Raw genomic sequence first — 109215 nt, 5'->3', positions numbered from 1 at the left:
TTCCCGCCAACAAGTTGCGAGTGCACCGCTTCTTTTCAGAGCATCGTCCGTTCCGCCGCTTCAGCCGCCAGTTGAACGCCGCCCGGTTCGCCGGAAGCTTGGCGACGCTGGTCGGGAGCGCGGTGCCGCTGGTCGAAGCGCTCCACGCCGCTGCTGCGGTCACGCCCAATCACTGGGTGCGAGCCAAGGCGTTCGGTGTCGCCACGCGGGTGCGGGAGGGGATCAGCCTGCGCGCCGCAATGCAAGAGGCGCAGGTCTTCCCGACCATGCTGGTCGCCATCGTCGCGTCGGGAGAGTCGAGCGGGCGTCTGGCACCCGCGCTCGGCCGTGCTTCGGATGAGCTCGAACGCGAACTCGATGCGCTGGTGTCGACGTTGGTGTCGCTGGTCGAGCCCCTGGTGCTGCTGGTCATGGGCGGGTTGGTGCTGATGATGGTCCTTGCCATTCTGCTACCGATTATCAATCTCAACAACTTGGTCGGACTTTGACCTCGGCCTAAACTTTTCTAAAGTTTGGCTTTCCCCTCCTGGTGAAATGCCTCTTTCGCCTTGGCTGGGCGATGTATTAGCAGCGCTGAGCTAGCGGGAGGGAAGGGATTACCGTTGCCGAAGATGTCGCTGCATCGGCTGGAAGAGTTTGCCACGCTGTGTGCCGGCAGTGCTGACCTGCTGGAGAATTGGGCCAGCGAGCAGGTGCGCTACCCGGCGGGCGCCAAGATCCGCAAGCAGGGCGATCCCGCCACCTGCGTCTATTTTCTTGCCGAAGGCTGGGTCGGCTCGTCGATGAGTCTGGCCGATGGTCGCCGGCAGTTCATGAAGATCCACTTGCCCGGCGACGTGCTGGGCTCGCCCAGCATGAGTCTCAGCGCCGCGGCAGAGACGCTTGAGGCCTTTACCGAAGTGTCGATTGCCCATGTACCCCACCGCGTGCTCGGCCAGTTGATCGACAAATCGCCGCGCTTCGCCGCAACCTTTCTGCTGAGCGTGCAGAAAGAGCGCGTGGCACTGATGTACGAAAAGGCGATCCTGGGTCAGGGCTCCGCGATGGAACGGATGGCCTGGTTTCTACTTGACCTCCACGCCCGGCTGCGAGCTGCGGATATGGCCGACGAGGATGGTTTCGACTCTCCGCTCAAGCAGGAGCAGATCGCCGACCTGCTGGGCATGACTCCCGTTCACGCCAGCCGCACCCTAACCCGTCTGCAACGTGAAGGGCTGATCGAGCGCAGGCGCGGGCGCATCACTTTCTGCGACGTCGCGGCGCTGCGGGCCCTGTGTCCCTGCACGGTGCCGCCATTCGTGACGGAACCCGACTGGTTGCCCAAGGGCAGCGCTTAGCCCCGCGTCAGAGCGCGCCCTGAATGCGCGCGCCCGGAGGGATCCCCAGGAACGGCATCATCGCCGCCCCCTCCGGTGTGACCGAAAGGTCCAGCGTGCCGCTTTCCGACAATTCAACCTGAACCAGCACCTGCCGGCGCTGCGTGGCGGGCACGATGCGGATGGTGGTGCGGCCGCCGATCGGCTCGGCCGTGAGCAGCAACGGCGGGAGCGGAGAGGGCGCGGCACTCCCGCTCTTGGATCGGCAACTGCCGGGATCGCTTGCGGCCTTGCCCGCCAGCATCTGGCTGCCGCCGCCAGTGGCGATCCGATCCATGTCGACCTGCAGCGTGAGGTCGCAGGTAAAGGGGAGGTTCGGCTGAAGCGCCTGGAGCAGGCGTCCGTCGGCGGTGCCGCTGACCTTGTCGAGCACGGTGCGCCCGCCGAGGTGAACCAGCATGCGCCCGCCCAGATCGGTGTCGGGGCCGGTCGCCTTCCAATCGGCGGCGAAGCCCAGCGAGGTGAGCGAGCGGAGCGGCGCCATCTGCCATTCGAACTTGGACCCTCCGGCCACGCCCACTTCGCCGTTCCACACGGTGCCCGCCACGCCGGTGCGCCAGGGGCGGTTCTTCAGCGCCACGCTGGCCGGCATCGTGGCGAGCATCGCAAGTGCATAGGCGGCTATGCCAAGCGCCGCGAACACGATAATAGGCCGACGTGCCACACGCCCCGTATCCGGAACCGGTAACCGATCGGCGATCCCTGCTGAGGTTGCTGCAATCAGGCCTGGTCGCATCAGCGGCATCGGTCGTGCTTCCCTCTTACGCGCAAGCAGCCGCGAAAAAGGACAAGCGCCCCATCGCCCTGCTGGTGCCGCTCACCGGAGCGCGAGCGCGGCTGGGCCTTAGCATGCGTCAGGCGGCGTTGCTCGCGGAAAACGGCAGCTTCGTGCAGAGCTTCGACACCGGCGGCACGGCGGCAGGCGCGGCGGCGGCGGCGGCGGACGCGCTGAAGCGCAAGCCTGCGCTGATCCTGGGGCCGCTAAGCGCCGAGGAAGTGCCGGCGGTATCCAGCACGGTGGCAGGTCGGGTGCCGATCATCGCGTTCAGCAACGACTCGGTGCTGCGCGCGCCGGGCACCTATATCTTTGGCATTACCGCCGGTCAGGTCACCGGCGCGGTCCTGCGGTACGCCCGCTCACGCGGGGTGAAGTCGGTCGCGGTGATCGACGATGGCAGCGCGTGGAGCGCGGCGTCGGCGCTGGCGGCTGGGAAGTTGGAGGGGGAACTCGGCATGCGGGTGCGCGTGCTAGAGATCCGCGCCGGCCAGCCGCTGCCGACGCCGGGCGATGCACCCGACGCGGTGCTGCTGCCGGGAAGCGGCGAAGCGGTACTCGCGGCCGCACGCAACTTGAAGGGCAGCGGCATCCAACCGCTCGCGACGCTGCAGGGGCTCGATCACCGGCCCGAGGCCTTGGAAGCATTGCAGGACGCCTGGATCGCCAGCCCCGACCCGCAATCGTTCGGCACCTTTGCCAGCGCCTTCAGTGCTCGCAATGGCGGCGAACCAGGGACGATTGCGGCGCTGGCCTATGATGCGGCAGGGATCGCCAACGCGATGCGCAACGCTGGCACGCTTGGCCCCGAGGGATTGCTGGACAGCAAGGGCTTCCGTTGCGTGACCGGACCGGTGCGCTTCCGGACGGACGGATCGGTAGCGCGCGACTTCGCGATCCTGGTGGCGCGGCCCCAGGGCTATGAACCCGTCGCCGCCAGCTCCGGCGCCTGATTGCGTCATGCGCGCCGCGGTTGAGCAAGCGCGCGGTGGGGACGCGGGCTTCACGCTGATCGAGCTGATGATTTCGCTGGGGCTGTTCGCGCTGATCGCAGTCGCCGGGCTGGCGCTGGTAGATGGGATCATCAAGGTGCAGGGGCGCACCGAAACGCGGCTGGACCGGCTGGCTGACTTGCAGCGCGCGTTGTTTGTCGTGTCGAGCGATCTTGACCAGCTGGCGGGCGGCGACATTAGCGGCGGCGGGGCCACCTTGTCCTTTACTCGAGCAGCGCCGGGCATGGGCGGGCCGGCGGTTCCCCTCCGCTACGCGATGACGGGAGGAGTGTTGGTGCGTAGCCTGGGTCCGATGCCGCAGCGGGTGTTGGGCGGGGTGTCAGGTGCGCGCTGGCGGTTCTGGGATGGCGTCTGGGTGGATCGCTGGCCGGTGAGCGCGGAAGGCAAGGCGCGCTGGCCCCGCGCGATCGCGCTGGAGATGCAGGTCGCCGGACCCGGCGGCATGGCTTCCCCGGTGCGGCGCGTCATCGCGCTTCCGGCGCGTGCGCAGGAAACGGAGCAGCCATGAGGCGGCAGGAGGGCGAAGCCGGACTGATCCTGGTCAACGTGCTGATGTTCGTCGCAATTGCCAGCGGGCTGGTGCTGTTGATGATCAGCCGCGAAGAAGTAGCGCTGGATCGCGGCTTGCGCATGCGAGAGGCGTCGCGAGCGCTGGCCATCGTGCGGGGCGGCGAACTGTCGGCGCTGGTGGCGCTCCGCCGTGATGCGCAGCTTTCGCCCGAGGTGGACCACATCGGCGAGCCCTGGGCCAGACTGTCGGAGGCGGGCGCGCCCATCGAGGGTGGCACCTTCGACCTGGCGATCGCCGATGCGGAAGGGCGCTACAACATCAACGCGGTGCGGCGCGGCGATGCGGCGTCGCTGATCCTGTTCCAGACCATCGCGCGGGAAGTCGGGTTGACCGAAGAGCAGATGGTGGCGGCGATCGCGTTCGTGCGGCTGCGCGGGCCTGTGACCGATTTGCGGCCGCTGCGGATGGCGGGGATCGATCCGAAGATCGCCGCGCGAATGGAGCGGCTGGTCACGGCGCTACCCGGCGAAACCTCGCTGAACCTCAACGCTGCGGATGAGGAGATGCTGCGCATTCTGTTCCGCGATCCAGTGGTGGCGGCGCGGCTCGTCGCGGTGCGCCAGCGGCAGGGTTTCCTCACGCTCAAGGACCTGACCGATCAGAATGTCACCATGCCGTGGGGGGCGAGTTTCCGCTCGAACACCTTCTGGGTACGAACGCGGGCGACGATCGGCGGTACCAGCCAGCAGGGTGCCACGCTGGTCCAGCGCCGGCGCACGGTTGAGGGTGTCGTAGAGGCCGTAGCGGTCGAGCGCTGGCGCAATAGCGCGGTGCCTCCGGAGGCGCCGCCTCTTCCTTCCGTGGGTGCTAACGCTTCGCAATAGGCCATCTTATTGCGAAGGCTTCGCGTCAGATCAGCCGGCCGAAGCTTGAGTGCAACGTTCCGCGATCCTCCCGAAGGGTGGACGCTGGGCTGACGGCGGTGGTATGCGTCCGGCTTGTAAGTGCAGCGTAAGCGTTGAAAAATATGAAGGTACTGTTGGCGGAGGACGATCCGCTCACCCTCGCGGGGATCGAAGTCCTACTCGACCGGACCAACTTCGAAGTGGTCGCGGCGGTGAACACCGGCGTGGCCGCGCTCGATGCGCTGGCCAAGCACCGGCCCGACATGCTCATCCTGGACAATGGCATGCCCGAACGGACCGGGCTGGACGTGCTGCGTACCCTTCGCAATCGTGGTGACAATCGCCCGGTTATCCTGCTGACGGGCGGCATCAACGATCAGCTGTCCAAGGAAGCGATGCAGCTGGGCGTCAACGGCATCGTCATCAAGTCGACTGCCCCGCGCGACCTGCTGACCTGTCTGGAAAGCGTGGCGCAGGGCCGGCGCTGGCTGGACCAGGAAGTGATGCAGCGCGCCATGGACCTGGCGATGTCGCCAGACACGCCGCGCGACCCGCTGGAGGCGCTGAGCGGGCGCGAACGCGCGGTGGCGTCGTTGGTCCAGCGCGGCCTGCGCAACAAGGAGATCGCCGGGGAACTGGGCCTGACCGAGGGTACGGTGAAGGTCCATCTGCACAAGGTGTTCGAGAAGCTCGGCGTGCGCAGCCGCACCGAGCTGATCCTGCTCGCCCAGGGCCGCGAAGACTAAGGCCGCGAAGACTGATCCTATATCGAAAGGCATAGGCCTTTTCGGCCGTTGGTAAGCCTGCTTCTCGCCAGCGGTTGAATAGTTAACACGCGCGGCTTCGGCCATCTCACCATCATCCGGCGGCATCGTGTCGCCTCGTGATGGGCGGACGATGCGGCGAGTTCTGGTGCAGATGCTGGCGATCTTGGTGGCGGTTCTCGCCATCAGCCAGCCTGCGCGCGCCCAGGTGACGGCCTATGCAGCGGGGCAGGGAGGCACCAACAGCATCGACGTGGGGGTGGAAGTCCGCGCTTCGGTGCGCAGCCGCTGCGGCTTTGCCACGGGCGGTGCTCCCAACGGCAGCATCGATCAGGCGGATTTCGACCAGACCGGTTTCTCCAAGGATTTCGCGATCCAGCTTAATTGCACGGCGGCGTCGCGCATCGCGGTCGCTTCTGCAAATGGCGGCATGGCGACGGCGGCTCCGGGCGCCACTGGCTATGGCACCAAGGCTCCGTATCAGGTCGCGCTGCGCATGATCGCGGACAACGGCACCACGGCGTCCGCAACGTGCGACGCGGCGGGGCTGTCTTCGGGCGGCGATTGCAGCTTTGCGGGCGCGGCGAGCAACACCGCCGGGCTCCGGCTGGGTGCCGCATCCACGAAGGTCAACGGGTCGTATCTGCGGGTAAGCGCACCAAGCTACGCCGGAGCCGCGCCTTTGGTGGCGGGCCGTTATGCCGACACGCTGACAATCACGGTTAGCGTGTCTCCTTAAGTTGACGATAAGTATCTAATCCCATGAACTATTCACGCGCCGTGGTGTACAACTCCCGTTATGAAGCGGGTAACGGAACCTCGTCGTCGCCTCTTGTCCAAAGTCCTTTGGACAGCACTCCCGTGCGCGAGTGCGATTGCCGTCAGCCCGGCCCAGGCGCAGACGTCCCAGAGCGTCCAGGTGTACGGTTATGTCGCGCCGCGATGCTGGGTTTCGAACGCGTCCATTCAGCCCGACGGGCACGGCTCCGGGCTGGCCCCGCATGCGATCTGCAACCAGTCCACGCCACGCACGGAATCGCATCTGCGCGCGCTGAACGGCGATGGCACGCTGGTGACGCAGAGGATCCCGGCGAATTTCGTCGCACAGGCGGGGCTGCCGCAACAATCGGCTCGCACCGCCATGGAGATCGTCATATCCCCCCGAGTATGACGGGTGGACGAATTGCTTTCGCACTGCCGATCCTGATCGCGGCGGCAGGTCTTGCTTCGCCGGCGGCGGCGCAGACTCAGATCTCGGCCTTTTGCGGCGTGAGCGCCAGCGCCACGACGCCCGCCAGCATCAGCTATGATCCGTTCTCGGCCGCCGGACTGTCCGACGTCACCATTCCGCTGGTGCTCCGGCGAAACCGGGGGCTGTTGACCGGACGTACCGACGAAGTGAGCCTGGTGCTGGTCGCGCCAAGCGGAACGCCGCCGCTGAGCGTAACTTATAATGGCTTCAGGGTTCTGTATCCGGAAGGCTCCACCGCCGGGCGCCCGCGCGCACTTACCGCGCGGGACAATGGTGCGGGTGCGGCGGGGGAGATCCGCTATGACTTTGGCGGGCTTTTCGCCACTGACCTATCTTCGCCGCTGAACCTGCGCATCACCGTTCCGCCAGGTACCGATTTGTCGGCCGGCGAGCCGATCGTTCTGGACATGCTTTATATCTGCTCGGGCGATGGCGGCATGCTGAGCGTACCGATCCCGACGCGCGAAACCGGCGCGGTGCGGATCAACGTCAACACGGTGAGCGCGCTTCAGGCCTATTATGCCGGGTCGGTGCTCGATTTCGGCGAGATCGGGGAGGCGACCACCAGTACGGTGTTGGCCGCGCCCGATCGATATACCACGTCCGCGGCCAACTCGTTACGCGTCCGCAGCTCCGGCCCGTTCGAAGTACGCGTGCGCTCGCAGAATGATTTCCGCCTTGCCTTTCCCGGCGCGAACCTAGCCGACCCGGCGCAGACCATTCGCTACAGCGCGCGCTTCCTGGGCCAGGAGGTCACGTCCAATGCTGCGTTCGGCACCCGAACCTGTGCCCGCGCGGGCGTGGGAGGGGAGGCTGGGACGCTGCCGCTGCGTGCGACGCTGAAGGAGGGCGGTTCGGCCAAGACCCCCGCGCCGGACTATGGCGACATCATCAGCATCACCTTCACGCCAATCGTCATCAGTTCGACGGCGACGAACTGCGCGGGGCTGTAAGCGCGGCTTTCTATATCCTCGGGTATAGTCGCTTGTGGCTGGAAGTTAGCCGCCTTTTCGCCGCCCGCTAAATGCCGGACGCCGGGGATCTCAGTCATAAGAAGGGCATAGGGCAGCAGCCCGAACACTTTCCTTTCGGAGACTACAGATGAAGAAGCTGGTTCTGTCCGCCCTGTTCGCCGGTTCAATGCTCTCGGCCGCACCCGCCTTTGCCCAAGCCAGTGGCTCGGTCGATGTGAGCGGCACCGTCGCTGCACGCTGCTCGGCCGTCACCCCGCTGAGCGGCAGCATCACGCTGGGCGAACTTGCCAAGACCGACGGTACCGTCGACACTGCCTTTTCGAACAACACCGGTGGCCTGAGCCGCAACTTCACGGTGAAGTGCAACGGCGCCAATCCGAAGGTTTCGGTGGAAGCCAAGCCGCTGATCAACGCCGCTGCGACGACCACCGCCGCGGGCTACACGAACACGGTGCACTACACCGCGACCGTGGTTGCAATGGGCGCCAAGGGCACCAACGCGACCATCGCCGACCAGTCGGTCACCACGGGCGCGACCTCGGCCCCGATCAATGACCGCCTAGCGGCCGTCACGAACAACATCGCGCTGACCGTGGGCGCCGGCGCCACCAGCGAAGCGACCGCGATCCTCGACGCAGGCACCTATGCCGGCAAGGTCGAGATCACGATCGCGCCGACCGCCTAAGCCATGATGTTCCGGCAGGACCCGAGGGACCTGCCGGGACCTTGCTGTTTTAGCCATGGACTCGGATGATCCCCAAAGCCTGGCCGCCGAGTTGCGCGCCCGGGCAGTTACTGCCACCCTCGAAGAACGGTTCGACTTGTTGTTCCTGGCCGCCGAGTATGAACGCCTGGATGGCATGGTGAATGCTGCTCCCGAGCTTCAGCCGGTCAAGGTTTACCTGCCTAAATAGGCGGAGCGGAAACGAACGCGCCGCGCCGGGTGTTTCCCGACTTGGCGGCGCCGGCCGATCCGTCCATGATCCCGCCATCCCGCATCCGGTATTCGATGCGAGAGGTTCAGGAGTAAGCGTGTGAAGCTGCAGCGTAGATCCTTCGTCCGCATGGTGATGGCGTCGGTTGCGGTGCTCGGTATTTCGACCGCCGTGTACGCGATGACCGTGCAGCCGGTGGTGATCGATCTCACCACCTCTGGCCGCGGCATGAGCCAGGTGGTGACGGTGGAGAACAGCTTCGATCGCCCACTGCCCGTTGAACTGCGCATGGAATCGCTCGACCTCACCGCCGATGGCGTGAAGGCGACTGGACGCGACAGCGGCGAACTGGCCGTGTTTCCGCCCCAGGCGCTGATCGCGCCGGGACAGCGCCAGAATTTTCGCGTGCAATATGTCGGCGATCCCGCGCTCGCGCGCAGCAAGCACTATTTCGTCACCGTCGCACAATTGCCGGTGCAGACCAACGACACCCAATCCAACATCCAGCTCCTGTACAACTTCCAGGTGCTGGTCAGCGTCTCTCCCGATGGCGCCAAGCCTGCGCTGAAGATCGGGTCGGTCGAGATCGGCAAGGATGCCGACGGCCAGCCCGCGCCGGTGATCACCGTGTCGAACGCCTCGGCGGCGCATGGCTATTTGTCGCGCGGGCGGCTCCGCATCGTCCAGTTTGCGCCTGATGGGCGCGAACTCCTGTCCAAGCAGTTCAGCGGTCCAGAGCTCCAGCAGTCGATCGGCTATGGCCTGATCGGCGGCGGCCAGACGCGGCGAATCACGCTACCGGTTCGCCTGCCTCAGACGACGGGCCGGATTGAAGCGCAGTTCACGCCCGAAGGCTGAGGCACTGCTTCCGGCATGAACCTGCACGGCCCCGCGGCGGCGGCGCTGCTTGCCGCCGCGCTCCTGCCGGGCATCGTCCAGGCGCAGGCGCAAACAGGCAACGCTGCCCCGTCGAAAGTCTTTATCGAGTCCGAAGGCGACGCCGCGGCGATCAATCCCACCGGCAAGGCGATCATCCTCACTGCGCCCGTGATGGACGGCCCGACCTATCTGGGCGATGCCACCGTAACGCTCGATCCGGGCGGCCGGGCGAGCTTCTCGGCGGAGCGGCTGATCGCGCTGCTTGAGCCTCGCATCGGTGCGCCGCTGCTCGCCCGGCTGCGCGCCCGGCTTGCCGAACGAGGGCAACTCGACAGCGCGGACCTACGAGAGGCTGGCGTCACGCTGCGCTACGATCCGCAGGCGCTGCAGGTGATGCTGGAGATCGCCGCCGCCAGCCGCGCCAGCCGCTCGGTGGCGCTGCGCGACGACACGCGCCAGGGGCAGGGCAGCTATGTCGCGCCCGCTGATCTCAGCGCCTATCTCAACATCCGCGGCTCGCTCGACTGGGTACAGCAGGGGACGGACGCCGGACTGGCCGCGCCGGTGACCTTCCTCGACGGCGCGGTGCGTGCGGGCGGCGTGGTGCTGGAGGCGGAAGCGAACTGGCAGTCCGGCGCGGCCGGTGCGGACTTCCAGCGGCGCGGCACGCGGCTGGTCTATGACGACCGCAGCAATCTGGTGCGCTGGACTGCGGGCGATCTGCAAACGCTGGCGCGCGGCTTCCAGTCCGCGCCCGAGATTGCCGGCCTTTCTGTGTCGCGCTTCTACTCGCTGCTCGATCCGCAGACGATCATCCGCCCGCGCGGCAGCCGCAGCTTCCAGCTGGAGCGCCGCTCCACCGTCGAGGTGCGCGTGAACGACCAGTTGGTGCGCCGGCTGGAGCTGGATCCCGGCACGTTCGACCTACAGGATTTTCCGTTCACCCAAGGATCGAACGATGTCCGCCTGACCATCACCGATGATGCCGGCAGGACCGAGTCCGTCAACTTCAACATCTTCCTCGATCAATCGCAGCTCGCCCGGGGATTGAGTGAGTTCGGCTTCTACGCCGGCGCTCTGGCGCCGACTGGGCCACGCGGACCGGTCTATGGCGATGATCTCGCGTTCAGCGGCTTCTATCGCCGCGGTCTCACTGACCGGCTGACGTTGGGCGCCAATGCGCAGATCGACGGCGGCGGCTGGATGGGTGGCCTGGAGACAGTGATCGCGACGCCGGTTGGATCGTTCGGGAGCTTCGCATCAGCCTCGCATGTCGATGGAGTGGGGTCGGGCTGGGCCTCGGTCACCACGTTCCAGCGGACCATCAACCGGGGCGACAGCCGTGCCGACGCCTTGTCGCTGTCGTTCGAGGCGCGCAGCCGCAACTTCGCGCCGATCGGCACGCGTCTGCCGTCAAACCCGTACAGCTATATTGCCGGGCTCAGCTACAACGCGACCATCAGCGACGCCGTCTATGGCGGGCTGGACCTGCGCTACTCGCGCGGCCGCGATGCTGAGCCCGATGTCGGCAGCATCCGCGCGACGGGCGGATGGCGGATCAGCCCCGATCTGAGCTTCACTGGCGATGTAAGCTATGAACGCGACGGGCGAGGCAAGCGCATCGCGGCGCTTCTGTCGCTCACCTACCGGCTGAACCGCGCGTCCAGCCTGCGTTCGGACTATGACAGCCGCTACAATCGCACGCGGTTGAGCTATCAGACGTATAATGGCTCGGGGAACGGCGCGTACAATTTCAACGCCGATGTGGAGCGCAGTGACGTGGGCGCGGGCGCCAATCTCAACGGCAGCTATTACACCAACCGCGCGGAACTGGGGCTCAGCCATTTCGGCACGTTCCAGCGCGATCTGGGCGGCTCCACGAGTCAGCGAACCTCCCTCCGTTTCGGCACCGCGCTCGCCGTGGCGGACGGAGCATTCACGGTCGGGCGGCCAATCCAGGACAGCTTCGCAGTGGTCCAGGCGCACCGGTCCCTGAAAGGTGCCGAGATACTGGTGGACGCGGCCGGCGCGAGCGAAGCCGCGACCACGGGCGCGCTTGGCACCGCCATGCAGCCCAGCCTCAGCAGCTATAGCGAGCGCAACGTGCTGGTCACCGCGCCCGACGCGCCGCTTGGCGCCAATTTGGGCGAGGGATCGTTCCGGCTGCTGCCGCCCTATCGCAGCGGCTACCGGCTGAACGTCGGTTCGGATTATATGGTGAGCGTGGTGGGACGTCTGCTTGGTGCAGGCGGTGCCCCGATCGCGCTGGTGGCGGGTACGGCGACCGAACTCGCCCGGCCGGAACGCGAGCCGGTGGCCTTGTTCACCAACGCGGCGGGCCGCTTCGGCGCCACTGGGCTGGCGCCGGGCCGCTGGCGGATCACGCTGACCGATCCCGACCGCACCAGTTTCGACATCGTCATACCGGCCGATGCACCCGCAACGATCGCGCTGGGCGATCTGCGCCCGGCGGCGCGTTGAAGCAGGCTAACATGCTCAACGTCATGCATGCCGTTCTGAAACCGGTGGATTTGGCAGTTCAGCCGTTTCGCGGCAGAACTCGGCAGGCCCTTTAGGGGTTGGAGTCGCAACACGCTTTGCAAGGGCACGGGACGCTGCAACGATGAGCGAGGACGCGATCCTGCCGGAGGCGCCGGCGCGCAATGCTCGCCTGATCCAGTGGATGGTGATCGCGGCGGCGATCGGCACGCCGCTGCTGCTGGTCGTGATGACGGTGCTGGTGGGGCAGGGCTTCGACCGAACCGCTGCGCTGCGCCATGAACTCGCGCGCTCCTACGAAGCCCGCGCGGAGTTGCAGCATATCCTGTCGCTTCACCAGGATCTGGAAATCGGCCAGCGCGGCTATCTGATCACCGGCGACCGCCGTTTCCTGTCGCCCTATCTGGAGGCTGCAAGCCAGATCGATTCCGCCTTCGCCGCGCTTGACCGCACCATGCCGGCCGATGGGCGCTATCGTAACGAACTCGCCCAGCTTCGCCGCACCTCCCGCCTGGAGCGCGCCTTTGTCGACCAAGCCATTCACCTGAGCGGCAGCGGGTACCGCGGCACGGCCCAACGCTGGGTAGCGGAAGGCGCAGGCAAGCGCGCGATGGACACCATCCGCCTTCTGATAACGAAAATCTCGGAAGCGGAGCGGGTTTCCCTGGACCGGGCCACACGGAATGTGGAGGCCGCGCGCGTGCACCTGCGCACCACGACGTTCATGCTTCAGGGAATCCTGTTGGCGCTTCTTGCCGGGGCAGGACTGTTGGTCATGCGCAGCAACCGCGCGCGCGATCGCGCACGGCGCCGCCGCGACGACCTGGCCGCGCGGCAAGCGGCGATCTTCGACAGCGCCAGTGACGGCATGATCGTGCTCAACAGCAGCGGCAGCATCGAAAGCCTTAATCCCGCGGCCGCCCGCATGTTCGGCTACGCGCCAGAGGACTTGGTGCGCCGCGACATTGGTACCCTGTTCGAAGTCGCGCCCGACCGGGGTCGCATCGAAAGCTTTCTTTCCCGCCTCCAGGCGCGCCGCGGCCTGTCGGCCAATCCGATGCAGGAATTTGTCGGCCGCAGGCGAAACGACACGCTGTTCCCGCTAGAGGTATCGATCAGCACGGTGGCGCGGGAATACCGGCCGCTGTTCGTGGCGGTATGCCGCGATATCAGCGAAAGGCGCGAGATCGAGCGGATCAAGGGCGAATTCGTCGCCACAGTGAGCCACGAACTGCGCACGCCGCTCACCTCCATCGCCGGCTCGCTAGGCCTGGTCGCCGGGGGTGCGGCGGGCACCATCCCGCCCAAGGCCCTCCGGCTGGTTCAGATCGCCCAGAGCAACTCGACTCGACTGGTGCGCCTGATCAACGACATCCTCGACATCGAAAAGATCGAGGCGGGCCGCATGACGTTCGACATCAAGCCGGTCGAGCTTGGGCCCGCGCTGACGCGCGTGGTGCGCGACACCTCGGGCTTCGCGGCCGAATACAACGTCCGGATCGAACTGGAAGCGCCCTCTGTCGGCGCTGCGGTGCTCGCGGATGAGGATCGGCTGACGCAGGTGCTGACGAACTTGCTGTCAAACGCGGTGAAGTTTTCGCGGCCAGACGGTGTCGTACGTGTGCGGGTCTCGCCGCTAGACCGGCGCTTCCGGATCAGCGTTTCGGATCAGGGGGAGGGTATCCCCGAGGCGTTCCGCACGCGCATCTTCGGCAAGTTCGCGCAGGCTGACAATTCCGACACCCGCAACAAGGGCGGCACCGGCCTGGGCCTCAGCATCGTTCGGGAGATCGTCACGCGGCTGGGCGGGGCGGTGAGCTTCGACAGCACGCCCGGTGAGGGAGCGACCTTCCATGTCGACTTGCCGGCAACCGGTCACACGCGCGCCGCAGCAGTGGCCGAGCCGTGCAGCGCATCGCTGTCGGCGAAGCCTGCGATCCTCCATGTCGATGACGATCCGGACATGCTGCGCGTCCTGTCCAGCGTGTTCGAGGACCGCGCCGAGCTCTATTCCACCCCCAGCGTGGTCGAGGCGATCGCGGCGATCCGCCATCGCGCTTTCGATGCGGCGATCCTCGACATCGGCCTGGCCGATGGCAGTGGCCTTGAACTCGTGCCGCTGCTGCGCGACCGTAGCACCACAATGCCGATCATCGTCTTCACCGCGCAGGAAGTGGAGCCCGGCCAGGTCGCCGGTGCCGACCTGGTGATGGTCAAGTCGCGGGCCAGCATGGACCAGTTGGTGGCAAAGGTGCTGGCCATCATCAACCAACAGCGGAGCGTCGAGGGGGAATGACTCGAGTCCTGTATGTGGACGACGAAGCCGATATTCGCGAAGTCGCGCAGATGTCGCTTGAACTGGATCCGGACTTCGAAGTGCGCCCCTGCGCCTCGGGGCCCGAAGCCATTGCAGTGGCTGCGGCATGGCGGCCCGACCTCATCCTGCTCGATGTGATGATGCCGGAGATGGACGGCCCCACGGTCTTCGCCTGCCTGCAAAAGGATCCTGCCACGGCGGGGATCCCGGTGGTATTCATAACCGCCCGCACCCAGGAGGCCGAAGTGCGCGGCTTCCAGGCGCTGGGTGCAGTCGGCGTGCTCGCCAAGCCCTTCGACCCGATGACGCTGGCAACGCGCGTGCGCGAGTTCCTCGAGTGACCGAGTTTGTGCAGCGGATGGAGGCCCTGCGTCGGCGCTTCATCGATCAGGTGGAGGAAGAGGCTGCGCAGATCGAGCGCCACGCCGTGGCGGGCGAATGGAGCGACGTGCGCAACCTTAGCCACCGCTTAGCCGGCCGTGCCGGCATGTTCGGCTTTTCAGGGCTGACCGACTTCGCGCGAACCCTGGAAGAAGCGGTGGATGCCGGCGCTCCATCGGAACAGCTTCGGCAGCTCGCCGCCGAACTGGTCCGCCGCCTGCGTACCGTCGAGGACTGACGCCACTGCGTTCGGATGCCGATCATATGAAGAAACGGGGAAAGCCTGCTTCGCCGGTCAAATGCCCTAGCAAAAACAAGCTGCAATGGTCGGGGCGATAGGATTCGAACCTACGACCCCTGGACCCCGAGACCAGTGCGCTACCAGACTGCGCCACGCCCCGACACATTGCAGGGTGGTGCCCCTAGCGGGGGGTTGCGCGACGATCAAGCTAAAAACGACGGACATGCGGGCTTCATCCCGGCCGCAGACGGTCCTGCAGGGCCAGCGCATCCGCGGTCGCCGCGCCGCTCGCGGTGTTGTCGAATATGACCCAGCACTGCTCCGCAGCGGCTGCCCGGGCGGCTTCCTCCCACTGCGCCAGCGCGGCGGCATCGTAGCTCGACCAATAGATGCGCGGGCTGCCATGCAGGCGGAAATAGGCGAGACCCGTCCAGCCTCCTGGCGTGGCGGCTTGGGGCACGCGGGCGGGATCGGCGGCGGCTCTGGCGACGCGATGTTCCGCCAGCAGCGCGTCGGCTTCGGGGTCGAACCAACTGGCATGACGCGGCTCACACACGAGCTGCGCGTCCGACGCCTCGCGAAAGTCATGCAGGAAGCGCGCCACCACTGCCGCGTCAAAGGCAAGCTTGGGCGGCAGCTGGAGCAGGACGGGCCCGAGTTTAGCGCCAAGCCCCGCGGCCTGATCGAAGAAGGCCGCCAAGGGTCCCGCGCAATCCTGAAGCCGCGCCTCATGGCTGATCGCCTTGGGCAGCTTTACCGCGAACCGAAAATCATCACCCACGGCCTCTGCCCAGCGCGCGTACACGTTTCGCCGATGCGGCCGGTAAAAGCTGGTGTTGATCTCAACCGCGTCGAAGCACCCTGAATAGCGGGCGAGATTGCTCGAACCATCGGGAAACCGGTCGCGCACACTGCGGGGGAGGGCCCACGCGGCCGTGCCGATGCGGAACTGCTTGACCATCGGCCATGCAATCCCTCGCGCCGCCTTGCGGTTCCGGACGGGAGGGTAGGGCCGGCTCCGCATAGGGAGGAAAGGGAGCCGGCCCTGAGAACAACCGCTAGAGGGGGGAAGCAGCGTCTCTGGAACCTTGTTACCCCCGTCGGGCCATCTTCGCTGCTCGGGAGATAGACGGCCCGGGTTTGTGCGTATCCGCTCGGCAACCTCTTCGCAGGGACGCTTCGCCCTGCTAACGCGCGACGATCATGGCCACCGAACTCTCCAAGATCCGCAATTTCTCGATCATCGCGCATATCGATCACGGCAAGTCGACACTCGCCGACCGGCTGATCCAGCGCACCGGCGGCCTCACCGAGCGCGAGATGAGCGCCCAGGTGCTCGACAACATGGACATCGAAAAGGAACGCGGCATCACCATCAAGGCGCAGACCGTGCGCCTGGAATGGAAGGGCCATGTCCTCAACCTGATGGACACGCCGGGTCACGTCGATTTCGCCTATGAGGTCAGCCGCAGCCTGGCCGCGTGCGAAGGCGCGCTGCTGGTCGTCGACGCGGCGCAAGGCGTCGAAGCTCAGACGCTCGCCAATGTCTACCAGTCGATCGAGCACGACCACGAGATCATCCCGGTCATCAACAAGATCGATCTTCCCTCCGCCGAGCCCGAAAAGGTGCGCAACGAGATCGAGGAGATCATCGGCATCGACGCGTCCAACGCGGTGCTCGCCAGCGCCAAGTCGGGCATCGGCATCGAAGAGATTCTGGACGCCATCGTCGAGCGCATCCCCGCGCCCAAGGGCGATCCCGACGCGCCGTTGAAGGCGATGCTGGTCGACAGCTGGTACGATCCGTATCTGGGCGTCGTGATCCTAGTCCGCGTGATCGACGGGACGATCAAGAAGGGCCAGCAGATCAAGTTCATGGCCGCGGGCACCACCCACCTGATCGATCGTGTCGGCGCGTTCCGCCCCAAGATCGAGCAGCTGCCCGACCTCGGCCCAGGTGAAATCGGCTTCATCACCGCGCAGATCAAGGAAGTGGCGCAGGCCCGCGTCGGCGACACACTGACCGACGCCAAGCGCCCGACCGCGCAGGCGCTGGAGGGCTTCAAGGAAGTCCAGCCGGTGGTGTTCTGCGGCCTGTTCCCCGTCGACGCCGCGGACTTCGAGAAGCTGCGCGAATCGATTTCGAAGCTGCGCCTCAACGACGCGTCTTTCTCGTTCGAGATGGAAACGTCCGCGGCGCTCGGCTTCGGTTTTCGCTGCGGTTTCCTGGGGCTGCTCCACCTGGAGATCATCCAGGAGCGGCTGACCCGCGAATATGACCTCGACCTGATCACCACCGCCCCATCGGTGGTCTACAAGCTCAAGCTGACCAAGGCGGCCGGCGAAGCCGCAGCGCGCGAGATCGAGCTGCACAATCCGGCTGACATGCCCGATCCCAACCGGATCGAGATGATCGAGGAACCGTGGATCAAGGCGGTGATCTACGTCCCCGACGAATATCTGGGCAGCATCCTCAAGCTCTGCCAGGATCGCCGCGGCATTCAGCGTGACCTGACCTATGTCGGCGGCCGTGCGCAGCTGACCTACGAACTGCCGCTCAACGAAGTCGTGTTCGACTTCTACGATCGCCTGAAGTCGATCAGCCGCGGCTATGCCAGCTTCGACTATGAGCAGATCGGCCACCGCGAAGGCGATCTGGTTAAGATGAGCATCCTGGTCAACAACGAGCCCGTCGACGCACTGTCGATGATCGTCCACGCCTCCACCGCCGAAAGCCGCGGGCGCGGCATGTGCGAGCGGCTGAAGGACCTGATCCCACGCCACCTGTTCAAGATCCCGATTCAGGCGGCGATCGGCGGCAAGGTGATCGCGCGCGAGACCATCGCCGCGCTGCGCAAGGACGTGACCGCCAAATGCTATGGTGGCGACATCAGCCGCAAGCGCAAGCTTCTGGAAAAGCAGAAGGAAGGCAAGAAGCGGATGCGCGAATATGGCTCGGTGCAGATCCCGCAGGAAGCCTTCATCGCCGCGCTTCGGATGGGCGAAGAATAACATGCGCGCGCTCGCGCTGGCGGCATTGCTGACCACCGCCGCAGCGCCCGCGCCCTCTGGTTTCGACGTGATCGTCCTCGGCGCGCGCGGCGGGATCGAGGACGGCAATCTCAGCAGCTACCTGATCCAGCCCCAGGGGGATCCGCGCGGCGTCACCTGTGACGCCGGCACGCTGGTCCAGGGCCTCCGCGTCGCTGAGGCCAAGGGGGCCTTCAAGGATGTACGGGTGCCGGCGGGTGAGGGGCTCAGCCGCGTCGGCTATGTCCTCAAGCACGACATCCAGGGCTATCTGATCAGCCACCCGCATCTCGACCATCTTTCTGGCCTCATCATCGCTTCGCCTGATGACGCGGCCAAGCCGATCTACGCGCTTCCCTCAGTCAACGAAGAGATTGCGCGCAGCTATTTCCGCCCGGGCCCGTGGAGCAACTTCACCGATCGCGGCGCCGAGCCGCGCCTGGGCAAATACCATGTCGAGGACCTGAAGCCCGCCACGCCCATGCCGCTCGCCGGTACTGCGATGAGCGTCACGCCGTTTCCTCTGGCGCATGGCGGCATGGAATCGACGGCCTTCCTGGTCGAGCATGGCTCCGACGCGTTGCTCTGTTTCGGCGACACCGGGCCCGACGCGGTGGAGAAGACCGACAATCTCCAGCGGGTGTGGTCCGCGGTCGCCGAGCGGGTGCGAACCAAGCGTCTGAAAGCGATCGTGATCGAAGTATCCTTCGCCAATGATCGCCCCGACGACAAGCTGTTCGGCCACCTCACGCCCCGGCACTTGCTGACCGAACTGCGCAAGCTGGAAGCGGTCGCCGGCAAAGGCAGCCTTAAGGGCATGCCGATCGTCGTCTCCCACATCAAATACGCGCTGACCGACATTCAGCCCCAGGCGCAGATCCTGTCGGAGCTGAACGCCGGCAACGATCTCGGCGTCCGCTTCCTGATCCCCGAACAAGGGCAGCGCTTCCGCTTCTGAGCCGAACGCTTTCAGCAAACTTGTTCCCCGGCGAAGGCCGGGGCCCAGTTGCCGTGTAGGTGTCGGAGCGGGTCAGCGCCGCCTTGACGACGTAGCAACTGGGTCCCGGCCTCCGCCGGGGAACCCGATGAACCGCAAAAGAAAAGGGGCGGGACATTCGCATGTCCCGCCCCCAAACTTCACACCAATCGGTCGATCAGAAGCGGATATGTCCGCCCGCCGACAGGACAATGGCCCGGGCGTTTTCGAGGGTACCGTTGGTGACGATCGGCGTCTGTACGGGCGTTCCCGCATAAGCTGCGGTCACGCGGTCGATCGTGGTGTCCTCGAAGTCGACATAGTTGGCGCTGAGGTCCAGGCCGAAGCGCTCGTTCACCTGATAGGATGCGCCCACGCCATAGTTCCAGCGGTCCGAATCCGGCACGCGCGCGTCGCGCTCGCCGTCGCGGGTCGGGGTGGTGGCGTGCTGTACACCGGCGCGGAAGGTGAAGCTGGGCGACACGGCATAGTCGAAGCCGCCTGCCAGGCTCCAGCTGTCCTTGTAGTTCTCGGGGATCGCCTGGTTGATCGGCGCACCCAGGCGGATCGCGTCGAACTTGCTCCACTGGTAATTGATCGCCTGGGCGTTCAGCGTGAGCTTGTTGCTGACATTGAAGCGGCCGGCGACGATCGCCTGGGCCGGCGTGTAGAAGCTGGCTTCCGCGTCCTCGATCGTGCGGTTTTGCCCAGCGAGCGGCCCCAGCAGCCCGCTCACCTCAAGCTCACCGTTCAGCGTGTGCTTGATCGCCGACTTGTAGCTGAAGCCAATCGTGGCGACTTCGTTGTGCATCTGGAAACCGGCGGTCCAGCCGAAGTCCCAGCCATTGCCCTTCAGTTCCTGACGGCCGTCGGCCAGCGCCGGCGACAGGTTGGGCAGCGCGTTGCTCAGGCTCGCATCGGTATATTCGATGTTGGCGCCACCGCCGACGCGCAGCCAGTCGGTCACCGCCACTGCGATCGACGGCTGGATGTCGATAGTCAGCAGCTTAGTGCGGTCGGCGCTGTAGCGCGCCCAGCTATCGCTGGCATAATCGGTGGTGAAGCTGAACGGCGAGGTGACAGCGAGACCCACTGCAACGCGCTCATTGAGCGGCACCGCGATCGCGCCAGCCGGCAGCACGCCGTTGTTGATCGGGTTGCTCGACACCTGCTCGCCGCCGATCGGCGCGAACGCCTGGCCCGGGCGGCGGATCACCGTGCCGTTGTTGCGGACGTCGCCCTTGGGCAGGATCAGCGTGGCCGACAGCACCGCGTCACCCTCGGTCGCCCCGCCGATCGCCGCCGGGTTCCACCAAAGTGACGCTGCGCCGGTATCTGCCGCTTCACCGGAGAAAGCACGGCCTGCGGCGCGGGTGGACTGTTCCTGAAGGTAGAATGCCTGGGCATGGGCGACGCCGGCAGAACCGAACAGGGCGACGGCTGCCGACGCGCTCGCCAGCAGGGTGGTACGATTGAACATGGGAAACCCCTTTATACTCTGGATACTGTAAGTTTATGTGCGTGCGCTCAGCGCACCCGCGTCCACGTCTGGGTCTTGCAGAACGGCTTGAACACGCAGCCGCGCAGCTTCAGCGCGTTGGGACCTGCCGGCGTCACGTCGGCGGTGTAGGTCTTGCCGTCCTCGGCATTGTAGATCTTGCCGCCGGTCCAGGCGTTGCCGCTCTGGGTAAAGCCGCTCAGGATCTGCAGGCCGCGAAGGTTGCGGTTGCGCAGGTTCGCGTCCTTGTTGTTCGCGTCCTTCAGGTTGGGATTGGTGCGCAGTGCGTCCGAACTGACCAGCCGGCCACAGATCGACGGGCCACAGCGCTGGATCTCGATGATCCCGCCGCGTGTCTCTGCCTTCCACCGGCCCAAGACCGACTCTGCCGACTGCTGCGGCGCCACTGCCAGGGCCACTGCTACAAGCGAAAACAGCATGTACTCTCCTTGTTCCGCAAGCCGCCCTTCGAAATGAAAGGTCGGCCAGGGGTTTTTGTCGGACGCGGCCCTTAGCCATCTACCTCGCGCGTGGGAACAGCGATCCGGCTGCTAAGTTCCACTGTGAGGCTTTCCGGCAGATGAACATCGCCCGCTCGGACGCGCTTTATTTACATGTTTGTCGGTAAGCCAGGATTTCCTAGTCCGGATCGCGCTGCAATTTGCCGTCGCTCCCCTGCAACATCCAGTAGCTCGACCAGCGCTGGACGCGGGGCAGGATGACCCAGGTCAGCAGCGCGGTGAGGATGGGGGAGGTGATGCACAGCTGCACGATCGGCGGCAGCCCGGGCAGCATCGTGCGCACGCTGGTATTCAGCACCAGCAGGACAGGTAGCACCGAAGCCCAGACGATCAGGAACCGCTTCCATTTGCGCGCGGTGGCTTCGCTGGGCACCGTGAAGCACAGCGCCCTTCCGGTCCCATGTTGCACAAGCGCGGCCGAACAGGGCCTGCGTTCCTCGCACAGCTTCCGGTACGTTTCGGAGCGTCGCCACGCGTCGAGATCTGTCTGGCTCTGAAAGCTGGATATGAAGTGATGGATCGCCGAAGCCTGCTCGAGCCGAAGCGTGCCGCCATGTCCCTCCGCCTGCTCCAGCGCTTTCAGGTACGCCTCCACCCAGCGATCGAACTGCTCTGTACGCGCCGGGTGAATGGCGAAGCTTTCCACAAGCGTGGCGGGGGTCTGCATCGCTGCACAACGCGCTGATGCAGGCTCCGGGCGCAGCATTTGTTGGGATGCGATCCGTCCCGGCAATGGCTCGGATCGTCCTGCGAGTGAACAAAACGTGGATTTGGTGCTTACATAGGTGACTCGAATAGTCAGGAGATACTGAATGACGAAGTTCGCATCGATTGCGGTTGCCGCGCTGGGCGCCGCCCTGCTGCCTGCCGCAGCCCATGCGCAGACCGCGCCCGCACCGGCGGCTGCGCCCGCTCCCGCAGCGGCACCTGCGGCCCAGACTGCTCCCACCACCGGCGCGACCGTGTATGACGGTTCGGGCGTCGAAGTGGGCAAGATCGAGGGTATCAGCGGCGGCAACGCCGTGGTGTTCACCGGCACCAACCGCGCCACCATTCCGCTCACCAGCTTCGGCACCAGCCCCAAGGGCCCGACGCTTGGCATGACAAAGGCCGAGCTTGATGCCGCCGCGACACAGGCCGGCGCAGCCGCCGCGCAGGAGATCCGCTCCAAGATCGTCGCCGGCGCCCCTGTGCACGGCACCGCCGGCGCGGTTCTTGCCACCGTTCGCCAAGTGAATGGCGATCAGGTCGTGCTCGCCACGGCCAAGGGCAGCGCCGTCAGCGTGCCGATCGCCGGCATCGGCTCCAACGAACAAGGCCTGTTCGTCAGCATGACCCAGGCCGAATTCGACGCGGCGGTGGCGGCAACAGCTCCCGCCAAGACCACCAAGAAGTAAGCCGCTTCAGCCGCAGGTCTCCGGGCCTGCGGCTGCTGCATTTACCAAATCTAAGGCGCCTTCGGGCAAGTCTTCGCCCTGTCAGGACCAGCGGGTCTGGTTGGGGGAGACGTTGATGAACCGGCTGCCGTTGATCGCGCCGCAACCGCCACGGTTGAGCGGCATGGCCGCGCAGCTGCGTGCGATCGAGCATCGCGGCATCTATTCCAATGGCGGCCCGGTGGTGCGCGGTTTCGAAGCTGACGCGACTGCCCAGCTGTTCGGGGACAAGGGCGACTGCCTCGCCGTCGCCAACGCCACGCTCGGGCTGATGATCGCTATTCGCCAAGCCGCCGGTCCGCGCGCCGGCACCGGCGCCTTTGCGCTGATCCCTGCCTTCACCTTCGCCGCCACGGCCCATGCCGCGCTCTGGGCCGGGCTTACCCCGCTGCTGTGCGACATCGACCCACAGGACTGGGCGGCCTGTGCGCAGGCGGAGGCGAGAGCGTTCGACCGCTATGGCGACCGCATCGCCGTGGTCGTACCCTATGCCACCTTCGGCGCCGGCATCGAGCTTGATCGCTACCGCACCTATGCCGACCGCGGTGTCGGCGTGGTGGTCGACGCCGCCGCCTCGCTGGGCGCGCGGGATGCCGCAGGACGCCAGTTCGGCACCGATGCGCCTTTCGCCATCGTATATTCGATGCACGCGACCAAGGTCTTTGCCACGGCCGAGGGCGGGCTGATCCACTCGGGCAATCCCGCTCTGATCGACGAGCTGCGGCGCATGACCAATTTCGGCTTTGCCGGTGCGCGCTCGGCCGAAGGGCCCGGGCTCAACGCCAAACTGCCCGAAGTGCTGGGCCTGCTCGCGTCGGAACGGCTGCACGCACTCGACAGCGTGGCTGCGCACCGCATGCGCTTGGACGCTGTCTACCGTGAGCGGCTGGGCGCGTTCGCCGCCGAGAACGGCTTCGAGTTCCAGCACCTGCGCGGCACCCAGCCCGCGCTCCAGTTCCAGTCGGTGCTGCTGCCGCGCGCTTTTGCCGGCCATCGCCGCGCCATCCTGCGCATGCTCGACGAAGCCGGCATCGGCGCCGGCCAGTATTTCAGTCCGCATCTGGGCGAGCAGCCCTGGTTCCGTGCGCATGGGGTGGCCGAGCCGCTGCCCGTCACCGAGGATGTCGCCGCGCGCATGCTTTCCTTGCCGGTCACGGACAGCATGACCGAAGCCGATGTCGAGCGCGTCTGCGAGACGCTGATCGACGCCTGCGTTCGCTCGGGCCTTCACGGGCTTGGCCGCGAACGCCGCGGCAGCTTCGTCCACGCCGCATTGGTGGTCGGCGGGGGCCCGGCCGGCACCGCGCTGCTCACCGCCGCCAGCAAGTCGGGCGCGCTGCTTCCGCTCGCCGCCAGCGGCCTTGCTGTGGTGGAGCGCGACGCCGTGCTCGGGCGCGGCGAACTGGGCAGCTATGCCATCACCTCCGACAGCACTGCCGAGACCTTCCTGACCGCCGTGAAGGGCAATGCGCACGCAAGCATCGCCGGCCTCACCGAGCATCATGCCGGCCGCGAAGTGGCGGGGTATGCCGGGAAGCTCGGCGTGCCGCTCGCCCGCACCACGCCCTTGCTCGAAGCCACAGGCGCGCAACTCGCCAGCCTCGTCGCGGAAAATGGCGGCGTGATCGCCACCCGCAGCGAAGTGCTCGACGCGCGTCAGGCACCGGACGGCACCTGGTCGGCCCGCGTCCGCAATCTGGTCACCGGGCAGGAACGCGTGATGCGCACCCGCAGCCTGGTGATCGCCACCGGCGGCCACCAGTCGCCCGACGAACTCCGGGCCGAACCGGTTGCCGGCATGTCGCTGGGTGACCTCGCCGGCGACCGGCTGATGCCCGGCGACGCGTTCCTGCGAATCGGCGGGCTCGAGCAACTCCGTGCCCGTATCGCCGACATCCGCGCCCCCCGCATCGCCGTCGTCGGCGGCTCGACCAGCGCGCTCGCTGCCGCCTGCCTGCTCCTCAAGGCATGCCCCGCACTGCCGCTCGGTGCCGGCGCGCTCGCGCTGTACCACCGCCGCCCGCTGCGCCCCTTCTACCCCTCGGTCGAGGCCGCACACGCCGATGGCTTCACCGACTTCGGCCCGCAGGACATCTGCCCCCTGAGCGGCTTCGTCTATCGCCTGGCCGGCTTCCGCCTCGAAGCGCGCGAGCTGGTGCTGCGCATGCTCGGCATCGGCGGCCGCGCGCCCGATCCGCGCATGGCGCTCCGCCAGATCAGCCAGCACGATGAGGCAGTGATCCGCGCCGAACTCGCGCAGGCCGATGTGGTGATCGGCGCGCTCGGCTACCGCCCCCGCGCGCTCCCGCTATATGACGCCGCCGGCGCCCGCATCGCGCTCGCCGCCGACAGCGGCAGTCGCCCTCGTCTTGTCGATCAGCAATGCCGCGTGATCGACGCACAGGGCAGGGCGGTCCCCGGCGTCTACGGCATCGGCCTCGCCTCGGGTCATGTCCCCGACGGCAAACTCGGCGGCGAAGCCAGCTTCAGCGGCAAGGCGAACGGCCTATGGCTGTGGCAGAACGATATCGGCCAGATGATCGTCGACCAGCTGCTGGACCGAAGCGCCCGGGCTGCTGCGTGACACTGCCGCCGACCGTCTCGGTCGTGATGGCGGTCTATAATGGCGCCGTCCATCTTCCCGAGACCCTGAAGAGCCTCCAGGCACAGACGCTGACCGACTGGGAGCTGATCGCCGTCGACGACTGCTCGCGGGACGACAGCGTCGCCGTGCTGGAGCGCTTCGGCGACTCGCGTATCCGCGTGATCTGCTCGGCCGAGAATGGCGGCCCCGTGGTCGCCCGCAATCGGGCCTTTGCCGAAGTCCGCGGCCGCTATGTCGCCGGCCTCGATCAGGATGACCTCAGCCTGCCCGAACGCTTCGCCAAACAGGTCCCGTTCCTCGACCGCTACCCCGACACTGTCCTGGTCAGCACCGCTGCCGACCTGCTGGTCGACGGCAAGCGGCAGCCCGGGCAATGGCCGCGCCCCTTGAGCCGCGCGCGCATCGACTGGCTGATGCTGATCCGCAATCCGATTGCCTGGTCCTCGGTCATGTTCCGCGCCGACGCCGCACGCCGGCTCGACCCGTTCGAGCGCCCCGAGCGCCGCTATGTCGAGGATTTCGACCTGTACCAGCGCCTGCGCGCGCATGGCCGCATCGACCAGATCGACGAAGTGCTGATGCTCTACCGCGTCCACCCCGGCGGCGCGTCGCAGGTTTATACGGACACCATGATTGCGCATGCCGAGGATGTGCTGCGCGATCGCCACCGTGCGCTGCTGGGGGAGGGCGCACCCGACATCGCCCGGCTGCTGGTCCGGCACGTCATGGATGGCGTGCCCGTGCCCGATCGCGCCACGCTCGACCTGCTGTTCGGCACGCTCACCAGCTTGCGCGACACCCTGCTCGCCCAGCACAGCTACAGCGACGCCGAACGCGACTACATGAACGGCGAACTCGGCAGCCTCTGGTGGCAAGTCACCCGCACCGCAGTCCGGGCAGGCACGCTGGGGCTCCATCACAGCCTCACGCAAGGCCGCCCACGCCCGGCGTTCAAGCAACTCCCCGACCTGCTCGCAAGCCAAGCCATCGGCACAGCCAGGCGCCTGAAGATCCTCCCCGGCACGGGGAGGGGGACCGCCGCCAAAGGCGGTGGTGGAGGGAGCTCTCCGCCTAGGTAAACTTTGCGGAAGGCATCCACCGGCGACCGCGCAAAGATCCTCCCCCGGAGGGGGAGGGGGACCGCTCGCGCGGCGAGTGGTGGAGGGGTGTTGGCCGCGGGCTGAGTCGCTTGTGGAGACTACCCCTCCACCAAGCTGCGCTTGGTCCCCCTCCCCTCCGGGGGAGGATTGTTGGCGCACACCACTCCCACGGCCACGAGTTCCCCGGCGAAGGCCGGGGCCCAGCTCCGGCACAGCCTCGACGGCGCTCAGCCCTCGAATACACCCGCAGCCGAAGCCAAAAACCCTACTCCGCCCGTGCGAACTTCGTCGTAAGCCAGGTTGGCAACACCGAAGCAGCCGCCATCTTCACTGCGGACAGATGCGGCGCCACCACATGATCGCGCCCCTTCATCATCGCCTCGTACCCGATCTCCGCGACATGTGCCGGATCGGCCTTGGGCTCCTTGGCGGTGATCGAATCCGGATCGACCCCCGCACGCTCGAAGAAGTCGGACTGCGTCAGATCCGGCATCAGCGCGGTCACGCTTACGCCCGTACCGGCAAGCTCCTCGCGCAACGCCTCGGCGAAAGCATACAGGAACGCCTTGGTCGCCGAATACACCGCTAGCTTGGCGGATGGCCCAAGCGCCACGACCGAGGACGTGATCAGCACGCGACCCGATCCCCGCTGCACCATGGCGGGCAGGAACAGCTTGGCCGCGAGTACGGTGGAGATGTTGTTGACCTGGATACCCTCCAGCTCCAGCTTCCAGTCGGTTTCACCGACGAACTTGCCCCACGCGCCGGAACCTGCGTTCAGCACTAGATAGTCGATCGCCTCGCCATGTTCCTGCGCCTTGGCGAACAGCCGCGCGCCGCCGTCGTTTCCGGCCAGGTCGATGCTCCACGCAATCACTTCATGCGCGCCGCTGCCGCGCAGGTCGTCCGCGGCGCGGGCCAGCTTGGCTTCGTCCTTGCCGACGATGATCACGCGGCGGTGCGCCTTGGCAAAGCAGCGGGCAAGCTCCAGCCCGATGCCGCTGGACCCTCCGGTCACGAGCGCGGTCTGGACTGCGGGAACTTGGTTGATGGTCATGGGACTCTCCGTTCGCCACTCCAACCAACCACAAGCCTCTCGGTTCACTCCACGCGCCGGGTTGCCCCGCCTGCAAGCCATGCGCCATAGCTCTGAAATGTTGGTCAACCGCAGAAGCCTTCTTGCCGGCATCGGCACCCTTGCCCTTGCGCGTCCCGCGCGCGCTGCCGGTTCCGCGCCGCTGGTGCTCGCCGCAGCCAGCCTTCAGGAATCGATGAACGCCGTTGCCGACGCGTGGGCGGGCAGGGGGCATGCCCGCCCGGTGCTCTCCTTTGCCGGCTCCTCCGCACTCGCGCGCCAGATCGTTTCGGGCGCCCCGGCAGACCTGTTCCTGTCCGCGGACGAACCCTGGATGGACTATGTCGCGCAGCGTGGCCTGCTGGTCCCGGGCACGCGCGCGCCATTCCTCGGCAACCGCCTGGTCGTCGTCCAGTCCGCCGCCGCGCCGCGTATTGCCGCGAACATCCCGCTGGCGCGCGTGCTGCGCCAGGGCCGCATCGCCATGGCCGATGTGGAGGCGGTACCCGCCGGCAAATATGGCAAGGCCGCGCTCGAACGCCTGGGCTTGTGGGCCAGGGTATCGCCCCGCGTCGTGCGCGCCGAGAATGTCCGCGCTGCGCTGGCGCTGGTGGAACGTGGGGCGGCGGAGTGGGGCATCGTCTATGCCACCGACGCGCGCGCGTCGCAGCGCGTCCGCGCCTTTCGCATGTTCCCGGCCGGCAGCCACCCGCCGATCCGCTATCCGCTCGCGCGGCTCAAAACGTCGCGCAGCCCCGATGCCGAGCCGCTGCGGCGCTTCCTGCTCTCGAGCGAGGGCAAGGCGATCTTCGCCAGGTTCGGTTTCCAGCCGCTGTGATGCAGCTCTCGCCACAGGAGTGGGGGATCGTCGCGCTGTCGCTCAGGGTCGCCGGCGCCGCCGTGTTCTCCGCGCTGCCGGTCGCCTTTGCGCTCGCCTATCTGCTCGCGCGCGGGCGGTTCCCGGGCAAGGTGCTGATCGACGGCATCGTCCACTTGCCGCTGGTCGTCCCACCGGTGGTGACCGGCTGGCTGCTGCTGCTCGCCTTCGCGCCCGCGGGACCTGCGGGGGCGTGGCTTGCCAAGTGGCTGGGGGTCAGCGTCATGTTCCGCTGGACCGGCGCCGCGCTCGCCGCCGCCGTCATGGCACTGCCGCTGATGGTGCGTGCCATGCGCCTGTCGATCGAGGCGGTCGAGCCGCGCCTGGAGCAGGCCGCGCGCACGCTGGGGGCAGGGCGCCTGCGCGTGTTCTGGACGATCACCCTGCCGCTCAGCCTGCCCGGCATCATCGCGGGTCTCGTGCTCGGCTTTGCCCGCGCGCTGGGCGAGTTCGGCGCCACCATCACCTTCGTCTCCAACATTCCAGGGGAGACCGAGACGCTGCCGCTCGCCATCTATTCCGCGCTCCAGGTGCCGGGCAGCGAGGCGCTGGTGCTGCGCCTCGCGCTGATCTCGGTGGTGCTGGCGCTTGGCGCGTTGATCCTTTCGGAACTCCTCGCCCGCCGATCGAACCGAGGCCTTCATGTCTTTTGACGTCGATGTCACCGCGCGCATCGGCACGGCGCTGGTGACCTGCGTCATCCCGCCCGCGCCAGGGCTGACCGTGCTGTTCGGCCCATCGGGCGTCGGCAAGACCAGCGTGCTCCACATGATCGCTGGCTTGCGAAAGCCCGACCACGGCCATGTCCGTGTCGGCGACACTTTGCTGTTCAACTCCGTCAAGCGCGTGAACCTGCCGCCACATCGCCGCCGCGCCGGCTATGTCTTTCAGGAGCCGCGCCTCTTCCCGCATATGCGGGTGCGTGCCAACCTGCTCTACGGCTATCGCAAGGGGGAGGGCAGCATCGACGTGGACGATACCATCGCGCTGCTCGGCCTGGAACCGCTGCTCGACCGTTGGCCGCGCGGGCTCTCCGGCGGCGAGGCCCGCCGCGTCGCGATCGGCCGGGCGCTGCTCTCCAACCCGCGCTTCCTGCTTCTGGACGAGCCTTTATCCTCGCTCGACCGCGGCCGCCGCGAAGAGATCATGGGCCTGATCGAGCGGGTCCGCGACACCCTGGCGCTCCCCATCCTGCTCGTCACGCACGACCCCAACGAAGCACGCCGCTTGGGCAACCGGATCGTCGAACTCTAAGCCGCCGCCGCTGCCGCCAGCAGCGCGGCCAGCGACCGGTTCATCGGCGCATCGATCCCGTGCCGCTCGCCCAGCCGCACGATCACGCCGTTGCGGGCGTCCAGCTCCATCGGCCGCTTGGCCAGGAAGTCGGCATGGAGCGAGTTCACCGACTGCGGATGCGCCCGCGTCGTCCACACGACGATCCGGTCGGCCAGGCTGTCGGGCAGCGTCGCCCCCTCGGCCCGGCCGACGGCGATGCACTCGCGCACCAGCATGCGCATCACCTCGGCGGTGCCCGGATCGTTCGCCACTTCCGCCGCGCGCAGGGTGATCGCGCTGACGATCCCCGAACAATTGATCGCCAGCTTGCGCCACGCCGCGGTCAGCCAGTCGGGCGTGGTCTGCGCGTCGAGGATCGTGCCGGCGAACAGCTGCACGAACGCAGCGCCCGCTTCACCTTCGGGCACCAGGATGGTGCCGTCGCGCCGCTGCACGATCCGCCCCGGCGCAGTGCGCTCGACCGGCAGGTCGATGATCACCGGCACCGTGCGCTCGCGCGGGACGCTGGGAAAGCGCGACAGATGCTCCACCCCGTTCTGGATCACCGCCAGCCGCGTCTCCGGCCCGATCAGCCCGGGCAGCCACGCCGCCGCGCCCGCGCAGTCATAGGTCTTGGTCGCCGCCAGCACCCAGTCGACCGGCTCGGCCTGCGCGGGGTCGGTCAGCACGGCGGGCGCGGCGCGGATCACACCGGCAGGCGTCTCCACCTCCAGATCGTCGAGCCCGCTGCGCACGCACAAGGTCACCTGGTGCTCGCCGTTCTGCGCAAGCCATGCGGCCAGCGTCCCGCCGATCGCCCCGGCGCCAATCACTGCAATACGGATCATCGCGGCGGCTTAAGCCAGCCGCGCTCAGCGCGCCAGCGGCGAGCCGTCATATCCCGCCAACAGCGCCGCCACGTCCGCATAGACCGCGATCGCGCCCGCCTCCCGCAGCACATCTTCGCCGAACCCGCCCGACAACAGCCCGACCGCGTCGATCCCGCACGCCTTGGCCGCCTGCACGTCATAGGGCGTGTCGCCGATCACCAGGCAGTCCGCCGCCGCCACCCCAGCCTTACGCACTGCGGCGGCAAAGATGTCGGGGTCGGGCTTGGAATGTTCGACATCGTCCTTGCCGGTGGCAAAGGCGATCAGGCCCTTCGCACCCAGCAGTTCGACATAATGGTCGATGTCCTCGCTCCCCGCCGAAGAGGCGAGCACCACCTGACGGCCGTCCTGCGCGACCCGCGCCATCAGATCGCGCGCGCCGGGGAAGGGGTGGATTCGATCACGATACTGCTCCCGGAAGGCATCGCCCTGCGCCTTGCCCAGCGCTTCCACCGCATCCGCGCCCAGTTCGGGCAGCAGCGCCGGCACCAGATTGTCGCCGCCCTTGCCGATCTGCCCGTGGATTTGCTCGGTGGTGATGGCATGGCCCGCCTCGCGAAACGCTACTTCCCACGCCGCCACATGATAATCGTTGCTGTCCACCAGCGTGCCGTCGAGGTCGAACAGAACAGCTTGAAGCGGCATGATATTCTCCGAAAAGGGCAGGCGCACCTAACGCGCCCCCACGTGGTTCGTTGCCGCGGCCGCCAAGGCCCGCTGCGCAACGCAAAAGGGGCGAGCCGTTGCCGGCCCGCCCCTTTCGGACGAAACTTGTTCGGATTACTGGTCCGAAGTCGAGTCGCTGGACGACGAGAAGCTGTCGGTGACGCTGCTCAGAAGGCCGTCGGTGCTGGTGTCGAGGTTCAGCGCGTTGTCCGAAGAACTGGCGTCGACATTGCCGTCTTCATCCGCCGAATAGCTGTCGTTCGAAGACGAAGCGTCCAGGCCGACCGTGCTGGTCAGGTCGCCCATGAAGTCGCTGCTGTTGCCGGTGCCTTCGCTCGACGAAGCGTTCTGGTCGCCGCCGAAGATGTCGCTGAGAGGACCCATATCAAATCTCCTAGATCGTCAGGGTTTTACTTCATGCACCCTGTGGAACACGACGTAAAAACCTCCCATCACGTGAAGATGTTCCGCAGTGATTAACCGCGTTCACTGCGTAAGCCGCGAATAAGTCAGGCGGAAAACCTGTTACGGATCGCCAACAGCCCACCGTTTCTGCCGTTTCTCAGCCGATGTCGGCAAAGCTTCAAAGAAAAAGTGAGACGTCACCGCACCGCGTTGCACGCAATCGGCACCACGAACGCTCCCGCATTCAGCGCTGCCAGCTATCCCGCTCGGCCAGCACCTGCGCCACTTCCTCCATATGGTCAGTGCCCCATTGGCACAGCGGCGCCAGTGCCTGCGCCAGGCTGCGGCCCAGCGGCGTCAGCGCATAATCCACCCGCGGCGGCACTTCCTTGTAATCGGTGCGAACCACGATCCCGTCGCTTTCCAATTCCTTGAGCTGCTGGATCAGCACCTTGTCGCTGACGCCGCGCACCGCCCGCTTGAGCGCGCCATAACGGTTGGGCGCATCCAGCAGGAAATACAGGATCAGCGGCTTCCACTTGCCCGCGATCACCCGGAGCGTGACGTCCAGGCCGCAGGAAAAGCTCGGCGCGACGGGGAGCACTTCAGACATAATCAGGTACTTACCAAAAGGTGCATACTTGTCGATAGGTTTGTGGCTGGCCAGCTTTGCGTCACCCAAACAAGGAGACGACAAGATGAACAGGTTGAACGGCAAGACCGCGGTAGTGACCGGCGGCGGCAGCGGGATCGGCTTTGCCATGGCAGAGCGTTTCGTCGACGAGGGCGCCTTCGTGTTCCTCTTCGGTCGGCGCGGCGACGTGCTCGATGCCGCCGCGGCCAAGCTCGGCTCCCATGCCGCCGCCGTGCAGGGCTCGGCCAGCGATCTGGGCGATCTCGACCGGCTGTTCGCCGCGGTCTCCGCGCGCGGGGCCGGGCTCGACATCCTGGCCGCCAATGCTGGTACTGGCGAGCTGCTGCCGCTCGGCGAGATCACGCCCGAGCATTTCGACCGCACCTTTGACGTCAATGTGAAGGGCACACTGTTCACCGTGCAAAAGGGCCTGCCGCTGATGCGCGCCGGCGGGTCGATCATCCTCACCGGCTCCACCACCGGCGAGATGGGCACCCCCAGCTTCAGCGTCTACAGCGCGTCCAAGGCGGCGGTGCGCAACTTCGCGCGCAGCTGGGCACTCGACCTCAAGGGCACTGGCATCCGCGTCAACGTGGTCTCGCCCGGCCCGACGCGGACCGAACTGGCGCTCGATGTCATCGGCACGGAGAGCTTCGAGGCACTAGGCGCCTCCACCCCCATCGGCCGCCTCGGCGATCCCGCCGAAGTCGCGGCCGTCGCCGCCTTCCTCGCCTCAAGCGACAGCAGCTTCATGACCGGCGCCGAAGTCTTCGTCGACGGCGGCCTCGCCCAGATCTGACGGAGGTGCGCGAGGCGGGGTCTATAAAGGACACCGCCTCGCGGCTTCCCTATGCAGCAGGCTCTGCATTCAGCGTGTCGACGGAAGCAACGCGAAACCGCAGGCTGACGCGGCCACATGTGCGCAGGGTGCTGCTCATCTCCGCATCCGCACCCAAAGGCCCGGCAGATCTCAACCACCCAGTTCCCCGGCGAAGGCCCGGGCACAGCTGCAATGTGTTTCGTTGGTGGGGAAACCCTCTCGAGCTCCATAGCAACTGGGCCCCGGCCTGCGCCGGGGAACTGTAACTTGGCGCCCTCGCCAGCCGGTCACGAGGATGCCAACCCCCGCCAGCCAAGCGGCTGATCCCCCATCACCCACGCCACTGACCCTGAAAAATCCACACCAGTTCCCCGGCGTAGGCCGGGGCCCAGCTGCAATGCATCTGGTTGGCGCAGCGAGCCCTCGCAAGCTCCGTGGCAACTGGGCCCCGGCCTTCGCCGGGGAACTAGGCTTGTGTGCCTCCGAGTAAGTCGCCCTCGGGTTCCAATCACCTCCCCGATGGACCCGGTTTAGAACCACCATCTCCCAAAGAAAAACCGCCGCCCGGGCATCCCCGGACGGCGGTTCTTCATTTCAGCGCCTTAGCAACCGAACAGGGAGTTCTCACTCCTTGTTCAGATACTCGCCGGCGTCCGCGTCGGTGCCGTGGCCGCTGGGGACCACGCTTGCCAGCGCGTCGTCACCGGTGCCGGTGTCCTCGCGCGGCGTGCGGGCGTTTTCCGCTGCACGCTGCTGCTCGGCCGAATCCGGCGCGATGATCGCTGCACCCTGCATCGCGCGCTGGGCCACGCGGAGCGCGGCGTCACGCGACGAGGCTGCGACACGCAGGCGGTTCATGCCTGCGCCGGTGCCGGCCGGGATCAGGCGGCCCACGATCACGTTTTCCTTCAGGCCGAGCAGGGTGTCCTGCTTGCCCTGGACCGCCGCCTCGGTGAGGACGCGGGTGGTCTCCTGGAACGACGCCGCCGAGATGAAGCTGCGGGTCTGCAGCGACGCCTTGGTAATGCCGAGCAGTACCGGCTTGCCCTGTGCATGGGCCTGGCCCGGCTGGAGCTTGGCATTCTCGGCGTTCATCTCGTCGCGATCGACCTGCTCGCCCTTCAGCAGCGTGGTGTCGCCGCCTTCGGTGATCTCGACCTTTTGCAGCATCTGGCGAACGATCACCTCGATGTGCTTGTCGTTGATCTTCACGCCCTGGAGTCGATACACTTCCTGGATCTCGGCGACGAGATACTCGGCGAGCGGCTCGACACCCAGCGTTTCCAGGATGTCGTGCGGGTTGGGTGAGCCGCCGATCAGGTTGTCGCCACGCTTGACGTAGTCGCCTTCCTGAACGTCGATCACCTTCGACTTGGGCACCAGATACTCCACGACATCGCTGCCGTCCTCGGGCATGATCCCGATCTTGCGCTTGGCCTTGTAGTCCTTGCCGAACACGACGCGGCCCGAAACCTTGGCGATGATCGCCGCTTCCTTCGGGATACGTGCTTCGAACAGCTCGGCAACGCGCGGCAGACCGCCGGTGATGTCGCGGGTCTTGGCGGACTCGCGCGCCACACGGGCCAGAACGTCACCGCCCTGCACCGTGGCACCGTCTTCGACCGACAGCACCGCGCCGGGCGACAGCATGTAGCGGGCGGCTTCGCCTGCTGCATCGCCGGTCAGCGTCAGACGGGGACGAAGGTCCTCCTTCTTGGCTGCACCGCCGCGGTTTTCAGTGACGACGCGCTGGGTGATGCCCGTCGCTTCGTCGGCCTGCTCGGTCAGCGTCTTGCCGTCGATCAGGTCCTGGTACTTCACGACACCGCCGGTTTCGGTGATCACCGGCATGGTGAACGGATCCCATTCGGCCATCCGGTCGCCCGCGCTGATGATGTGGCCATCGTCCACGGTGACGTAGGCACCATAGGGGATGCGATCGACCGAGAGCTCGCGGCCGTCCATGTCGACGATCGCGATTTCGCCCGAACGGCTCAGCACCACGCGGCGGCCGCGCTGGTCGAGAATCACGCGCAGGTCGCGATACTCCACCGTGCCGTCCACCGGCGCTTCCAGGTTCGACTGCTCGTTCAGCTGTGCCGCACCACCGATGTGGAAGGTACGCATGGTCAGCTGCGTGCCCGGCTCACCGATCGACTGTGCCGCGATGACGCCGACGGCTTCACCGATGTTCACCGGCGTACCGCGTGCCAGGTCACGGCCATAGCACTTGCCGCACACGCCGATCTTGGCTTCGCAGACCAGCGGGCTGCGGATCTTCATGCCAGGCACGTTGAGTGCTTCGATCGTCGTGATCATCGCCTCGTCGAGCAGCGTGCCCGACGGGATGACGACCGTGCCGTCCTTGTCGACCACGTCCTCGGCCGTGGTGCGGCCCAGGATGCGCTCGCCCAGCGACGCGATGGTCGAGCCGCCCTGCAGGATGGCCTTCATCTCCAGCGCGCGCTCGGTGCCGCAATCGTCTTCCATGACGACGCAGTCCTGCGACACGTCGACCAGACGGCGGGTCAGGTAGCCCGAGTTCGCCGTCTTGAGTGCCGTGTCGGCCAGGCCCTTACGGGCACCGTGGGTCGAGTTGAAGTATTCAAGAACGGTCAGACCTTCCTTGAAGTTCGAGATGATCGGCGTCTCGATGATCTCGCCCGACGGCTTGGCCATCAGGCCGCGCATGCCGGCCAGCTGCTTGATCTGCGCCTGCGAACCGCGGGCACCCGAGTGGGCCATCATGTAGATCGAGTTGATCGGCTTCTCGCGGCCGGCGTCGGGGCCGTCCGTGAAGTGCTTCACAGCCTTGATCTCGTCCATCATGGCGCTCGCCACCTGGTCCCCGCAACGGCTCCAGGCGTCAATCACCTTGTTGTACTTCTCCTGCTGCGTGATCAGACCGTCCTGATACTGCTGCTCGTAATCCTTCACGAGCAGACGGGTCTCATCGACGGTCGCGTCCTTCGACGCCGGGATGATCATGTCGTCCTTGCCGAACGAGATGCCGGCCTTAAACGCGTGACGGAAGCCTAGTGCCATGATCGCGTCGGCGAACAGCACGGTCTCCTTCTGACCGGTGTGACGATACACCTCGTCGATCACGTCGCCCACGTCCTTCTTGGTCAGCAGGCGGTTGACGGTCTCGAACGGCACCTTGTGCGACTGCGGCAGCGTTTCGCCCAGCAGCATGCGGCCCGGCGTCGTCTCGTAGCGCTTGAGGTACTGCTTGCCGTTCTCGTCGGTCTGCGGAACGCGGCTGGTGATCTTGGTGTGCAGCGTGACGGCACCGGCCTGGAGTGCCTGGTGCACCTCGGCCATGTCGCCCAGCAGCATGCCTTCGCCCGGCTCGCCCTGCTTCTCCAGCGAGAGATAGTAGAGGCCCAGCACCATGTCCTGCGACGGCACGATGATCGGCTTGCCGTTTGCAGGGGACAGGATGTTGTTCGTCGACATCATCAGCACGCGCGCTTCCAGCTGCGCTTCAAGGCTCAGCGGAACGTGGACGGCCATCTGGTCACCGTCGAAGTCGGCGTTGAACGCCGAGCAGACCAGCGGGTGAAGCTGGATTGCCTTGCCTTCGATCAGCACCGGCTCGAACGCCTGGATGCCCAGACGGTGAAGCGTCGGCGCGCGGTTCAGCAGAACCGGGTGCTCGCGGATCACTTCGTCCAGGATGTCCCAGACTTCCTTGCGCTCCTTCTCGACCCACTTCTTGGCCTGCTTCAGGGTCATCGACAGACCCTTGGCGTCGAGACGGGCATAGATGAACGGCTTGAACAGCTCGAGCGCCATCTTCTTGGGCAGGCCGCACTGGTGCAGCTTGAGCTCAGGACCGGTCACGATGACCGAACGGCCCGAATAGTCGACGCGCTTACCCAGAAGATTCTGGCGGAAGCGGCCCTGCTTGCCCTTGAGCATGTCGGACAGCGACTTGAGCGGACGCTTGTTGGCGCCCGTGATCGTGCGGCCGCGGCGGCCGTTATCGAACAGCGCGTCGACGGCTTCCTGGAGCATGCGCTTTTCGTTGCGGACGATGATGTCCGGCGCACGCAGTTCCATCAGGCGCTTCAGGCGGTTGTTACGGTTGATCACGCGGCGATACAGATCGTTCAGATCCGAAGTCGCGAAGCGGCCACCGTCCAGCGGCACCAGCGGGCGCAGCTCGGGCGGAATCACCGGCACCACGTCCAGGATCATCCACTCAGGACGATTGCCCGAATCGATGAAGCTCTCGACGACCTTGAGGCGCTTGATGATCTTCTTGGGCTTCAGCTCCGACTTGGTCGTCGCCAGCTCTTCCAGAAGGTCCTTGCGCTCACCCTCGAGGTCGAGGTCCATGAGCATGATCTTGACCGCCTCGGCGCCGATGCCGGCCGAGAACGCGTCCTCGCCATATTCATCCTGCGCGTCGAGCAGCTCGTCCTCGGTCAGCAGCTGGAACTTCTCCAGCGGCGTCAGGCCCGGCTCGGTGACGATGTAGCTCTCGAAATACAGCACGCGCTCGAGCTGCTTCAACTGCATGTCGAGCAGCAGGCCGATGCGGCTGGGCAGCGACTTCAGGAACCAGATATGCGCAACCGGTGCGGCCAGTTCGATATGGCCCATGCGCTCGCGGCGCACCTTCGACACCGTGACTTCGACACCGCACTTTTCGCAGACGATGCCCTTGTACTTCATGCGCTTGTACTTGCCGCACAGGCACTCGTAATCCTTGATCGGACCGAAAATGCGCGCGCAGAACAGGCCGTCACGCTCGGGCTTGAACGTGCGATAGTTGATGGTTTCCGGCTTCTTGATCTCGCCGAACGACCAGGAACGGATGCGGTCCGGGGACGCGATGCCGATCTGGATCTGGTCAAAGGTCTCCGGCTTGGCGACCGGGTTCGCGAAGTTGGTAAGTTCGTTCATTTTGTTTTCCTCATGGGAGGATAAATCTCTGGACGGGCAGGGGAGGGAGCAGCGGCTTCAACAACCGCCGCTCCCAGCTCCCATCACTCCGCCGCGATCGCCACGCCGTCGTCATCGAACCCCAGATCGGAGTTCTTGAGTTCGACGTTAAGACCCAGCGAGCGCATTTCCTTGACGAGCACGTTGAAGCTCTCCGGGATGCCGGCCTCGAAGGTGTCGTCACCCTTGACGATCGCTTCATAGACCTTGGTGCGGCCGACCACGTCGTCCGACTTCACCGTCAGCATCTCCTGCAGGGTGTAGGCTGCGCCATACGCCTGCAGTGCCCAGACCTCCATCTCACCGAAGCGCTGGCCACCGAACTGCGCCTTACCACCCAGCGGCTGCTGCGTGACGAGGCTGTACGGCCCGATCGAACGTGCGTGGATCTTGTCGTCGACCAGGTGGTGCAGCTTGAGCACATACTTGTACCCAACCGTCACCTTGCGGTCGAAACGGTCACCCGTGCGGCCGTCGAACAGGTCGACCTGACCCGACTCGTCCAGCCCGGCAAGCTTCAGCATCGCCGAAACGTCGGCCTCGACCGCGCCGTCGAACACCGGGGTGCCCATCGGAACGCCCGAACGGACATTCTGCGCAAGGTCGAGCAGCTGTTCGGGCGAACGCTCCGCGATCTCGTCGACATAGTTCTCGCCATACACGGTGCTCAGCAGCTCCTTGACCGCTTCCGGCGGTTCGCCGGCCTGCGGGTTCGGATTGGCTGCGCGCCATGCGTCCAGAGCGTCGCCGATCTTGCGGCCCAGACCGCGCGCGGCCCAGCCCAGATGCGTTTCGAAGATCTGACCGACGTTCATGCGCGAAGGCACGCCCAGCGGGTTCAGCACGAAGTCGACCGGCGTACCGTCCTCCAGGAACGGCATGTCCTCCTGTGGCAGGATGCGGCTGATGATGCCCTTGTTGCCATGACGGCCGGCCATCTTGTCGCCCGGCTGCAGCTTGCGCTTCACCGCGACGAAGACCTTGACCATCTTCAGCACGCCCGGGGGCAGCTCGTCACCACGCTCCAGCTTCTCGCGGCGGTCTTCGAACTTGTCCTTGATGCGCTTTACGGCCTCGTCATACTGGCCCTTCACCGCTTCCAGGTTGCTCTGAACGCCATCGTCGGCGACCGCGAACTTCCACCACTCGTGGCGGTCGACGCTGTCGAGCAGGTCTGCGTCGATCTCGACACCCTTCTTCAGGCCCTTGGGCGCTGCCGTGGCGGTCTGGCCGAGCAGCATCTCGCGAAGCCGCGACCAGGTCGCACGGTTGAGGATGTTGCGCTCGTCGTCCGAGTCCTTCTTCAGGCGCTCGATCTCTTCGCGCTCGATTGCCATCGCGCGCTCGTCCTTGTCGATGCCGTGACGATTGAAGACGCGCACGTCGACGATCGTACCGGCAACGCCCGGCGGCAGGCGAAGCGAGGTGTCGCGCACGTCGCTGGCCTTTTCACCGAAGATCGCGCGGAGCAGCTTCTCTTCCGGCGTCATCGGGCTCTCGCCCTTGGGCGTGATCTTGCCGACCAGGATGTCGCCCGGCTCGACCTCTGCACCGATGTACACGATGCCCGCTTCGTCGAGGTTGCGCAGGGCTTCCTCGCCGACATTCGGGATATCGCGCGTGATGTCCTCCGGCCCCAGCTTGGTGTCGCGGGCCATCACTTCGAACTCATCGATATGGATCGACGTGAACACGTCGTCCTTCACGATGCGCTCGTTGATCAGGATCGAGTCTTCGTAGTTGTAGCCGTTCCAGGGCATGAACGCGACGAGCACGTTGCGGCCCAGCGCCAGCTCGCCGAACTCGGTCGACGGGCCGTCGGCGATCACGTCGCCGGCCTTCACCACGTCGCCCACCTTCACCAGCGGACGCTGGTTGATGCAGGTCGATTGGTTGGAGCGCTGGAACTTCATCAGCGTGTAGATGTCCACGCCGCTTTCGCTCGCATTCACGTCGCCGGTGGCGCGGATCACGATGCGCGACGCGTCGATCTGGTCGACCACGCCGCCGCGGCGTGCCGAGATGGCAGCGCCCGAGTCACGGGCAACCGTCTCTTCCATGCCGGTGCCGACGAAAGGCGCTTCGGCCTTCACCAGCGGCACGGCCTGACGCTGCATGTTCGATCCCATCAGCGCGCGGTTGGCGTCGTCCTTTTCCAGGAACGGGATCAGCGATGCCGCGACGGAGACCAGCTGCTTGGGCGAAACGTCCATCAGCGTGATCTGCGACGGGAACGCCATCAGGAATTCGCCGGCCTGACGCGAGGAAACCAGTTCCTCGGTGAAGCGGCCTTCTTCGTCGAGCTCGGCCGAAGCCTGCGCGATCGTGTGCTTGGCCTCTTCCATCGCCGACAGATAGACGACGTCGTTGGTCACCTTGCCGTCGATGATGCGGCGGTACGGCGTCTCGATGAAGCCATACTTGTTGACGCGGCTGAAGCTCGCAAGGCTGTTGATCAGACCGATGTTCGGGCCTTCCGGCGTTTCGATCGGGCAGATACGGCCATAGTGGGTCGGGTGAACGTCGCGGACTTCGAAGCCTGCGCGCTCACGCGTCAGACCGCCCGGCCCAAGTGCCGAAACGCGGCGCTTGTGCGTCACTTCGGACAGCGGGTTGGTCTGGTCCATGAACTGCGACAGCTGCGACGAACCGAAGAACTCGCGCACCGCGGCAACCGCGGGCTTCGCGTTGATCAGGTCGTTCGGCATTACGGTGGACACGTCGACGGAGCTCATGCGCTCCTTCACGGCGCGCTCCATGCGCAGCAGGCCGACGCGGTACTGGTTCTCCAGCAGCTCGCCCACCGAACGCACGCGACGGTTGCCCAGGTTGTCGATGTCGTCGACTTCGCCCTTGCCATCCTTCAGGTCGACCAGCGTCTTGATGACGGCCAGCAGATCTTCGGTGCGCAGCGTGGTGACGGTGTCCTCGGCGTCGAGGTCCAGGCGCATGTTCAGCTTCACGCGGCCCACGGCCGACAGGTCGTAGCGCTCGGGATCGAAGAACAGGCCGGCGAACAGCGACTCTGCGGTCTCCAGCGTCGGCGGCTCGCCAGGGCGCATGACGCGATAGATGTCGCTCAGTGCCTGCTGGCGCTCTTCGGCCTTGTCGACCTTGAGCGTGTTGCGGATCCACGGACCCGTGGCGATGTGGTCGATGTCGAGCAGCTCGAGCCGCTCGATGCCTGCCTTGTCGAGCAGTTCGAGATTCTCGGCCGACACTTCGTCGCCGGCTTCGATGTAGATCTCGCCGGTGGCTTCGTTGATCAGGTCATACGCGCTGTAGCGGCCGAAGATTTCCTCGGTCGGGATCAGCAGCGTGGTCAGACCGTCCTTGGCCGCCTTGTTGGCAGCGCGCGGGCTGATCTTCTGGCCGGCCGGGAACACGATCTCGCCCGAGCTCGCATCGATAATGTCGAACATCGGCTTCGCGCTGCGCCAGTTTTCCGCCTGGAACGGGATCTGCCAGCCGCCTTCGCCGCGAACGAAGGTCACGCGGTTGTAGAAGTGGTTGAGGATGTCCTCGCTGGTCAGGCCCAGCGCGTACAGCAAAGTCGTGACCGGCAGCTTGCGCTTACGGTCGATACGGACGTTGACGATGTCCTTGGCGTCGAACTCGAAATCGAGCCACGAGCCGCGATACGGGATGACGCGCGCCGCGAACAGATACTTGCCGCTGGCGTGGGTCTTGCCGCGGTCATGGTCGAACAGGACGCCCGGCGAACGGTGCATCTGGCTGACGATGACGCGCTCGGTGCCGTTGATGAAGAACGTGCCGTTCTCGGTCATGAGCGGCATGTCGCCCATGTACACGTCCTGCTCCTTGATATCGAGCACCGACCGGGCTTCCGTGTCCGGATCGACCTCGAACACGATCAGGCGCAGCGTGACGCGCATCGGCGCTGCATAGGTGATGCCGCGCTGACGGCATTCTTCCACGTCGAACTTGGGATGCTCAAGCTCGTAGTTGACGAAGTCGAGCTCGGCGGTGCCGGCGAAGTCGCGGATCGGGAACACCGACCGCAGCGTCTTTTCCAGGCCCGACACGTAGCCGATCGAAGGATCGCTGCGCAGGAACTGTTCGTAGGATTCGCGCTGAACCTCGATCAGGTTCGGCATCTGCACCACTTCGTGGATGTTGCCGAACACCTTGCGGATGCGGCGCTTCAGCGTCCCGCCCGAGCCTGCGCGCGCAGTTGCGGCGCCGCCTTCGATCGCATTGGTAGCCATAGGGTTTTTCTTGCCTCGTCAGCCGTAAATTCGTGCCCCTGTCCGGGGCCGGGACGTGCGAAGCGACGCGAAAAAGCCGCTCGACATCCTTTCGGATTTCGGCAGCTCCCAGCGTCGTCTCGATCCACAGAACCAATCCTTGTCGATGCACTGCGCGACGGCGCATCATTTCCCGGCTCTGTGGTGTGAGGGCGATATAGGTCACCCGATCCTACATGTCAAAGGGGGCGGGGGTGTATACACCGCAACTCTTTGAGCAAAAACGATAACCGCCTTTTTGGACCTCTCGTTATCCGCGTATACCAGATGCTGGCCGCCCCGAAATCAGCGACTCCGCAGCCCGGACCCGAGACTCCACCACCGCCCCGGTAAACCGCTCAATCGCCCGACGGACGGGCGAGCGCACAACCTCGCTCCCCCAACCCAGTGCCAAAGCCCGCCCATCCAGCCGCGCCACCGAACTCTCCACCAGCATGGACGGAAACGGCAGCGCAACCTGCGGCGAGGCAAAGCTCTCCCCATCTTCCACCGGCGCGACCAGCAACGCCCCAGCCACGCGCGAAACATAGCCACTAGGCGACAGCCGCGCCCACCACGCCGCTGCAAAACACGCCGCCCCCTGCGCCACCAGCAGCACGGCCCGATCCGCCTGCGTCACCGCAGCATCGATCCGCGCCCCCAGCAGATTGCGCTGCGCCACCGTGTCCGCCTCGAACGGCACATGGCTGTGGCTCCCGAACGATCCGCCGACCATGCGCAGAAGATCGGACGGCCCCTGTTCCGCAACCGTGACCAACGAGAACTGACCCGTGGCAAGCAGAGCGCGCATACGTGACCTCCGTCCTAATCCTGGGAGGCTATGCCGGCTCAGCAGCAATGAGGACAAACTTTGCGTTGCCCCCCACCTACCTTACCTTCAGTTCCGCTGTTCGGCACGTCTGCGAATGCGGCGGTCGCTTAGCATCGCAAGGCACCAGACCAGCAGGCCGCCCAGCGCGAGCGCGGAGCCGACATAGCCGGTGGAGGACCAGCCCCAGCCTGCCGCCACCGCCATGCCGCCGAGCAGGGGGCCGAGCGCGTTGGCGGTGTTGAAGGCGGAGTGATTGAGCGCGGCGGCAAGTGCCTGCGCGTCGCCGGCGACGTCCATCAGCCGGGTCTGGAGCACGGGACCGAGTGCGCCGCCGAAGCCGACTGCGAATACGTCCAGGCAGAGCAGCCAGAAATTGCCGGTGGCAAGCGGGTAGAGCGCAAGGGCGAGGGCGCTGCCGATCAGCAGCACTGCGGCGGTGGGCATCAGCGCGCGGTCGGCATAGCGCGGGGCGATGATGTTGCCCGCGGTCATGCCTAGGCCGAAGATGCCCAGTGCGACCGGGATCATAGCCGGGGACACCTTGGTCACTTCAAGCAGCGTGGAGGCGACATAGGTGTAGACGCAGAACATGCCGCCAAAGCCGATCGCCCCGATGCCGAGCGTCAGCCACACCTGACCATTGCCGAGCGCGGCGAGTTCGCGCAGCGGGCTGACGCTGCGGTCGGGCTTGTCGCCGGGAGCGAGGAACCAGACGAGCAACATGGTCAGGAGGGCCAGCACAGCCACCAGCGCGAAGCCCCAGCGCCACCCGATCGCCTGGCCCATCCAATTGGCCATGGGCACGCCGATCACGGTGGCGACGGTGAGGCCGAGCAGCACGCGGCCTACCGCCTGGGAGCGCTGGTCCGTAGGTACCAGCGAGGCGGCGACCAGCGAGGCGATGCCGAAATAGGCGCCATGGGGCAGGCCGCTGAGGAAGCGGAACAGCAGCATGAGCTCATAGCTGGAGGCGAGTGCGCTGAGGCCATTGAACAGCGCGAAGGCGCCCATCAGCAGGATCAGCAGCACGCGTCGTGATAGCCGGGCGCCGAGCACCGCCAGCAGCGGGGCCCCTACGACCACGCCGAGCGCATAGGCGCTGATGACGTGGCCGGCGGTCGGCTCATCGATGTCCAAGCCGGGCGCGAAATAGGGCAGCAGGCTCATGGTCGCGAATTCGGTGGTGCCGATCGCGAAGCCGCCCATCGCGAGCGCGAAATGGACGATGCCGGGGCGGCGGATCGCCGCGGGGGCGGCGTCCGCCCGTTGGGCGCTGGTCAGGTCATGCATGCGCCGCAGGTGGCCATGCTGCAGTGCAGCGTCAACCTGCGGCGCGCTTGGGCTATTGATAGCCGCCGTTTTCCTCGCGTTCCTCGGCGGCCTCTTCCTGGACGCGCTCCATCTCGTTCGACTGGTCGTCCGCGGGCTCTTCCTGGGGATCGTAGGTCATGGCGTTTCTCCGGTGTTTGCCGGTCAACGAAGCATGGGGAGAAGGGGTCCGCTCAGCGGGCGAGCATTTCCAGATAGGTGTCGAGCACGACCTGGTTGATCGCGTCCCAGCGATAAGCCTGGGCCTTGGCATGGCCGGCCTGTGACTGGGCCCGGTAGAGGACGGGGTCCTGCGCCAGGCGGGCGATGGCGCCGGCATAGGCGGCGACGTCGCGCGGGGGAACGAGGAAGCCGGTGACGCCCTCGTCGATCAGGTCCACCGCGCCGGTGGCGCGCGCGGCGACTACCGGCACGGCGGCGGCCATCGCTTCCAGCGTCACATTGCCGAAGGTTTCGGTAACTGAGGGGTTGAACAGCACGTCCATCGAGGCGACGGCGCGGCCGAGATCGTCGCCGCGCTGAAACCCGGCAAAGGCCGCGTCGGGCACGCGCTCGGCAAACCAGTCGCGCGCCGGCCCGTCGCCGATCACCAGAACCTTGTGACGCACGCCCTGGGTTCGCAGCGCGGTGCAGACCTCGGCAAAGATATCGAGGCCCTTTTCCAGGACCAGGCGGCCGAGAAAACCGACGGCGAACTCATCGTCGGCGATGCCGAGCGCGCGGCGCCATTCCAGGCTGCGTCGGCCAGGATTGAAGCGGTCGTGGTCGACGCCGCGCGACCAGGTGCGGATCGGGGTGGTAACGCCCCATTCGCGCAGCAGGTCGGCGGTGGACTTGCCCGGAGTAACTACCTGGTCGACGCGGTTGTAGAAGCGGGTGAGCGCCTTGATCATCAACGGCGCGACGAAGCCGATGCCGTAATATTGGGGATAGGTTTCGAACCGGGTGTGGAGCGAGGCCAGGCTGGGAATGCCGCGAGCGCGCGCCCAGCTGACCGCGCGGTGGCCGAGCACCTCGGGAGCCGAGACATGGACGATGTTGGGGGCGAAGGCCTCCAGGTCGCGCTTCGTCTCAGCGGGCAGGCGCCAGGCGAAGCGGTATTCGCTCCGACCGCCGGGCACGGGAAGCGCGGGAACGCTCACCAACTCGCCGGTGGGGGCGAAGGCGGGCTTGTCGGTGGTGGGGGAATAGACCCGCAGCGTCACGCCTTGCGACAGCAAGTGGCCGGCGAGGAAGTTCAGCGCCTGGTTCGCACCGTCGCGGACATAATTGTAATTGCCGCTGAAGAGCGCGACGCGAAGGTCGGAAGGCTGCATCGCGGCGGCTTAGCGGGGGCATGGGGTGCGGGCAAGTTTGCCACGAGCCTGCCGCATTCTACAATGAAAATGGAGGGATCAACGAAGCGCCGGGGGGTGCGGAATGGACATGACGGATTGGAGCGCCTGGGATGGCGCTCTCGAAGGCGTCGCAAGGGCGGCGGCGAACGACAACGAGGCGGGCTTTGGCCGCGCCCGTGTGATGCTGCGGGTGGTTGCGCCCGGCTGACGCTTGGCGGTTGTTCCTGTCCTGTTCTTGCGCTAGGCTCACGCGCATGGCGAAACCGAAGAAACGCTATGTCTGCCAGTCCTGCGGGTCGGTGACCGCGCAATGGGCCGGGCAGTGCGGGGACTGTTCCGAATGGAACATGCTGCTGGAGGATGCCGGCGGCGTGGTGACGCCGTTCCAGGCACGGCATAACCTGCAATCGGGCGGGCGGGCGATCCAGCTGACCGGGCTCGACACCGATGTGGCGCTGCCCGAGCGGATGGCGACGGGAATTGCCGAGTTGGACCGCGCGCTGGGCGGCGGGTTTGTCGAGGCCAGCGCAACGCTGATCGGCGGCGATCCTGGGATCGGCAAGTCGACGCTGCTGCTTCAGGCTGCGGCCAAGCTGGCGCGGCGGGGGCTGAGCGTTGCCTATGTGTCGGGCGAGGAAGCGTCGGACCAGGTGCGTCTGCGCGCGCGCCGGCTGGGGCTGGGCGACGCGCCCGTACAGCTTGCGGCAGCCACATCGGTGCGCGACATCCTGACCACGCTGGGCCAAGGCGCGCCGCCGGCGCTGCTGATCATCGACTCGATCCAGACGATGCATTCGGACCTGATCGAAGGCGCGCCGGGGACGGTGAGCCAGGTGCGGGCGAGCTCGGGCGAGCTGATCCGCTTTGCCAAGGAACGCGGCACGGCGCTGGTGCTGGTCGGGCATGTCACCAAGGACGGGTCGATCGCCGGGCCGCGCGTGCTCGAGCATATGGTGGATACGGTGCTCGCCTTTGAGGGGGAGCGGAGCCACCAATACCGCATCCTGCGCGCGGTGAAGAATCGTTTTGGCGGCACCGACGAGATCGGCGTGTTTGCGATGCAGTCCGAGGGGCTGGAGGAAGTGACGAATCCGTCGTCGCTGTTCCTGACGCAGCGCGATGAGAATGTGACGGGCACGGTGGTGTTCCCGGCATTGGAAGGTACGCGGCCGGTGCTGGTGGAGATCCAGGCGCTGGTGGTGCGGCTGGCGAGCGGGGCGACGCCGCGGAGGGCGGTGGTCGGCTGGGATAGCGGGCGGCTGGCGATGATCCTGGCGGTGCTGGAAGCGCGGTGCGGGCTGAGCTTTTCAGCGTGCGAAGTGTATCTGAACATCGCCGGCGGGTACCGCGTGCAGGACCCGGCTGCGGACCTGGCAGTGGCGGCGGCGTTGGTGTCGGCGTTGTCCGAGCGGCCGCTGCCGGCGGATGCGGTGCTATTCGGCGAGGTTGCGCTCTCAGGCGAGGTGCGGCCGGTGGCGCATGGGTCGCTGCGGTGTCGGGAGGCGGCGAAGCTTGGTTTCGAGCGGGCGCTGGCGCCGTCTTCGCAGCCGGATGCGGGTGGGTTGAAGGTCTCGGGGTTTCGGAACCTGGGTGCTTTGGTGGAGCATTTGCTGGGGCGGTGAGGTATCCCGTGGGCGGGAACTGCGGCTCGACCCTTTCGGGCTGGGCCGAGCAACACTTCGTCACCGGGCTTGAGCCGGCGCCCCCAGAAGAAGAAGCGGGATCCCGGCTCAAGGCCGGGATGACGGGGTAGGATTTAAGCGGCTTGTTAGCGTTTCTCGACGTTGGAGGAGCCGGGCCCGCTTACAACCTACTGGCGCGGCTCAGCCGTCCGCCTTTGGCACCGGCGCACCGAGCTTTTCAGCAATGCGGGCGACCTCTTCGTCAGTGGGCGGCTCAGGGAGCGTCTCGCCCGGGGCTAGGGCTTCGTCGGGAATGCCCGGGGCGGTGCCCGCGATGGGCTCGTCTCTGGCCCGTTCGTTGGGGCCGTTGCTGATCTTTTCCTGCGACATCACCTGCTCCTGTCCTGTTCGTAGGTAGAACACATGGGGGCGCCAAAGGATCTCCGCTTTCGCGCCGCCCCCGTCCTGCGCTAGGGACGCGCGCGGAGGGTTTTCATGGGACTGACAGGGCTGGACATCATCGTGCTGCTCGCCATTGGCGGAGCAGGGGTGCTGGGCTTTATCCGCGGCTTCGTGACCGAAGTGCTGGCGCTGCTCGCCTGGCTGCTCGTCGTGATGGCGCTCAAGCTGTTTCATGGACCACTCTCAGAGGTGCTGGCCGGAACGGTGGGCACGGTGCAGGGCGGCGCGGTGCTTGCCTTCGCGATCCTGGGCGGCGCCACCTATTTCGGCGGGCGGCTGGTTGCGCGCGCGATCGGATCGCGCACGCGCGACAGCTTCCTGGGGGCGGTGGACCGGGCATTGGGGTTCGGCTTTGGCGCACTCAAGGGCCTGGTGCTGGTGAGCGTCGCATTCCTGCTGGTGGTGCTGGTGTTCGATACCGTTGGCGGCGGCAAGTCGGGTCGGCCGGCCTGGATCACGGGTTCCGCGACCTATCCGATCCTGGACCGCACGAGCGCAGGCATCGCCGTGATCGTCGATCGGCGCCGGCGCGGCGAGCCGGTGTTCGGCGAAGACCGGGACGAATATCTGCGCAACGCAAATCGCGACGGCGAATAGGGCATCCCAAGCGCAAAGCGCTCGCACTTGCGGCCTGGCTTGCCTAAGTCTGCAGCCATGAACGCGCCGCTGTACAATACCGACATCCTGCGGCTTGCCGCATCCATTCCGTTCGACGAGCGGCTGACGGCGCCGGACGCCACGGCGGAGAAACGATCACCGGTGTGCGGCAGCCGCGTGACCATCGATGTCGCCCTGGACGAGGAGGGCCACGTTGCGGCGGTAGGGATGCTGGTGCGGGCGTGCGCGCTGGGCCAGGCGTCCTCGTCGCTGATGGGCGCGCATGTGATCGGGCGGAGCGCGGCCGACCTCGCTGAGGCACGCGACCAGCTAACCGCCTGGCTTGCCGGGGAGCGGGACACGCCGCCCGATTGGCCGGGCATGGAGATTTTCACGCCAGCGCTGCCGCACCGAGGCCGGCACGCCTCCATTCGGCTGGCGTTCGAGGCCGCCGCTGAGGCCGCCGAGCAGGCGGGCCGCGGCTGATGGAAGCGCATGGGGGCATGTCGCTGCTGCACGACGGGGCGCCGCTGCTGGGCTTTGCGCTGGTGTTCGTGCTGCTGTTCCGGCGGCTGGGGCTGGGTGCGACGCTGGGCTTCCTGGTCGCGGGCGCGGTCGTCGGGCCGCAGGTTCTGGGGCTGGTCGGCGACGCCGAGGCCAAGATGGGCATTGCCGAGCTTGGCATCGCGCTGCTGCTGTTCCTGGTTGGCCTCGAACTTAGCCCGTCGCGGCTGTGGCGGATGCGGCGCGACATCTTCGGACTGGGGCTGTTGCAGGTCACGGTGTGCGGATTGGTGTTGGCGGGGCTGGTGTGGGTGGCGACGCGCTTCTCGCTTGGCGCTGCGTTGGCGTTGGGGCTGCCGCTGGCGCTGTCATCGACTGCACAGGTGCTGCCGCTGCTGCAATCGGCCGGACGGCTGCGCACCGATTTCGGCGAGCGCGCCTTTGCCATCCTGTTGTTCCAGGACCTGTCGATCGTACCGCTGATTACGATCGTGGCAGCGATGTCGCGCAATCCTGCGGACCAGGGCGGTCCGCCGGGATGGATGCTGGGGCTGTATACGGTGGGGGCGATCATCGGTCTGGTGTTGGCCGGGCGTTTCCTGTTGCGGCCGCTGTTCCGGCTGATCGGCAATCTGGGTGAGCGAGAGATGTTCGTCTTTGCCGGCCTCTTCGCGGTAATCGCCAGCGCGGCGGTGATGGAGGCACTGGGGCTTTCGGCAGCGTTGGGGGCGTTTATCGCGGGCGTGATGCTGGCGGACTCGCCCTACCGCCACGAACTGGAGGCTGACGTAGAGCCGTTCCGCGCGATCCTGCTCGGGCTGTTCTTCCTGGCGGTGGGGATGGCGCTGGACCTGAACGCCATTGCCGAGCGACCCTTCTTTGTCGCGGGAATGGCGCTGGCGCTGATCGCGGCCAAGGCGGCCCTGATCATGGTGCTGGGGCTGGTGTTCGGCATGAAGACGCGCCAGGCCTTTGCGCTGGGCATCCTGCTCAGCCAGGGCGGCGAGTTCGGGTTCGTGCTCTTTGCGCAGGCGCAGCGCGCGCTGCTGATCGAACCGGCCGCCGCGAGCATATTCGGTGCGATCGTGACGCTTTCGATGGCGACGACGCCGTTCCTGATGATGGCGACCAAGCGACTGCGCGCCGAGCCGGTAGCGAGTTCGGAAGGGCTGGACGTGCCGCGCCAGGATGGCAGCAACGCCGTGGTGGTCGGCTATGGCCGGTTCGGACAGACCGTGGCGCAGATGCTGATCGGCCAGGGCATTCCGGTGACCATCATCGACACCGATGTGGAGATGATCCAGACCGCCGCCGATTTCGGCATGAAGGTTTACTATGGCGACGGCACGCGCATCGACCTGTTGCGCCAGGCCGGGGCGGGAGACGCGCAGTTGCTGCTGTTCTGCCAGGATGGCGACGGGTTGGACACCGACAAGCTGGAGGGGCTGCACCACGCCTTCCCCGGCGCGTCGATCTTTGTGCGCGCCTATGACCGGCGTTCGGTGATGAAGATGAAGGGCGCGCCGATCGCTGGCGCCGTGCGCGAGGTGCTGGAAAGCGCAATCGTCATGGGGCGTCGCGCGATGCAGGCGGTGGGCGTGGACGTGACCGAAATCGACAAGACCGAAAGCGAGTATCGCCGACGCGATTATGAGCGGTTGAAGGTGCAGCGCGAGACCGGCGACCTGTATGCCGCGCGCGATTCGATGTTCAGCCAGGCGGGGCAAGCCGCCGCCATGCAAAGCGACCTGGAGCGGAAATGAACATAGCGGTTCTGGTAGCGGCACTTTCCGGCGCGCTTGCGGTGGGCGCCGGGGCGTTCGGCGCGCATGGCGCGCAGGGGCAGGCGGTGGAGTGGCTGAAGACCGGCGCGCAGTACCAGATGGTGCATGTGGTGGCGGCGCTGGTCGCGTTGCAGATGGGCGTGCGCCCGGCTGCCTGGCTGTTCCTGGTCGGCGGGCTGATCTTTGCCGGCACGCTCTACGCCATGGCGCTGGGGCAGCCACGCTGGCTGGGCGCGGTCACGCCGATCGGTGGCGTGTGCCTGATCCTTGGGTGGCTGTGGCTGGCCTTCAGCGCAGTGCGCGGCGGGTAAGGCGGGGAGCCTCACCTAGCCGCGCAGCTGCCTCAGCGGGCTTGCTTAGCCTTGCGGTACGGCACGAAGTCGCCGAGCAGGACGAAGCCGCGCTGGAAGCCTGCGCCGCGATCGATAAGGTTCACTGCCTCCCCACGGCAGAGCTGGGTGCCGATGCTGCGCGTCACCAGAATCGAGTTGTCGTCGAGCGACTCGGCGCCCGATTGCGGCCGATTGACGTAGAGCGTGCCGCCGTCCCGATAGACGATGGCGCGGCCGGGAATGACCTGGCTGGAGCGTGAGCGGGTGAGCGAGATGCAGCTTACCGGCGTGCCCGCGGTGCGGTTTGCCAGCAGCTTCTGCATCTGCACGTCGGGGCTGTCGCGGCCGACCGCCATTGCAGGAGACGCGACCATCGCCGCGCCGATCAACAGAGTGGAGAGTATCGTACGCATGGTGCTTCCTTTGCCGTCCTGCGGCTGAACGCACGCTGACCCGCAGAGGCTCCGCGGGTCAGTGCACGTCCGGACTGGGAAGCCGTTGCGGCTCAGCCGCGACCGATAAGCCGCTGGGCGATACGGTCGGCGACTTCGCTCTCGGGATCGCCGGTGCGCTCGCTTTCGTCCCACACTTCGGTCAGGCGCACGGGGATCTTCTCGACCCGGGCATCCACCTCGGCACGGTCGCCCTTGCCCAGGTATTCCAGCGCGACATTGATGATGCCGCCAGCGTTGATGACGTAATCGGGCGCGTAGAGGATGCCGCGGTCGTGCAGGCGGTGACCGTCCTGGCGGGTCTCCAGCTGGTTGTTGGCTGCACCGGCCACAACCTTGCACTTTAGGGCTTCGATGGAACGTTCGGTCAGGATTGCGCCGAGGGCGCAGGGGCTGAGCACGTCGGTTTCGAGCGCGAGGATCTCATCGGCAGCCACGGCTTCGCCGCCCAGTTCGGCAGCCAGCGCCTTGCCACGATCGGCATGAACATCGGCGAGCACAAGCTTGGCGCCGTCGGCTGCGAGCAGGCGGGCAAGGGCGCCGCCCACCGAGCCGACGCCCTGGATTGCGACGCGGACGCCAGCCATCGAGTCGGTACCCAGCCCACGCTTGGCCGCCGCCTTGACGCCCAGATAGACCCCGCGTGCAGTCACCGGACCCGGATCGCCGCCCGCGCTGCCCGCCGCGACCGGCAGGCCGGACACGTGCTTGGTCTGAGTCGCCACGATCTTCATGCGCGCTTCGGACATGCCGACATCCTCGGCAGTCACATAGCGGCCCTGGAGCGACTCAACGGCGCGGCCAAAGGCTTCTAGCTGGGCGGTGGTGATCTCTGCGCCGGGCTTGTCCGCCAGCACCACACCCTTGCCGCCGCCCATGGGCAGGTTCGCCATGGCGTTCTTGTAGCTCATGCCGCGCGATAGGCGCAGCGCGTCGGTGATCGCCGCGTCCGAGCTGGCATAGTGCCAGAATCGCACGCCGCCAGCGGCCGGGCCAAGGTTGGTGGAATGCACGGCGATGATGGCGCTAAGGCCCGATTCGCGGTCGCTGAAGAGGTGCACGCCCTCATGGTCGTCGAAGTCGGGAAAGCCCCAATCGGTCAGCACAAGCATAATCCTGACTATGGATGGGATGGGGCGACCGACGGGACTTGAACCCGCAACTTCCGGCATCACAAGCCGGCGCTCTAACCAATTGAACTACGGTCGCCGTGGAGGTTGGCCGCTTAGCGGTGCGTTTGCGGGAACGCAAGATAGTTGCGGCATTTCCTTCACGCGAAATCCGCACGGCGCGTTTGGCGGCGCTCATGTCGGCGCGCGTGGAGAGGCGTTGATCCGTGCGGCGCTGGAAACCGGCAGCGCGATTTGGCAGAGTCGGCGCATGCAGAGCGTTCCTAACTTCGGGTCTGGCCACCCGTCCGCGCCGGTGGTCGAGCACATCCTGCGCCAGAGCGGCGTGCAGCGGGTGCCGAGCCCCAAGGTCGCGATGTTCATCGTGAAGAACTTTATGCGCCCGGATATGTGCCAGGCGCTGATGGCGCAGATCGATGGGAAGCGGCGCCCGTCCACGATTGCCGATCCCAATGGCGACAGCGCCTTTCGCACCAGCGAGACCTGCGACCTGGATCCAGCCGACCCGCTTGCCGCCGAGCTGAAGCAGCGGATCGTGGCGCTGACGGGGCTGGATCCTGCGCATGGCGAGCCGATGCAGGGGCAGCGCTATGCCGTGGGTCAGGAGTTCAAGGCGCACACCGACTATTTCGATCCCACGGGGCAGGACTTCGCCCGTTTCTGTACGGTGGCGGGCCAGCGCACCTGGACGGTGATGCTGTACCTGAACGAGGTGGAGGCGGGCGGGGCGACGCGGTTCAAGGCAGTCGACAAGATCGTCCAGCCGGAGACCGGCAAGCTGCTGGCCTGGAACAACCTGCGGCCGGACGGCACGCCGAACCCGTCGACGCTTCACCACGCGATGAAGGTCAGGGCGGGCACCAAATACGTCATCACCCAGTGGTTCCGCGAGCGGCCCTGGAGCTGGTGAAAGGAAAGGGGCTCCGGCCCGTCCACGCTGGAGCCCCTTTTCTTCAGAAGCGGGTGCTCAGGCCCAGTGAGAAGGTGCGGCCCAGGTCGTAGGTGTTGGTATCGGCGAGACCGGTGGTGCCGCCATAATCCTGGAACTCGACGAAGCGTGTCTTGGTCAGGTTGCGGCCCTCGAACTTCAATTCCCAGTCGCCGCCCAGCACCTGGAAGCCCTGGCGCAGCACGAAGTCCAGGCGGATGCCGGGGCTTTCGACGATGGGCGGAAGGCCGCCGCTCGAGAGCAGACCGCGGGCGACGATGCGATCGCTGGCATAGTTGAACAGGAAGGTGAGCTGCGAGAGCCGCTCGGTATCCTCAAAGCCGACCTGAAGGTTCACCAGATGGTCGGACTGGCCGACCAGTGGCTGACCGGAAACGAAAAGTTCGTTCGCCGGCCGCTGCACCGTGCCCGGATTGATCGGATCGCGGATCAGCTGGTTGCCCGCGAACACTTCGGACTGCGTGTAGGTGTAGTTGGCGATCAGGACCAAGCGGCGGCTGGCGAACAGGTCGCTGCTGATGAAGTCGAGCGGCACATATTTCTGGACCTCGACCTCGGCGCCGTACAGCTCAGCCTTGGGCGCGTTGGCGAAGTTGATCTGGGTGTTGTTGCTGCCCGCGACCTGGAAGCTAACCGTCTCGATCGGGTTGTCGATCTTTTTGTAGAAGGCGGCTGCCGTGAAGCGCTGATCCTTCCCAAAGAACCACTCATAGCGCGCTTCGAAGTTGGTCAGCTTGCTGTCCTGCAGGAACGGGTTGCCGTAGAAAACTCGGTCCGAGTCATAGTCGAGGTAGAGCTGCGGCGCGAGTTCGCGGAACTGCGGGCGGGCGATCGTCTTGGACGCGTTCAGGCGCCACTGCATGTCGGGCGCGAAGTTCCAGGTGAGCGTGGCGGCCGGCAGCCAATAGTCGTTGCTGAGCGTCGTCGCTGCCTGTCCATCGGTCGGCAGCACGGTCTGGTCGGCGGTTTCGTAGCGAACGCCCGCGGTGACGCGCATGCCGTCGGCGATCTCGCCTTCAACCTGGCCATACCCCGCGTGCACCGTCAGTTCGGCGTCATAGGCGCGCGCGCCCTGGCTGGTGGTCGAGGGACGCAGGATGATGCCGTTCAGCTGGATGTTCGCGTCGGACAGCAGGTAGTCGGGGCGCAGCTGTGAATAAGGATCGCCCAGAGCAACACCGCCCGGCAGCACAAAGTCGAATGTGTAGCGCGAGGAGGTGCGGTCGGTGTCCTGATAGGCATAGCCCGCCTGGATCTTGAACGGACGGCCGAGGTTCAGGTCATAGGCAAGGTCGATGCCGCCCGACCAGAGGTCCTCGTTCAGGTCGCTGAACGCCAACGTGGCATAGGTGCCACCTGCCAGCGTGTTGCGGTAATCCTTGATCGACGCGTCGTAGAGGTAGCGGAACTCGCGCTCATAGGGCGATTTGCGCTTGGTGTTGGCATAGGCGCCGCGGACATCGACATCGAGGTCGCCGAAGTCGAACTCGCCCACACCCTGGCTGGTGAACAACTGGCGTTCAAACCAGTTGGTGTTCTGCACCATGATCGGTGCCTTGCCGTCGATCAGCGACTCATAATTCTCGCCAGTGCCGGCGCCGAGGCGTCCCTGCTTGAGCGTGTCGTGAATGTAGAGATTGGTGAAACGGATGCGGTGCTCGCCGAATTCGGCGCCGAAGCCGAGCAGGCCGTTCACCAGCGCGCGATGATCGGTGACCACGCGGCGGAACTCGGTGCTGGGAATGGAGCGGACGCCGCTGACGGAATCGCGCGTGCGCCAGCTGTTGCTGATGCCACCGCTGGCGACGATGCCGAGCCGCGCGCCGCCAACGTCGGTGGCGCCGCCCAGGCTCACTTCGCCCGAGAAGTTGGGGGGAATATGGTAGTTTTCGAACAACACCGTGGTTTCGGCGTTGGTCAGCTGCGTGACCTGATTAGTGGGCACGTTGGTGCGGTTCGCGCCCGCGTCGCGGATGAAGCCCGGAACCTTGCGCTCGCCGGTATCGTAGCCGAGCCAGTCGTGCGACCCGCCGTCATAGGTGTAGCCGAGCTCGCTGGTGGTCTCGGTGTCGAAGCCTGCCGAAGCGCCGATCGAGAAGAAGGATTCCTTTGGCACCGCAGTGGTGGTCAGGTTGATCACGCCGCCGCCGAATTCGCCCGGATAGTTGGCGGAAAAGGTCTTCTGGACCAGGCCCGAACCGATGACGCTGGTCGGGAAGATGTCGAGCGGCACCACGCGGCGCAGCGGCTCGGGGCTCGGCAGCGGAAGGCCATTGAGGAGCGAAAGCGAATACCGATCGCCAAGCCCACGGACATAGACAAAGCCGCTACCGACAACGCTGAGGCCCGTAACCCGCTGGAGCGCGCCTGCAATGTCGCCCTCGCCGGTGCGGGCGATGTCCTCGGCCGACAGCACGGAGACCACCTGCGCGGTGCTGCGCACCACGTTGGGGATGTTGCGGCCGACCACGACGATCTCGCCGATATCGTCACCACCGGCGCCGGGTGCAGAAATCTCCACATCCTGATCGGGAACCTGCTCGGGCGGGGTCTGGGTTGCCGGGGGCGGGCTGGACGTCTGGGGCGAGCCGCCACCCGTCGTCTGCGCCAATGCGGCCGGCGCGATCAGGCAGGTGGTGACGGCCAATAGACTTGCAAAGGCGAGCTGGTGCTTCATCGGGGTATCCGCTGTTCGTGATGTGGCTTCAAGAAAAGGCGGGGACGGCAGCCAGGCCGCCGTCCCCATTTGCCCCCATTCCCGGCCTTAAAGGGCGGAGCAGGACCGGCTGGTCGAGCCGAAGTTCGCGCGGTTGGAATTGCAGGTCCAACCCTGGAACCAGGTGTCGTTGGGGCCGCTGACCGCGCCGATGTAGGGCGTGTTGACGAAGAACGCCGAGCCAGACGGGTTGAGGCCCGTTGCCGCGAACGGGGTCACTGCCAGGGTCGTCGTCGTCGGGTAGAAGCCGTTCTGCACCGCGCCTGCGGCGGTGCCGTTGGTGGTGTTGCCCGTGCTGCCCCCGCTCGTGAAGAACTCGGCCTGTTCGGCGGTGGTGATGGTGTTCTGGTTCACTGCGTTCTGCGCCGCCAGCTGCGTACCGCAAGCGAAGTAGATCGAGTTGAAGCGCGGCGGACCCTGGTCCTGGAGCGCGGCATTGGCCGGGCGGATCGTGCCGCGATCGGCGGTGCCGGCCTCAGTCAGCAAGCAGGCGCCGGGCGTGACTAGGATCGAGTTGACCAGGCTCAAGTCCGCGCTGCCCCGCAGACGGATCGCCGCCAGCGGATTGGTGGTGCTGGTGTTGGTGTGGATGAAGGTCGCGTTGGAGATGCGGCCAAAGGTGCGCGGCAATGCCTCCTCAGGGTTCGCGCCGGTCGCCGGCGCGAAGCTGGAGTCGATTTCCATCGAGAAATTGTCGGTGGTGGTGTTGTTCGGCTTCTGCGCGGTGATCAGGAACTGGACCATGCCGCGCCAGCCCACATCGAAGTCCAGGCTGTCATCGTCCGCGCCGGTGATCACGATGTTGCGCAGATTGACGGTGCCGCCGAACAGCTCGATGCCATCGTCCGAGCTGTTGTGGATCTGGACGTGATCGATGGTGGTGCCCGAGCCGGTGCCCGCCAGCGTCAGGCCCTGAAGCTCGTTGTTCGGGCTGATGATGGTGCCCGAGTAGCGAATCTGCACGTACTGGAAGACGCCCGAGCTGTCGCCCGGGGCGTTGCCGCCGTACAGCGCGTTACCGGTGCCTTCGACCACATTCTCGCACGTGGTGCTGCTGCCCGCGGCGTCGTTCACGCCGGTGGTGCAGTTGGCGATAGGTGCGCGGCCGGCGAGGATCACGCCGCCCCACAGTCCCTGGCCGGCATCGTCGGCCGGCAGCGTGCCGGTGAGGTTCGCCTGCGCGGTGAAGATGATCGGCGCGGTGGCGGTGCCCTGTGCGTTGATGGTCGAACCGCGATTGACGATCAGGAAGTCGTTGTCGGTGTTGGTGGTGTTGGCGAAGATCAGCGCGCCGGCACCGATGGTCAGCGAGCCGGCGGTGCCCGCCAGGCCCTGCGTACCGCGATCCGTGCCCACATCGACGCGGCCGTTGATCTCATAAGCGACGCCGGGTGCCTGAGCGGCGCTGGGGAGGGTCAGGTTGGTGACCAGCGTGGGCAGGCGGCACACGCGATAGTTGCCGAGCACGCCGCTGTCGGTGAGCGCCTGGCCGGTGTTGGTCGGGCAAGCCGCGGCTGGGGTGCCAGCGGTGGGCGTGGGCGTCGGGCTGGGAGAAGGCGCGGGCGCCGGGGCCGGAGCAGGGCTCGGGAAGCCGCCTTCGCCAGGAGACGCCACGCTGCTGGCGCCGTCGCACGCCGCAAGGCCGAGCGAAGCGCAGCTGGTGAGTAGGATGAGGCTAAGGCGTTTGAAGCTGGCCATATGTTCTCCGTTCCGGCGGACGCCGGGTTGCGCGGGTTCGAAACTGTTGCGGGATCGACTCGGCTTGTCCCCCTGTCGGCCGCATGCCGGCGCTAGGCGGCTTCCATGACGGACAGGTTGGAGTTTGGAGTAGTTTCGAAGACGTTCCGGTTACGGATATGTGACGCGCCGCTATGGAGTAACGCGCAACAATGTTGCTAAGTGCGGCACGATCGCCGTGCTGGCGGGTTGGGAGTGCTATGCCGGTCGTCGTTCCACCCACATCGTCTCACGGAGCGGCGCCGCGCCTGAACGCAATGCTGGAAGATGCGTGGGGCAGGGAATGGCTCTCACGGCCCGTGCTGGAGCCTGAGGCGCTGATCGTGGCGGCGCGCAAGAAGACGGGGCTGTCCCAGTTTGGCGACGCGCCGGGCTGGCGCGAGCGGCTGACGCTGCTGACGCAGGCGCTGCATGGGGAGGCGGCGCTGACGCCTCTCGGCCGGGTGGTGGCCTATGGGCAGCTCGTCTCGGCGCTGGCCAATCGGGCGCGCGCGCACGCCTTGTGGCGGCGGCATCCCGAGATCCTGGATATTCCGGTCCGGTCGCCGATCGTGGTGCTGGGGCAGATGCGATCGGGAAGCACGCGGATGCAGCGGCTGCTCGCCTGCGATCCGCGGCTGGCGCATACGCGGTTCTTCGAAAGCTGGAACCCATTACCCGGGGTGCGCCTGGGAAGAATGGACGATCGCCTGCTGCGCGGGTGGATGGGCCTGCGCGCCGCGCATTGGCTGAACCCGGAGTTCAGTGTCATTCACCCGACCGGCACGCGCCAGCCCGACGAAGAGATCGGGCTGCACAACGTGTCGATCTTTGGATCGGCGTTCGAGGCGCAGTGGCGGGTGCCGAGCTTTGCCGCGGCGGGCGAGGCGATGGACGCGCGGCCGGTCTATGCCGAATTCAAGCAGCTGCTCCAGACGATAGCTTGGCTGCGCGGTGAGCGCGGCGAGCGGCCATGGATCCTGAAGGTGCCGCAGCTGACCCAGGATCTGGCGGCGCTGCTGGAGGTGTTTCCCGATGCGCGGCTGGTGTGCCTCGACCGGCCCGCAGCGACGCTGGTCGCGTCGTCGGCATCGCTGGTGCACAGCCAGATGCGGGTGCAGTCGAACGCGGTGGACCGGCACTGGATCGGGCGCGAGTGGCTGCGCAAGATCGCGCTGCGCCAGCGGCGAATGGCGGCGGCGCGGAGCGGTGCGGACGTGGCGCAGGTGGATGTGCGATTCGAGGCGATGAACGCGGACGCGCTGGGCGAGATGCGTCGGGTGTACCACGCGCTAGGGATGGTGCTCACGCCGGACGTGGAGCGGCGGATGGCGCGCTATCTTGCGCGGCCGAGCCATCGCAAGCTGGCGGCGCATCGCTATGCACTGGAGGATTTCGGGTTGAGCGAGGCGCAGGTTCAGGCGGCGATGCCCGGCACGGCGTCGCCAGACATGCTGCGGCTTGTGCCCGGCATCCCCGGCATCGGGCAGGAACCGGCGCAGGCCCGGGCCCGCGCCGGATAGCGATCACTTAGGGGTAATGATCCTCTCTACCCCGCCAGCAGTGGCGGGGTGATAGGTGCCGCGTGCTTCGGCGAAGAAGCGGCGGGCGATCGGCTGGCCCCAGTCGCCCTGCTTCATCAGCCCTTCGTAGATCGGGCGGATCAGCAGGCCTCGGCCGACGCTGTTCACGAACGCTTGGATAGAGGGCAGCGCGGGTTCGTAGCGGTTGGCGATGGCAAGTTCGGCCCACGCCGAGCGGACATAAGCGTTGTTCGACTTGGACAGGCCAAGGGTTTCGTCGAGTTCCTTGAGGCGTGCCGGGGTCTGCTGGCGGGGCAGGCCGTTGAGGAAGCGCATCCATTGCTGGGTGCTCCAGCCCTGCGGCTGCACCGCCGAAACCGGGCCGCCAGCCTTCACCGCGGCGAGCTTGGCATCCACTTGGGCCAGCGTGGCCGATTGGACGTGGACGGCGTTCTCGGGGAGGCCGGGCTGGTAGGCCCAGCGGTCGAGCTCGAGCTTGGCTTCCAGCGCCTGGTCGCCCTTGATCAGGTTGGCGCGTAGATCCGCGAGGAAGCCCGCGGTGGTCTGCGGCTGGAAGGCGTGGCGGTCGAAATAGGAGCGCAGATAGGCGTCGAAACGCGGGCGCCCGACCGCATGTTCGACGGTGCGCAGGAAGGTGGAGCCCTTGAAATAATCAAGCTGGCCGAAGGTCGCGCTAGGTTCGCCATGCAAGCGCGTAGTCGGCGCGTGTGGGCCGCCAGCGTCTTTGATGTCGCTTTGCAGGCCATCCCAGTCGAGATCGGCGTACATGGCGGCTCGCTCGGCGCCATACACCGCCTCCATGATGCGGTTCTCAAAATAGGTGGTGAACCCTTCGTTGAGCCAGTTGTCCGACCAAGTCGCGTTGGTGACGAGATTGCCCGACCAGCTGTGCGCCAGTTCATGTGCGACGACGTCGGTGTTGGAGCGGTCACCGGTGATGATCGTCGGGGTGAGGAAGGTGAGCGTGGGGTTCTCCATGCCGCCAAACGGGAAGGAGGGTGGCAGGACAAGCATGTCGTAGCGGCCCCAGCGATAGGGGCCGTACAGCGCCTCGGCCGCGTCGATCATCTTTTCCACGTCGCCGACTTCGTACGCGGCGGCGTCGAGCTGGCGCGGTTCGGCCCAGACGCCGGAGCGGGGGCCGGTTGCCTTGAAGGCGAGGTCGCCGACCGCCATGGCGATCAGGTACGGCGGCACCGGCTTGTCCATACGGAAACGGAAGCTGTGCATGCCCTTGCCCGCCGGCTGACCCTTGGCGCCGTCGAGCCGCTCTCCGCTCATCACGGCAACGAAATCGGTGGGAACGGTGATCTTGGCGTCCCAGGTCTGGCGGATGCCGGGGCTGTCCTGCGTCGGGATCCAGCTGCGGTTGTTGATCGGCTGGCCCTGGCTGAACAGGTAGGGCTTGGCTTTGCCTGCGGTGAGCTGGGGCGGCAGCCATTGCAGCGCAGTGGCGCCGGGCCTGGTCTCGTAGCGGACGACGATGCGCTTGGCGCCGTTCAGCTGAATGGTGAGCGCCTGGCCCAGTTCGGGGTCGTCCTGTCCCACCGTGTAGGGGAGCGGCTTGCCGGCAGCGTTGGTGACCGACGCGATGACGAGATCGTCGATGTCGAGGATGACCTCGCGCGCGTTCCTGGCTGCGAGGACGTCCAGGGTGGCGGTGCCGCGCATTGTCTTTTTGGCGAAGTCGGCGGTGAGGTCGAGCCCGACATGCGTGACGCGGGCGACCTGCGGCTGGGCGCGGGTCCAGACGTCCTTCGCCTCAGGGGTGGTGAGGATCGGGGCGGGCACCTGCTGGGCGAGGGCCGCGGAGGCGGTGGTGGTCATCAGGACGGCGAGGGCGGGGAGGAGGATGCGCATGACGCGGTGGGTAAGCAGGTTGCGGGTGAACGGCAACTGAGTGGCGGAGTGATCCCCCGTTTCAGGGAAGCGTTTCAAAGGTCGCTGGGGATCAGCTTGATGGGAATGGGATCGTCGATGCGGGTCCAGCCCTGCTCGCGCAGGACGTCGTTGCTTTGCACGGCGCGGCGGCCCTGAGCGCGGTCGAGGGACCATGTGATATGGTAGGTGCTGCCATCCGGGCGGTCGGTGGTACCGCCGATCGCGACCACCAGCGCCTGGAGCCCTTCGCCGTCGTCGACCTCGCCGACGACTTCGCCGGCAGTGGCGGTTGGGAGCGGGTCGGTGACCTTGGAGGCGAGGGTGACGTGATGGGCGATCACGTCGGGCCAGATCGGGGGAAAGCGGATCAGCAGCGTTGCGCGATCGGCGTCGTCGAGCAGCCATCCGATGGTGCGGGGTTCGGTCATGCGCGGTGAACGCCGGGGCGGGTAAGGCGGTTCATGTTTACCATGGATTTGCATGGACACCGGCCAAGCAGGGCATCCACTTTGCCGCACCGTGCGTTGCAGGCGGGTAGGAGAAGCGTTGATGAACCACCCCGACGTGCAGAGAGCCGCGGCGCTGACCGCATTGTCGCTGGACCTGGCGGAGCTTGCGGCGAATGTCGAGGCGTTGCGGGCGCAGCTGCGGCGCATGCATGCCGAGCTTACCTGTGCGCGGCTGGACGCGGTCGAGCGGTTGTTGCCCGAGCCGCTTTGAGGCGTTGGCATATTCTTCGTCACCCCGGCTCAAGGCCGGGATGACGAATTGAGTAATGTCGAGTTCCCCGGCGAAGGCCGGGGAACTGTGTAGTGCTGGCTCTATGAAGTAGCTTAGCGAGGCTGATCGTCCAGGAACGCTTCGACGTCCTTCAGGTCGACGGTCTTGTCCAGGAACACCTCGCCGATGCCATTCGCCAGCAGGAAGGGCAGGGTGCCGGCGGCCATTTTCTTGTCATGGAGCATGTGCTCGACCAGCCGGGCGCCGCTGGCGGTGATGCCTGCCGCCTTGAGCCCGTCGGGAAGGCCAATGGCGCGCAGGTGCGCCGCGACGCGCTCCGCGTCTTCGGGCGCGCACAGTCCCTGCCGCGCGGAAAAGGCGAAGGCGAGCGCGGTGCCTGCGGCGACACCTTCGCCGTGGAGCAGCTTGTCGGAGAAGCCGGTTTCCGCCTCCAGCGCGTGGCCGAAGGTGTGTCCGAGGTTCAGCAGTGCGCGGGTACCGCTCAGTTCGTGTTCGTCCGCGGCGACGATGCGGGCCTTGGCATCGACCGAGTGGGCGATCGCGTGTGCGCGGGCGTGCGGGTCGCCGGCCAGCAGCGCGGCGGCGTTGGCTTCACACCATTCGAAAAAGGCGTAATCGTCGATCAGGCCGTACTTCACGACCTCGGCATAGCCGGCGCGCAGTTCGCGGATCGGCAGCGTGTCGAGCACCTGCGGGTCAATTAGCACCAGCGCGGGCTGGTGGAAGGCGCCGACGAGGTTCTTGCCGGCACGGCTGTTGATCGCGGTCTTGCCGCCGACCGAGGAGTCGACTTGGGCGAGCAGGGTGGTGGGTATCTGGACGAAGCGGCAGCCGCGCTTGAGGATGGCGGTGGCAAAGCCGACCAGGTCGCCGATCACGCCGCCGCCGAGCGCAATGACATGGTCGCTGCGCTCGACGCCGAGTTCGAGCAAGCGATCGGTTAGCGCTTCAAGCTCTGCCCAGCTCTTGGTTCCTTCGCCGGCAGGCAGGATGATCGCTTCGCTGGCGATGCCGGCGGCGGTCAGGCTGGCCTGGAGCGTGACGAGATGCGCGCCGACATTCGCGTCGGTGACGATGGGCATGCGCCGGCCTTTGGCGAGCGGCGCCAGAATCTCGCCGGCACGGGCGAGCAGCCCTGCTTCGATACGCACGTCATAGCTGCGCTCGCCGAGCGCCACGGGGATGGTGGTCAAGATTCGATGGCCTTCAGGATGGCGTCGACGGTGGCTTCGTGCGGCGCGGCGATGCTGGGGATGTGGATCGGGGCAAGCGCGTAGAAAGGATTGCGGACGCGTGCCAGTTCAGTGAGGACGACCTTGGGGTCTTTGCCACGGAGGAGCGGACGGGTGTCGCGGCGCTTCACGCGTTCAGCGAGGATCGCCGGATCGGCGTCCAGCCAGATGGCGGTGGCCTGTTCCAGGATCAGTCGGCGGGTCTGTTCATTGAGGAACGCGCCGCCGCCCGTGGCGATGACCTTTGGCGTGCCGTCGATCAGCCGGGCGATCACACGGCGTTCGCCGTCGCGGAAATGCGGCTCGCCAAAGCGTTCGAAGATGTCGGCAATGGTCATGCCGGCCGCGGTCTCGATCTCCACATCGGCGTCGACGAAAGGCAGGCGCATGCGCTGCGCCAGCCGCCGGCCGACCGTCGTCTTGCCCGCTCCCATCAGGCCGATCAGCACGATCGGCTTGCCATCCCAGCGAAGGTTTCGTGCCTGCGTTTGTAACATCCTGGCGGGGGCTATACAGCGAGGGCGGGTCTCGGGCAAAAGGCCCGGCACATTCTTCCTAAGCACGGACTGTTTTCATGCCGCGTTCGCTCGTTCTCCTCCTCGTCATCCTGGTCGTGCTGGTAGGAGGCATGTTCTTCCTGGCCGGGCGCACCGCCGAGAAGGAGCCGGTCCGCATGGAAAAGGTGGTCCCGCTTGATAACCTCACCAAGTAAGCCAGGGCGCGCCGCCGCGCTGGCGGCGGTGTTGCTGGCGGGCGTGGCGGTGCCGGCGCAGGGTCAGCAGGACCGGCCGGAATCGCTGCTGCCGCCCGGGTTCGACGAGCCCGCGCCGACGCCAGCGCCCGGGCCTGCGCCGAGTGCTGCACCCGCTGCACCGGCCGCGCCGCGCGGCGAGATCGTGCAGCCCCTGCCGGCGGAGCCGGTAGCGCCGTCTGATTCGCCGGTCGCCAATGTGGCGGCGGCGGACGAGGTCGAAGCTGCCGAGATCGACTGGTCGAAATATGAAATGCCCGAATTCGCCCGCCACTCGCTGGCGCGGGTGGGCGCGAGCGGCGCGGGGAACGAGGCGTTCCCGGCCGATGCATTCGGCGGCGCCAGCGGAAAATATCTGCAGACGCTGATGCGGCGTCTGGACGCGCCGGTCGCGTCGCGATGGGCATCGATCCTGTTGCGGCGCGCATTGATGTCGCCAGTCAACACGCCTGCCGACATCAACGGCGCGGACTTTGCCGCCGAGCGTGCCTGGGTGCTGCTGCGCATGGGCGAAGCGGTTGCGGCGCGTAGCGTCGTCGAGGACGTGGATACCGAGAACTACACGGCGCCGCTGTACGAGATCGCGATGCAGGCGGCGATGGCCAATGGCGACCCTGCGGCCCTGTGCCCGGTCGTCGACAAGGGTGCGGCGGCGATCCCGCAGCGGGGCTGGGCACTCGCGCGGGCGATGTGTGCCGGATTGGCCGGAAAGCCGACTGAGGCCGGGCAGTTGCTGCGACAGGCATGGTGGGGGACAAGCCAGGGCGATATCGACTCGCTGCTTGCCGAAAAGGTGCTGGGTACCGGCGCGCAGGGGCGCCGGGCAGTGACGATCGAATGGGCCGGTGTACCGCAGTTGACTGCATGGCGCTGGGGTCTGGCAACGGCGACGCGCGTGGAAGTACCTGCATGGCTGTACCGCAGCGCCGGGCCGAACGTGCGCTATTGGCAGGCGCTGGCACCAAACATCGACGCGGCGCAGCGGGCGCAGGCAGCCGAACTGGCGGCGACGGCGGGGGTGTTCTCCAACGCCGGTCTCGTCGACCTGTATAGCGAGATCGAGCAGGCGGGCGATGCGGCAGGAGACGTTGCCGGCGTCGCGCGCAACCTGCGCGTTGCCTATACCGACACGGACGCTGGCGCGCGCCTGAAGGCGTTGCGCACGCTGTGGAACGAGGCGGAGACGCCCCGCACGCGCTATGCCCGCCTGATCCTGACCGCCCGCGCGGCGGCATGGGTGCCGGCGGACCCGAAGCTGGGCGAGGCGGATCGGTTGATCGCCTCGATGCTCTCCTCTGGGCTGGACGCCGCCGCAATGGAGTGGCGGTCGGCCGTGGAGCCTCGGAGCGAGGGCTGGGCGCTGCTGACGCTGGCCGATCCGGCCGGTGCCGGGGCGGTATCGTCGGGCGATGTCGAGGGCTTTGCCGGCTCTGCCTCACGGCGCAAGGGACAGATGCTGCTGGCGGGGCTGGCCGGGCTGGGACGGATGAACGCAGGCGAGGCGCAGAGCGCGGCCGCCGAACTCGACGTCGCAATCGGCGGCAGCAACGTGTGGACGCGGGCGATCGATGAGGCCGGGCAACGTGGCGACACCGGCATGGTGGTGCTGCTCGCCGCGGTCGGCATGCAGTCGCCGAATTGGGATTGGGTGACGCCTGAGGCGCTGTTCCATGTCGTCGCATCGCTCCGCGCGGCGGGAATGGTCAATTACGCGCGCATGATCGCTGTCGAGGCGGTTACCCGAGCTTGAGCGGATCGGACGATCGCGCGCTGATCGACCGATTCCTGGAAATGCTGCGTGCCGAAGCGGGCGCTGCCGGGAACACGATCGCGGCCTATGGCACCGATCTGCGGCTGGCTTCGGAGGTGCTTGGGGGCGCGCTGAGCACGGCGGGCGCGACCGAGCTGGAGCGGCTGGCCGGCCAGTGGCAAACGTTGGCCTCCTCCACCGTCGCCCGCAAGTCGGCGGCACTTCGGCGCTTCTTTGCGTTTCTAGCCGATGAAGGGTTTCGGCCCGATGATCCGGGAGTCGCGCTGCCGCGGCCAGGTGCTGCGCGGCCGCTGCCGAAGGTCTTGAGCACCGCCGATGTCGAACGGCTGTTCGGAGCGATCAGCGAACGGCTGGCGCGAGAGCCGGGCGATCCGCTCGACCTCCGGCTCGCCGCCCTGGTGGAGCTTCTCTACGGATCGGGGCTGCGCGCGACGGAGCTGGTGTCCTTGCCGCGTAATGCCGTAGCCCCAGACCGGCCGTTCCTGATCCTGAAGGGCAAGGGTGGACGCGAGCGGCTGGTGCCGATCTCCGATCGTGCGCGCGCGGCGGTGGCGGCGTGGCGGGCACAGGTGCCGGCGGCGAGCCCGTGGCTGTTTCCCTCGGGCAAAGGCCATTTGTCGCGGGTGCGACTGTACCAGCTGATTCGCGCATTGGCGGGGCTGGCCGGCATTCCGCCCGACCGGGTGAGCCCGCACGTGCTGCGCCATGCCTTTGCAACGCACCTGCTGGAGGGCGGAGCGGACCTGCGCGCGCTCCAGGCGATGCTGGGGCACGCAGATATCGCTACTACCGAGATCTACACCCATGTCGACAGCCGGCGGCTGGTGGAATTGGTGAACGCGCGGCATCCCCTCGGCGAGGCGCTGGCCGATGCGCGCGTTGACGCAAAGCCGGACCCGGCATAGGGCCGGGCCGACCGTTTCCGTCCGAGAACGGCCTATGTCGCGCCCCTTCGACAAGGCGGGGGCGAGCGGCTAAGGACACGCTGACAACAACAGGGAATTGCGCGCCTGATGGCAACCTTCCTCGATTTCGAGAAACCGATCGCAGAGCTGCAAACCCGCATAGACGAGTTGCGCCGCACCGCTGAGGGGGGCGCGGTGGACATCGAAGCGGAGATCGTGCCGCTGCAGGAAAAGTCCGACCGGCTGCTGCAGGATACCTATGCCAAGCTGACGCCGTGGCAGAAGACGCAGGTCGCGCGCCACCCTGAGCGGCCGCACTTCAAGCATTACGTTGCGGGGCTGATCGAAGACTTTATGCCAATGGGCGGCGACCGCGCTTTTGCCGACGATGACGCGATCATCGGCGGCCTGGGGCGGTTTCGCGGGCGCCGGGTGATGGTGATCGGCCACGAAAAGGGCGACGATACCGCCAGCCGGCTCAAGCACAATTTCGGCATGGGTAAGCCGGAGGGCTATCGCAAGGCGATCCGGCTGATGCGGCTGGCAGACAAGTTCCGGCTGCCGGTGATCACACTGGTCGACACGTCGGGCGCTTTTCCAGGCGTGCAGGCAGAGGAGCGCGGCCAGGCTGAGGCGATCGCACGTTCCACCGAGCAGTGCCTGAACCTGGGTGTGCCGCTGGTCGCCGCCGTGCTGGGCGAAGGCGGATCGGGCGGCGCAGTGGCACTTGCCGCAGGCAACCAGGTGCTGATGATGGAGCACGCAGTCTATTCGGTGATTTCACCGGAGGGCTGTGCATCGATCCTGTGGCGAACCGCCGACAAGGCACCTGATGCTGCCGAGGCAATGAAGGTGACCGCGCAGCACCTGAAGGAGCTCGGCGTGATCGACAAGATAGTGGCCGAGCCGCTGGGCGGAGCGCAGCGCGCGCCGGGCGAGGCGGTGATGGCGCTGGGCGACGCGATCGAAGCGGCGCTGGACGATCTCGACGGCGTGTCGCCCGAAGGGCTGCGCCAGGCGCGCCGCGCGAAGTTCCTGGCCATGGGGCGGGCTTGAACGGGAAAAAAAAGGCGGCGGAACTGCGTTCCGCCGCCCGTCTTTCTTCAGGGCAATTGCTTACGTGGTGGTCTGCGTCTTGCCCATTTCGGTCGACACCTTGGTAAAGGTGCTGCTGAGCTGGTTGCCCAGGCCCGACATGGCGGTGATGGCGGCAACGGCGATCAGCGCGGCGATCAGGCCGTACTCGATCGCGGTCGCGCCCTTGGAATTCTTAACGAAGTTGCGGATCTTCTGCATACCGGTCTCCAACGTTCAAAGTGGCTTCAATTCCCGGCCGCCCCGGGAGTACCGGTCCGGCGGAGTGTGCCTACAGTACCGGGAGTAAAGATTTGGCTAAGCCACCCGGCAGGAACTACCTATCGCGCGACGCGCTGGCGTCCTCTACCTTGGTGCTCACGTTGTTCCACATGTCGGTGGTGATTGTGGCTACCCCCATCATCGCCGTCATCATCGCAATGACGATCAACGCAGCGATCAAACCATATTCGATTGCGGTTGCCGCTTTCGTGTCCCGCGAAAGCAGGCTGAGTCGGTGAAGCAAGGCTCGCATCGGGATGTAATCTCTTACAGAGGGACATCGTCGTATTAGAGGAATGGAGTTACCAAGTGCTTAGCGGGGACAAGATCGTGCTGGTCGTCGCGGCGGCGCTGGTGGACGATGACGGCAAGGTGCTGGTGCAGCGCAGGCCTGTCGGCAAGCCGATGGCAGGACTTTGGGAATTCCCCGGCGGGAAGGTGGAGCCCGGAGAACTGCCCGAGGCCGCCTTGGCGCGCGAACTGGGAGAGGAACTGGAGATCGGCGTCGATCCTGCGGCGCTGACGCCATGCGTATTCGCCAGCGAAGTAGCGGCCGGCAAACACTTGCTGTTGCTACTCTACACCCTGCGCAGCTGGGAAGGCGAGCCCCTGGCGCGCCATGCCGATGCCCTCGAGTGGCTACACCCTACACACCTGCACAGCTTGGACATGCCGCCGGCAGACGTGCCGCTGATCGGCCTGCTCGAGAAGCTTCTCTAGCTCGGACGAGGCCCCTTCAGAGCGTCTGCGAGCGAGGCTGTAGCGCTGCCGCGACGGGCGGGTTGCGGTTGCGAGGCGTCGGGTGCCCAGCCGGTCAGGTACACGATCTCGAACCGCTCGGGTGTGCGGCCATCCGGATCAGCGCACTCAGCAAAGGCCTGTGCCGCGCGGGCAAGGGGCTCGCGGGTCAGCGGACGCGTGTCGGGGAGCAGGTTCGTAGCCGCCATGCCACGCAAGTCGCGCAGCAGATTGGCGATGCCCCCGTAGCGCACCGTCAGCGTCTCGACATCCGCCACGGGGAGCGCAAAGCCCGCGCGGCCGAGCAGATCGCCCGCCGAGCGCACATCGATCTGCGGGTGAAAGCGTGCGGCGGGCCGCTCGGCCTCTGCCGCCAGAAAGGAGCCGCGGAGCCCCGCCAGCGTGCCAGCGCCCACGAACGCTCCGAGGAACAGACCGTCCGGGCGCAGTACCCGCCGGGCGAGCGCAAGTGCGCCTGGCACGTCGTTAACCTGATCGAGCACGCCTGCCGATATTACCAGGTCGAAGCTGGCATCAGCGAAGGGCAGCCGATCCTCGTCCGCCTGGACGCCGCCCGCCACCTTGGCAAAGTCAAAGCCGGAGTCGAGTCGGGCGATGCGCGCCCCAGGCAGGGCGAAGCCCCCGCCAAAGCTGCCAAGGTCGAGCACATCGCGAAACTCGCGCTTGACGCCCTCCAGTCGCTCGCGAATGCCCTCCAGCATGTGTTCGCGCAGAAAGGCGAACGCGCCATAATGGGGAGCTGCGCGGTCGCGGCGCAGGCGGCGCAGGCTGCGGGCGAAGATTTCGGGATCGGACACGGACGCGCTTGTGCAGCGGGCTTCGGCTCGCGACAAGGGGGTGATGGCGCTGCTCGCTCCACTTGCCCGCCTGGCCGATCTCGCCCTGCCGCCGCGATGCCCTGGATGCGGCGCGGTGACGGACGAGAATCATCGCTTCTGCGTCTCCTGCTGGTCGAGCCTGACCTTTCTGGGGCCGCCGTGGTGCGCCACCTGTCACTTGCCCTTCGACTATGATCGCGGCGCCGATGCCCAGTGCGCCAGCTGCATGGAGAGCCCGCCGGCGCATGACGGAGTCCGGGCTGCTGTGGCCTATGGCGCAGTCGCGCGGGCCGTGGCGCTGAAGCTCAAATATGGCGGGCGGCTCGGCTGCGCGGACACGATGGCGCGCGCGATGCTGCGGCTGATGCCGGCGGACGCCGAGCTGCTGGTGCCGGTGCCATTGCATCGCTGGCGCATCTGGAGCCGCGGCTATAATCAGGCCGCGCTGATCGGCAGCGCACTGTCGCGAACATCGGGTGTTCCGATGGAAGTGGCACTGCTGCGCCGGGTGAGGGCCACCCCGGTCCTGCGTGGTTTGGGGCTAAGGGGGCGGCACAAGGCAGTGTCGGGCGCCTTTGCGCTCGCGCCGAGTGCGCGCGAACGCCTGCGTGGCAGAACGGTCGTGCTGGTCGACGACGTGCATACCAGCGGCGCCACGGCGCAGGCCTGTGCCCGGGTGCTGAAGCGTGGCGGCGCAGCGCGAGTGATCCTTCTTTGCTGGGCGTGCGTTCTCCATAGCGAGCCGGCGGATTGACAAGCGCCGGCACGCAACTCAGGTCAGGCGGATTATGGCGAAAGTTGAAATCTATACCAAGGCGTTCTGCCCCTATTGCACGCGGGCAAAGGGGCTCCTCAAGTCCAAGGGCGTGACGTTCGAGGAGTATGACATCAGCATGGGCGGTTCGAAGCGGCAGGAGATGATCCAGCGCGCGAACGGACGCAGCACCGTGCCGCAGATCTTCATCGACGGGCGCCACATGGGCGGCTCGGACGATCTTGCAGCGCTGGATCGCCAAGGCGGCTTGGACCCACTGCTCGCGGCATGAGGGCTGCACTGCTGCAGATGACGAGCGGGGTCGACCCCGCTGCCAATGCGCGCACCCTGATACAGGGCATTGCGGATGCGGCCGCAGGTGGCGCGGCCATGCTGTTCACGCCGGAGATGTCGGGACTGCTCGACAGCGATCGCGACCGGGCGGCTGGATCGCTTGCGTATGAGGAAGAGGATCGCGTGCTCGCGGCGGTGCGCGAGGCGGCGGCGCGGCACGGGATGTGGGTGCATCTGGGCAGCCTCGCCGTGATGCGGCGCGATGGCAGGCTCGCCAATCGCGGCTTCGTGATCGATGACCGCGGCGAGGTCCGCGCCCGCTACGACAAGATGCATTTGTTCGACGTCGAGCTCGCGAGTGGCGAGCGCTGGCGCGAATCCGACCGCTATGCCGCGGGGGAAGAGGCGGTGTTGATCGAGACGCCGCTTGGCATGTTGGGGCTGGCGATCTGCTATGATCTGCGCTTTCCCGACTTGTTTCGGGCCCTGAGCGACGCCGGAGCCAGCTTGTTTGCGGTGCCCGCGGCGTTCACCCGCCCAACTGGCGCGGCGCACTGGCATGTGCTGCTTCGCGCCCGGGCGGTCGAGGCTGGCGCGTTTGTGCTGGCGGCGGCACAGACTGGGGAACATGAGGATGGCCGCGCCACTTACGGTCACAGCTTGGCGGTGAGCCCCTGGGGCGAGGTGCTGCTCGACATGGGGGAGAGAACCGGGCTCGGCTTTGTCGAAATGGATCCGGCGCTTGTCGCCGAGGCGCGGGCGCGCGTGCCGGTGCTCAAGCACCGTCGGGCTATTGCGGCGCCGATGCGCACATGATCGTCTTCGACTTGAAGTGCATCGGCGCGCATGTGTTCGAGGCGTGGTTCGGATCGACCGCGGCTTATGAGACTCAGCGTGCGGCTGGATTGGTGACGTGTCCGATGTGCGGCGACACGGATATCACCAAGGCAGTGATGGCGCCCAATGTCGCCGCCAAAGCCAATCAGCGTGCCGAAGTCATGCCCGCGTCCGGCGCGTCGCCAAAGCGAATGCCGCCGCCGGAGACGGTGAAGGCAGCGATGGCAGCGCTGGCCTCGGCACAGGCGAAACTGCTCGAATCGTCGCAATGGGTCGGCGCGGGCTTCGCCGATCAGGCCCGCGCCATGCACCTGGGGGAGACGCCGGTAACTCCGATCCATGGGCAGGCGACGGTGGAGCAGGCCATGGAACTCATCGAGGAGGGGGTGCCGGTCGCTCCCCTGCCGCTCCCGGTGGTGCCGCCAGAGGCTTGCAATTGATTCCTGCCGCGCCGCCCTCTACCAGCGGCACCGTGCCCCGATAGCTCAGCAGGACAGAGCAGTGGTTTCCTAAACCAAAGGTCGGGAGTTCGAGTCTCTCTCGGGGCACCATCATGAAGAAGCTAACGTGCTGATAATTCGAAGAAATGGTGCGCATGCCTGCGGGTAGAGCCCTCAGTAGCTCCCACATATCAGCGCGAGTGAATGCGAACAACCGCGAACAGCAGCGGTCATTCAGCCTGAGGTAGGCTGATTTTTACGCCTTCACTGCATCAAGCTGATGCGGTCGACTGGGGCCGCTCAGGAGAGCATCGTTGAGCGCCTTCAATCCTATCCCGCCGCGGCGTGCAGCCGCGATCATCGAGGAAGCTCAGCTTGGAGATCCGATGCGGATACTGGTGGACTTCGCGGCGGCCGGGTTGGTGAAGGGCTACGCACGACTGATCGAGACTGCGCATGCAGACGGCACCTGCGCCGAGGTGCGGGATAGCCGTGTTCCAAGAGAAGTGTGGAAGCGGATCATCGAACAGGGCTGTGCTGCTGACATCCTGGCAGTGGGTACCGTCCGGCTACCGGGATCGCATCTGCGAGGCGGTGAGCCGTCGATGAGCGTCATCGGGATACGGTTCGACGATGTCTCCTTGCAGGCGGTGATCGAGCAGCACAGCGCAGAGGCGCGGCCCCTCCGCGCGCTGCGAGCGGCGCCAGGTGTAATCACGCCGCCGCAGCCAGTTGCTGCGCCAGCGGCGATCTCTGCGCAGCCGGCCGCAGCTCCGCGCTCGCAATCGCCAGCTGCTTCTATTCCGGAAGGTGCTGTCACCGTCACTGTTCAGCAGGCGATGGCGGCTCTTGGGCTGGGTCGGACGAAGGTAAACCAGCTGATGGGGCAGGGGCGGCTAACGCGCGTGAAGGTAGACACGCGGACACTGATCACCGTGGATAGCATCAGGACGCTGTTGAGCTAGGCCGTGAAGCCAAGGACGGTGAGCGTCAGCTTCCGCCCCAGTTACAGACGCTCAAGCGGTCATCAAACGATCCCGAAAGCCGCCATTGCTTTCTGTAGTGTAGCTGCCACTATCGATCCGGCTCTTCGGATCGGAGATCGATGTTTGCTCTAGCCATTCTTGCCCTCGCTGCATCGATTGAGTGCAAGGTTGAGGATGCGCAGTATGCACTGCGTCATAATCCGGCGATTACCGCTACATTCCGGCCCGTAGATAGCGGCCGGGATTGGCCGGCCAAGGTCGCACTCGCCGTCCATTTCGGCGACACCAATCGAACTTACTGGTGGCTTCCCTGGAACGGCGGAACGAACGATCGACAAAACGTCGCATCCACGACCGACGTTACTCTGCCAGATTGGAAGCCACCATCGCCAGATGGGGGTCCTCGACCGCTTGGAGATCTGGAGTACATCGGTACGAACGCGCACTATGAGGTAATCGACGACATACCTCGGCGGGGCGGCATCGCTCCGGCGCACATGCTGTTCCCTTCCTTGGGTGACAAGACATGGCATTGGAACACTGCGTTGCGCGATAGTGCACCTAAGCAGTTCTTCGATCTGATCGGATGCGCGTTCCACCATGCAGGCGCTAAGGTCTCGGAAGTCCGCTAACGCGCTCCAAGGCCGAAAAGCGAATCGTCTGAAATCCACCCAATCTTAGCCGTTCGGCTTTGCGCACATAGCCGTGCCTTGCCCACCGTCCGGCAGCGCTTTAGCGCACCCGGGCACTTGCCCGTAGCCGGCCTGAGCGGCATGTCGCGCGGAACAAGCAAGGGATCATCATGGCCGAAGTTAGGGCGCTTCAAGAACGTCTGATCGAGATTGTCAGCCAGGGAGACGCGGCTTGGTTTGAGGAGCAGCCGGATAGACGCATTCGGATGCGCAACGCTGTGGCAATGGAGTTCAACACGAACCTGGGTGAACCGCCCGTCGGCATGTCGTGGCGTGCACTGGTTGTAGAGGCGCAGCCCGGGGCCAGGGCGCGTCAGCCAATCGCGCTTCCGATCAGCGTAGAGAACGGCTCCTTGAATGAGCAGGAGCTGTTCGCCTTGTTTGTCCAGGTTGCACCGCCGGAAGCGAAGGCCATCATTGATCGCCTGCGCAGGGTCAAGTTGGCGGGTGCCCCGAAGGCTGCGGCAGGCTGAGCATCATCGCGCCGCCGAGATAGAGGGGGGGGGCTAGAGTTTAGGGCTGCTGGTTCGAGCCGAGGCACGATCTGCAACCTGTTGAAGCGAGGCTCGCTGACCGGGCAGAAGCCGGCCTGCGCTCTGTGAGCATCGAGGTCGCCAGCATTCGTGCATTGGCGGGGCAGCGCAACTAGAGTTGGATGCCTTCAGCACGAAGGTAATCGTTGAAGTTCATGTGCGGCACCTTCTCGAGTGCGCATACATCCGGGATCTGGCGCCACTTGTCGCTCTGATGGGCCTTTGCCTTTTCCATGCTGATGACAGGCAGGGCCAGAGTCTTAGCCAATGCGATTATTGACAGGTCGTTGAGGCCCACCGTGCTCTTCTTGCCGGAATGATTTTCCCGCAGGAACGCTGCGTACTCGACCTGCATACGCGTAGCGTGCTCCAGATAGGTCGCGAAATCCCAACTCGCATCACCGACTTCAAGGCGCAAGTTCGGCTCATTGTCCTTGATGCAATCGCCAATCGGGCCTTCGAGGTGGGTGAGCTCCTCATAAATTTCGGCGGTGCAAGCCAAGTCGCCGTTGGTGATCCTCGCTTCGATCTGCGCCCAGAGGGACACGTAGATGTCAGCGGGCATCGCCTCCAGCGGGTTGCTCAACCCGGACGTATCGAGACAATACTTCTTCATGAGAGGAAGTCGTCGCGAATGTCGGTGAGGTGGCGCAGGTTCTTAATACCCATGAACTCAGCGGCATTGTGATTGGTGATCACCCCGCTACCCCATGCCTCAAGCACCAGGCCGGTGTAGAGATCGCCGTGAGATGAACGGTAGCGCGTACCGTAGTACTTGGCGCGGCCACCACCCTTGAATTCGCGCTCCTGCTTCAGGAACTCGGGCCGTTTCACGTCCCAATAAAATGCGGGCTCGACGTAACCGAGGTGCACGAGCCGGATCAGCATCGCGTGCCGGCTGACACAGAAGGTATTTGCCAGCTTGCCCAGCATGTCATCGCCAATAGCCGGCAGGGCAGAATTTGGCTTGGCCCAAACCGTGCCCATGGCGTCCGCCGGGATCAGGAACGCGCCAGCGAATTGATCGCACCAACGCTCAACAGCTTCGGTTGCGGACTGAGTGTCGCGTGCTGAGGGTGGCCCGCTGATCGCGCTCTGTTGAAGGATCACATGGGCAAGCTCGTGCGCCATGGTGAACGACTGCGCCGCCGGCGCTTCGGTCCCGTAAACGATCACCGGCAGCGGGGTGGCGAAGACGCAGAGTCCCCTCACTCCATACTTCGCTAGAGCGGACTCCTTTAGCACCAGCACTCCTAGCCGTTCGATCGCTCGTCGAAACAGCTTCGGCATCGTCGGACGTTGCGCCGGCTCGAGGCCCATTTGATCTTCAACGGCAAGCGCAGTCACTTTGCGCGCCGCAGAAGCGACGGTCTCAGGATTTGACGCGATCGTCGCGAAGAGTTCCGCCGGAAATTCAGGGGGAGCATCGCCAAGCATCTCGAACAGGTCGAGCGCATTGAGACGCTGCTCCTCTGCCCAGGACTGTATCGCACGTAGCTCACGATCACCTGTGGGATCAGCAGCATCACGGTGTAGCCGGAAGTCTGGCACCAGTGCGGATTCAACAACGGGCGGCGGGCGATCTAGAAAGAACTCAAGGAAGCCGCGCTCGTAGAAACCGGCGAGCATACGCGCCTGCCTAACGCTAGGCACGCTTTCGCCGCGCTCCCACGCCTCGATATTTGCCGGATTGGTATTCAGCTTTTTTGCGGCGTCATCGATAGAACGCCCACGCCATTCCCGTGCCCAGCGCAGCATCCGCCCATTGAAGGGCAGCCGTGGCGGCTTGAGGGCTTCGGCATTCATTATTTCACACTAGCTAATCCCGAGTCGATGAAAAGCCGGAACCTTGCGCTAGTTGTCCGAAGGATTGGTTATGACACGAACATCGCCTCCACCACGGCCTGCATCAGCACGCCCCGAGGCACCGGTACGCTGACCGAGACATACCCCGGATTGCAAGCCCGGCGCTGGCCGTAGAGCTCAACCCATTTCCGCCCGTGCTGGCGCCAGGCACGCTGCAGCGGCACAACTGGGAGCAGGAAGCACACGCCAGACGGGGCATAGGCATAGGCAATGAAGTCGCAGGCCAGTGGCTTCTGCACCCAGCCGGGCGAGCGCCGCGCCTCGTCGCTCCACTGCTCCAGTAGGATGTCCGGCCAATCCTCGGTGCGGATCTTCTCATCGACTGTGTAAGTCCGGCCGCACTTCAGCGTCAGGACGCGATCGACGCCGCCACGCTGTGCCCAGCCATCTTCCCGCACCGACACCGCCGATTGCAGCCGCGGGAACATGCGCCGGTAGAGGGGCAGCCACCAGTCTGCTTCGGCATACCGTTCAGAAAGAGCCAAGCTGTCGCGGAAGCTGTGAACGCGTGCAGCGCCCCGACCCGAAGATCGAGGCGCCACTGATTGCGCGGCGGGCAGCGACTGGCTCAGACTGGCTCATCCTCCACACTGCCCCAGATGACGCCGCCTCCGCGTAGGATCGGGCCGCAGCCGTCATCCGCTGCTGAACACCCATCTGCGTCACTGATTGGGCAGCCTGCTCCATGCACCGCCGTGTAGCTGGGCCAGGGCGTATATGGCTCGTCCTCGGCGTTGGTGCCGTCCAGCTCGTCACCGCCCGGTTCCAGGTCCGGATCCCCGTCCAACTCGTCCATCCGTTCAATCGCCTGATCCACCAGGCGGCTTAAGATGTGACGCGGCAGGGATGGAATGGAGCCCAGCAGCAAGTCGAGCGGCAGGCTTCTATCGGCGCCGAAGCGGATATGCAGGGCGCTCATAGTGCAACCCCCATGAACTCGCGCACCTTGCGAGCCGTGGCGGCGCGGAGTTCGCGGCCCCGCCGCATGTCGCGGACCAGCTTGGGATCGTTCACTGCCATTAGGCCGAACTTGCTTTCGGCGAGGCCGTTGCGCTCGCAGTACATGGTGATGACGCGCAGTAGATTGGCGCTCATGACAGCACCTCCCCTGCCTGTCGGTGCTGGATTGTGGCGCGCACCGCTTCCTGCCGGTCGGGATGCCCCACGAGAACGGACATAAGCGACGTGAGGTCGTCAGCGGGCACCTGGTCGACCACCAGCCACAACTTGCGGCCACTGGCGAGGGCATAGCCGCCGCCAAGCTCGGTCAGCGTGTGGAGCCAAGCGGCAGCGTCGAAAGTTGGGGCCGCGGCCCCCTGTGTGTGGTTCAAGGTCACAGCCCCGTCTCCTTGGAGAAGGGGGTGACCATCGCGCGACCATCGCCAGCACTCTCAGCGAAGCCATAGGCGGCATGGACCGCCAGAAGCTCGTCCACGGGGATATGGTAGCGGCGGGGCGGGTTGATCTGCTCGACCACCACGAGGCCGGAGCACCCTTTCGGAAGCCCCGTGGGCGGCAATGCCATCGCCAGCCGCTTGATCATGCCGGGCACACCGCGGCCCTTTGCTGCCTCGCGGGTAAAGATCAGGCCGACGATGTTACCGGGCTCGGGCTGGCGCTCTTTGTCAAAGGCGACGAGCGTGCCGTTCTTTACCAGCGGCTCGAGGCAATGCCCTATCCCCGGCAGGGCGTAGCGGGGCGGCATATCGTCTGGATGGATGAAGGGGAGCGGCTGGGCGGCGTGCTTGAATGCGGTTGCCATGGCTCAGGCGCCCCCGCCAAGATGGCGACGAACGTCAGCAATCGCGGCGCTCACGCCGGGATCCTTGACGCTCCAGGCCGACATGCTGCCGCAGCCATCGTCTGAAACCAGATAGTCCAGCTTCCAGAGAGCCGCCGCCGCGTCGGGAGCTGGCATTACCATCAGCTTCCAGCGGAGGCGGTACGCGATGTCGTCAAGGCGGTCGGCGTGGGCAGAGAGCGCGTCGCACTGGTGGTGCTCATTGATCCGCTCAATTGCTGCGTCGCGGTCGCGCTGTCCCTCGGTGATGGTGCGGCAAGCCGCCAGATACTCTGGCTCATGCCCTTCAGGGTGCGCGAGGGATTGGGCCGCCATCCTCAGATCGCCTGATGCGGCGGTGGTAATGGTGGTGTTCTGGCGAACGCCCTTGATCCACGCCCAGCCTGGGCATTCTGCACTCACGTGTGGAAGCGCTGCGATCTCGTCCGCAGCCGCCTTGTCTGCAGGGATGACGACAGTGTTGTGGAAGCGAGTATATTCCGCCTCCAACCGGTCGAGACGGGCCTTGAGCCGATGCCAGCGGCCTTGCGCTGATGCTCCGGTCCGGACGCTGGCCAACGCTGGTGCAGAAAGCAGGGCGGCGGCTGCCGCCGGCGCGACAGAGATTGCGCCGAGAAGCCCTCGGCGGGTAATAGCGTTCATAGTCGTGTCCCTTCTTCAACAAGGGGTTGCGATCAGGCCGGGCTTGGAGATTAGGCCCTCCAAGCCCGGCTGACTGATAGGTTTCATATCACAGCGAACGGTGGCGAACAAGTGCGAACTGATATAATCCAGATCAGATGATGACGGTTGAGCAATGTCGGGGGGCACGAGCGCTTCTTGGGTGGTCTGCACAGGATCTCGCTGAGCGAGCGAACCTCGGAGTAGCCACCGTGCGCCGATACGAAGGCGGCGCTGGCATCGCTGAAGCCTCGATCGACGCGATGGTCGATGCGCTCGTAGAAGCCGGCGTCGTGTTCATCGCTTCCGGACACCATTCAGCAGGAGGCGGAGCAGGGGTCCGGCTTGCGGACTAGGGGCGCTTTCGTTGCGCGCCGAACGTGATCTTCAGCGGGCGGTGGTGCAAGACGTGACACGGTTCGCAGGTGGCCTGCATCGCAAGCCACAGATTGCGGCTGGGATGGCCCTTCCATAGCCGGTGGTGCGCCTGCGTAGATGCAGCACTCCAGCACTGCTGACAGACTGGATGCGCATCCAGGAACAACCCGTTCCGCTTCTGCCGGCTGTTAGGCTTGCTGGTGCGCGGCTTCGCCCGCCATGCAACGGTATTACTCATCTTCATTTTCCTTTCGGTTGTTGAACCGCCTTGCGCTCCATCCTGAAAGGTACGGCGATGATTAACACCGGCCCGCGGGGTGGAACGACCCCACAGGCTGGCGGTGAGAGCAGACCACCGCGTGCGCGCGGGGGCTGTGGGGTGAATGGTTAACGGCAGTCAGGGCAGGTCCAGTAGGTGCCGGTGCGCTCCCGTATCTCCGGTGGGGCAGGTGGCCCAAAGACCGGCCCTATGGCAGCCACGCAATCAGCGCTCGAACAGAGCTGGATCTCCTCGCCGATCCGGCGGGAGCCATAGACGGCGATCAACCGCATCAAGTCGAAATTGCGAACGCCGTTGCGGGCTCGGAGGTGCTTGCGGATCTGCCCGTTGTACTGCTCCAAAGCATTGGTTGTGTAGCCACGCCACCGGCCGTCCGATCGAAGCGTGACGGTCTCAAAGTAGTTGGCAATCAGGTTCCAGTTCGAAGCGAAGTGTTTGTCGAATTCGATCATCTTGGTCATGCTTGCGAAAGCATGAGTATGCCGGCGGAACCGCTCTAGCCAAGGCATCGCGTCCTGCAGACTGCGGCTGCTGTAGAAGCGAAGAAAATCGTGCCGGGCCCAATAAGCTCGCCTTATCTTGGGGCTGGCTGCCAAGATCGGCCGAAGGTCATCATAGAACGACAGTGTGTGCCGCCCGCCCTTGCTCGTGCGGCGGGTCCTGCGCAGGCTCTTTTTCACGGCCATAAGGCCGGGCTTGAAGTCGTAAATCGTCTTTGCGCGCTCACTCTCTCCAGCCGCACGGAGATCATTGATCTCCTTGTTGATGACCTGCGAAAGGACGCGCTGGAAGCGCTGGATCACGTGCCACTTATCAGCCACGTAGATGGCGTTAGGGAACTTGGTCCGAGCAATGCTCGTGTTCGTTTTGTGCAGGTCGGCAACGACGACGTTGACCTGATCGATGTCTAGGTGGGTATGCGTCCAAGCGCGCACATCTGCTGCCTTGATTGAACCTATGAAACCAACAGGCAGCCCCGTCACCCCGTCCGCCACCACCATGTATTCGCGTCCGAGTATCTTGATGCCGTCGAGCGCGAGCACCTTGGGTGTGGGGAGCCTGTGGCCTGCCTCCAGCCGCTTGCTGAGGTTTACCGCAATATCCCAGAGGGTGGAGGCTGGGACGCCGGTGTGAGCCGAAATCTCCTGTAGGGGACGCCGAGCTACCTGTCCGAGAACATAGCGATGCAGCCGCTTGGTCATGTCATAGCGCGGGTGTGTGTCCGGCCCGCGTTCCGAGAACGTCTTAACCTTCGCTGCCGGGTCGGCCTTGCAGACGGCGCATTCGTAGCGGCGCCGACGAACACTCAGTTCGACAGGCCCTTCGCGCGGCAGATCGAAGATGCTCAGCGGCCCGCCGCTATGAAACCCGCGGCTATGGATTCGCTGATGTGGACCGCAGCTCGGGCATGCCGGCCGAGAAATCAGGGTCACATCTAAGCGCTGGGTGCACGCTGTGGGATGGGCGTGGTCGAGCTGGAACGAAGGTGGGAGGAAAGGGGCGGTCACGCCCGTTTCGATACCCGCGACGAATTAAGAACCGGTGGTCAGGTGCACGTTTCCGGGGCGCTCGGGGAATCTTCGGCATTGACCGACTCGTACTTAATGGAGGAACATAAGCGGAACATCGGAGTCGTCCCTTAATGCCTGCCACAAGCCCCCACCCGTTGACGACGATCGCCCAATTGAGGACGATGGCGAGTCCCGCGACCGATTACCGGGTGATCCCTTTTGGCCTGTCCCGGCTGGATGCCCGTCTTGCCGGAGGCGGCTTGCGCGCGGGGGCGCTCCACGAAGTGACCGCGCAGAGTTGCTCGCTGGCAGACGATGCTGCCGCCACGCTTTTTCTCGCTGGCGTTGCCGCTCGCGAGGCGCGTCACGCAGCCGGCCCGGTGCTTTGGGTGAGCTGCAGGACCGATCTATACGCCCCTGGGCTGTCACAGGCCGGGCTCCTCTCAGCTAATGTCATCTACGCACAGCCCCGTGACGACCAAGCCTTGCTCGCCGTGGCGGAGGACGCCGTGCTTGATGGAACGCCAGCCGCGGTGGTGGCGGAGGTGACCAAGATTTCGATGGTTGCAAGCCGCAGGCTGCAGTTAGTCGCTGCTGACGCTGACATACCCGTGCTGCTGCTTCGTCGGCGGCGCGCGCGTGATCAAGATCCGTTGGCCGAACCCTCCGCCGCCTGGACAAGGTGGCGGATCGGCAGTGCGCCCTCCGAGCGGCTGAGTGTTCCCGGTGTAGCACGCGCGCGCTGGTCGGTTGAGGCCGCACGGCAGCGTGGCGGCGAACCTTTCTCCCTGATCCTGGAGGGCTGCGATGAGACGGGTCGTCTCGCTGTTCCTGCCGCACTTGGCCGTGGAGCGGCTGAGACGGCTGGAGCGGTCCGCCACGCCGCTGCCTAGGCGCGCGCCGCTCGAGCTTCCTGTCGACGAGGACCCTGGTGCCTGCTCCATTCCCCGAGGTGGGGGATGGCGCCCGGGCGCGCGATGGGCACGTGGACAGATGCCGTCGCGGGATGTGGTTGAACAGCAAATCGCTGCATTGCCCAGACATGCACAGCCGCCAGTGCGAGAGCTCGGGCGGCGCTCCGAGGCTGCGACCCATCCCTTCAAAGGGCCGCCCGAGGCGCACCCGGCGCCGCCGATCGGAAGCAGCGGCAATCAGGTGGGCCAAGCACCACTCGCGCTGATCGACAAAGTCGGGAGGCACGAGGAGGTGGTTGCCGCCTGCGCTGCTTCCATGGCGCTTGGAATTCGCGTCGGCATGGCAGCAACGCATGCGCGCGCGCTCGTGTCGGACCTGGACTTTCGCCCGGCGGAACCGGAGGCGGATGCGGATCTGCTGGACCGGCTTTCATTGCTGGCGGTCCGGCGTTGGTCCCCCGTTGCCGCGGTGACGGCGCCCGACGGCATCTGGCTGGACTTGACTGGCTGCGCGCATTTGCACGGCGGGGAGGAGCGATTCTGCCGACGGCTCCTGGCCTTTTGCGGGCGCGCCGGCTTCACCGCGCGTGTGGCGGTGGCGGACACGCCAGGCGCGGCGCACGCTCTGGCGCGATTCGGGCGAGCCGCCATCACGCTCGCGCCGCCCGGGGAACACGCCCGAATGCTTGGGCCGCTGCCGATTGCCGCGCTTCGCCTGGAGCAAACCGCGCTTACTGCAGCGCGCCGGTTCGGCTTCGAGACTATAGGCGATCTCCTGCCAGTCGCTCGCGGCCCGCTTGCGCGGCGCTTAGGGCTGGCGACGATCACGCGGCTCGATCAAGCGCTCGGCGCTGCCGCTGAGCCAATCACGCCGCGCGATGATCCTGTCGTGCCGAGCGTCCAGCGGCGGCTCCTCGAGCCGATCGGCACGGCCGAGGCGATCGCGCAGGTCATGGAGGACCTGCTGGATGACTTGGCGGAAGTTCTGCAGGCGAGGGGGCTCGGCGTCCGTTCGCTGCGCCTCATCGGGCTGCGGGTCGATGGGGGCGAGCAGGTGGTGGCCGTCGGCACGTCGCGTCCGACCCGCGAAGTGCCGCACCTGCTGCGGCTGCTGAAGCTGCGAATCGAGCGCATCGATCCGGGCATGGGGCTGGAGCAGTTCCGCTTGGTCGCGGCGCATACTGAGCCCCTGGACGCCGTTGACCTGGGTGCGGTCCTCGCTGGCGAGACGCTGGTGCGCGATCCTGCGCGGCTGGTTGACGTGGTCGCCGGGCGCATTGGCCCACGCGCGGTGTTCAGGATTGCGCCGGTGGAAAGCCATGTGCCCGAACGTGCCGTTCAGCACGCGGATCCGGTGAACGCCCCAGGGGGCTGGCCGAACTGGCGGCGACCGATCCGGCTGTTCGCGAGACCTGAACCACTGCGCAGCGTGATGGCGCTACTGCCGGATCAGCCGCCCCGCCGGTTCGAGTGGCGGGGCAAGGTGCACCGCGTGGTTGCCGGCGACGGACCTGAGCGGATCCATGGCGAGTGGTGGCGGCGCGATGCCGAAGTCTGGGCGGTGCGAGATTATTACCGCGTCGAGGACGAAAGCGGCGGGCGTTACTGGGTCTTCCGGCGAGGAGATGGGGTGGAGGACAGCACCGGCGATCTTAGCTGGTGGATGCATGGCGTATTCGCATGACCGCGTATGTCGAATTGCAGGTGCTCACCCACTTTTCGCTGCTGCGCGGGGCCTCCAGTCCGGAGCAGCTGTTTGAGGCCGCAGCTCTGCTTGGCTATCCCGCGATTGGCGTTGGCGACATCGGCACGGTCGCCGGCGTGGTGCGGGCTTGGGAGGCGCAGAAGGTCACCGGCGTCCGTTCGATCGCTGGCGCGCGCGTTGATCTCGCCTGTGGGCGCCGGCTGCTCCTTTATCCCACGGATCGTGCCGCATGGTCGCGGCTGACCCGGTTGCTGACGCTGGGAAAGCAGCGGGCAGGGAAGGGTGGATGCGAGCTGCATTGGCACGATCTGGGCCCTTGGTCTGAGGGCATGATCGCCATTCTGCTGCCGCACGAAGCGGACGATGCCAACATCACCGCGCTATCCGACCTCCAGGCACTGTATGGACGCCGCGGCTATATGGCCCTGTTCCAGCGCAGACGGCCTGACGACGCGGTCCGCATCGATGCGCTAGCCACCCAGGCGGGGAGTGCCGGCGTACGTGCTGTGGTCACCGGCGACGTGCTGTACCACGAGCCCGAGGCCCGCTTGCTCCAGGACGTGGTAACGGCCGTGCGCGAGAAGTGCACCGTGGACGAACTGGGTTACCGGCGCGAGGTGAACGCGGACCGGGCGCTGAAGTCGCCCGAGGAAATGGTGCGCCGCTTCGCTGCATATCCGGATGCTCTTCGCGCCAGCGTCGACATTGCGCGCGCGTGCACCTTCGACCTGGGTGAGCTCGCCTATCAGTATCCGCATGAGCGGGTGATCGAGGGTCTCAGCGCCCAAGAAGCGCTCGAGGGGCTGGCAGGCGATGCCGTCGCCCGCATGTTCGACGGTGATGTGCCGCGGGCCTATGCGGACCAGATCGCGCATGAGCTCAAGCTGATCGCCGAGCTGGGGTACGCGCCCTACTTCCTTACGGTGCATGCGATTGTGCGCGAGGCGCGGCGCCGGGGCATTCTGTGCCAGGGGCGAGGATCCGCGGCTAACTCCTGCGTCTGCTTCGTGCTGGGCATCACCTCGATCGACCCGATCAAGCACGAGCTGCTGTTCGAGCGGTTCGTGTCCGGCGAGCGGCGCGAGCCGCCCGACATTGACGTCGACTTCGAGCATGAGCGCCGCGAAGAGATTATCCAATGGATCTATGAGACCTATGGCCGCGATCGCTCCGCACTGACCGCGGTGGTGACCCGCTACCGCGCGCGCGGCGCGGTTCGGGACGTAGGAAAGGCGCTGGGGTTGCCCCAGGACCTGACAGGCTCGCTCGCCGGCCTGGTCTGGGGCTGGTCGGCTGAAGGCGTCGGCGAGAAGCAGGTCAAGGAACTGAACCTCGACATCGCCGACAGGCGTCTGCGGCTCACGCTTGATCTTGCCCGCAAGCTGATCGGCGTTCCGCGTCACATGAGCCAGCACCCAGGCGGGTTCGTGCTCACGCATGATCGTCTTGATGACCTGGTGCCGATCGAGCCTGCGGCAATGGAAGACCGGCAGATCATCGAATGGGACAAGGACGACATCGACGCGCTGAAGTTCATGAAGGTGGATGTGCTGGGCCTGGGCATGCTCGGCTGCATGAACCGGGCCTTCAACCTGCTGGAGGAAGCCAAGGGAGTCCGCATCGGACTGGCGGATCTACAGGACGACGACCCTGCCGTGTTCGGCATGATCCAGAAGGCCGACACGTTGGGCACCTTCCAGATTGAAAGCCGCGCGCAAATGTCGATGCTGCCGCGCATGAAGCCGCGGCGCTTCTACGATCTCGTCATCCAAGTGGCGATCGTGCGTCCGGGACCAATCCAGGGCGACATGGTCCATCCTTATCTGCGCCGGCGCGAGGGGCTGGAGAAGCCGGAGTATCCGCGTCCCGAGCTCCGCGCGGTGCTCGAGAAGACGCTTGGCGTTCCGCTCTTCCAGGAACAGGCGATGAAGGTGGCGATCGTCGGCGCGGGGTTTACCGCGGCGGAGGCGGACCAGCTCAGGCGCGCGATGGCGACCTTCAAGTTTACAGGTGGCGTATCGCACTTTTCAGAGAAGTTGATCGAAGGCATGGTGGCGCGCGGCTACCCTCGCGAGTTCGCCGAGCGCACCTTCCGCCAGCTGGAAGGCTTCGGATCCTATGGTTTCCCAGAGAGCCACGCAGCCTCGTTCGCCAAGATTGCCTACGCCTCCGCCTGGATGAAGCACCATCATCCTGACGTGTTCTGCGCAGCGCTGATGAACGCGCAGCCGATGGGCTTCTACGCGCCGGCACAGATCGTCCGGGACGCGCGGGAGCATGGCGTCGAAGTCCGCCCGGTTTGCATCAATGCCAGCCGCTGGGACTGCACGCTGGAGGCGACCGGGGGCCGTTACCGAGCAGTGCGCCTTGGGCTGCGTCAGGTGCGCGGCCTCTCCAATGCGGACGGCGCCGCAATCGTCGCTGCACGCGGCGACGCAATGTTCGAGTCAGTGGAGGATGTCTGGCGACGATCGGGGGTGCAGCGCGCCGCGATCGAGAAGCTAGCTGATGCCGACGCCTTTCACGCCTTCGGTGCGGATCGTCGGCAGGGGCTCTGGAAGGTGCGGGGGCTGGGTGAGGCACCTCTGCCGCTGTTCGCCGCTGCGGACCGGGCGCAGGCTGCCTTCACCGCTGAAGGCATCGAGCCTGCCGTTGCGCTGCGCCCGCTGACGGACGGTCGCGAGGTGATCGAGGATTATCGAACCCTGCAGCTGTCCCTGCGGGCGCACCCGCTCACCTTCGTCCGCGACGAACTCGCTCGTCGTGGAGTCACAAGATGCGCGGATCTCGCCGGCATCCGGGACGGCCGTCATGTCGAGGTCGCTGGCATCATCCTGGTTCGGCAGAAGCCTGGGTCTGCGAAGGGCGTGCTGTTCATCACGATCGAGGACGAGACCGGCATCGCCAATGGCATCCTCTGGCCCGATCGCTTCGAGGCGCAGCGGCGCACGGTCATGTCGGCGTTGATGATCGGCATGAGGGGCAGGGTGCAGAAGGAAGGGGAGGTGATCCACGTCATCTGCGACAAGATCATCGATCACGGCGACCTGCTCCACAAGGTGGGCGAGATGTCGTTCGCCCATCGGACTGGCCGAGGCGACGGCGCCCGGTATGGCGGCACGCCCGATCACCGCGGCAAGGGCTGGAGCCCGGAACCGCGCGACTGCTACTGGCCGCCCCACGCAGATGGGATGGACCCTGAACAAGTGCTGCGCTTCAAGTCGCACGATTTCCGCTGAACCATGGCGACATTGCCAAAGCACCAGCGCGTTGTGATCGCGCTCTCGGTTCATATTCTCCGTGCTGCGGTGACCCGCTCAGCGGACAACAAGGTCGACGGCATTGAAGTCCGCTTAGCCCTCCGCTGCTTGCTGCCACATTGCCCCGAGCGCTGGCCGCTGGAGCTCTACTGGGATGCGGCCGGGCAGGAGAACGACATCGGACGCGCTCAGGGCGTTACAGCCGCCTTCAACGGCATCGTCCGCCAGCTCCGTCGCGCTGGAAGATACGAGGAAACGTCCCTGTAGGCTGGCCGACAGGTGGCTGGTCGCAACAGGAGGTGCCGCGCCGCTCACGCTTCAGACGGTCAGGACTTCCGCTTATCCCTGGCCTTACCGACTGAAAGACCGAGAGCCACCCCGATCGCGATGCCTAAACCGATGTTGTCCATGGCAATGCCGATAGCGACACCCACCGCGATGCCGATAGCGAGATATTTCGTATCCACTTTGCGGCCCTTAGTTCACCGGCAGCGATTCTGCACCGCCATGGTGGAACACATCACCCCGACGCTGCAAGTCGAACGCTTGACCGCATTCAGAGCAGACGAAGAGATGATCTATTTCAGTCCGCGCCTAGGCGTCGGTCTCAGTGGGCTACCGCGTCTTCCGCATCCTGAGTCGCGGTTTCGATCTCCAGCCGTTCAGCTTCCTCCAAACGGACCAGGCACACCGGCTGCCGCTCAACTCCATCCGGCAGATCTTCCCCGTCGTGATCGAAGCTCGACAGCGATTTCGCGGCCGAGAAATGGGTCCCTTGCAGGCAGGTGTCGCCTCCGCGATCAATCAGGATGCGGCCATGGCACCCGTCGCCGGCCCGATAGTTGATCTCGAAGGTGGCGTAGCCCTTTCCGGATTGCTCGGCGTTCAGGATCTCGGATTGCAGCGGCTCACCGCCGGCGAAACAAATCCGCTCCTTGCTGATTTCGAGGATCGGCTTCTCGGCCCAATCCCGGCGGACAAGGGAGGTGTCGCCCACCAGGACCCGCCAGCTTCCACTTATTCCCCGCATTCGAATCCTCCGCGACTCGGAACACGGAGACTATAGAACATTGAGGGAACGGCGTGGAGTCAGCGGACCTGTTCGACCGTAAGCGTGCCAGCCGGTGCGGGCTTCGCCAGTTCGTTCGCGGGCATGCTCGGATTAAGCCACGCCCCCCAGTCCTCGGGTGCGAGCACCACCACCTGGCGGTCATGATATGGTGCTATGTCTGGTCCGGGCGAGGTGGTCAGCATCGTGAACGCCTCGCCGACGCCGGTTGTGCGCCAGATGCCAGCAATGCAGAAGAATGGCACATCCCGCATGGTGAAGAGCCACTTGGTCTTCGGTCGACGCTTTGGTGCACCTTCCTCGGCAGGGGCGTCCGTGAACTCATAGAACCCGTCGGCCGGGATCAAGCATCGCTCCGCGCCGAAGCGCCGTCCCTCTGAGCGGAAGTTGTAGACCGGCTTGCCGCCCGGTGCAGGCCAACTCCAACGGCGCATCACGAGCTCGGGACCGTCAGCACCGGCGCGAACGATTGGCGCGCGATCGGTGATCTTCACGCTCTGCTCAGGGGGCAGGTTCGGCGCGCCCTCCGGGAACGTCACGGGCACACGCACCTGGGAAAACTCCATGGCGAGCTGCTCGGGCGTCTTGTCGCGCAGGTACTCGTTGCACATGCCAGCCGCCGCGTTCAGTCGTATTCGGACCGTCCAAGGTGCCGCGCTACATGCGCAGCGCTATGCCCGACCGCGTGCACGGCATCGGCGAGTTCGTCCTTGGTGATGCCCCATTTATGCGTCCAGTACCGCACCTCATGCTCTTCGTGGAGCGATATACGGCTACGGTCCTGCGGACCACGAAGTTCAGGATTATCAACCATGGCGCGCCTCCTAAGGTGGGCAACCGACGCGCCAGCGCGACAACCGGTTCCATATCCTGAAGCGTCGCAAGCAGCGCGTAGCTGGCGCATGCCTAAGCGCGTGGCCGACAGCGATGCGACAGTGGAGGTGCTGCCCGGTGCCTCCGTGCCAGCGCAGCATGTCGGGCTCTGGTCCGTCGCCTCCAGCGCGCAGGACGTGCTCGGGTTTGCTTATGATGGGTGGGGGCGGAGGGGTTAGGCTAGAGGCGCTTGCTGTGGTTCCTCATCGCCGCCATCCTCTGCGGTAACCTCATCAATGCCTGTCAGGACCGATTGGAGTGGCAAGAACATCCTCATGCCCCTGTCGTAAGGTTCGAAGCCGAGTTTGGTATAGAATTTCTTAGCGCGTTCGTTGAGCGGCGTGACGATCATCGCAGGCATGCCGATAGAAGACGCTATGTGCGCGAACTCGCGTAGAGCGTAGGACATGATCACCTCACCGTAGAGGTTGCCCTGCAACGGCTTAATAACGGCGAGGTAAACGAGCTGGATGCATGGGAAGTACAGCTCCGAACCATAGCTGAAAAATGAAACGGATGCCTCGGGAAGCTTCCTCACATCCTCAACTACCGCGGAGAGGGCGTAAAACCCTATGACGTCCGAACTGCCTTCGAGCGTCGCACAGGTGACGATGTGCTTGGAAGTGCCGTGGTCCTTGAGCGCCTTATTTCGAAACCACTTGTCGATCTCTGCGTCGCCGCACACGAAGCCTTCTCGCCGCGTCTCAGCACAAAGAGGCTCGCAGACTATGCCGCTAGGCGGTTCTATTTCAGGCGCCCGATCCGGCGATCATTCTCAATCGACAGACGCAGGATGCGCTTCAGGTCCGGAGTGACCCCAGTCTTCGCGAACACCTTTTTGCCCGCAGCCAAAGCGGTCGCTGTGCTCTTGGCGTTGATGGGTTTCGGCCCCCATAGACGGGGCGCATGCAGCACTGCCATAAGGCCCTCCTGGTCGAACCGGCCTATCCTGGCCCGATAACGTTATCGGAAGGTAAACCGATTGGTTGAGACTTCAGCGTTTCATCTGCACGCTGGCTCCGGCGGAACAAGGAGGGATGCCGCTGAATTACGCGGTGACGCGTAATTGAAAAGGGGAGTGCCGTCAACGAAATTTCAAGCTAATCTTGAGATTCTCAGGCGTTGCAACCTGAGAACGAAAAACGATATGCAACGCCATGGCCGTCCGAGATACAACCGCTGAGCGGCGCGTCCTCGCTGCTATACGCCAGAAGCGTGCTGCGATCGACCGTCTTCAAAGCGAGATTGACGAGCTGCAACGCAGGCTTACCAACCTTCGCCGCGCCGGCAAGTCGGGTGTTGAGGCTCCAAGATCGACAAGCGCCACGCGGCTGCTCGTAGAGCACGTGGTGCTCGATCAGCTTCGGCGCAATCCTCAGTCTAGTGTCAGCGCAGATCAGTTGTGGCCCTTCGCTCGCACTCTCGGCGTTCGATCACGAAGCACATTTCGCTCCCACCTCCGCCGCATGAAGGAGCGCCAACTGGTTATCTCGCCAGCCGCAGGCTTCTGGGCTCTCGCACCGGGTGTGTCGACGGAGAGGAGTAAGCCGCCTGAACTTATGACCGCTATGGCGGAGATCGAGGCTGCTATTCAGCGCTCCCGGAAAGGATAGCACCACCCCACAGCAAAAAGGCCCGGTCGCTATGACCGAGCCTTTCCGTCATGCTTTCCGACTGCGGTTATAGCATCCTGCGGACGCACGAGCCAAGCGCTCGCGTCAGATCAGGAACCCACCCAGCAGCAGGATCGCGAACGCCCAGAGGGGCACCCACACCCACAGGCTGCTGGTGCGGTAGTTCCACAGGCGGGTGAGGAGTGAGCCTACCCGTCGCAGGCGCAGCCCCTTCCCTTTCGGCAGGTGAGATGGCGCGCGATGCAGCTGTCGCCGCACGCCTTCCCTTTCGAGCACACCTTGCAGCACGCCGCCGCGCCCCCGCTGGCGATGCACGGCGTAAGGCTCGCTGAGCTGAGTGTGAGAAACGCAACAGCCGCCAGGACCGCTTTCATATCGCCCCTCCCCAGGGTGAAGCGCCTGCCGCAGGCTTTCCGCGGCAGGCGCCCTCACAATCACTGAGCGGCAGCGCTCGCCGGCACGACCATCGGCGCGGGTGCCGCTCCGCTGAACGCCACTGGCATGTCCTCTTCAACGAATGCCGTGATCATGCTTCCGGTCGGGATCTCGGCGCTGGTGCCGGTCATGAAGAACCCGGCGATCGGCACGACGGCCAGGGCGCCAACGACGCCGACAGTGCCGGTCACGCCCTTGTCGTCCACCTGTCCCGTGAGGCGGATCTGCACGCCGTTTGCGCGGACGTAGAGAATCCGAGCCTCGATCTTGCCGGACTTGCCCCACATACCCTTGTTCCGGACGTGGGTAAGCTCGCCGACGGCCGGGCTACCGACTGGGATCACGGTCTGCCCGTTGACCATGACTGCCTCAGCAACCTCCAAGTTGAAGCGCTGACCGACCCGGAGTTTCTTTCCCTTCGTCGTCAGAGGCTCAACAGTGCGCAGGGGCACAGAGGTGCCGGAGCGCAAGACCGCGGCTGCCGTAGATGGTGCTGCCACGGTCGTCCCCGTAGAAATGACCGCCGGCTGCGGCGGCAGGACAGTCGCGGTCGATTGCGCATGCCCGACGGGCGCAAAGAAAAGGGCCGCTGCTGCGGCTCCTGCCAAGTAGTGCATCGATTCCCCCTGTCAGATTGACTTAGGAAGTCAGACACTAAGAGGAAGAGGAGTCAAGAAGAACTCGTCGCGCCAGGTGTGCTGATCAGTGCCGACATGACCGTAGCCGGTATCGTCTGACAAATTTCGGCCACTCGGCCACCGCTCCGGCAGCTTGGAGCCCACAGCGCAAGTCATGCCCCCGTGGAGTGATGATCCGAGCCACCAGGCGATCATGGTTGCGATCAAGCTCTTGGTAGCGGATTGTCGGCGCTCGCACGATGAGATGGCCGGTGGGCCGCTTCCCGATTACAGTGGCCCCAAGCAGCCGCACCGTCACGTCGCGAGCCTTGATCGCCGACATAGCGGGGCAGGGGTAGTCCCCGGGACACGGCACGCCCTTCAGTTCGCGGCTGTTCACGCCAGCTACGCGGAGCTTCGTCCCATCTGCGCACGTGAAGGTGTCGGCGTCGTAGATAAGGGTCGGGGTGCAGGTGGCTAGTGTCGCCGCAAGAAGAATTAGCATTCGGTGGCTTCTACCGCCCGATCCTAGTGGACTCCACAGGTCTCGTCCCTCTCAAGGCAAGGTTCGAAGCTGTACGCCTCCCTCTAACCCGCGTCCCTAAGTTGCTGGTCTGGCAAGTTATCCTGGTGGAGTATGCACTAGCGGTCCCTCAGACGTCCCCACAGGCTGGCGCCGTTTAGGATCAACTGCCCGTCGCCATCCGGGTCTGACTCTATCACCCTAGCGGTAGGCTTCCGGGCCTGGACGTCTGCTTCGCCCCCAAGCGGCAGCGAGTTTTGGCTCGATTTGCTACGACCAGGGCGCAGGATCGCACCGTTACTTCGAGTGAATTGACCATTGAAACCTGAACGATCCGGTGCTTGCAATGGCGTTGCCGTCAGAGCCCAGAGCCGGCGAGTATCGTCCGCGCGATGTCAGCAGGCGGCACGTCGCATCGTCCAGAGCCCGCGAGCCCGACGACGAAGTAACCGTGCAGTTCTCGATTCTCCCACGGGGGTTGATGTTGAAGGTGACGCCGACCGAACCCTCCTCTTCATTACGAAGGGCAGAGGCCGGATAATCGTCGTTGCTGATCCAATCGGCCGGATTGCCCCGGGCGCTTACGGCCTTTGATCCCGTCTCGCCCGCGAATGGATCCTTCGGCAGATCGGCCCAGCGTTTCCGTTCTCTCTCCGCATCTGCGTGTGCCGTTCGAACAGCTGCTAGACATCGCTTGGTCATGGCGAGAGCGGAGGAGCTGCCACCGAGGCTCAGCCGGTCGATCAGGGTGTCACCCTTGTAAACGCGCACCGCTTGGGCTGCCGCTATGTCGGCAAGGATCTCGCCCCCGAACTTCATGGCGAAGCCCTTCTTGCCTAAGATTTCTACTCCAACAGCGGCGCCGGTGTAGCTCTCCCCGTTGAGCGCGAAGGATACTTCGGGATAGATCTGCTCCTTCTCGGCGGACCAGCCGTAGTTCACGTCCGAGATAAGGACTCGGCCGTCCTGATAGAGCGCGATCGCAAGGGAGCTATCGCCAGGCCCTTCGTACTCCATGTGCATCAGGCAAAAGTCGTCACCTTCAACGATGTCCCAACCGGCAGTTTCCGGCCAGTCGCGGGCAAGTGCAGGCGCATCAATCGCCAAGAAGGCGGAGCAAACCAGCACGAGCCTCCAGACCTTTGACAAGATCATCCGCCTTCGACTCCGTCACCATTTGAACTCAGTTTCCACTTAGCCTGAAATTCGCCATGACGAAGAGAGGCTTTCGCACCTCCGCGCTTCTGTTAGGCATATGGGATGATTCGCATCCCCGCCCTGCTCGCTGTTGTCTTCCTCGCAGGATGTAGCACCACTTCGATCTCCGAAATACGCACCCGAGAGGTGCAGGATACCGCAGTCGTGCAGGGACAGACGATCCAGCAGGTCCGCGACTGCCTGGTCGAGGCCTTGGGCTTGCTCCGCGATCCTATCGAGACGGGACCGCCGGAGCGCCGCGAGTTGACGTTCTCCACGCCCGAAGCAGGCGCAATCTTCTTCTATGTCCTCCAGCCGGCTGAAGGCGGCGTGAAAGTAGAGGCGCGTCGGAAGAACGCAATTGCCAACGGTTTCAACAAGGGTCGGCGGTGCTATCAGTAGCTGTGGATGAAAGGTGTCCCCAAATTTGGGGAGACCCATCGGCGGTTAACGCTTCAGCTTGGCTGCTTGCTCAGCGACGATCGCAGGCCACTTCGCCGCCGCGGCTTCGGCGAACCCGTGTCCGGCTTGGTTGTAGTGTCTCCCCAGGCTGTCTTCGCCTGTGAAGCCATAGTTTTGTCGATGCGAGTATTCGGCCTGCCAGCCCACATACGCCGGCTTGCCTGGCTGGAGCTTGGAGACGCCAAGCTCGAGATCTGACGCCGAATACTCCTGCCCCGGCACGCCTTTCACCGGCGGCTTATCGTCGATGATCACGGAGCGCGCCAAATTACCGTTCTTCACCGGCACCCGCCCGCCATTCGGGATGGTAGTCGACGCCTCCTTCGCCAGCGCCTGCACTGAGTTGCGCAGGAGAGCGGTCAGAAGAGCTTCTTTGTTGCCCGCCCATTTCGACGGATCGATACCTTTCCAAGACACTGTAATCTCCCGAGTGATTGTAAGGTCGAGTTATTGCTGAAGGGACCGGCGGCTGGGGCAGCCTGCAGCGAACTCCATCACTGTGGACGACCAGTCAGCGCCAAGTGCCCGGTGCAGCTGTGGTCTGTGATCGACTGCACCTGCCCAACACCGCCGCCGTAACTGTCGACAATTTCGGTTGTCGCCATGCCTCGTGGCGCTGGACGTGGGAACATTGGTGACGCTGTTCATTTGTCCACCGAATTGGCCTCCACTTGCTCGATAAGATATTGCGCAGCCGCACGTGCGGTTTCTTCGGCATTGATCGCAGCGTGACGTTGCGCATCGACGATGAGCGTTCCCGCTGCATCGAGCAGGTGGAGCGCCGCCTCTGCCCGGTTCCCGTTGTTTGCCTCCAAGGCGTCGGTTACCAGAAGCAGCGTCACCCTCTCTCGGTAATCATGGTCAACCATGCCGTCTCCGTTGCAATTCTTCGGGGTAAATGAAGCGGGTGGAAACGGCTGGCCGTCCGTCCGCCGTCGCTGAGCGCGCTCCAGGTAAGCCAAAATGTAACGACCACCCCAGCGGCACCCATAGGTGGTAGGAATTCTCGCCGTCCTTCAGCCGGCTTTCCCGCGGGTATATCTCAACAGCTTCGAACTCGGGGCCGACCAAATCACTCTTGATCGCCTGAAGAGTTCGCCAGTGGTCGGGCAAGATGCCGCCGTCGTGCCGGTAAACCCGCAACCACAGCACCGGCGACGCTTCGGGCCGTGAAAACCCCACGGCATCCGCCCGAGTGACTTGCACGAGATGTTCCGCATTGCGCCACCAGCGTGCGCCAACGCTGCTCATGTGCCTATGGTATTCGCTGGCCTGATACCCCGCCTGGCGGGCATCCACAGCGCCGGTCCCGCGGCGTTGTAGATCCACGGCAACAGCCGCTCGGTCTACGACCGGATCTATGATGAGCTCGAAGCTGCCGATGCGAGCGGGGGGATCAGTTTGCAGCAGCGCGATCACGCAAAGCTCCCATCCTGGTCGAGCTGCGCGAGCAGGGTTTGCAGATCACGCTTCACCTGGTTGTAGGTCGCCTCACCCCCCTGACGCACCATGGCCGCGATACCATCCGCGCCGATTGCACCTGATAGGTGGTAGTGGTTTTCGACGTTGACATCGCCCGTGCGGCCCTTGCCGCCGCCGCCATGCGCCTGCACCCCTAGCTTGCCGTTAGGCCCGCGCGAGAGCGGCATCACGGCCTCGGGGCCAGCCTCGCCCATTTCACCAATCTTCCCGCCGTTGGCGAAGCGGAACAGGGTGGGCGAAGTGATGATCTGGTTCGTGAACGTCCCGCCTTGGGCGAAGCGCTGCGGCGTGCCGAATGCGCCGCCGTTCGCATAGAGGTTGCCCACGCCCTTGATGCCGTAGGCATTACCGCCGCCACCGCCAAATAGGCCGCCGAGCATACCCATTATGCCCGTCATGCCCCCGCCGCTGCCACCGAATGCGCTGACGATCAGGTTGAGGATCAGTGTCTCTATCGCGGCTTCGATGATCTTCTGGATGATGCGGTCGAGCGCGTTGCTGACCGCCTTCTCGAAAGACTTGAACACGCCCTCGCCTTGGCGCACGCCGTCGATCCAGTCAGTGAAGAACCCGCGCGCAATCTCCCGGGAATCGGCCAGCGCCTCGCGCTGGCGCTCGATGGACTCGTACAGCGAGGCATAGGCGTCGCCCTGGCGCTGGATCTTCTCAATGTCCAAATCCTTGAACGCGACGTTCGCTTGCAGGGATTTGGTGATTAGGTCCTGCTGGTAGTTGTACGAAATCAGCGCCTCGCCCGTCAGGCCGATAGCGCCGCGCTCTGCCTCAAGCATGCGGATCTGCTCATTATGCCACCGCGAGTTGTCCGTCCGCGACTGCGCCCGCGTGTTGGCGTAGGTGTCGTCGCCAACACGGATAGCGTCATCGCTGATCTTGGCGCGGTCGGCGTCGGTAAGCTTGATGTGGTCGGCCACAGCCTTGTTCAGCTGCTCCTGCTCGTAGGTGTAGGCGGCGAGTGCCGCCCCATTGAGGCCGATCGCGCCGCGGGCCGAAGCGAGGGCCGTCACCTGCTGGGAGGTCTGCTGGTTGAAGTTCTCCATGAACGTCGAGTGCCGGTTGTTCTCCGACAGGGACGCCATCGAGGCGGCAAGCTCCTTGATGTGCGCGGTCTGCTTCGGGGTCAGCTTCAGGTTGTGCTCGGATGCCTTGTTGAACAGGTCCTGCTCATAAGTCACCCGGGCAAGGTCCTCGCCGTAGCTGCCGATCTGCGCGCCGGCCTTGGTCAAGGCGTCCTGCGTCTTCTGCGCGTCCTTCAGCAAATCGGCGTAGGTGAATGCCTTGGGCCCCTGCGGTGCCTTCGGGGTCTTAGGGGCGTCGTAGAAGCCCTTGGCCATCTCGCTCTGACGCCCCTGCGCGTTCTTCCGCGCCTGTGCGACAATCTCGTCCATGCCCTTCTGAGCATCGGCATAGGCCTTGCCGTAGGTCTTCTTCAGTAGATCGGGGTCGCCTTGACCGATGAGCGCCTTCCCCAACGTCGCCGGCTTGCCCATCTCGGCAAGATAGGCCCGCGTGCCCGCCAAGCCGGCATAGATGCCAGCCAGGGTCGCCCGCGTGCCGCTCGCTAGACGGTCAAGGAAGCTGTCCCAGGTCTTCGCCATCTCCTTAGTGTTGATGCCCATCGCATCGGCGGCGCTGCTGAGCGCGACTTGGAAAACGGCCTTGGTGGTGTCGCCGAAGGTGACGGTGACGGCGTTGAGCTTCTTAACCTCTTCCTTGGTGTAGCCCATTGCCGTGGTGTACTTCTTCAGGCCGCTATCGTCGTTCGCTTGCTTGTTGAGAGCCGCAACGCCTGCGGCCGCAAGACCGACCACGGCGACAAGGGGCAGGAATGGCGCCGCGAACGCCAGCACGGAAAGCGCCGCTGCCCTGAAAACGGTGCTGACGCTCGTCCCTGTGACAATCGCCTTCTCTTGCAGAATGTCGAACAGCTGCGGGCCCTGCTGGACTGCGATCAGGAAGGGCGACATGCCCATCGCGGCAGTGACGCCGATGTCCGCGAGTTGGCGCGAAGCGTTCAGGCCCTCTCGGGCCGTGAACTTGATTGCGGTGGTGGCCTTATCCGCTCCAACACCGACTTGGTTGAGGCTGTCCCGGTAGGCTAGCACGTGGGCGTTCGCATCACCCCCTAACGCCGGCTGAGCGCGCAAGTGGTTCTGGTACGCAAGCACGTGCGCATTCGCGTTTTGCTGGGCGGTAGCCATGCTCGCCAGATGCTGCGTGTACGCGACGACATGAGCGTCCGCCGCCGCCAGCGCCTGAGAGGACGCGGACGCCGCAGCTGCGGATGACGTCTGCGCCCCAGCCGCCGCCCTAGACCCTGCCACCAGCCCGGCCAAATGCTGGGTGTATGCGATGACGTGGCTGTCTGCGTTGTTGAATGAACGCGCCACATTATCGTTGGCGGCGGCGGTCGCCCTGTCCACAGACGCGATCTTCTCCAGCGTCCCGATGATGGTCGTAAGCTTGCTGTTCGCAGACTGGGCCTCGGCAACCAGCCTGGCGATCGAACCCGACGATCCGCCAAAACCTGCGCTGACTTTGCTGCTAGATGCTGCTGCTTTGGAAGCCGACGCCGAAAGTCGGTCGAGATCGTTCGCCGCCGTGACGACCGAACTGCTGTCGATGTTCAGGGCTAGGGCTGCTGCATCCAAGTGCTGTGACTCCCGTCGGACGGCTACCCAGCACTAATATATCAACGCGCCGCAAAAAACTGCATTAAAGTTGCTTACAACCGCAATTATGTGTCTTCATAAAAATCCGGGCGTCACTTCTACAGCCCTACGCAGCGCAAGTCGCCGGATGAAACCGGCAGAGCCCATGATCATTCCTGCCCCAAGAGCTTCGCCTTCTGCGCCTGAAACTCGGCGTCCGTCAGAATGCCATCTGCCTTGAGCTTGGCGAGCTTCGTCAGCTCGTCGGCGATCGGAGCGGTCGGGCCAGCGACAGGAACAGGGGCGCCGGAGGGGGCGGCCAAAGCCACAACGGCTTCCGTGATCGCCGGCCTAAACGCGCGCGCGGCGCTGACTTTCATCGGCTTGCCGTCGCGGGTGAGTTGAACCTCATACACCGGGGTTTTTGCAGCTTTCGCTGTGGCGTCCAGATAGTCGCCCATGTCTTTAAAGCGCTTGCCTACAATCTGATTGACCACATCGCCAACCTGAAGCCCGGCGGTTGCCGCGGCTCCGCCTGGCTCGACCGATTTGATGCGAATACCCACATATTTGCCTAAAGAGGCATCCTCGGCCTGGATTCCCAACCATGCATGATTAGGGAATGACGTTCCAAGCGGGTACTTGCCGCCTGCCGCGAGCATGAACTGCATGATGCTGTTCTGGAACTCGGGACCTGAGAAGTCGGTGCGCTTCATCTGCCCGAACGCCATTTGAAGTTCCATCCAGCCGGACGCCTGAACACGGGAGATCCCGTTGATCTCGGCTACATTAAAGCGAAAGAATCGGCGGGGTGGCGTCGAGTAGCTGTTCCCCATCGTTAGCTGCCCCAGCAGGGATTGTCCAAAATTTAGAGGTGCCTCACACACGAGTTCGGTCGCGCTCGAGGAGATGACCGTCCAATGAGCATCAATGCACTTGCTGGTCAGCTTCCCAATGGCAGCCACAGGCTTATCGCTGAACAGCGTCTCTGCCATCCCGGTTGGAGTAACCGCGAAGTACTCATCCGCGAGAGCTGGCGAGGCCACACACAGGAAAATAGCGGCCAACAGACCCTTCAGTTTGAACATCGATCCCCCCGATTCTTCGTCATCCTTCTGAGTTAGCCTGAAAGAATAATCAACTGATGACTAGAAGCGACGAGTTCGCCGTTTATCACGGACTTCCGCTTGCAAGTCGCGCGCTCTTCTGTTTCTTCGCGCGTCCGCCGCACTGATTCGCGGCGATCTTGGGGGATGCAAAATGAAGAAGATGTTGCTCGGTGCAGCTGTTGCTGCGGCGACGTTCTGTGCCGCTCCTGCTTCGGCGCAGATCGGGCTGGAGGCAAATGGCGCCCGGTCCGAGGAGAAGTGGGGCGGTGAACTCGGCGTGGGCTATGCGGTGCATGTTGGTCCGATCAGCCTGCGAGGAGCTGCTGGCGGCTTCATTTACCAAGGGGACAGCGACCCTTATTATATGGACGACAATGGCGGGAGCCCGCGTTGCCGCAACGGCAACAATGGTCAGTATGCTGACGACGTCGAATGCGACGCAACCAAGATCAAGGCGTATGGCCGGGTCGAAGGCTTGTTCAATTCGCCGACCGGCTTTGCGATCGGTGTTGGTGCGCGCATCAGCGATGAAGTTCGCCCTTATGGCACGATGGCGTTCGCGCTCGCGCCTAAGCTGAAGCTAAAGGGCAATGCTGGGCCGCACTATTTTGCCGCCGGTGTGACGCTAGGGTTCTAAGGGTCCAGGCGCTGGCTGACGGCATCTGTGCCAAGGTCAGCGCCCGAGATCTGCGTTAGCTCCAGCGCACGCCAGCATCGTGAACGAACACTGGCGCGATCACTGCGTGCACTACACCCCATACCGCTTATTCCCGCCGCTGGTGATGCAGTAGCGGCCGCCGCGCGGGCCAATGCAGATGTTGCTCCCGGAGCACGGGCATTCGCCGCCGCTGTCGTACCCACGCGCCTTCCTGCTGCTGCGCGACTTCCGGGACTTCTTTGGCCTTGGTGTCGACCTGCCGACGAAGGAGGATGGTCGATCCGCCGAATACGAACCCGACGTGCCGCTGTAGCCCGAGAGACCTGTTCCTGCCGCTCCGCTCTCGGCGGTGGGCGAGGTGGGGCTGATCAACCCCTGTGCGCCCTTTCCAGGTGCGCCCGACAGGAAGCGGGATGCGACCCAGCAGTTTGAGTCGCCCACCTTGGCCCAGCCATCACGCTCCTCGGTGATCCGGACCGATGATTGGCTGGAGAAAGCCACGATTGGTGTGGAGGTGGATTTTGGAGCCGACCGACAATTGAGAGACCGTGCCGTGACATAGCGCGTGTTCGCGTCTGTCGCGGCGACAGCTTCCGGCGCGCTTGTTGCGGGTTTGTTGTTGCCGGCGCATTGGCCGAGAGCGATGAGCCCAAGAACTCCCGCGAATGCCCAGCCCAGTATGCCACCTGAGGACTTTGACTGCGCCGCCACTTGATTTCTCCCCTGCTGTAGGCAGCATGGAGATCGTTGCCGAGTCCAGCCTATTGGCGCGGGTCGACGGACAAGCCTCTGCGGATTGGAGACATGTCGATCCCCTGTTATGTCCTGGACGACGAGCGTCGGGTTCTGACGGTTGCAGGCATCAGCGACGGTATGGGGATAGCCCGCGGCGGGTCCATGGTTGCCGGTATGAATCGACTTGAGCTTTTTGCCTCACGCGACAGAGTAAAGCCTTTTGTTGCCAGTGACTTAACCGAGCGAATCCACGAGCCGATTGTCTTCATCACGCCGACCGGGGGCAAGGCCTATGGATATGATGCTGAGGTGATGGTGGACCTCTGCGAGGCGGTGCTCGCGGCTAGGCAGGCCGTCAATCGATCGCGAACCGGCCTTCCCTCAAGTCGCGTCGCATCTCCCGCAGCATGCGACGCATCTCAATCGCCTCCCGGCTGTAGCGGCCGTGCTTCAGCGCGTTTTGATTGCCGGGCACGCCGGGCGACGGTCCGCCGTGGAGCCGGCAGCGGCCGTTCGGCATGGCTGGAGATTGGCACGCCGAACCCTTCCGAGTCCGGGCTAGGCAGCGCCGCGCGGCCTTGAGCGCCGGCGGCTGTTTCGCTTGTTGCATGGGGTAGAACCTCGTTTTTTGCTTCCGCCCCCAGCGTCCCCGGGGCGTGGTGGTGGACATCGCCGACGATCGCCTGAGCGCCGGGATGCACGGTGACATGCTCAACGCGGACAGTCTGCTGACCCTTACCGCGCAGCCGGGCGAGCGCTTCGACCTGAGCGGTGAATGTCCGCTGCAGCTTGACTGCCAGATTACCGTAGAGCTGGAGGTGATCCGTACGATCGGTGCTCTTCGCCCGGCACAGCATGGCCATCGAAAGGGAATGGCAGCCAACCATCTGGGTTGCGAGGGCGCCCTCGAGCTCATCCTGGGGATTGATCGCCCCGAGCATTGCCAGCGCCGCATTCAGGCCGAACACGTTCGGCTCGCTGCCCGTCGCCGCGCCAGCCGTCGCCACCTCAAGCGAGTGCATCTGCTGGAGCATGAACGAGGTGGATGTGGTGCCTAGTGAAGAATGGAGCCATGCCGAGTGTCCGGCTTGGTCGGAGTGGGTCGGCCCCATCTCCGGCTTGCCGTCGTCGCCCTGGCCCAGAGCCAAAAACGGGCGCAGTGGTAGCTCGCTATGTTTTTCCTGCGCTTGCCGAATGGCAGCACTGGTCCGGGGTCCTGGTACCGGCTTCCCCGCCTTCGCGTCCTTCTTTGCCTTTGGCTTTGTCATGTTGATACTCCTTGAAGCCGCCGAGCGGCTGAGTCGTCTTTGCTGGTGATGTCGAGGCTCTCAGCCTGCTCCACTTGATTGCCTGCGCCGCGCTCCGCTCCGCTCCACCCCTCCACCCCTAAGGGGGTGGTGGTGGAGCAGATCTGGCCGCCGGACTGCTCCACCTTGCTCCGCTCCACCTGTAATGAGTGGAGCATCATTGATCCGCCCACTCGCCCACCTGCACGAACTTCACAGGCTTGCGGCGCTCATCCTTGCCGTCGACCACGATCAGTGCGCCATTATCGATCCAGGTGCGGATGATCTGGCGGAGGCGAGCCTTGCCGGGCTTGCTGTCGGCGTCGATCCCGAGCACATCCCCTACAGGTTGGCCCACCCAGTCGGTCGCCTGCTGGTTCTCGCGATAGCTGCCGGCTGAAATTGCGCGTTGAGCCCGGAGGAGATGATCCGCGCTGATGCCATCGAAAGCGTCCGGCGGGCTCCAGCAGGTGACGACGCCGATGTTGTCGCCATGCGCCCCTTCTCCGTTGCCGAGATCCTGGGATGCCATGCGGAACCACGTTGCTTTCTCGGCTGGAGCACGGTTGTGCTTGTCATCCTGGACGGTGAACAGGCGGCGGCGTTCGTCGTCGTTCTCAATCCCGAACTTGGTTGCTTCAGCCTCGTCCATCCGGTTCAGCACTAGGGTTGAGCGGGCCGCAGCGACGAGCGATGAGGCGCCGCGGGATGCTTCTGCAGTTACCTTCACGCCGTTCAGCTTCTTGCTGTGATGGACCAGCACGATCGAGCAGCCCGAGCGCTTGGCAAGCTTCGCCCATTCCTTCACCACGTCATCGATCAAGCCGTTGTCGTTCTCGCTGACGCGGTGGCTGGACACGAACGGGTCGACGATCAGAACATCGACCGCCTGATTACGAAGCTCAGCCTCCAAGGCATGGATCACGGGTCGCTGAATGGCGCCGCCTTCCGCTCCCTCGATGGCGACGCAGAGCTCGTTGCCTTCGAGCGCGCTGTCGATGAACAGCCGGTCGCCGCAATCCATCTGGTCGATGCGATGATGGATCGCAGCCGCTTGGATCTGGCGTGCCAGCTCGTCACCGTCGTCTTCGAGGTTCCAGTACCAGGCCCGCTGTGGTCCACCCCATACCTGCTTGCCCAACAGCGAGCGACCGGTTGCAAGCGCAAGCACCGTGGACGCCATGAACGACGACTTGCCCACGCCACCCGGTGCGACGACTGCGGTCACTGTGCCGCGCAGCAACCACCGGCCATAGACCCACGGGCGCACTGGGATGGCGCGTGGATCTCGCCAGACGAAGGGCGTGGCGTGGATCTCCGCCACAACCGGCTTCGGACCGGGAACGATGTTCGCGTTGGCGACCCGCTCGCGGAATGGTGCGGCGGTCATGCTACACCGCCGTTCTGGAGTTCCTCGTTGAAGTCCTTGAAGGGCGCTGTCGGGAAGATGACGCGGACTTCACGACCGCCGCGGGTGAACGCGTCCGCGGCTTTCGTCGATGCGAGGCGCCCAGCCTCATCGCTGTCCGAGCCAATCACCACCGATCGAACATCGTCCGGGAGAACCATGCCGTCCAACATGCTGCTTCCTGCAGCTGCCCAGGCAGACGCCGCCCCGAGTTGCATCAAGGACAGAGCGTCTTCGACGCCCTCGCATACAGCAAGATCCCGCGACAGAGTGTGGCCCAGGCGCACGGCGCCGCCGCGGATATGCCCCAGGCTGAACTTCACCTTCCGATCACTGGATGCTGCCTTGCGCCCATCCTCGGTGAGGTAGATGCGCTGCACGCCCATAGGACGACCGTCGTAAGCGAGAACCAGTGCGACCAACGCCGGCAACTTCCCTGGCCCGTTCGCCTCAAGCACACCGCTGTCCTTCGGAGGCGCAAGACGAGCGAACCGCAGGGTTGGCGGCAAGGGAAAGGTGATGGCGCGGTTGCGCAGGTAGAGCTCGCCCGGGGTGTCAGCGACCGGTACCGCCGACTGCCAGACGCTACGAGCATAGTCCGTGCTGCCCCCCGGCTTAGGTGGGAGTGCGGGCGCTTCGATCAGCGGCAGCGAGTTGCCGTACAGCCGCTCCGCAGCCTCACGCATGCCGACGCCGTAATGCCGCTGCACGAAGTCTAGAACGTCACCCGTGGCTCCGCACCCGAAGCAGTGCCAGCGTGCACCATCCGCGAAGACATAGAAGGAGGGCGAGCGGTCCGCATGAAATGGGCAGCAGCCGCGAAGCTCGCCCTGCGCCGGGCGCAGCTTCATCACCGCACCCGCTACTCGCGCGACGGGCCAGTCCTGCCGCACCTGCTCAATGTTGAGGCGTCCGGTCATGCAGCACCATCCCAGGGATCGAGTCCCATGATCTGATCGAGGGTCGGCCGCGCCTGTGAGCGGACGATCCTGCGAAAGCGCCGTGCGCGTTCCTGCGGCATGAGGCGGCGAGGGCGGCGATTCAGCGGCTGAACCAGCACCGGAATTCCGGTGAGCACCGAACGATCCAGTGCGTCCGCAAGGGCGCCATTGAAGCTCAAGACGCCGCCCGGCATGCCTTCGAGCGAGTTGCGCGGTACTGGCCACCCTTGCCGGACGACATGCCATTGATCGGGGTTCAACTGCTCGACGATGAGCGCGCGCTTCAAGGTAGATCCGGCGCTGCCCACCGGTGCGCAAATAGGAGCGGCGATCATTGTGCGTCCTCCCGCTGCGGTGGTTGGTTTGAGGCTGCGATCCAGACGATCGCCCGCTTGCCGTTTGTGTTCAGGCGACGTGCGCCGCTGTCGCGGATAAGCCCACGCTCGCGCAGTTCGCTTGTCCTGGGCTGGATAGAATCCCGGTGTATGCGAACCGCCGCCGCCAACTCGTTTGTGGTCAGGCCACGCGCGCCTGCGGCACGGATCGCACGGAGAGCGATGCGCTGCAGATGGCCGACGGAGATTTCGATGTCCCTCGCTGCCGCAATGGATGTGTCGATGCCGCGGTGGCCGGGCCCGCTTGGGTACTCAAGCATCGTCGCCCCCATCATGAAGCGGGGGCAAGCCGTGCCGCGCGAGCAGGATGGTCAGCCAGTTCGACTGCTTCTCAGTCAGCGGATTGGCATCGAAAGAGATGCCGCCGAGGAACTGCCCTTCCTTCGGGCGGAGAGCGGCTCCGGAGGTAAGCAGGGCCATCGCGGCGTCGCGATGCGAGGCGAAGGCCTGGAGGAGGTTCTCAGCCATGAGACGCCTCCCAGCAAAGGTCGGCGACTACTCGCGCTCGACAATCAGTTAGGCCGAAATCGCGCACCAGCCGTTGCGCTCGATGCTCGATCAGATTATCTTCGTGTCTGCCGTTGATTACGAAGATTGTGGAGGCCTGCACCGTTGGCGCGGTGCGGGCCTTTCGCGTCTTAGCGGGCGACGCTGCCCGGGCGAGTGACGACATGGTCGATCACGCTGCCTCGCCGAGAAGGGCGCGCCTGGCGCTCGCTTCCGTGATCAGGCGCTTGCGCCCGACCTTGACGGTTTCGAGCTCCTTCGCGTTGATCATCTCGTACGTCTTGGTCCTGCCGATCCCGTAGATCTCGCAGAACCGATTGATGGGGTGCAGCACAGGTTGCATTCGGTCGCCTCCGTTTTGCTGGCGAACACCAGCGGGCGACTACGGAGTGACTGATCCAGTTTTTGGGGTCGCTTGATCAAATGAGATCAATTTTTGATCAGAGCGGGTTGCCCCTGATGTCGTACATCAAGTCGAAAGTTCGCCTGATTGCGTGCTCGATGCTCTTTTCTGCCCGAGTATGATCAATTGGTGCGACTGCACGTAAAGCCTCGGATAGCTTCTTCCCCGAACGCACCAGTTCCGCCGCTGCGTGTGCATATTCCTCGTCGCGCCGATTTGCGGCACTGGCGTTCGGCGGTAGTCGTCCTCTCGATGATCCGACAGGAGCGCTATGGCCTGGTGCGCGAACAGCAGCATCGGCGTGCGGCACGGGGGAGCTTCGGGGGCTCTCCGCGCAATGATCAGCATGATCTCTTATTGGCCAACCGGCCACCGCTACTCGACGGAGGACATCCTCTTTCGAAACACGGATCCCAGCAAAGGTGACCCTGGTGGATATTCCATTCTCGTCCTGGCAGAGAAAAGACACCTCCGCTGACGTATAGAACTTACTCACGTTCTCCGGAGCGGAGCGAGCCAAACTCCAATCGTGTGTGCTGATCAGGTAATCTTCGTCCTCCGGCCCGGAGGGGCGAAGATCCGGCGCGTGGATCACAACTTCAACTGCCATTGATGAGACCCGGCCGTCGGTCACCCAGTCGAGAAGCTGCATCTGCGGCTTTCCGTTCGCGATGGCTTGCGGTCCGTAGTGCGAGGCGACAAGCAATCCCGCCTCGAGCGGAGTGATCCAGGTCGTGTCAATCATGACGGCCGCCGCAAACATAGGAACCCCAAGCGTCCAACAGCTTCCGCCGCATTTCTATGAAGTTCGTACGCTTGTAAGCGCGGACCACCTTGTCCGGCACGATGTGCGCAAGGGCTGCCTCAGCGACGGGATCTGGTATCTCGGGCATCTTTTCCGCCGCCCAGTCACGAAACGAGCTGCGAAAGCCGTGGGCGTCATACGGTAGCTTCGCCGTTCGGAGCACCTTGTTCATCGTCATGTCCGACAGCATCGAACGGCGCTGCCCGGTGAAAATCAGATCGTCTGGCTCCGGCTGACGTTCGCCCTTCCAGCGCCGCAGCAGTTCGATCGCGGCGTTGCTTAGCGTCACAGTGTGAGGCGGCGCATCCGCGCCCTTCATCAGTGCAGCTGGGCGATTCCAGTCGCCACCATCAAGGTCGATTTGGCTCCATCGAGCTCCACGCACCTCGCCGGGCCGTGCAGCGGTGTAGATCAGGAACAGCAGAGCCTGGCGTCCGCTGGTTGGAAACTCGGCGGCGATCTTCGCAACGAATGCGGGGACGTCCGCATACGGCATAGCCTCGTAGTTGCCGCCCTTCGGCTGCCGCGGAAGGCCGACCGTCACAGAGCGGCCCGGAGCTTCAGTCGCCCGCCAGCCCTTGCTGTGCGCGAAGTTGAGGACTGTCCCAATCCGCTGGCGGACCTTGCGCGCCATGTCGGGTTTCGCCGTCCAGATCTTCGCTAGCGCTTCCGTAATGTCGCCTGCCGTGATCCCGTCGACCCGCTTATCGCCCAAAGAGCCAAACGCATGATTCTCCAGAGAGGAGATGAAGGTCTTCGCACCCTTCTCGGCCCAGCCGTCCTTCAGCGCCTCGTGCGCGGCCTGCGCGGCCTTCCGGAAGGTCGGAACAGCACGACGCTCCCGATCGCGCTCAGCCAAGGGATCTAATCCCGCTTTCGCAGCGCGCCGCAATATGCCTGCTTTCTCGCGAGCCTCACTCAGGGTGAGCACCTTCCGTTGCAGTATGGGAATGGAGATCGGCGGCTCTTCAGCCTTGCCGTTGGGGCGCGTGGAGGTGTCGGCCGTTCCTAATCCAACGTCCCGGCGAACGCCTTCAACCTGAACCCGCAACACCCACGACTTCGCTCCTGTCGGCTTCACAAGCAGGTAGAGGCCACCTCCATCTGCATGGCGTCCCGGCTTCGCATTCTTGATCGCTACGGCAGATAGCTTTGCCACACCGCTCCCCTAATCGTTCCCTCACTTTGGCGCGACTGGTGGCGAACGTCAACGAACAATAGCGGAACAGGCGGGCTCCAGGTGCTCTCTGCTCCCTAAGTGGGGCGGCAAAGTGCGAACAGCGGCGAACAGCTAGTTAGAAGCTCTCTCGGGGCACCACCTTAGGCAGTTGATCTGAAACCGAATTTCCGATGATCTTGGTTGGCATGCCGGGACGCGAGCGGCCCGGTTTGAAGTTCGGTTTGAAAAATCAGCCCGTTTCGAGCTTTCGGAGGGCCGCTTCGGCGAGTCTGGGATCCCGGTTCAGGTAGTGGGCGTCCAGAATCTCGCTGATGTCTCGCAGAGAGTGGCCGGTGAAGGTCGCGATCTCGGGCGGGGTGGCGCCGGCTAGGGCCAGGCGCGTTACCGCCGTGCCCCGGAGATCGTGGAAGGTCAGGCCGGTGATGCCTGCTTTTCGGCAGGCCTTGCCCCAAGAGGTGCGGAAGCCGTCGCCCGTCCAGGGGGTGCCGCGCTCTGTCAGCAGGACCGTCTGCGACTTGGGCCGTTCGCCTGGCTTCAGCGTGTCGAGTTTCTCCTTGAGGGGAGCGCCGACAGGTAGAACGATGCGCTTGCCAGTGTTGCCGGTCTTCTTCCTGATCGACTTTCGCTGGATCAGGCGGATATGGGTGCCGTCGTAATCGCCCCAGCGGAGCGCGAGCAGGTCTCCCTGGCGCTGGCCTGTCCACAGAGCGAGGGTGAGCGCGAGGTGAAGGTGCGGCGGGGCCTTGTTGTAGAAGGCCTCTTCGTCGACCGTAGTCCAGATCCGCTCCGATCGGCCGCCGCGGTAGACGCGACCCGCGTTGGTGCAGGGGTTGGTCGACGCGAGCCCGCGGTCGAGGGACCAGGAGAGCACGCGTTTCAGAACGGCGAAGGTATAGTCCGCTTGGCGCCGCGACTTGATCGCGAGGCGATCGCGCCAGGCCATGAACTCGCCGCGCGTGCGGCGATCTTCGAGCGCCGCCGCTGGGAAGTCGCCGTATTCCGCATCAATGATGCGCAGGTGTCGGCGGTAGTCTGCACGGGTGCTGTCCGCGAGGTCGGTGAAATCGTGCGAGTCTTGAAAGGCGTCGAGCAGCGCGCGCAGGTTGTTGCCTGCCTTGCGCTTCTCCGCTTCTATCGCCGCGCTGTAGCTGGCGAGGAACTCGGGTGAGCCGGGGCTACCCTCAAGGCGAGGGCCGCCGCGCCAGGCATAGTAGTAGGTGACCTTGGTTCCGTCGGCGAGCTTCTTCGAGGCCTTGTTCAGGCCCTTCAACTTAATGCGCATTGCGAGACGCCTGCCATGCGTCGAACGGGTTCTCGGGTGCCGAAGCCCCAGGCCGGTCGTGGATCAGGACGATGCGTCCGTCGGGGTCGATCTCGCTGCGCGCAATCGTGCAGCCGGCTTTCGCCGCCGCCTTCAGGGCGCGTGTCAGGTGTTCCGGTCGGAAGTGCGCGCGACTAGCCATAGTAGGTGAGTTCCATTGGACCAGCCGCTGATTCAGAACATGGGCGGCGGGCGGCGCGGGATTGGGTGGAGATCGGCGGTGAGGCAGGTGAACGCCGACCCGTCATCGAAGCGGACGCCCGCGAACTGCTTGCGCGGGGAGAGCGCGTCACCATGTTGGCCGCGCCGCTGACCGATGCCGAGGTAGATGACGCGGTCGCCATGAGCGATGCCGGTGCGCCCGGCGCGCGTTGAGGCGTGGGGCACATCACCGGCTTTCGCGCCGTGAGGCCGGTTGGCCGCGGCCGCAGGCGCAGGGTTCCTCGCCATAGAGGGCATCGAAGCGCGGCTTGTTGCGGATGCGCCAGGCGCGGGCCCAGGCGAGGCCCTGCGCGCGCTGGATGGCACGGGTGTCTACGCGTGCGATTTCGGCTTCGACACGCTGTTGAACGCGGAGGTGCGTGGCCTGCGTCATCAGCGCCGCTCCTTTGCGCCGCTCAGCATCATGGCGAGCAGGAAGGGGAAGGCGAGGATCGCGCCAATGAGTAGCAACAAGGCTGCTAATGCTTTGCGTTTGCGGTGCGTAGCGACTTGAGCGGTCATGACGTGGCTCCGATCAGCAGGTGGAAAAGGGCGCGGCCGGGGATCAGCGCGAAGGCTGCGAGGCCCGTGAGGACGGCGAGGCGATCGAGCGGGCGCGCGGCGGGCGCGCAGTCCTCGCAAACGCAGGCATCTTGCTGGCTGCAGCCGCAGCTGCGGCAGATGCGCGGGTGGCGCTCCGCCGGTTCGTCGGCGAGCTGCCAGTAGACGGCAGGATCGAGCGGGAAGGCGCGGGCGAGATCGCCGATGGTGGAGCGAAACAGCGCTTTGCGGCCTGGCGTCTCCAGTCGCTGGATCAGCGACATGGCGCGATCGAGATTGTTGTTGGTCGGCGCGAGGCGCGCCGCGGCTTCGCGGACGCTGAGGCCGGCGCTCTCGCGGCGCAGCCGAAGATAGGCCGAGGGCGCGAGCGCGTCGGTTTCCAGCGTTTCTTCGTAGAAGGGGAAGTGCAGCATGGGAGCGATCCTTTCGGGCAAAGGAAGGGCATTCCCGGCAGCAGGGGTGCCGGGGCGGGGGAGCGAAGAG

121 protein-coding genes, 3 tRNA genes and 1 pseudogene (1 of these 125 only partly in view) are annotated in these 109215 nt (G+C 65.3%); 56 read left to right on the top strand and 69 right to left on the bottom strand.

Annotation, left to right across the window (positions count from 1 at the left end):
• On the top strand, positions 1-488 hold the 3' end of the coding sequence (gene gspF, locus LQ953_RS13800) for a type II secretion system inner membrane protein GspF (RefSeq protein WP_231031488.1). 739 nt of this gene lie to the left of the window's left edge; only the last 488 of its 1227 coding nucleotides appear in the window; its start codon lies off the left edge, out of view; the stop codon is at positions 486-488.
• A 123-nt stretch (positions 489-611) separates the two neighbouring features.
• A complete protein-coding gene (locus tag LQ953_RS13795; RefSeq protein WP_231031510.1) occupies positions 612-1337 on the top strand; it encodes a Crp/Fnr family transcriptional regulator in 726 nt (241 codons plus the stop codon).
• A gap of 7 nt (positions 1338-1344) precedes the next feature.
• On the opposite strand, the gene LQ953_RS13790 is transcribed toward LQ953_RS13795, so the two are convergent.
• Complete coding sequence (locus LQ953_RS13790) at positions 1345-2040, bottom strand: hypothetical protein (protein ID WP_231031487.1); 696 nt, start codon at positions 2038-2040, stop codon at positions 1345-1347.
• Between LQ953_RS13790 and LQ953_RS13785 the strand changes: the two genes are divergently transcribed.
• From LQ953_RS13785 to LQ953_RS13720, 14 genes are all read left to right on the top strand, one after another.
• Positions 2034-3104 (top strand): ABC transporter substrate-binding protein, encoded by a 1071-nt coding sequence (locus LQ953_RS13785; RefSeq protein WP_231031486.1) that lies wholly within the window; start codon positions 2034-2036, stop codon positions 3102-3104. The two genes, LQ953_RS13790 and LQ953_RS13785, sit on opposite strands and share 7 nt — an antisense overlap.
• 7 nt (positions 3105-3111) lie before the next feature.
• Positions 3112-3672, top strand: a complete 561-nt coding sequence (locus tag LQ953_RS13780; protein ID WP_231031485.1) for a prepilin-type N-terminal cleavage/methylation domain-containing protein — start codon at positions 3112-3114, stop codon at positions 3670-3672.
• Complete coding sequence (locus LQ953_RS13775; RefSeq protein ID WP_231031484.1) at positions 3669-4559, top strand: general secretion pathway protein GspK; 891 nt, start codon at positions 3669-3671, stop codon at positions 4557-4559. The genes LQ953_RS13780 and LQ953_RS13775 overlap by 4 nt, the downstream gene beginning before the upstream one ends.
• A gap of 143 nt (positions 4560-4702) precedes the next feature.
• Positions 4703-5326, top strand: coding sequence for a response regulator transcription factor (locus LQ953_RS13770; RefSeq protein ID WP_231031483.1), 624 nt, complete (start codon positions 4703-4705; stop codon positions 5324-5326).
• 151 nt (positions 5327-5477) lie between these two features.
• Positions 5478-6083 (top strand): hypothetical protein, encoded by a 606-nt coding sequence (locus tag LQ953_RS13765; RefSeq protein WP_231031482.1) that lies wholly within the window; start codon positions 5478-5480, stop codon positions 6081-6083.
• 180 nt (positions 6084-6263) lie between these two features.
• Complete coding sequence (locus LQ953_RS13760) at positions 6264-6515, top strand: hypothetical protein (protein ID WP_231031481.1); 252 nt, start codon at positions 6264-6266, stop codon at positions 6513-6515.
• A complete protein-coding gene (locus LQ953_RS13755; RefSeq protein WP_231031480.1) occupies positions 6512-7549 on the top strand; it encodes a hypothetical protein in 1038 nt (345 codons plus the stop codon). Before LQ953_RS13760 ends, LQ953_RS13755 begins: the two co-directional genes overlap by 4 nt.
• A gap of 148 nt (positions 7550-7697) precedes the next feature.
• On the top strand, positions 7698-8255 hold the full coding sequence (locus LQ953_RS13750; RefSeq protein ID WP_231031479.1) for a hypothetical protein: 558 nt from the start codon (positions 7698-7700) through the stop codon (positions 8253-8255).
• Positions 8256-8310: 55 nt separating this feature from the next.
• Positions 8311-8484: a hypothetical protein gene (locus LQ953_RS13745; protein WP_231031478.1), complete on the top strand. Its 174-nt coding sequence runs from the start codon at positions 8311-8313 to the stop codon at positions 8482-8484.
• 120 nt (positions 8485-8604) lie between these two features.
• The gene (locus tag LQ953_RS13740; protein ID WP_231031477.1) at positions 8605-9363 is read left to right on the top strand and encodes a fimbria/pilus periplasmic chaperone; all 759 of its coding nucleotides are present in this window, start codon (positions 8605-8607) and stop codon (positions 9361-9363) included.
• A gap of 15 nt (positions 9364-9378) precedes the next feature.
• Positions 9379-11865 carry a fimbrial biogenesis outer membrane usher protein gene (locus LQ953_RS13735; RefSeq protein ID WP_231031476.1) on the top strand — a complete coding sequence of 829 codons (2487 nt, stop codon included), beginning with the start codon at positions 9379-9381 and terminating at the stop codon, positions 11863-11865.
• Between the two features lie 142 nt (positions 11866-12007).
• The gene (locus tag LQ953_RS13730) at positions 12008-14179 is read left to right on the top strand and encodes an ATP-binding protein (protein WP_231031475.1); all 2172 of its coding nucleotides are present in this window, start codon (positions 12008-12010) and stop codon (positions 14177-14179) included.
• Entirely contained in the window at positions 14176-14541 is a 366-nt protein-coding gene (locus LQ953_RS13725; RefSeq protein ID WP_269141492.1) for a response regulator, read from the top strand. The genes LQ953_RS13730 and LQ953_RS13725 overlap by 4 nt, the downstream gene beginning before the upstream one ends.
• Entirely contained in the window at positions 14538-14819 is a 282-nt protein-coding gene (locus LQ953_RS13720) for an Hpt domain-containing protein (protein WP_231031474.1), read from the top strand. Before LQ953_RS13725 ends, LQ953_RS13720 begins: the two co-directional genes overlap by 4 nt.
• An 86-nt stretch (positions 14820-14905) precedes the next feature.
• Here the strand turns inward: LQ953_RS13720 and LQ953_RS13715 are convergent.
• Positions 14906-14982: transfer RNA gene (locus tag LQ953_RS13715), tRNA-Pro, on the bottom strand.
• Between the two features lie 72 nt (positions 14983-15054).
• Entirely contained in the window at positions 15055-15783 is a 729-nt protein-coding gene (locus tag LQ953_RS13710) for a DUF72 domain-containing protein (RefSeq protein WP_231031473.1), read from the bottom strand.
• Positions 15784-16025: 242 nt separating this feature from the next.
• On the opposite strand from LQ953_RS13710, the gene lepA reads away from it, so the two are divergent.
• Together lepA and LQ953_RS13700 are read left to right on the top strand one after the other, a co-directional pair.
• The gene (lepA, locus tag LQ953_RS13705) at positions 16026-17834 is read left to right on the top strand and encodes a translation elongation factor 4 (RefSeq protein ID WP_231031472.1); all 1809 of its coding nucleotides are present in this window, start codon (positions 16026-16028) and stop codon (positions 17832-17834) included.
• 1 nt (position 17835) lies between these two features.
• Entirely contained in the window at positions 17836-18810 is a 975-nt protein-coding gene (locus LQ953_RS13700; protein WP_231031471.1) for an MBL fold metallo-hydrolase, read from the top strand.
• Positions 18811-19006: 196 nt separating this feature from the next.
• Here LQ953_RS13700 and LQ953_RS13695 read toward each other — a convergent pair whose 3' ends face one another.
• The 3 genes from LQ953_RS13695 to LQ953_RS13685 form a co-directional block, all read right to left on the bottom strand.
• Complete coding sequence (locus LQ953_RS13695; RefSeq protein WP_231031470.1) at positions 19007-20308, bottom strand: OmpP1/FadL family transporter; 1302 nt, start codon at positions 20306-20308, stop codon at positions 19007-19009.
• 47 nt (positions 20309-20355) lie between these two features.
• The gene (locus LQ953_RS13690) at positions 20356-20766 is read right to left on the bottom strand and encodes a DUF2147 domain-containing protein (protein WP_231031469.1); all 411 of its coding nucleotides are present in this window, start codon (positions 20764-20766) and stop codon (positions 20356-20358) included.
• A 199-nt stretch (positions 20767-20965) separates the two neighbouring features.
• Positions 20966-21514, bottom strand: coding sequence for a hypothetical protein (locus LQ953_RS13685; RefSeq protein WP_231031468.1), 549 nt, complete (start codon positions 21512-21514; stop codon positions 20966-20968).
• A 145-nt stretch (positions 21515-21659) separates the two neighbouring features.
• Between LQ953_RS13685 and LQ953_RS13680 the strand changes: the two genes are divergently transcribed.
• From LQ953_RS13680 to LQ953_RS13670, 3 genes are all read left to right on the top strand, one after another.
• Positions 21660-22244, top strand: a complete 585-nt coding sequence (locus LQ953_RS13680) for a hypothetical protein (RefSeq protein ID WP_231031467.1) — start codon at positions 21660-21662, stop codon at positions 22242-22244.
• Positions 22245-22359: 115 nt separating this feature from the next.
• On the top strand, positions 22360-24867 hold the full coding sequence (locus tag LQ953_RS13675; protein WP_231031466.1) for a DegT/DnrJ/EryC1/StrS family aminotransferase: 2508 nt from the start codon (positions 22360-22362) through the stop codon (positions 24865-24867).
• The gene (locus tag LQ953_RS13670; protein WP_231031465.1) at positions 24864-25967 is read left to right on the top strand and encodes a glycosyltransferase family 2 protein; all 1104 of its coding nucleotides are present in this window, start codon (positions 24864-24866) and stop codon (positions 25965-25967) included. The genes LQ953_RS13675 and LQ953_RS13670 overlap by 4 nt, the downstream gene beginning before the upstream one ends.
• Before the next feature lie 286 nt (positions 25968-26253).
• On the opposite strand, the gene LQ953_RS13665 is transcribed toward LQ953_RS13670, so the two are convergent.
• Positions 26254-27045, bottom strand: coding sequence for an SDR family NAD(P)-dependent oxidoreductase (locus tag LQ953_RS13665; RefSeq protein WP_231031464.1), 792 nt, complete (start codon positions 27043-27045; stop codon positions 26254-26256).
• A gap of 97 nt (positions 27046-27142) precedes the next feature.
• On the opposite strand from LQ953_RS13665, the gene modA reads away from it, so the two are divergent.
• Genes modA through LQ953_RS13650 form a run of 3 tightly spaced genes read left to right on the top strand, consistent with a single transcriptional unit; the run spans position 27143 to position 29194 of the window.
• Positions 27143-27901 carry a molybdate ABC transporter substrate-binding protein gene (gene modA, locus LQ953_RS13660; RefSeq protein ID WP_231031463.1) on the top strand — a complete coding sequence of 253 codons (759 nt, stop codon included), beginning with the start codon at positions 27143-27145 and terminating at the stop codon, positions 27899-27901.
• Complete coding sequence (modB, locus tag LQ953_RS13655) at positions 27901-28593, top strand: molybdate ABC transporter permease subunit (protein ID WP_231031462.1); 693 nt, start codon at positions 27901-27903, stop codon at positions 28591-28593. The genes modA and modB overlap by 1 nt, the downstream gene beginning before the upstream one ends.
• Positions 28583-29194: an ATP-binding cassette domain-containing protein gene (locus tag LQ953_RS13650; RefSeq protein ID WP_231031461.1), complete on the top strand. Its 612-nt coding sequence runs from the start codon at positions 28583-28585 to the stop codon at positions 29192-29194. Before modB ends, LQ953_RS13650 begins: the two co-directional genes overlap by 11 nt.
• On the opposite strand, the gene LQ953_RS13645 is transcribed toward LQ953_RS13650, so the two are convergent.
• The 4 genes from LQ953_RS13645 to LQ953_RS13630 form a co-directional block, all read right to left on the bottom strand.
• Positions 29191-30063 carry a 2-dehydropantoate 2-reductase gene (locus tag LQ953_RS13645; protein ID WP_231031460.1) on the bottom strand — a complete coding sequence of 291 codons (873 nt, stop codon included), beginning with the start codon at positions 30061-30063 and terminating at the stop codon, positions 29191-29193. The two genes, LQ953_RS13650 and LQ953_RS13645, sit on opposite strands and share 4 nt — an antisense overlap.
• Before the next feature lie 24 nt (positions 30064-30087).
• Positions 30088-30750, bottom strand: a complete 663-nt coding sequence (locus tag LQ953_RS13640) for an HAD family hydrolase (protein WP_231031459.1) — start codon at positions 30748-30750, stop codon at positions 30088-30090.
• 135 nt (positions 30751-30885) lie between these two features.
• Positions 30886-31155 (bottom strand): hypothetical protein, encoded by a 270-nt coding sequence (locus LQ953_RS13635; RefSeq protein WP_231031458.1) that lies wholly within the window; start codon positions 31153-31155, stop codon positions 30886-30888.
• Between the two features lie 265 nt (positions 31156-31420).
• Complete coding sequence (locus tag LQ953_RS13630; RefSeq protein ID WP_231031457.1) at positions 31421-31789, bottom strand: winged helix-turn-helix transcriptional regulator; 369 nt, start codon at positions 31787-31789, stop codon at positions 31421-31423.
• 85 nt (positions 31790-31874) lie between these two features.
• Between LQ953_RS13630 and LQ953_RS13625 the strand changes: the two genes are divergently transcribed.
• Positions 31875-32609 carry an SDR family NAD(P)-dependent oxidoreductase gene (locus LQ953_RS13625; protein ID WP_231031456.1) on the top strand — a complete coding sequence of 245 codons (735 nt, stop codon included), beginning with the start codon at positions 31875-31877 and terminating at the stop codon, positions 32607-32609.
• 645 nt (positions 32610-33254) lie between these two features.
• Here LQ953_RS13625 and rpoC read toward each other — a convergent pair.
• The 5 genes from rpoC to LQ953_RS13600 form a co-directional block, all read right to left on the bottom strand.
• Entirely contained in the window at positions 33255-37544 is a 4290-nt protein-coding gene (gene rpoC / locus LQ953_RS13620; protein ID WP_231031455.1) for a DNA-directed RNA polymerase subunit beta', read from the bottom strand.
• Between the two features lie 83 nt (positions 37545-37627).
• Positions 37628-41812, bottom strand: a complete 4185-nt coding sequence (gene rpoB, locus LQ953_RS13615; RefSeq protein WP_231031454.1) for a DNA-directed RNA polymerase subunit beta — start codon at positions 41810-41812, stop codon at positions 37628-37630.
• A gap of 289 nt (positions 41813-42101) precedes the next feature.
• The gene (locus tag LQ953_RS13610; RefSeq protein WP_231031453.1) at positions 42102-42641 is read right to left on the bottom strand and encodes an alpha/beta hydrolase; all 540 of its coding nucleotides are present in this window, start codon (positions 42639-42641) and stop codon (positions 42102-42104) included.
• An 87-nt stretch (positions 42642-42728) separates the two neighbouring features.
• Positions 42729-43952, bottom strand: a complete 1224-nt coding sequence (locus LQ953_RS13605) for an MFS transporter (RefSeq protein ID WP_231031452.1) — start codon at positions 43950-43952, stop codon at positions 42729-42731.
• A 212-nt stretch (positions 43953-44164) separates the two neighbouring features.
• Complete coding sequence (locus LQ953_RS13600) at positions 44165-45307, bottom strand: glycosyltransferase family 4 protein (protein ID WP_231031451.1); 1143 nt, start codon at positions 45305-45307, stop codon at positions 44165-44167.
• A 103-nt stretch (positions 45308-45410) separates the two neighbouring features.
• Here LQ953_RS13600 and LQ953_RS16270 point away from each other — a divergent pair, with 103 nt between their 5' ends.
• A complete protein-coding gene (locus LQ953_RS16270; RefSeq protein ID WP_269141491.1) occupies positions 45411-45536 on the top strand; it encodes a hypothetical protein in 126 nt (41 codons plus the stop codon).
• Between the two features lie 46 nt (positions 45537-45582).
• Complete coding sequence (gene radA / locus LQ953_RS13595) at positions 45583-46950, top strand: DNA repair protein RadA (protein ID WP_231031450.1); 1368 nt, start codon at positions 45583-45585, stop codon at positions 46948-46950.
• A 201-nt stretch (positions 46951-47151) separates the two neighbouring features.
• Here the strand turns inward: radA and LQ953_RS13590 are convergent, their stop codons facing one another.
• Positions 47152-47340 (bottom strand): hypothetical protein, encoded by a 189-nt coding sequence (locus LQ953_RS13590; RefSeq protein WP_231031449.1) that lies wholly within the window; start codon positions 47338-47340, stop codon positions 47152-47154.
• Positions 47341-47445: 105 nt separating this feature from the next.
• Here LQ953_RS13590 and LQ953_RS13585 point away from each other — a divergent pair, with 105 nt between their 5' ends.
• The 4 genes from LQ953_RS13585 to LQ953_RS13570 are packed head-to-tail and all read left to right on the top strand — an operon-like array spanning position 47446 to position 50608.
• The gene (locus LQ953_RS13585) at positions 47446-48009 is read left to right on the top strand and encodes a CvpA family protein (protein ID WP_231031448.1); all 564 of its coding nucleotides are present in this window, start codon (positions 47446-47448) and stop codon (positions 48007-48009) included.
• A gap of 57 nt (positions 48010-48066) precedes the next feature.
• Positions 48067-48495 carry an iron-sulfur cluster assembly scaffold protein gene (locus LQ953_RS13580; RefSeq protein WP_231031447.1) on the top strand — a complete coding sequence of 143 codons (429 nt, stop codon included), beginning with the start codon at positions 48067-48069 and terminating at the stop codon, positions 48493-48495.
• Entirely contained in the window at positions 48495-50276 is a 1782-nt protein-coding gene (locus tag LQ953_RS13575) for a cation:proton antiporter domain-containing protein (protein WP_231031446.1), read from the top strand. The genes LQ953_RS13580 and LQ953_RS13575 overlap by 1 nt, the downstream gene beginning before the upstream one ends.
• Positions 50273-50608, top strand: coding sequence for a DUF423 domain-containing protein (locus LQ953_RS13570; protein WP_231031445.1), 336 nt, complete (start codon positions 50273-50275; stop codon positions 50606-50608). The genes LQ953_RS13575 and LQ953_RS13570 overlap by 4 nt, the downstream gene beginning before the upstream one ends.
• Before the next feature lie 32 nt (positions 50609-50640).
• Here the strand turns inward: LQ953_RS13570 and LQ953_RS13565 are convergent, their stop codons facing one another.
• From LQ953_RS13565 to LQ953_RS13555, 3 genes are all read right to left on the bottom strand, one after another.
• A complete protein-coding gene (locus LQ953_RS13565) occupies positions 50641-51042 on the bottom strand; it encodes a hypothetical protein (protein ID WP_231031444.1) in 402 nt (133 codons plus the stop codon).
• Between the two features lie 92 nt (positions 51043-51134).
• Entirely contained in the window at positions 51135-52187 is a 1053-nt protein-coding gene (locus LQ953_RS13560; RefSeq protein ID WP_231031443.1) for a Glu/Leu/Phe/Val family dehydrogenase, read from the bottom strand.
• 26 nt (positions 52188-52213) lie between these two features.
• Positions 52214-52290, bottom strand: a tRNA-His gene (locus LQ953_RS13555).
• Between the two features lie 171 nt (positions 52291-52461).
• On the opposite strand from LQ953_RS13555, the gene LQ953_RS13550 reads away from it, so the two are divergent.
• A complete protein-coding gene (locus LQ953_RS13550; protein WP_231031442.1) occupies positions 52462-53121 on the top strand; it encodes a prolyl hydroxylase family protein in 660 nt (219 codons plus the stop codon).
• Positions 53122-53164: 43 nt separating this feature from the next.
• On the opposite strand, the gene LQ953_RS13545 is transcribed toward LQ953_RS13550, so the two are convergent.
• Both LQ953_RS13545 and LQ953_RS13540 read right to left on the bottom strand, forming a co-directional pair.
• A complete protein-coding gene (locus tag LQ953_RS13545) occupies positions 53165-55837 on the bottom strand; it encodes a TonB-dependent receptor domain-containing protein (RefSeq protein ID WP_231031441.1) in 2673 nt (890 codons plus the stop codon).
• 87 nt (positions 55838-55924) lie between these two features.
• Positions 55925-57574: a hypothetical protein gene (locus LQ953_RS13540; protein WP_231031440.1), complete on the bottom strand. Its 1650-nt coding sequence runs from the start codon at positions 57572-57574 to the stop codon at positions 55925-55927.
• A gap of 296 nt (positions 57575-57870) precedes the next feature.
• On the opposite strand from LQ953_RS13540, the gene LQ953_RS13535 reads away from it, so the two are divergent.
• Positions 57871-59115 (top strand): sulfotransferase family protein, encoded by a 1245-nt coding sequence (locus tag LQ953_RS13535; protein WP_231031439.1) that lies wholly within the window; start codon positions 57871-57873, stop codon positions 59113-59115.
• A 3-nt stretch (positions 59116-59118) separates the two neighbouring features.
• Here the strand turns inward: LQ953_RS13535 and LQ953_RS13530 are convergent, their stop codons facing one another.
• Both LQ953_RS13530 and LQ953_RS13525 read right to left on the bottom strand, forming a co-directional pair.
• Positions 59119-60996, bottom strand: a complete 1878-nt coding sequence (locus LQ953_RS13530) for a M1 family metallopeptidase (RefSeq protein ID WP_231031508.1) — start codon at positions 60994-60996, stop codon at positions 59119-59121.
• A 74-nt stretch (positions 60997-61070) separates the two neighbouring features.
• A complete protein-coding gene (locus LQ953_RS13525) occupies positions 61071-61445 on the bottom strand; it encodes a hypothetical protein (protein WP_231031438.1) in 375 nt (124 codons plus the stop codon).
• A 121-nt stretch (positions 61446-61566) separates the two neighbouring features.
• Between LQ953_RS13525 and LQ953_RS13520 the strand changes: the two genes are divergently transcribed.
• Positions 61567-61737 carry a hypothetical protein gene (locus LQ953_RS13520; RefSeq protein ID WP_231031437.1) on the top strand — a complete coding sequence of 57 codons (171 nt, stop codon included), beginning with the start codon at positions 61567-61569 and terminating at the stop codon, positions 61735-61737.
• A gap of 113 nt (positions 61738-61850) precedes the next feature.
• Here the strand turns inward: LQ953_RS13520 and aroB are convergent, their stop codons facing one another.
• Both aroB and LQ953_RS13510 read right to left on the bottom strand, forming a co-directional pair.
• On the bottom strand, positions 61851-62951 hold the full coding sequence (gene aroB, locus LQ953_RS13515; protein WP_231031436.1) for a 3-dehydroquinate synthase: 1101 nt from the start codon (positions 62949-62951) through the stop codon (positions 61851-61853).
• Complete coding sequence (locus tag LQ953_RS13510; RefSeq protein ID WP_231031435.1) at positions 62948-63487, bottom strand: shikimate kinase; 540 nt, start codon at positions 63485-63487, stop codon at positions 62948-62950. Before LQ953_RS13510 ends, aroB begins: the two co-directional genes overlap by 4 nt.
• Positions 63488-63564: 77 nt before the next feature.
• Between LQ953_RS13510 and LQ953_RS13505 the strand changes: the two genes are divergently transcribed.
• From LQ953_RS13505 to LQ953_RS13490, 4 genes are all read left to right on the top strand, one after another.
• Positions 63565-63702, top strand: a complete 138-nt coding sequence (locus tag LQ953_RS13505) for a hypothetical protein (RefSeq protein ID WP_231031434.1) — start codon at positions 63565-63567, stop codon at positions 63700-63702.
• Positions 63683-65491, top strand: a complete 1809-nt coding sequence (locus LQ953_RS13500; RefSeq protein WP_231031433.1) for a hypothetical protein — start codon at positions 63683-63685, stop codon at positions 65489-65491. The genes LQ953_RS13505 and LQ953_RS13500 overlap by 20 nt, the downstream gene beginning before the upstream one ends.
• Positions 65488-66417: a tyrosine-type recombinase/integrase gene (locus LQ953_RS13495; RefSeq protein WP_269141490.1), complete on the top strand. Its 930-nt coding sequence runs from the start codon at positions 65488-65490 to the stop codon at positions 66415-66417. Before LQ953_RS13500 ends, LQ953_RS13495 begins: the two co-directional genes overlap by 4 nt.
• Positions 66418-66525: 108 nt before the next feature.
• Complete coding sequence (locus tag LQ953_RS13490; protein WP_231031432.1) at positions 66526-67473, top strand: acetyl-CoA carboxylase carboxyltransferase subunit alpha; 948 nt, start codon at positions 66526-66528, stop codon at positions 67471-67473.
• A 60-nt stretch (positions 67474-67533) separates the two neighbouring features.
• Here the strand turns inward: LQ953_RS13490 and LQ953_RS13485 are convergent, their stop codons facing one another.
• Both LQ953_RS13485 and LQ953_RS13480 read right to left on the bottom strand, forming a co-directional pair.
• Positions 67534-67713 carry a Flp family type IVb pilin gene (locus LQ953_RS13485; protein WP_231031431.1) on the bottom strand — a complete coding sequence of 60 codons (180 nt, stop codon included), beginning with the start codon at positions 67711-67713 and terminating at the stop codon, positions 67534-67536.
• A gap of 115 nt (positions 67714-67828) precedes the next feature.
• A complete protein-coding gene (locus tag LQ953_RS13480) occupies positions 67829-68026 on the bottom strand; it encodes a Flp family type IVb pilin (RefSeq protein ID WP_231031430.1) in 198 nt (65 codons plus the stop codon).
• Positions 68027-68082: 56 nt separating this feature from the next.
• On the opposite strand from LQ953_RS13480, the gene LQ953_RS13475 reads away from it, so the two are divergent.
• On the top strand, positions 68083-68493 hold the full coding sequence (locus tag LQ953_RS13475; RefSeq protein ID WP_231031429.1) for a (deoxy)nucleoside triphosphate pyrophosphohydrolase: 411 nt from the start codon (positions 68083-68085) through the stop codon (positions 68491-68493).
• On the opposite strand, the gene LQ953_RS13470 is transcribed toward LQ953_RS13475, so the two are convergent.
• Positions 68490-69329, bottom strand: coding sequence for a class I SAM-dependent methyltransferase (locus LQ953_RS13470; RefSeq protein ID WP_231031428.1), 840 nt, complete (start codon positions 69327-69329; stop codon positions 68490-68492). The genes LQ953_RS13475 and LQ953_RS13470 overlap by 4 nt on opposite strands.
• A gap of 43 nt (positions 69330-69372) precedes the next feature.
• Here LQ953_RS13470 and LQ953_RS13465 point away from each other — a divergent pair, with 43 nt between their 5' ends.
• The 8 genes from LQ953_RS13465 (at position 69373) to LQ953_RS13430 (ending at position 73826) form a co-directional block, all read left to right on the top strand.
• On the top strand, positions 69373-70104 hold the full coding sequence (locus tag LQ953_RS13465) for a ComF family protein (RefSeq protein ID WP_231031427.1): 732 nt from the start codon (positions 69373-69375) through the stop codon (positions 70102-70104).
• A 34-nt stretch (positions 70105-70138) separates the two neighbouring features.
• On the top strand, positions 70139-70396 hold the full coding sequence (gene grxC / locus LQ953_RS13460; protein WP_231031426.1) for a glutaredoxin 3: 258 nt from the start codon (positions 70139-70141) through the stop codon (positions 70394-70396).
• The gene (locus LQ953_RS13455) at positions 70393-71214 is read left to right on the top strand and encodes a carbon-nitrogen hydrolase family protein (protein WP_231031425.1); all 822 of its coding nucleotides are present in this window, start codon (positions 70393-70395) and stop codon (positions 71212-71214) included. Before grxC ends, LQ953_RS13455 begins: the two co-directional genes overlap by 4 nt.
• Positions 71211-71675: a DUF1178 family protein gene (locus LQ953_RS13450; RefSeq protein WP_231031424.1), complete on the top strand. Its 465-nt coding sequence runs from the start codon at positions 71211-71213 to the stop codon at positions 71673-71675. Before LQ953_RS13455 ends, LQ953_RS13450 begins: the two co-directional genes overlap by 4 nt.
• A 34-nt stretch (positions 71676-71709) precedes the next feature.
• Positions 71710-71786: transfer RNA gene (locus tag LQ953_RS13445), tRNA-Arg, on the top strand.
• Positions 71787-71989: 203 nt separating this feature from the next.
• Positions 71990-72640, top strand: a complete 651-nt coding sequence (locus tag LQ953_RS13440) for a hypothetical protein (RefSeq protein ID WP_231031423.1) — start codon at positions 71990-71992, stop codon at positions 72638-72640.
• Between the two features lie 140 nt (positions 72641-72780).
• Positions 72781-73293 carry a hypothetical protein gene (locus LQ953_RS13435; RefSeq protein WP_231031422.1) on the top strand — a complete coding sequence of 171 codons (513 nt, stop codon included), beginning with the start codon at positions 72781-72783 and terminating at the stop codon, positions 73291-73293.
• Positions 73294-73463: 170 nt separating this feature from the next.
• Positions 73464-73826 (top strand): hypothetical protein, encoded by a 363-nt coding sequence (locus LQ953_RS13430; RefSeq protein WP_231031421.1) that lies wholly within the window; start codon positions 73464-73466, stop codon positions 73824-73826.
• Between the two features lie 172 nt (positions 73827-73998).
• Here the strand turns inward: LQ953_RS13430 and LQ953_RS13425 are convergent, their stop codons facing one another.
• The 8 genes from LQ953_RS13425 to LQ953_RS13390 form a co-directional block, all read right to left on the bottom strand.
• Positions 73999-74502 carry a DUF4411 family protein gene (locus LQ953_RS13425; RefSeq protein WP_231031420.1) on the bottom strand — a complete coding sequence of 168 codons (504 nt, stop codon included), beginning with the start codon at positions 74500-74502 and terminating at the stop codon, positions 73999-74001.
• Positions 74499-75692 carry an XRE family transcriptional regulator gene (locus tag LQ953_RS13420; protein ID WP_231031419.1) on the bottom strand — a complete coding sequence of 398 codons (1194 nt, stop codon included), beginning with the start codon at positions 75690-75692 and terminating at the stop codon, positions 74499-74501. The genes LQ953_RS13425 and LQ953_RS13420 overlap by 4 nt, the downstream gene beginning before the upstream one ends.
• 68 nt (positions 75693-75760) lie before the next feature.
• A complete protein-coding gene (locus tag LQ953_RS13415) occupies positions 75761-76237 on the bottom strand; it encodes a hypothetical protein (protein WP_231031418.1) in 477 nt (158 codons plus the stop codon).
• An 83-nt stretch (positions 76238-76320) separates the two neighbouring features.
• The gene (locus tag LQ953_RS13410; protein ID WP_231031417.1) at positions 76321-76671 is read right to left on the bottom strand and encodes a hypothetical protein; all 351 of its coding nucleotides are present in this window, start codon (positions 76669-76671) and stop codon (positions 76321-76323) included.
• Positions 76668-76847, bottom strand: a complete 180-nt coding sequence (locus tag LQ953_RS13405) for a hypothetical protein (protein ID WP_231031416.1) — start codon at positions 76845-76847, stop codon at positions 76668-76670. The genes LQ953_RS13410 and LQ953_RS13405 overlap by 4 nt, the downstream gene beginning before the upstream one ends.
• Positions 76844-77089, bottom strand: a complete 246-nt coding sequence (locus LQ953_RS13400) for a hypothetical protein (RefSeq protein WP_231031415.1) — start codon at positions 77087-77089, stop codon at positions 76844-76846. The genes LQ953_RS13405 and LQ953_RS13400 overlap by 4 nt, the downstream gene beginning before the upstream one ends.
• Entirely contained in the window at positions 77086-77514 is a 429-nt protein-coding gene (locus tag LQ953_RS13395; protein WP_231031414.1) for a hypothetical protein, read from the bottom strand. Before LQ953_RS13395 ends, LQ953_RS13400 begins: the two co-directional genes overlap by 4 nt.
• 3 nt (positions 77515-77517) lie before the next feature.
• Positions 77518-78195 carry a hypothetical protein gene (locus LQ953_RS13390; RefSeq protein ID WP_231031413.1) on the bottom strand — a complete coding sequence of 226 codons (678 nt, stop codon included), beginning with the start codon at positions 78193-78195 and terminating at the stop codon, positions 77518-77520.
• Between the two features lie 230 nt (positions 78196-78425).
• On the opposite strand from LQ953_RS13390, the gene LQ953_RS13385 reads away from it, so the two are divergent.
• Complete coding sequence (locus tag LQ953_RS13385) at positions 78426-78569, top strand: hypothetical protein (RefSeq protein ID WP_231031412.1); 144 nt, start codon at positions 78426-78428, stop codon at positions 78567-78569.
• A 409-nt stretch (positions 78570-78978) separates the two neighbouring features.
• Here the strand turns inward: LQ953_RS13385 and LQ953_RS16385 are convergent, their stop codons facing one another.
• On the bottom strand, positions 78979-80379 hold the full coding sequence (locus LQ953_RS16385; protein ID WP_231031411.1) for a transposase: 1401 nt from the start codon (positions 80377-80379) through the stop codon (positions 78979-78981).
• Positions 80380-80564: 185 nt separating this feature from the next.
• Here LQ953_RS16385 and LQ953_RS13375 point away from each other — a divergent pair, with 185 nt between their 5' ends.
• The 4 genes from LQ953_RS13375 (at position 80565) to LQ953_RS13360 (ending at position 86528) form a co-directional block, all read left to right on the top strand.
• Positions 80565-81275 (top strand): ImuA family protein, encoded by a 711-nt coding sequence (locus LQ953_RS13375; protein ID WP_231031506.1) that lies wholly within the window; start codon positions 80565-80567, stop codon positions 81273-81275.
• 100 nt (positions 81276-81375) lie between these two features.
• On the top strand, positions 81376-82980 hold the full coding sequence (locus LQ953_RS13370; protein ID WP_231031410.1) for a DNA polymerase Y family protein: 1605 nt from the start codon (positions 81376-81378) through the stop codon (positions 82978-82980).
• The gene (locus tag LQ953_RS13365) at positions 82977-86240 is read left to right on the top strand and encodes an error-prone DNA polymerase (RefSeq protein ID WP_231031409.1); all 3264 of its coding nucleotides are present in this window, start codon (positions 82977-82979) and stop codon (positions 86238-86240) included. The genes LQ953_RS13370 and LQ953_RS13365 overlap by 4 nt, the downstream gene beginning before the upstream one ends.
• A 3-nt stretch (positions 86241-86243) precedes the next feature.
• Positions 86244-86528 (top strand): hypothetical protein, encoded by a 285-nt coding sequence (locus tag LQ953_RS13360; RefSeq protein ID WP_231031408.1) that lies wholly within the window; start codon positions 86244-86246, stop codon positions 86526-86528.
• Positions 86529-86587: 59 nt separating this feature from the next.
• Here LQ953_RS13360 and LQ953_RS13355 read toward each other — a convergent pair whose 3' ends face one another.
• The 10 genes from LQ953_RS13355 to LQ953_RS13310 form a co-directional block, all read right to left on the bottom strand.
• Positions 86588-86728: a hypothetical protein gene (locus LQ953_RS13355; RefSeq protein WP_231031407.1), complete on the bottom strand. Its 141-nt coding sequence runs from the start codon at positions 86726-86728 to the stop codon at positions 86588-86590.
• A 140-nt stretch (positions 86729-86868) separates the two neighbouring features.
• Positions 86869-87258: a hypothetical protein gene (locus LQ953_RS13350; RefSeq protein ID WP_231031406.1), complete on the bottom strand. Its 390-nt coding sequence runs from the start codon at positions 87256-87258 to the stop codon at positions 86869-86871.
• A gap of 92 nt (positions 87259-87350) precedes the next feature.
• Positions 87351-87941 (bottom strand): SOS response-associated peptidase, encoded by a 591-nt coding sequence (locus tag LQ953_RS13345; protein ID WP_231031405.1) that lies wholly within the window; start codon positions 87939-87941, stop codon positions 87351-87353.
• 14 nt (positions 87942-87955) lie between these two features.
• Positions 87956-88144, bottom strand: coding sequence for a DUF3606 domain-containing protein (locus tag LQ953_RS13340; RefSeq protein ID WP_231031404.1), 189 nt, complete (start codon positions 88142-88144; stop codon positions 87956-87958).
• Between the two features lie 234 nt (positions 88145-88378).
• Entirely contained in the window at positions 88379-88888 is a 510-nt protein-coding gene (locus tag LQ953_RS13335) for a GNAT family N-acetyltransferase (protein WP_231031403.1), read from the bottom strand.
• A 59-nt stretch (positions 88889-88947) separates the two neighbouring features.
• Complete coding sequence (locus tag LQ953_RS13330) at positions 88948-89124, bottom strand: hypothetical protein (protein ID WP_231031402.1); 177 nt, start codon at positions 89122-89124, stop codon at positions 88948-88950.
• 194 nt (positions 89125-89318) lie between these two features.
• Complete coding sequence (locus LQ953_RS13325; RefSeq protein ID WP_231031401.1) at positions 89319-89549, bottom strand: hypothetical protein; 231 nt, start codon at positions 89547-89549, stop codon at positions 89319-89321.
• Between the two features lie 372 nt (positions 89550-89921).
• Positions 89922-90125: a hypothetical protein gene (locus LQ953_RS13320; protein WP_231031400.1), complete on the bottom strand. Its 204-nt coding sequence runs from the start codon at positions 90123-90125 to the stop codon at positions 89922-89924.
• Between the two features lie 146 nt (positions 90126-90271).
• A complete protein-coding gene (locus LQ953_RS16450) occupies positions 90272-90616 on the bottom strand; it encodes a hypothetical protein (protein ID WP_443026582.1) in 345 nt (114 codons plus the stop codon).
• 1093 nt (positions 90617-91709) lie between these two features.
• Positions 91710-92561 (bottom strand): energy transducer TonB, encoded by an 852-nt coding sequence (locus LQ953_RS13310; RefSeq protein WP_231031398.1) that lies wholly within the window; start codon positions 92559-92561, stop codon positions 91710-91712.
• Positions 92562-92672: 111 nt separating this feature from the next.
• On the opposite strand from LQ953_RS13310, the gene LQ953_RS13305 reads away from it, so the two are divergent.
• Complete coding sequence (locus LQ953_RS13305; protein ID WP_231031397.1) at positions 92673-93011, top strand: hypothetical protein; 339 nt, start codon at positions 92673-92675, stop codon at positions 93009-93011.
• A gap of 45 nt (positions 93012-93056) precedes the next feature.
• Here LQ953_RS13305 and LQ953_RS13300 read toward each other — a convergent pair whose 3' ends face one another.
• The 5 genes from LQ953_RS13300 to LQ953_RS13280 form a co-directional block, all read right to left on the bottom strand.
• A complete protein-coding gene (locus LQ953_RS13300) occupies positions 93057-93488 on the bottom strand; it encodes a hypothetical protein (RefSeq protein WP_231031396.1) in 432 nt (143 codons plus the stop codon).
• Positions 93489-93715: 227 nt separating this feature from the next.
• A complete protein-coding gene (locus LQ953_RS13295; RefSeq protein WP_231031395.1) occupies positions 93716-93940 on the bottom strand; it encodes a hypothetical protein in 225 nt (74 codons plus the stop codon).
• Positions 93933-94490 carry a DUF7694 domain-containing protein gene (locus LQ953_RS13290; RefSeq protein ID WP_231031394.1) on the bottom strand — a complete coding sequence of 186 codons (558 nt, stop codon included), beginning with the start codon at positions 94488-94490 and terminating at the stop codon, positions 93933-93935. Before LQ953_RS13290 ends, LQ953_RS13295 begins: the two co-directional genes overlap by 8 nt.
• Entirely contained in the window at positions 94487-97222 is a 2736-nt protein-coding gene (locus tag LQ953_RS13285) for a phage tail length tape measure family protein (RefSeq protein ID WP_231031393.1), read from the bottom strand. The genes LQ953_RS13290 and LQ953_RS13285 overlap by 4 nt, the downstream gene beginning before the upstream one ends.
• Positions 97223-97392: 170 nt before the next feature.
• Positions 97393-98310, bottom strand: coding sequence for an SHOCT domain-containing protein (locus LQ953_RS13280; protein ID WP_231031392.1), 918 nt, complete (start codon positions 98308-98310; stop codon positions 97393-97395).
• Between the two features lie 172 nt (positions 98311-98482).
• Here LQ953_RS13280 and LQ953_RS13275 point away from each other — a divergent pair, with 172 nt between their 5' ends.
• The gene (locus LQ953_RS13275; protein WP_231031391.1) at positions 98483-98968 is read left to right on the top strand and encodes a hypothetical protein; all 486 of its coding nucleotides are present in this window, start codon (positions 98483-98485) and stop codon (positions 98966-98968) included.
• A 172-nt stretch (positions 98969-99140) separates the two neighbouring features.
• Positions 99141-99302 (top strand): hypothetical protein, encoded by a 162-nt coding sequence (locus tag LQ953_RS13270; protein ID WP_231031390.1) that lies wholly within the window; start codon positions 99141-99143, stop codon positions 99300-99302.
• 98 nt (positions 99303-99400) lie between these two features.
• Here the strand turns inward: LQ953_RS13270 and LQ953_RS16445 are convergent.
• Both LQ953_RS16445 and LQ953_RS16440 read right to left on the bottom strand, forming a co-directional pair.
• Positions 99401-99700 (bottom strand): annotated as a pseudogene (locus tag LQ953_RS16445) (hypothetical protein); the annotation flags it as partial.
• Between the two features lie 379 nt (positions 99701-100079).
• Positions 100080-100334: an HGGxSTG domain-containing protein gene (locus LQ953_RS16440; RefSeq protein WP_443026583.1), complete on the bottom strand. Its 255-nt coding sequence runs from the start codon at positions 100332-100334 to the stop codon at positions 100080-100082.
• Positions 100335-100386: 52 nt separating this feature from the next.
• Between LQ953_RS16440 and LQ953_RS16435 the strand changes: the two genes are divergently transcribed.
• Positions 100387-100782 (top strand): hypothetical protein, encoded by a 396-nt coding sequence (locus LQ953_RS16435; protein ID WP_443026581.1) that lies wholly within the window; start codon positions 100387-100389, stop codon positions 100780-100782.
• A 406-nt stretch (positions 100783-101188) separates the two neighbouring features.
• Here LQ953_RS16435 and LQ953_RS13260 read toward each other — a convergent pair whose 3' ends face one another.
• From LQ953_RS13260 to LQ953_RS13200, 14 genes are all read right to left on the bottom strand, one after another.
• A complete protein-coding gene (locus LQ953_RS13260) occupies positions 101189-102400 on the bottom strand; it encodes an AAA family ATPase (protein ID WP_231031388.1) in 1212 nt (403 codons plus the stop codon).
• Complete coding sequence (locus LQ953_RS13255; RefSeq protein ID WP_231031387.1) at positions 102397-103338, bottom strand: DUF7146 domain-containing protein; 942 nt, start codon at positions 103336-103338, stop codon at positions 102397-102399. Before LQ953_RS13255 ends, LQ953_RS13260 begins: the two co-directional genes overlap by 4 nt.
• Entirely contained in the window at positions 103335-103646 is a 312-nt protein-coding gene (locus LQ953_RS13250) for a hypothetical protein (protein WP_231031386.1), read from the bottom strand. The genes LQ953_RS13255 and LQ953_RS13250 overlap by 4 nt, the downstream gene beginning before the upstream one ends.
• A 44-nt stretch (positions 103647-103690) precedes the next feature.
• A complete protein-coding gene (locus LQ953_RS13245) occupies positions 103691-104014 on the bottom strand; it encodes a hypothetical protein (RefSeq protein WP_231031385.1) in 324 nt (107 codons plus the stop codon).
• Positions 104007-104222, bottom strand: coding sequence for a hypothetical protein (locus tag LQ953_RS13240; protein ID WP_231031384.1), 216 nt, complete (start codon positions 104220-104222; stop codon positions 104007-104009). The genes LQ953_RS13245 and LQ953_RS13240 overlap by 8 nt, the downstream gene beginning before the upstream one ends.
• Positions 104223-104433: 211 nt before the next feature.
• Positions 104434-104604: a helix-turn-helix domain-containing protein gene (locus LQ953_RS13235; RefSeq protein WP_231031383.1), complete on the bottom strand. Its 171-nt coding sequence runs from the start codon at positions 104602-104604 to the stop codon at positions 104434-104436.
• Positions 104605-104701: 97 nt separating this feature from the next.
• Complete coding sequence (locus LQ953_RS13230) at positions 104702-105409, bottom strand: hypothetical protein (RefSeq protein ID WP_231031382.1); 708 nt, start codon at positions 105407-105409, stop codon at positions 104702-104704.
• Positions 105402-106628, bottom strand: a complete 1227-nt coding sequence (locus LQ953_RS16380; protein WP_231031381.1) for a tyrosine-type recombinase/integrase — start codon at positions 106626-106628, stop codon at positions 105402-105404. Before LQ953_RS16380 ends, LQ953_RS13230 begins: the two co-directional genes overlap by 8 nt.
• A gap of 250 nt (positions 106629-106878) precedes the next feature.
• Positions 106879-107931, bottom strand: coding sequence for a tyrosine-type recombinase/integrase (locus LQ953_RS13220; protein ID WP_231031380.1), 1053 nt, complete (start codon positions 107929-107931; stop codon positions 106879-106881).
• The gene (locus LQ953_RS13215) at positions 107921-108112 is read right to left on the bottom strand and encodes a hypothetical protein (RefSeq protein ID WP_231031379.1); all 192 of its coding nucleotides are present in this window, start codon (positions 108110-108112) and stop codon (positions 107921-107923) included. The genes LQ953_RS13220 and LQ953_RS13215 overlap by 11 nt, the downstream gene beginning before the upstream one ends.
• Before the next feature lie 32 nt (positions 108113-108144).
• Positions 108145-108357, bottom strand: coding sequence for a hypothetical protein (locus LQ953_RS13210; protein WP_231031378.1), 213 nt, complete (start codon positions 108355-108357; stop codon positions 108145-108147).
• A gap of 1 nt (position 108358) precedes the next feature.
• Positions 108359-108565, bottom strand: coding sequence for a hypothetical protein (locus LQ953_RS13205; protein WP_231031377.1), 207 nt, complete (start codon positions 108563-108565; stop codon positions 108359-108361).
• Positions 108565-108693, bottom strand: coding sequence for a hypothetical protein (locus LQ953_RS16250; protein WP_269141488.1), 129 nt, complete (start codon positions 108691-108693; stop codon positions 108565-108567). Before LQ953_RS16250 ends, LQ953_RS13205 begins: the two co-directional genes overlap by 1 nt.
• Positions 108690-109145 (bottom strand): helix-turn-helix domain-containing protein, encoded by a 456-nt coding sequence (locus LQ953_RS13200; RefSeq protein ID WP_231031376.1) that lies wholly within the window; start codon positions 109143-109145, stop codon positions 108690-108692. The genes LQ953_RS16250 and LQ953_RS13200 overlap by 4 nt, the downstream gene beginning before the upstream one ends.
• Positions 109146-109215 lie beyond the last annotated feature (70 nt).

This window comes from Sphingomonas sp. IC-56 (assembly GCF_021043375.1).
Taxonomy (GTDB): Bacteria; Pseudomonadota; Alphaproteobacteria; order Sphingomonadales; family Sphingomonadaceae; genus Sphingomonas.
This window is presented reverse-complemented; position numbering and strand designations above follow the sequence as displayed.

Bases quoted from the DNA above. Each gene is read 5' to 3' on its own strand.
- LQ953_RS13260 (WP_231031388.1), bottom strand. From the start codon at position 102,400: ATGACCGCCGCACCATTCCGCGAGCGGGTCGCCAACGCGAACATCGTT.
- LQ953_RS13405 (WP_231031416.1), bottom strand. From the start codon at position 76,847: ATGAGCGCCAATCTACTGCGCGTCATCACCATGTACTGCGAGCGCAAC.
- lepA (WP_231031472.1), top strand. From the start codon at position 16,026: ATGGCCACCGAACTCTCCAAGATCCGCAATTTCTCGATCATCGCGCAT.
- LQ953_RS13765 (WP_231031482.1), top strand. From the start codon at position 5,478: ATGCGGCGAGTTCTGGTGCAGATGCTGGCGATCTTGGTGGCGGTTCTC.
- LQ953_RS16250 (WP_269141488.1), bottom strand. From the start codon at position 108,693: ATGACCGCTCAAGTCGCTACGCACCGCAAACGCAAAGCATTAGCAGCC.
- LQ953_RS13780 (WP_231031485.1), top strand. From the start codon at position 3,112: ATGCGCGCCGCGGTTGAGCAAGCGCGCGGTGGGGACGCGGGCTTCACG.
- LQ953_RS13340 (WP_231031404.1), bottom strand. From the start codon at position 88,144: ATGGTTGATAATCCTGAACTTCGTGGTCCGCAGGACCGTAGCCGTATA.
- LQ953_RS13610 (WP_231031453.1), bottom strand. From the start codon at position 42,641: ATGCGCGCTCTGCTTGCCACGGGTCAGTTCTCGTTGGTCACGGTTGCG.
- LQ953_RS13725 (WP_269141492.1), top strand. From the start codon at position 14,176: ATGACTCGAGTCCTGTATGTGGACGACGAAGCCGATATTCGCGAAGTC.
- LQ953_RS13430 (WP_231031421.1), top strand. From the start codon at position 73,464: ATGGCCGAAGTTAGGGCGCTTCAAGAACGTCTGATCGAGATTGTCAGC.
- LQ953_RS13550 (WP_231031442.1), top strand. From the start codon at position 52,462: ATGCAGAGCGTTCCTAACTTCGGGTCTGGCCACCCGTCCGCGCCGGTG.
- LQ953_RS13675 (WP_231031466.1), top strand. From the start codon at position 22,360: ATGAACCGGCTGCCGTTGATCGCGCCGCAACCGCCACGGTTGAGCGGC.
- LQ953_RS13295 (WP_231031395.1), bottom strand. From the start codon at position 93,940: ATGGTTGACCATGATTACCGAGAGAGGGTGACGCTGCTTCTGGTAACC.
- LQ953_RS13680 (WP_231031467.1), top strand. From the start codon at position 21,660: ATGACGAAGTTCGCATCGATTGCGGTTGCCGCGCTGGGCGCCGCCCTG.
- LQ953_RS13735 (WP_231031476.1), top strand. From the start codon at position 9,379: ATGAACCTGCACGGCCCCGCGGCGGCGGCGCTGCTTGCCGCCGCGCTC.
- LQ953_RS13305 (WP_231031397.1), top strand. From the start codon at position 92,673: ATGATTCGCATCCCCGCCCTGCTCGCTGTTGTCTTCCTCGCAGGATGT.
- LQ953_RS13755 (WP_231031480.1), top strand. From the start codon at position 6,512: ATGACGGGTGGACGAATTGCTTTCGCACTGCCGATCCTGATCGCGGCG.
- rpoC (WP_231031455.1), bottom strand. From the start codon at position 37,544: ATGAACGAACTTACCAACTTCGCGAACCCGGTCGCCAAGCCGGAGACC.
- LQ953_RS16270 (WP_269141491.1), top strand. From the start codon at position 45,411: ATGGACATGACGGATTGGAGCGCCTGGGATGGCGCTCTCGAAGGCGTC.
- LQ953_RS13575 (WP_231031446.1), top strand. From the start codon at position 48,495: ATGGAAGCGCATGGGGGCATGTCGCTGCTGCACGACGGGGCGCCGCTG.
- LQ953_RS13345 (WP_231031405.1), bottom strand. From the start codon at position 87,941: ATGTGCAACGAGTACCTGCGCGACAAGACGCCCGAGCAGCTCGCCATG.
- LQ953_RS13640 (WP_231031459.1), bottom strand. From the start codon at position 30,750: ATGCCGCTTCAAGCTGTTCTGTTCGACCTCGACGGCACGCTGGTGGAC.
- LQ953_RS13390 (WP_231031413.1), bottom strand. From the start codon at position 78,195: ATGAACGCTATTACCCGCCGAGGGCTTCTCGGCGCAATCTCTGTCGCG.
- LQ953_RS13600 (WP_231031451.1), bottom strand. From the start codon at position 45,307: ATGCAGCCTTCCGACCTTCGCGTCGCGCTCTTCAGCGGCAATTACAAT.
- LQ953_RS13485 (WP_231031431.1), bottom strand. From the start codon at position 67,713: ATGCAGAAGATCCGCAACTTCGTTAAGAATTCCAAGGGCGCGACCGCG.
- LQ953_RS13450 (WP_231031424.1), top strand. From the start codon at position 71,211: ATGATCGTCTTCGACTTGAAGTGCATCGGCGCGCATGTGTTCGAGGCG.
- LQ953_RS16440 (WP_443026583.1), bottom strand. From the start codon at position 100,334: ATGCAACAAGCGAAACAGCCGCCGGCGCTCAAGGCCGCGCGGCGCTGC.
- LQ953_RS13745 (WP_231031478.1), top strand. From the start codon at position 8,311: ATGGACTCGGATGATCCCCAAAGCCTGGCCGCCGAGTTGCGCGCCCGG.
- LQ953_RS13525 (WP_231031438.1), bottom strand. From the start codon at position 61,445: ATGACCGAACCCCGCACCATCGGATGGCTGCTCGACGACGCCGATCGC.
- LQ953_RS13520 (WP_231031437.1), top strand. From the start codon at position 61,567: ATGAACCACCCCGACGTGCAGAGAGCCGCGGCGCTGACCGCATTGTCG.
- LQ953_RS13710 (WP_231031473.1), bottom strand. From the start codon at position 15,783: ATGGTCAAGCAGTTCCGCATCGGCACGGCCGCGTGGGCCCTCCCCCGC.
- grxC (WP_231031426.1), top strand. From the start codon at position 70,139: ATGGCGAAAGTTGAAATCTATACCAAGGCGTTCTGCCCCTATTGCACG.
- LQ953_RS13585 (WP_231031448.1), top strand. From the start codon at position 47,446: ATGGGACTGACAGGGCTGGACATCATCGTGCTGCTCGCCATTGGCGGA.
- LQ953_RS13545 (WP_231031441.1), bottom strand. From the start codon at position 55,837: ATGAAGCACCAGCTCGCCTTTGCAAGTCTATTGGCCGTCACCACCTGC.
- LQ953_RS13235 (WP_231031383.1), bottom strand. From the start codon at position 104,604: ATGCAACCTGTGCTGCACCCCATCAATCGGTTCTGCGAGATCTACGGG.
- LQ953_RS13255 (WP_231031387.1), bottom strand. From the start codon at position 103,338: ATGACCGGACGCCTCAACATTGAGCAGGTGCGGCAGGACTGGCCCGTC.
- LQ953_RS13245 (WP_231031385.1), bottom strand. From the start codon at position 104,014: ATGCTTGAGTACCCAAGCGGGCCCGGCCACCGCGGCATCGACACATCC.
- LQ953_RS13420 (WP_231031419.1), bottom strand. From the start codon at position 75,692: ATGAATGCCGAAGCCCTCAAGCCGCCACGGCTGCCCTTCAATGGGCGG.
- LQ953_RS13795 (WP_231031510.1), top strand. From the start codon at position 612: ATGTCGCTGCATCGGCTGGAAGAGTTTGCCACGCTGTGTGCCGGCAGT.
- modA (WP_231031463.1), top strand. From the start codon at position 27,143: ATGTTGGTCAACCGCAGAAGCCTTCTTGCCGGCATCGGCACCCTTGCC.
- LQ953_RS13685 (WP_231031468.1), bottom strand. From the start codon at position 21,514: ATGCAGACCCCCGCCACGCTTGTGGAAAGCTTCGCCATTCACCCGGCG.
- LQ953_RS13370 (WP_231031410.1), top strand. From the start codon at position 81,376: ATGCCGTCGCGGGATGTGGTTGAACAGCAAATCGCTGCATTGCCCAGA.
- LQ953_RS13240 (WP_231031384.1), bottom strand. From the start codon at position 104,222: ATGGCTGAGAACCTCCTCCAGGCCTTCGCCTCGCATCGCGACGCCGCG.
- LQ953_RS13645 (WP_231031460.1), bottom strand. From the start codon at position 30,063: ATGATCCGTATTGCAGTGATTGGCGCCGGGGCGATCGGCGGGACGCTG.
- LQ953_RS13690 (WP_231031469.1), bottom strand. From the start codon at position 20,766: ATGCTGTTTTCGCTTGTAGCAGTGGCCCTGGCAGTGGCGCCGCAGCAG.
- rpoB (WP_231031454.1), bottom strand. From the start codon at position 41,812: ATGGCTACCAATGCGATCGAAGGCGGCGCCGCAACTGCGCGCGCAGGC.
- radA (WP_231031450.1), top strand. From the start codon at position 45,583: ATGGCGAAACCGAAGAAACGCTATGTCTGCCAGTCCTGCGGGTCGGTG.
- LQ953_RS13215 (WP_231031379.1), bottom strand. From the start codon at position 108,112: ATGGCTAGTCGCGCGCACTTCCGACCGGAACACCTGACACGCGCCCTG.
- LQ953_RS13280 (WP_231031392.1), bottom strand. From the start codon at position 98,310: ATGTTCAAACTGAAGGGTCTGTTGGCCGCTATTTTCCTGTGTGTGGCC.
- LQ953_RS13455 (WP_231031425.1), top strand. From the start codon at position 70,393: ATGAGGGCTGCACTGCTGCAGATGACGAGCGGGGTCGACCCCGCTGCC.
- LQ953_RS13700 (WP_231031471.1), top strand. From the start codon at position 17,836: ATGCGCGCGCTCGCGCTGGCGGCATTGCTGACCACCGCCGCAGCGCCC.
- LQ953_RS13465 (WP_231031427.1), top strand. From the start codon at position 69,373: ATGGCGCTGCTCGCTCCACTTGCCCGCCTGGCCGATCTCGCCCTGCCG.
- LQ953_RS13730 (WP_231031475.1), top strand. From the start codon at position 12,008: ATGAGCGAGGACGCGATCCTGCCGGAGGCGCCGGCGCGCAATGCTCGC.
- LQ953_RS13580 (WP_231031447.1), top strand. From the start codon at position 48,067: ATGAACGCGCCGCTGTACAATACCGACATCCTGCGGCTTGCCGCATCC.
- LQ953_RS13625 (WP_231031456.1), top strand. From the start codon at position 31,875: ATGAACAGGTTGAACGGCAAGACCGCGGTAGTGACCGGCGGCGGCAGC.
- LQ953_RS13565 (WP_231031444.1), bottom strand. From the start codon at position 51,042: ATGCGTACGATACTCTCCACTCTGTTGATCGGCGCGGCGATGGTCGCG.
- LQ953_RS13510 (WP_231031435.1), bottom strand. From the start codon at position 63,487: ATGTTACAAACGCAGGCACGAAACCTTCGCTGGGATGGCAAGCCGATC.
- LQ953_RS13775 (WP_231031484.1), top strand. From the start codon at position 3,669: ATGAGGCGGCAGGAGGGCGAAGCCGGACTGATCCTGGTCAACGTGCTG.
- LQ953_RS13200 (WP_231031376.1), bottom strand. From the start codon at position 109,145: ATGCTGCACTTCCCCTTCTACGAAGAAACGCTGGAAACCGACGCGCTC.
- LQ953_RS13480 (WP_231031430.1), bottom strand. From the start codon at position 68,026: ATGCGAGCCTTGCTTCACCGACTCAGCCTGCTTTCGCGGGACACGAAA.
- LQ953_RS13360 (WP_231031408.1), top strand. From the start codon at position 86,244: ATGGCGACATTGCCAAAGCACCAGCGCGTTGTGATCGCGCTCTCGGTT.
- LQ953_RS13205 (WP_231031377.1), bottom strand. From the start codon at position 108,565: ATGACGCAGGCCACGCACCTCCGCGTTCAACAGCGTGTCGAAGCCGAA.
- LQ953_RS13220 (WP_231031380.1), bottom strand. From the start codon at position 107,931: ATGCGCATTAAGTTGAAGGGCCTGAACAAGGCCTCGAAGAAGCTCGCC.
- LQ953_RS13375 (WP_231031506.1), top strand. From the start codon at position 80,565: ATGGCGAGTCCCGCGACCGATTACCGGGTGATCCCTTTTGGCCTGTCC.
- LQ953_RS13630 (WP_231031457.1), bottom strand. From the start codon at position 31,789: ATGTCTGAAGTGCTCCCCGTCGCGCCGAGCTTTTCCTGCGGCCTGGAC.
- LQ953_RS13650 (WP_231031461.1), top strand. From the start codon at position 28,583: ATGTCTTTTGACGTCGATGTCACCGCGCGCATCGGCACGGCGCTGGTG.
- LQ953_RS13540 (WP_231031440.1), bottom strand. From the start codon at position 57,574: ATGGCCAGCTTCAAACGCCTTAGCCTCATCCTACTCACCAGCTGCGCT.
- LQ953_RS13665 (WP_231031464.1), bottom strand. From the start codon at position 27,045: ATGACCATCAACCAAGTTCCCGCAGTCCAGACCGCGCTCGTGACCGGA.
- LQ953_RS13275 (WP_231031391.1), top strand. From the start codon at position 98,483: ATGAAGAAGATGTTGCTCGGTGCAGCTGTTGCTGCGGCGACGTTCTGT.
- LQ953_RS13435 (WP_231031422.1), top strand. From the start codon at position 72,781: ATGTTTGCTCTAGCCATTCTTGCCCTCGCTGCATCGATTGAGTGCAAG.
- modB (WP_231031462.1), top strand. From the start codon at position 27,901: ATGCAGCTCTCGCCACAGGAGTGGGGGATCGTCGCGCTGTCGCTCAGG.
- LQ953_RS13410 (WP_231031417.1), bottom strand. From the start codon at position 76,671: ATGAGCGCCCTGCATATCCGCTTCGGCGCCGATAGAAGCCTGCCGCTC.
- LQ953_RS13530 (WP_231031508.1), bottom strand. From the start codon at position 60,996: ATGCGCATCCTCCTCCCCGCCCTCGCCGTCCTGATGACCACCACCGCC.
- LQ953_RS13570 (WP_231031445.1), top strand. From the start codon at position 50,273: ATGAACATAGCGGTTCTGGTAGCGGCACTTTCCGGCGCGCTTGCGGTG.
- LQ953_RS13395 (WP_231031414.1), bottom strand. From the start codon at position 77,514: ATGGCAACCGCATTCAAGCACGCCGCCCAGCCGCTCCCCTTCATCCAT.
- LQ953_RS13490 (WP_231031432.1), top strand. From the start codon at position 66,526: ATGGCAACCTTCCTCGATTTCGAGAAACCGATCGCAGAGCTGCAAACC.
- LQ953_RS13365 (WP_231031409.1), top strand. From the start codon at position 82,977: ATGACCGCGTATGTCGAATTGCAGGTGCTCACCCACTTTTCGCTGCTG.
- LQ953_RS13270 (WP_231031390.1), top strand. From the start codon at position 99,141: ATGCAGATGTTGCTCCCGGAGCACGGGCATTCGCCGCCGCTGTCGTAC.
- LQ953_RS13535 (WP_231031439.1), top strand. From the start codon at position 57,871: ATGCTGGAAGATGCGTGGGGCAGGGAATGGCTCTCACGGCCCGTGCTG.
- LQ953_RS13770 (WP_231031483.1), top strand. From the start codon at position 4,703: ATGAAGGTACTGTTGGCGGAGGACGATCCGCTCACCCTCGCGGGGATC.
- LQ953_RS13590 (WP_231031449.1), bottom strand. From the start codon at position 47,340: ATGTCGCAGGAAAAGATCAGCAACGGCCCCAACGAACGGGCCAGAGAC.
- LQ953_RS13425 (WP_231031420.1), bottom strand. From the start codon at position 74,502: ATGAAGAAGTATTGTCTCGATACGTCCGGGTTGAGCAACCCGCTGGAG.
- LQ953_RS13230 (WP_231031382.1), bottom strand. From the start codon at position 105,409: ATGATTGACACGACCTGGATCACTCCGCTCGAGGCGGGATTGCTTGTC.
- LQ953_RS13330 (WP_231031402.1), bottom strand. From the start codon at position 89,124: ATGGCAGTGCTGCATGCGCCCCGTCTATGGGGGCCGAAACCCATCAAC.
- LQ953_RS13750 (WP_231031479.1), top strand. From the start codon at position 7,698: ATGAAGAAGCTGGTTCTGTCCGCCCTGTTCGCCGGTTCAATGCTCTCG.
- LQ953_RS13635 (WP_231031458.1), bottom strand. From the start codon at position 31,155: ATGGGTCCTCTCAGCGACATCTTCGGCGGCGACCAGAACGCTTCGTCG.
- LQ953_RS13695 (WP_231031470.1), bottom strand. From the start codon at position 20,308: ATGTTCAATCGTACCACCCTGCTGGCGAGCGCGTCGGCAGCCGTCGCC.
- LQ953_RS13505 (WP_231031434.1), top strand. From the start codon at position 63,565: ATGCCGCGTTCGCTCGTTCTCCTCCTCGTCATCCTGGTCGTGCTGGTA.
- LQ953_RS13605 (WP_231031452.1), bottom strand. From the start codon at position 43,952: ATGCATGACCTGACCAGCGCCCAACGGGCGGACGCCGCCCCCGCGGCG.